Consider the following 115,343-nt stretch of genomic DNA (forward strand, 5'->3'; position numbering starts at 1 on the left):
GAGTTAATCCTGGTACTGGAGAATCTGTATCTTCGTGTAGTGGATCCTCTAAATCAGCAGCAGCTCTGTGAGCTTCAAGTCCAGTTGGTATAGCTTGTAATCTTACTGGATCATTGTCGTTGTTAGGATCGATTAAGCTTAGGTAGTATGGAGTTATAGCCATTCTTAAAGTCTCTAGGCACTTTTGTGCTCCTTCTTCTTCTTCAGCAGTTAATGGCATATACTTCTTTAAATCTTCTAAAGTTTCTATTCTGTTTTTAGTCTGCCAAGTCCAGTCGTTCCATTGCTCATCTGTTACATTTGGAAATAATTCTTTTCTACGATTAATCATTTTCAGGTCCCCCTTAAATTTCACATTTATATAATTTTGTAATTTTTGATATATATTGCTAGATATTAAACGTATAACTCTTGGAATATGTTCTTTAATGTTTCATTTTCTCTTAACTCTTCTAAAGTTATTTCAGCATGGCCTTTAGTGTATCCGTTTCCTACTATCATAGTAACGTCTTTACCAACACCCTCAGCTCCTAAAGCTGCTTTTGTAAAGCTTGTAGCCATTGAGAAGAAGTAAACTATACCATCATCTTTAACTGGTAATATAGTTGACATTTCAGTGTTTTGAACGTTAACTATGTTGATAGATACATCAACTTCCTCACCATTGTTGTTCTCTAAAGTTGTGTTCATTACGTCGATAGCTTTAGTAGCATCTCCGATAACTATTTTCATTCTTAAGTTTAATTGTCTTAATCTAGCTGCTTCTTCTTCGTTTCTAACTAAACCAATAACGTTTCCTGTTGGTCCAACTCTTTTAACTGCTTCGTAGCAACATAACATTCCTGATTTTCCAGCTGCTCCTAATAAAAGAACTGATTGTCCTGGTCTAACTAATTTAGCAACTTGAGCTGGAGCTCCTGCAACGTCTAATGCTGCTAGTGCTAAAGTTTCTTCCATATCTTCTGGTAATTTAGCATATAATCCGCTTTCGAATAATATAGCTTGACCTTTAATTTCTACTCTATCGATATCAGGTTTGATGTCGATTATTTCATCAATTTTAAGTGGAGTTAATGAAAGAGAAACTAGTGTAGATATTTTATCTCCAACTTTAAGATCAGTTTTTCCTTCTAATGCTGATCCTATTTTAGCTATTCTTCCGATAAGCATTCCGCCTGAACCAGTTACAGGGTTTTGCATTTTACCTTTTTCTGAAACGATTTCAAGTATTTTAGCTTTTATTTTTTCTACGTCATGTCCAGCTTCTTCTTCAATTTGTGTAAAGCTTGCTGAGTCAACGTTTAAAGCTTGAACGTCGATAAGTATTTCATTATCATATATATCCATATTGTTATCTATTTTTACTGCTGGTTGTGGTAATACTCCTAGTGGTGATATTACTCTGTGAGTTCCGTATTTACATCCTTTTTTCATAATTTACACGCTCCTTGTATATTCTTATTTATATTTTCCAAGACTTCGAACAATTATTCTTAAAGTCCTTTAAGTCCTAGTATTTCTCTTGCTTCTGCTGGTGTTGCTATTTCTCTTCCTAGTTCTTTAGCTATTCTTACAGCTTTTTCAACTAGTTGAGCATTTGTTTCAGCCATAACACCTTTAGAAAGATAAACGTTATCTTCGAATCCAACTCTTACATGTCCACCTTCGATCATTGACATTGCAGCTAATGGAAATTCATTTCTGCCAATTCCTGATACAGTGTATGTGCTTCCTGCTGGAATACTTTCTTTCATGAAAACAAAATCTCTCATGTTAGCGCTTATTCCACCGTTTACACCCATTACAAAGTTAAAATGCATTGGTGATTTTATAAAACCTTTTTTATTAAGTCTTATAGCCATATCTATCATTCCCTTATCGAAAACTTCGATTTCTGGCTTAACGTTTTTCTCTATCATTTTAGTTCCAAATTCTTTGATAGTGTTTTCTGTGTTTGTGAAAACCTCATCTCCACCAAAGTTACAAGTTCCACAATCTAGTGTTGCCATTTCTGGTGCTAGATCTACTGGTTGAAGTCTTTCTGCGTTGCTCATTCCTACTGCTCCACCAGTTGATGGTTGGATTATAACGTCTGGACATCTTCTTCTGATTTCTGCAATACATGCTTCGAATCTAGCTTTATCTTGAGTCGGTTTACCATCGTCTTCTCTAACGTGAAGATGTATTATACTCGCTCCAGCTTTGTAAGCCTTTTCAGATTCTTCACCAATTTCTGCTACAGTATAAGGTACACCAGAATTTTGCTCTTTAGTAACCTCTGCTCCACAGATAGCTGCTGCTATTATCAACTTTTCCATTTTAAACCCTCCTAACTCAGTTAAAAAATTAACAATAATTCTGCAATATTACTTGCATTATTATTTTCTCTTCTTATCCTTTGGTACTACACATGTTCCAGTAGCTCTACAAACTACTATTGGCTCTTCTAGTAAGTCACAAGCTGAATCGTTGATGTCAGGTCTTGGAACTATAACTTTTCTAGCTTCAAAAGTCATTTTTCTTGAAGTATTTCCAACGTTAGTGATTGTACCAACTGCTTCTATGTAGTCTCCAGCATATACTGGTGCTAAGAATTCAACGCTGTCATAAGCTTTGAATAAACCTTCATCTCCATCATTTAGGATAAGTAACTCTGTAGCAACATCCCCAAATAATTGTAACATTCTTGCTCCATCTACAAGGTTTCCACCATAGTGAGCGTCGTGTGAACTCATTCTTAATCTAATTAATGATTCCATTTTAAAATTCCTCCTCATAACTTGTTATTATGTAATAAATTTACTGTTAAAACAAAAGTGGCGCTGAAATATATTCAACACCACTAGCTTACTAAATAATACCTGCTATTAATGCAATGAATATACTTCATTACATAAATAGCTCACCATTAAACATGGCAGTGATAAAACTTTGTGTTTTATCCCCAAGCAATACATAATACCTATGTATCCTTTCGGCCCATAAATAATTCACTACAACATCGGAGGGTATCCCCTTATCATTTGAAGTTACCAATTTACAAGCGCCTCTACTTATGTTTCGTTTTTTAAACTTTATATTAATTCAATAAATTATTTATTATAGGATTATTATAAATCTAACCTTTTATAATTGCAATATGTTTTTTAAAATATTTTGATTTTTTTTAAGTTCTCCTATAAAAAACAAAAAACATTCTACATATTATTTAATTATTCCCCATTTTCTTTACCTGTAATAAACATAGAAACTGATTCTCCCATACTATTCCACAAGGATTTCATTGTAGGAAAAGAAGCTACCATCTTAACTATTGAACCTTTATATTCTTCTTCATTCCATTTATAGTTATGAGTTATACAGTTTCGTAAATATTTTCTAAAGAATAACTTGAGATTATTTTGAAAAATAATCTCCTTGTATTGATTATTTTTATTAATAAGAATTACACATATCTTTTTTTGCCTCCCTAAATTAACACTTAAGGCCAAAGAGTCTTTATTGTAATAGTTAAAATGGAAGGGATAGTATTTTTTATCTAAATTATCCTCAATACCTAATATTATATGACCTGAAATTATATTGTTACTTTTTACTATCGCTGCCTTAAATTCAAATTGGTTTTCATTTAATTCATAAATGAAATCTTTAAAATCGTCTTTTATAACAACAAGAGTTATATGCTTATTTTTAATTTGTTTTTCAATTAAGGCGGACACTCCTAGTGGCAATTTTACAATTGTATCTTCTATATATCCCACTACCCCATTCCTCCAAATATCTGCATTTATCTACTCTATGCTAATTACATTAAAAATTTCTTCATAATTAACGGATTCTATAATTTTGTCAACAATAGAATTACTAATTACGCCAGTTCCACCTAGCATCAATACTTCATTTGATTTCATACCTTTTAATTTTTCTAAGGTTACAGTATTGTAAGATCCTGACTCTTCTATAAGTACTATAGGTGATGAAGTTAATGCTGCAATTGGAGCTCCAACTAACCCATCCGGGAAATTTACTCCTGTAGCTATATATATTTTACTTAAATCAATGTTATCTTTGAATGCATTTAAAACATTCACGTTAGTTTCATATCTATTAATTCCGCCAATCCTCACTGGATTTTTATAATTATTCATATTAGCATTTGAAATTACTCCATATCCACCAATTACGTATGTTTTCGATATGGTATTGCTTTGAACAAAGGTTTTATTGTAGCTATCATAGTTGTCTCTTTCACTTAAAAGTATTGGCATACCAAGATTTGCAGCAACAGGTGCTATTGATAATGCATCTGAAAAACCCGCACTAGATGCAACCACAACGCCATTAGCTGTTCCTACTTTATTTGCAACTTTAACTGCAGTTTCATATCTACTTATACCACCTAATCTCTCCACAGAAATACCTTTACCTTTTAGTTGATTTTCAACACCTGAAGATACTACTCCAGTACCTCCAACTATAAAAGCTTTTGTTGGCTTTAATCTATTTATTTCAGTTAATACACTTGTTGGCAATGTGGTACTTTCAGTTAATAATATAGGAGCATTATACTTCTTTGCTAAAGGTGCCGCACTTAATGCATCCGGGTAATCACCACCACAAACTAGTACAATAGTTCCACTACCTTTTTTCCATCCATTCTTAGATACTTCAACACCAGTATCATACCTAGTTGTACCGCCTAACCTTGTCCTTACAGCATCCGCCTCAACATTATAATTATTTAAAAAGGATACTGCACCAAAAACACATAATGTAGAAATTGCAATACCTATAACCTTTATTCCCTTTTTCATAAAACCCTCCAAATTAATCTATAATTTATATATACTTCTATATTATATCATATAGACGCAATATTAAATATATTCTACAATTTAATATTGTTTTTTACATTTTCTATAAGTCTAAAAATAAAAAACCATGTTAAATTAAATACTTTAACATGGTTTTATGAATTATACTGACAATTTATCTCTCATTGAAATTATTTCTTTTTTTTCATTACATTTTCTATATATAAACCAATAAACTAATCCTATACAAAGAGCTCCACCAATAATATTTCCTATTGTTACCGGTAGTAACTCACTAAATATCCTACCAATATTTAAGTTGTCCAATTTTTCGGCAGATATATGTGAAGCTTCAACAAATGCTGGATTTGTTTTTGCAAGTAATCCAATTGTAAAATAATACATATTAGCTACACAGTGTTCAAATCCGCCTATAACAAATGCAAATACTGGGAAGAATCCCATAAAAATTTTACCAGTAACATCTTTAGATGCATAGGTACCCCATACACTTAAACAAACTATAATATTGCAAAGTATTCCACTTGCCAATGCTGGTCCAAATCCTATATTTGCTTTGGTAGCTGCTACTTTAATAGCATAGCCACCAACTGTTCCCGTCGATAAAAGTCCTGATTCAAAAACTAAAACTGCTACGAAAGCTGATCCTATAAAGTTTCCAACCCAAACTAATCCCCAATTTTTAAACATTTGTCCTGTTGTGATTTTTTTCTGAGCCCAAGCTATACTAAGTAGTGAGTTTCCTGTAAATAACTCCGCCCCACAAATTAATACTAATATTAGCCCTACCGGAAATACTATTCCAGCTACAAATTTTTGTAATCCTGGATCACCAATTCCATGTGATGCAACGGATGATGTATATGCACCTAAAGCTATAAATACCCCGGCTAAAATTCCTAAAACTAAAGTTTGTATACTTTTATTGTTTGCTTTTTTTACTCCAACTTGTTCTACGTATGTCGTAATCTCATCAGGTGAAAGCATTTTTTTATCCATTTAAGGTTTCCTCCCCATATTTTATATGTGAACAATATTTTTATATGTGAACATTTTGTTTCCACGGATTATTATATTGAAGGAACTATGAACTGTCAACGACTTAAGTATAGGGTATATTTCCCTTCACTCCACTATCTTGTAAACCAAGTTATATTGTAGATTCCAAGTTCTTGCCATGATAAGTTTTCCCTTATATTTTCGTCCTTAAAAGTATTCTTTAAAAGACCTTTAAGTGTTAATGAATTGTTAATTAATTTTTCATTCAATTCACTATCATCTTTTATAAACTTATTATCCTCTACTATATACACTCCATCATTACCAGCCAATAGTAATCTCTTCCCTTGATAAACTATATTCCCAGTTATTTCATAAGGCTTTATAACTTGTGAAATACCCTGTAATTCTTTATCATTAATTTTCCCAGTATACAAATACTCACTTTGTTCCCCTTTTTCCCTATCATAATTAAATGTTATAAACCCAATCTCTTTCTTGTCTGGTGAAACTTTACCTCTTAGAAGTACCTCACCTTTAGTTTCTAAAGTATATATTTTTGCTTCATTAATAAATATAGAAGTTATACCTTGTTTATTTACTCCATAAACCAAGGTTTTTCCATTATCTAAAACATCAATTAAAATTCCTTGGCAGGTATTTAGAATTTCAAATTTTTCTAGCCCATAAATTAAATATCTTGTTGTAGTTGGATTTACATATAACTCTACAATTATATTATTATCCATCCATGATATATTAGATATTTGGTCATTCCCTATATCTTCGACCTCTAAAGTTCTATATTCCTCAGTATCCATACTATATATAATTATCTTATTTTTTTCATCCATATACTTAAATGCAACATTTCTCCAGTCATTACTAAGCGCTGCAAATTCCTTGAATCTCGTTAAATCTCCAATACCCTCCAAGTACATTTCATCTTCATCAAAAATATATATATTATTGTTTTTTTCTATAAGTGCACTAGTGTAATCATTGTTAATACTTTCCTCATTATTAGCTTTGTTTTTCCCTATAAAGCTACATCCAGATAAAATAAACACAAAGAGAATTAGTGTGATTAATATTATATATGACATTTTTCTAGTTTCTTTTATTTTGTTCTTTTTAAATCCCATCACTATTCCTCCTGCTCTTTACTTTCGATATGCCTTATACATTATACTACTTGAAAATCCTCTATTCAATATAATAACTAAGTGTACATAGATTATTTTTATGTTACTTTTTATTTAAATATCTATGGATTAAAATCTTTAACTATCACGTAATAACTACATATGCTTTTCACTTTTTGAATAAGCTTTGTTTCTTCAACAATGTTTACGATTTCAAAATTTTACTTATCTATTAAAAGTGCATACATAAAAATATACGAATCAAAATATCACTTAGAACTTAACTATAATAATAATTCTATAAATTTTATTTATATTTACTTTATTCATAATTCACCACCTTATAAAGTAAATTAGCACTACTTTTTCTTTAAATTCACTAGACTTCAAGACTCAATGCTAATATGAAAATTCATGTATTAATTTTTTCATAACTGTATATCTATTATAAAATTATCCTTTCATGGAAAAACCGAGTGAACAGCGTTTCATAAAAACCAACTATTCCCTCGGCTAAATTGTTTCACTAATACAATATTTATATTACTGATAACTTCATAATCTTTCACTTATGTTATATTGTTGACTCTGTATTCCACCATATTATATATTTATTTGTTTAAAGCATTATTCACAACAGATTTTACTAATTGTTCATTTGGTATATAAGGAAGAGTTATATGGTCTGTTCCTTGATTTTTATCATTATATTCCATACTAGTTTCAATAGAGTGTGGGTTTCTTGCCCAAGCTCTTCTTGCAACTCCCCCCATAACATCCCATGCCATAGATGATCTTATTATATTATCAACTCTTTCACTACCATCAAGAACTAGTCCGAAACCTCCATTGATTGATTTACCGGTTCCAACTCCTCCCCCATTATGAAGAGCAATAAGACTCATTCCTCTAGCTGCATTTCCCGCAAAGCATTGAATTGCCATTTCAGCCATCATATTACTTCCATCTTTTATATTAGAAGTTTCTCTGAATGGAGAATCTGTACCACTTACATCATGGTGATCTCTTCCTAGCATTATTGGTCCAACTTCACCATTTCTTACTAATTCATTAAATTTAAGTGCTATATCCATACGCCCCTGTGCATCTTGATATAGAATTCTTGCTTCTGTCCCAACAACTAATTGATTTTTCTCTGCATCTTTAATCCATATATAGTTATCTCTATCTTGACCTCTTCTATTTGGATCGATACAATCCATAGCTGCTTTATCAGTTTTTATTAAATCTTCATGATTATGACTTAAACAAACCCATCTAAATGGTCCATATCCATAGTCAAACAGCATTGGTCCCATGATATCTTCAACATATGAAGGATATATGAATCCATCTTTTTCATCTGTTCCATTTTTAGCTATATCTTTAGCTCCTGCATCATATATAGCCTTCATGAAGGAGTTACCATAATCAAAGAAATAAACTCCTTTGGCAACTAGTTTTTTTATAATTTCATAATGCTTAATTAATGTCATGTCTACAAGTTCTTTAAACTTAGCTCTATCTTCTTTTAAAAGTCTTGTTCTCTCTTCAAAAGAAATTCCAACTGGAGCATACCCACCATCATAGGCAGCATGACAAGAAGTTTGGTCTGATAATAAATCTATTTTGATATCATTTTCTAAGATGTACTGAAGTAAGTCTACAATGTTACCATGATATGCTATAGATATAGTCTCATTATTCTTAGCTTTTTCCTGTGCAACTCTTACAACTTCAGCTAAATCGCTAGATGCCATAGACACCCAACCTTGATCAAGTCTTGTTTGTATTCTTGAATAATCAACCTCTGCTACTATTCCTACCCCTTTAGCAATTTCAACAGCCTTAGGTTGAGCTCCACTCATTCCACCAAGTCCTGAAGTTACAAATATTTTACCTCTTAAATCTCCATCCTCAGCAACACCAAGTTTTAATCTTCCTGCATTAACTAGTGTATTAAAGGTTCCGTGAACTATTCCTTGTGGTCCTATATACATCCAACCACCTGCAGTCATTTGGCCATAGTTAGCTACTCCAAGTTGAGTTGCTAAATGGAAATCATCAGGGTTATCAAACATACCAATCATAAGTCCATTAGTAGTTATTACTCTTGGAGCAGTTTTAGAACTTCTAAATAATCCAAGAGGATGTCCACTCTCCATAACAAGAGTTTGCTCATCAGTCATATTTTCTAGATACTTTTTCATTAATTTATATTGCATCCAGTTTTGACATACCTGTCCTGTTTCACCATAGGTAACAAGTTCATAAGGATATAATGCAACATCAAAATCTAAGTTATTATCTATCATAACTTGGAAAGCCTTACCTTCTAAACACTTTCCTTTGTACTCATCAATTGATTTTCCACTTAATTTCCCCTCTGGTCTAAATCTATATCCATAAATTCTTCCCCTAGTTATAAGCTCTTCCATAAATTCAGGTGCAACAGCCTCATGAAGCTCCTCTGGAATATATCTTAGTGCATTTTTCAGAGCAAGTTCTGTTTGTGCTGGTGTTAAACTAAACCCTCTATCTGGAGCTCTTCTAATTCCTTCTTGAAATTTAGGCACTTCGGGTAACTTGTCATCTAGCTTTATTACCATCTTATTTTTAATATCAATGTTATTAATCATAAATTTCACCCCATCTATTATATTTATCTTCATGGTTTTATTTTAAAAGTAACTTGATACTCTACTATACTTCCTCATTAAAAGGTTCATTTAATTCCTCAGTACCTGCTAAGATAAATCTTCCATCCTTTATTACTTCAATAACTTCACCTGATTCAGTAATAGCATTTATAAATGCTAACTTATCATAAGGAATTGTTATATCTGTATGACATTGAGTATAAGCATTTTCTATATCAGTTTTTCTTAAAATAGATTTTTCATTATCCTTAGCAATGATTTCTTTACCATCAAATGGATTGTATACTCTTTCATCTTCACTATAAGAGAAACAAGTATCTCCCACTGCAAAATGTGGTCCCATTTTTTCGCCAATAAGAATTGGAAGAATATCAACTATTCCATGCTTTTGTGCTATTACATAAGCAAGAGTATTTGTACCTATTGCGAACTCTCCAAGAGGTAAAGTCTTGTTCGGGAATAATAAATTTTCTTCTATATACTTTTTATTTTTCTCTTTATCATCAAAGTTAGAACAGTTATATTTTTCTATAAATCCATTCTTAAATAAAAGTTCTAAGTTAACATACTTAAGTCCATCTAAGAATATTTCTTCTAAATGAAGAAGTCCATTAGTATCCTTTAGCACTGGGGAAGTAAATACTTCTCCTACTGGAATATTAACTGTAGCAACACAATTTTCAAAGTTAGTCTCTTTTTCAGGATCCTTAAGTTCATGCATTCTAACCTTTATATCAGTTTTATTGCCATTATACCCCTTAACATGAATAAATTCACCCTTATCTAGAGCCTGAATTATACTATTTTGAATTCTTTCCCATCTATCAGAATCTAGAGTATTAATTTTCATAGTATCCGCAAATATCTCTTCAAATTTTTCTCCAATCTCTGGTGTAGGGAAGGCTATTATTGTAAAAGTATTCTCTTTAGACGGCATATAAGTATCTTGAATATTTCTAAGTCTTACTGTAGCGTTCTGATATATCTTGCTTTGCTCTTCACTTAATTTTAAAGCTGTACTCTTGCTTTCCGGTGCAAATGGAACCTCTCCAAAGCTATCAAAATATGCTCCACCAGAGTATTTAGATAAAGCTTCCTTATACTTATCAAAAATGGCTACATACTTTTCTTCTTTAATCTCAGCCATTTTCTTATCAAATACTAATGCATTATCAAATCTGTGATCATATATAAATTGTTTGTTTGCCTCAGTAGATTCTACAATAGTAAGGACGGTAGTTAAGTTATACTTTCCAAACTCCTTCATTACTTCCTTCATAATAGCTTCTTGTCCAACTAAATATAATACTCTCACTGTAGATTTAATAGTATAATCCTTCTTCTCTCTTATAAAGCTATCCATATATCCTTTAACCATGGTATATGCAATTTTATTTACTTCATTATAAGTTGATAAGAATTTAGCTGTTTTAATTTCATTATCCGTAATATATTTTCCATATTTAAATAAATATCTTAAATCTTCAACACTAGCTTCTTCAACTATAGATTTATAAAGGCTCTCTGTATTTACAGACCAACCCTTTATTTTGTCTTCACCTTCAACATCTATCATTGAAACTTCAAAATTTCTTATTATATTAATTATTCCAGCTTTATCCTTATAATTTTTCACCACATGAACATATACTCCAACAAGTAATTCTATTAACTTGTCTATTTTCTTTGTTTTATGCTCATAAACTAAAGCTATAACTTCATTTAATCTATTATATAGATATGTAGCTACTTGTCCGAATTCTTTTCCTAGCTCCCCAACTGCATAATCTGGATTTCCATAACTAGTTCTATAATTTTCCCCTATTATATCACTATAGATTTTATGATTTTCTTCTAATAATTCCTCGAAACTCTTTCCTTTAAAATATTCATCATTTAATTGCTTCTCTAAGCAACATAAATCATATATTTTTTTCCCCATTATCTTAAAGAAAACTAACTCTTTTTTATTATTATCATTAATTAAAGATAGTTCTTTAATCATATTTAAATTATTAATTTTACCCATCCCTATATCACCCCTTCAATAAATATCCATAATAAAACCGTATCATATTCAGAAAATTAATACAATAGTTTGAGGTATTTTTATCACTAGGTTAAAGTGATAAAATAGTGAATTTAACATTACTTCGTCGAATATTGTATCCAATATTAACAAAAGTCCTCTAAGGAAATTTTCCTAGAGGACTTTTACTTCAATTTATATTTTACCCTATATTTTAATAACCTATTAAAATTGGCATGAATATTATCTTTGCCCCAGTTTTAAATTTGGCACTGCATTTAAAGTTAAGTCTGCAATTCTTCCCGCTTTATATTCATAATAGGCAGCACTTCCTATCATAGCAGCATTATCTGTACAAAGAATAGGTGCTGGAAATAGTACTCTTATTCCTTCCTTTTCTCCTCTTTCAGTAAGCTTTGCTCTAAGATAAGAGTTTGAGGCAACTCCACCAGATATAGCTATTTTATCTACCTGCTTTTCCTTACAGGCCTTCATAGCATTGTCTATAAGTACATCTACCACAGCTTTTTGGAAGGAAGCTGCCACATCCGCTTGATTGTAACTTTCACCCTTCATTTGAAGAGAGTTTAGATAGTTAAGCACCGCTGATTTTACTCCACTAAAGGAGAAATCTAAGGTTTTATCATGGAAGTTTGCTCTTGGGAATTTAATAGCATCTTCATTACCTTCCTTAGCGATCTTATCAATTTTAGGTCCACCTGGATATCCAAGCCCTATAGCTCTAGCCACCTTATCATAAGCTTCTCCTGCTGCATCATCTCTAGTTTCTCCTAGAACTTCAAAGGTACCATAATCCTTCATATGTACAATAAAAGTATGACCTCCAGATACTACAAGAGTTACAAAAGGTGGTTCTAACTCCTTATACTGAATAAAGTTTGCACTTATGTGCCCTTCTATATGGTTAACTCCTATTAAAGGAATATTAAGCCCATAAGCTAGAGACTTTGCATATTGAAGTCCTACAAGTAAAGCTCCCACAAGTCCAGGGCCATAGGTAACTCCTACTGCATCTATATCTTTAAAAGTCATATTAGCTTCTCTAAGAGCTTCTTCAACCACTGCAGCAATAGCTTCTATATGCATTCTTGAAGCCACCTCTGGCACAACTCCACCGAACTTTTTATGTATATCAATTTGAGAAGCTATAACATTAGATAAAACTTCTCTACCATTTACAACTATTGATGCTGCAGTCTCATCACAACTTGACTCTATAGCAAGTATTTTAAAATTCTCTTTCATTTCCTTTGCTTCTTTCACACTCTTCACCTACTTAAAATAATTTATTAACTATGTAAATCTTAATTTACTTTGTATATAATATTTTATTATACATTTAACTCAAATTCACAATATGATTCTTATCCAATAGCTATCTACCTCAACACTCCCATCTTATATTAAATTGGGAGTTTATCCACATATTTAAATAATATATCCACACATTCAGATAGTTATATCAACAAATGTTATTACTTCATATTATTCTATCATTATTTAAGCTTTAATTACATATTTTCTATCTTAAATTATACTGTCACATTAAAAATTATTATAATTCCTAGTAAAATTGTGCTCTAACGTAAATTTAACTATAATTATTCAACATCCTTATTTAGTAAAACCAAAATGACACAACCATATTAAGATTGTGTCATTCTTCATTTTTAATTTAAAGCTATTAATTTATCTTTTGTTAAGATATGATCAGTGATCCAGTTTACTATAAATTCTAATGCTGATATTATGTATTTATCTTGATTCTCATCAATAATATTTAAATCAATATCGTTTATCTTTTTAATAAACTCATCATGCTCCACTTTTTGAGATAAAAACTTTCTATAACTAATACTCAACATATATTCTTCCTCTGATTTAAAATGATATATTGTATAGTCTTTTAGCTCTTCTAATATTTCTACAATCTTATCATATTTGTCAATACAAAATTCATTTTCTAAAAGTGCATAAGCCCTATTTGTTATTTCAAATAACTTTTTATGCTGTTCATCAATTTTGTCAACTCCGATATTATACTCATCTTTCCATTTTATCATCTAACATTTCCCCCTTATATATCTGTTGGTAACTTTTAAGAATAACTTAGCCACCAAAGATTCTATCTTTAAAATTATACTGAAATTTGCGTGGACAATCAACTAGGTATTAACTTTTTTAGTATATAGTTAATACTTTATATTCACCTCAAACATAAGTTCCTATGGTATAATATTTAGTATGAAATATACCTATTAAAAATACATTTTTCAAGGATATAGGTATTTAATATTTATTGAAATCATTATTAAAGAAAGAGGATAAAATATGAATAATGTTAGTTATGCTAAGGTTGTAGTAAAGGGTTCTCCCATTTCTAAATCCAACTTTAAGCTTTTTAATAGTAGTAAAAGAGCAATACTTCCCTATAACTCTGGAAAGTATCATGATAGATATGCATTATATGAAGAAGAAATTGCCTATGAATGTATGATTCAAAATCCAAGTATCACCTTAACAGAAGCTCTGATTGCTGTACTTAAGGTTTATTATAAAAGTGAAAAACGTCATCCAGATACAAATAACATAACCAAAAGCATTCTAGATGGAGTTGAAAAAAGTGGACTTATAATTAATGATGCCCAAGTTAGAAGGCTTATTATTGAAGAGTTCTATGACAAAGAAAATCCTCGGTTTGAGCTAGAACTATACGGAGAAAGCACTTATTCTATGGATTATAAAATCATTAAGCTGGAAGAAACGCAGCCTGTTATAGATTATGAACCTCCAAGTAATAAGAAGAATAAAGCTATAAATTCTTTAGAGGAAATAGTATCTAATAAATGTCTTTCTTCTAAAACTTCAATAGCAGACACACAAATTTCAAAAACTCATCACTCCAAGCAAGTCTGTGAGATCTGTAATAAGGCTGTAGATGATAATAATATAATGTCCTGTAATAAAGGAAAAAGTTTAATATGTAAGAGTTGCTTTAAGAAGTTATTCTAAATTTTAACTTCAAATTCATAATGCACTTAGTGGCCTATGTTAGTCATTAACTATAGTAAATATCTAAATTATAAGCCTAGATCACTAATTAAAATTAAGTGTACCCTAGGCTTCTATAATAAAATTACTAACCACCTACTCTTGTGAACTGCCCCCTGTCAAGTAGACAAGGAGCAGCTCAGTTTAAAAGTGTAGGTGGTTATCTTATTTAAATTATATTAATTTATAAAGTTCATTTTCTTCTCTTTTCATTCTTTCTTCTATACTACCTAAAATTGCTTTTGTTTCTACTACTACGTAATTTTTATTAGTTTTAATTTTATTTGTAGTATTAAATTTCTCTTTATAACTAGTAAATTTTACTAACATTCCACCCATTTCATCTATATACTTTTGGCTTATATCCTTTGTTTTTTCATCCTTTAGTAAATTAGGATATAAAAATTTATCTTCACTATTTAAATGAATTTGTAATTTTCCAGCAAGCTTGTTTATATTAATTGCTAGTTCTGAAGAACACTCTTCAATTTCATTTTGATTTATAATTTCATAGATTTTTTCAATTACCTCTTCTATATCTTTATGTTGTCTCTGATAATTATTTAAATTCATATTTATTTCTCCTTATACTTTATACACTATTAAACATTTAAATTATTCCACCAAATGCTATATGTATATCACTTATTCGATTAACTTACTATTTAAATTATATTATAAAAGGTTAATATTGGATGTAACATCCGTTACACACCATAGAATTATTTGATAAATAATTCACCTTACCATAATATATATTTATATCAAAAATTGTAATATTAATAAAAATAATCTAGTATGATAAGATTTAAGAAAACGATGTTGCAACTAAATACCTTGATAACTATATGTATAACGCTTTAGCATTGGCTTTTGCCATAGTCAGCTTTGTACTCTACTACCGGAATAAAGCGAATAAGCTAAGCAGCTTTTTGTATGCATTACCAGTAAGCGGATTAGTTGCGGAAACAATCGGTGTAAGTATATATTTGTATAATAACCATACTTTTTTGTTTCAACTGATTTTTGATTTCTTGAGTCTGATAATATTAGGCTGTTGGTTCTATAAAAAAGCAAATAATAAATTGATTTATATAATGACCATTGTCGTTGTATCTTCAATAGGCTATTTTCTGGTTTACCGATAAATGTTTTACATATTGCATAAAGGGTCAAGTTCCAATTTGTCGTTATGATATTATGAGCATAATTTGTAGTTATTTATGATACAATCTTCTCAAAATACAAATCAAGGGAACTTTTTACAAGTTCCCTTTAAAAATAATACATTATCAACACTATTCTTTAACTAAGTCATTATTTTTAATTCGCTTACGTAAAATATAAATTATTATAAATGAAAGCCATTCTCTTCCTATAACTTAATGCCTCTAGCTAGTAAAAACTCACCATTATCAACTAAAGTTCTTTTACAATATGCATCCATCTCTAACTTAAGTAATGTGTCCCAAGCTACATTATCTTTTTCTATATCATTAACAGCCTTTCTAAATCCACTGGATACACAAGGACTTCCCCCCAATGTAATATCCCCTACTCCACATTTCTTTAATATAGCTTCCAACTCTTCTCCATCAAAGAAGTGTCTTGCAGGATGTGACACCATCTCATGTTTTGGTAAATCGCCAGTTTCAACAACCTGTGGAATATACCAATAGTCCGGTCTTCCAAAGAATGATACATAATCAAAATCTTCTCTACCTAGTTGAGTTCTTATTACACCCCATTTACTATTTACACTAATTAAGATTTCTCCACCAGTTTTAGTAACTCTAACTAACTCTTTTATTGCTCTCTCAGTATTCTCTAAAAGATAGTTTAAAGGTGCTCCATAACAAATAACCGTATCAAAGCTATGGTCCTCAAACATTGATAAATCCGCTAAATCTCCATTTATAATTCCATCTACATAAGCTGATAAATTTTCTTCATTTAATTTATTCTCTGCAATACTTAATTGTTCCTTAGATATATCAAATAAAGTAACCCTACTCTCTGCTTTAGCAACTTCTATACTAAACCTACCTGCACCACAACCAGCATCTAGGACTTTCTTACCCTTACCTATATACTTTTCAAGAAAATGCATATGTAAATAATAATTAATTCTATCATAAGGTGATAAATCTAGCCTTTGCCATTCCTTCACACCATAGTTATCATAAAACTTACTAATTTCACTTGGATTATACATTAATATTCCCCCACGTTTTTCTTAAAATTTTTACTAAAGTTATTCTATTTTCTTCCCTATCCATAACTACTTAAAGTGAGATTTTCTTTTTTGACTTTTACATTCTCAATACTTAAAGACTTATTCCTGGAAACATTAAGTTTTTTTCTACTTCTTGATAGCCAAAAGATTTATAAAGTTTTACTGCAGGTTTGTTTAATTCCCATACCTCAAGTTTTGTTTTGTTTAATCCATTTACTAAGAAATAATTAAATATATAATTAAGTATAATTTTTGATATTCCTTTTCCACGTACTTCTGGTAGAACATATATGGTTTCAATATAGCCAACACCATCATTTTGAAAAATTGTACAACCACCACATCTTTTGCCATGAATTAAAAAATATAAGCTCTTAAAACACTTTTCCTTACTTTGTTCTATAAGACCATCTGTATCTAATGGTGATATAAAGATTTCATCATACATCTGTCTATATTCAATAAGTTCTTCTTCCACTTCTGAATTCATCTGAACTACTTCAATTTCTTCAGGAAGTGCATATTTAAAATCTTCATTAATATTTGCTTCCATAATAATGCTGTACTCTTCCTCTAAACCATTTCTAATATAAAAATCCATGTTATCCATGTTATATTCAAATCCAGAGTATATTCTTGTCTTTAAATCTGGTCTTTCCATGCGAATCTCTTTAGCTCTAAAAAAGACTTTATCAAATAAATCTTGTTTAACTTTATCCCTTAATAGTTCGTCCATATTTGCTTCTATATTAATATCTATAAAGATAAGGTGTGGTATTTCATCTATCTGATGTTGATTGCTATTTGGATATACATAGGAACTACCCAAATAGCATCCATCATTACTTATTGCTAAAAAAATATTATTTTTACTATTACCATACTGATCTTCCGTTGGATTTTTTATTTCAATACTCATATTTTATATCCCCTTCTTTATCTTTGAAGGTGCTACCCCATGCAGTCTTTGAAAAGCTTTAGTAAAAGCATCTGGACTTTCATAACCATATTTTATAGCTACATCCGTAACTTTTACCTCTTTAGACGTTAACTCTTCACCAGCAAAGGTGAGCCTTCAATTTCTAATATATTCTGCTAAAGTAAATCCAGTTAATGCATGAAATATTCTCTGAAAATGGTAACGTGATGTAACGGCAACCTTTGCTATTTCATCAATCTCTATAGTTGAATCCAAATTATCTTCAATATATTCAATTGCATTGTTAAGACACTTAATTATTTACAATTTTCTAACCTCCATTAAAGTATATAGAAATAAAACATTTTATTCTTGTATAAACAATAATTATTCAAATTATTATTTTATATTCTGTATAGCTTCTTTTATAAGTTTTATTATTTCATCATCTGCAAAATTCTTTATATTTACATCCCCGCTTTAGTTGTTTCATAAGAATTAGTATTTATATATCTTCCATTTATATATCCATTTCCTGTATGAGTAAGCTGAATCACTATGAGTGGAAGTATTTTTTTCATTAATATTTATTATACTACATATTTTGTTATTATATCTTTATTTTACCAGTAATTTTTTCTAGTAATAATCTTTTTTTGTTGACATCTATTTCATTTGTTGATATGATACTACTTATATTTTACTATATTAGGAGATGACATTATGAATTTAAAAACAAATCTATCAATTTCAAAACTAAATAATAACTTTTTCTTTAGCTTTTTTAGATAGGTTTGTATCTATATAATCACTTTCATAGATACAAACCACACAGATTATGTGTTTTGTATCTATGATGGCTGAGGTTTTTATTTTGCAATAAAACGAAGTCTCATAGGTAATACTATGGGGCTTTTCGATATCCTAGGTGAAAGGTCCCATAGCATAAACTATGGGACCTTTTTTATATATAAATATTTTATATTATACATTTAGGAGGTAACAAAATTGGAAAACATAGAAAAAAGAGAAAAATTTACTGGTAAACTTGGTTTCATCCTCTCCTGTGTTGGAGCCGCTGTAGGTTTAGGAAACATATGGATGTTCCCTTATAAATTAGGTGAAAACGGTGGTGCTGCATTCTTAATACCCTATTTTATTTTCGTACTACTACTTGGAACAGTTGGTTTAATATCTGAGTTTGCTTTTGGTAGACAGTTCAGAGTAGGATCAATGGGTGCTATTCAAAAAATTTTTAAGGAAAAAAATATAAAATACAGTTCTATTATATCAACAATTCCCACCTTGGGATTAACTGGTATATTTATGTTCTATACCGTTGTTATCGGATGGGTACTAAAATACTTCATCATTAGCTTTACTGGAGAAATTTTAACTATAAATACGAAAACTTACTTCTCCACTTTTACAAATAGTAATAGTGCAGTGCTTTGGCATGGATTAGCTGTTTTAATAACTTTAATAATAGTTAGCTTTGGAGTTTCTAAAGGAATCGAAAAAATAAACAAAATCATCATTCCTTTATTATTTATTACCTTTGCACTTTTAATTGTAAAATCCCTGAGTTTACCCGGTTCTATGGAAGGTGTAAAGTATCTTCTTGCACCTGATTGGTCATATCTTTTAAAGCCAAATACTTGGGTTATGGCTCTAGGTCAAGCTTTCTTTACAGTATCTTTAACGGGATGTTGTATGGTTATGTGTGGTAGCTACACAGATGAAAAATTTGATATACCTAATTGTGCAATAAATACAGTACTATTTGATACTCTAGCTGCTATGCTGGCTGCATTTATGATTATGCCAGCAGTATTTGCTTTAGGCCTTAGTCCTACAGCTGGACCAGCTTTATTATTTGTCACTGTTCCTAGCATATTTCAGACTATGCAACTAGGACAAGTATTAAGCACTTTATTCTTCTTAAGCATAATTTTCGCCTCTATTTCATCTTCTATTGCTATGTTAGAGGGACCTGTGGAAGCAGTTATGAATTTAACTAAATGGAACAGAAAGAAAACTACTTATATTACTGCTATTTTAACTTTTATACTAGCTATACCACTAAGCCTAAGTGGTTCTTTATTTGATAAATTCACTAATTTCATCACTATAGTACTATCTCCAATTGGGGCATTAATAACTGCCATTGTGTTCTTCTACATACTTGATTCAAAAGAAACTTTAGATCAGTTAAATTTAGGAGCAAACCGTAAATTTGGAATGTGGTTTATGAATTTTGGTAAATACGTTTTTGTACCAACAACTGTTGTTGTAATAATTTTAGGATTAATATATGGTGGCATTGGTTAATATCTAATTACTTACAGAGAATAAAACTAATCCATTATGACTTTCTATTCTTTTCTATAATAATGAAAAAAAGCCCCAGTGCATAATTTGCTCTAAGGCTTGTATTACTTAGTTTTATTTAATTTCTTATTATCTCAAGAAATCATTAGCACTAAGATTTTATGTTCTATATGTTCATGATAAAGATTAATTATCTATAATAAGGATTGAAGTAATTTCTTACTAGGAGATGGAATTACTACCTTTTCAACGAGGATTCCCTTATCAATTGAGTTTTTCGCACCTGCCTCAACAGCAGCATTTACAGCGGCAACATCACCGGTTAAGGTGAAGAAGGATTTTCCCCCAATACCTGTTCCTAGTCTTAATTCGATTGGATCTACATCTGCAGCTTTTAGAGCGTTATCTGCACATACAATCATAGAAGCAATTGAAAAGGATTCTAATACTCCTAAGGCTTGAATGTCTGTGATAGTAGAAGTTGATGTAATGGCTGGATAAACTCCAGGATGAACATTGGGAAGTATAAAGTCATCTACTACATAGTTTGCTCCTACTCTGGTACCTGCTTCAACAGAACTTTCAACAGCTGATACATCCCCATGTACTAAAACAATATATTTTCCTGGACAAACAGGAGTTGAAAATAATATTTCAACATCAGCTGCTTTTAACATGGCATCCGCAGCCTCAATTCCCTTTGCAATACTTGTAAATTCTACTAAGCCAATTGCTCTTAACATAGTGATCCCCCCTTATAAACTTTCAATTTCAATGAAATTTCCAACTTCAGTTACTCTTCCATCAATGCTTGCATGAACTCTTGCCCCTAATGCGTTTTCTGGTATTTCACCTAGTAAATCTCCAATATGAACAAGTTGTCCTATCTGAACAACTGGAATACTTGGACTTCCAATATGTTGTTTCAGTGGTATTCTTACTTTTTTAGGTTCATAATTTATCTCTTCTAGGGGAGCTTCTACATCAAATTCCTTAAGTCCTAATTTTCCAATCAATCGTTTAACTGGAATTTTTCGATATTCCTTTGATGGCTGTTCCGAATAATTATTTGTTAAAGGAATATATTTTATCTTGTTCTCTGCCAACTTTTTCTTATAATTGATGTTAATAAGGCGGGGAGATAAACTTGCAGGACATGCAAATAATTCACATACTCCACATTCACAACACAAAGATGCCATTTCAGCTCCTTCCACATTGTTTCCTCGGTCATAGTTTGATTTTCGCATCATCAAATGAGGTTGAAGGTTATGTCCAAGTAAATATCTTGGGCAAAGGTCTGTACACATTCTGCATTGTAAACATGCTGCTTTTGATTGATGAATGGCCATTTGGGGAGTCATATTTTTCTTTCTAATTAAACTATGGTCCTTAGGAAGAACAACAAGCCCCTTTGTAGTTTTTGTAATTGGGGAATTAATATCAGAAAGAATCTTTCCCATCATAGGGCCTCCATCAATTACCTGGATATTAGAAATATCATGAATACCTGCTAAAGTTAGAACTTCACGAACTGGAATTCCAACAGGAAGTCTTAAAGTAACATGCTTAGGCACGTCCCCAGCAATTGTTAAATAAGTATGGGTTACTGGTTTATCCTTTAATCCATTTGATAAATTTAATACTGTTTCTGTATTTGTTACAATACATCCTACTTTAAGAGGAATTCCTCCTTCTGGAACAATTCTTCCTGTTACTTCATTTACAAGACTTTGTTCATCTCCAGCTGGATAAAAATCTCTTAGTGGAAAGATTTCAATATTTTCATGGCCCTTTAGTTTCACTTTAAGAACATCAATAGCTGCTCTATGTTTGCTTTTAATGCCAATGAATGCTTTTTTAGCCTCTACCTGTTTTGTAATATCTTCCAATGTTTCTATAATCTCTTCCGCATATAGAATAATCAATTGTTGATCTACTCTTAAAAGAGGTTCACACTCTGCGCAGTTTAAGATAACATATTCAGCTTTAGCTGAAAACTTAACATGAGCAGGAAAACCAGCCCCACCTGCTCCGATTATTCCATTAGTACGAATCGTCTCTATTAAATGATTTGACATTCTATAGCCTCCAGTCAATAAAACATTAAAAACAATAATCTAATCAATGAGAGACACAGTCTCCAGCTATTAGTTTTTCAATGTCAATATAATCTCTTTCATTTATTTGTACCTTATCAATGCAAATAAACCTACCTTTTTTAAAAAATACCTACTCTAAATCCGCCCAATTAGCAGGATATGTCACATACATAAACTTTGCATAGTTTGGAACACTGAATTGAATTGTTGAGTTCTTAGGAATAAAAATTATTTCTCCTTTATTGGCTACAACTTTTCTTCCATCAATGTTTATTTCTAAAGTTCCATCTATAATATAATCTACTTCATCATATTTTAATGTCCAATCAAAGCAAGTCTCTTTCATTTCCATAAGACCGCATCCAAGTCTTGGACTTTCTTCTAAAGTTACAACATCCTTTAAAAGTACATTATCTTCCGGTTTACCAGTGTCGAACTTGTCTAATTTTACAGTGTCTAATTTTACTGACATTATACCGCTTGCATCTACGTGCTTTTCAAATTCACATTTTTCCTTTAATAAACTTTCTGCTATGATTTTTCTAACCATATCTTCAATTAATTTTGCATCTATATTTTCCATTTTAACTCCTCCATTTGAGCACATTCAAATAAATAATAAGCAAATATGCTATTACATTTATTCAAATGTGCCTTATTATATTATGCTTTAATAGATTTATCTTTTTTATTTCTTGAAGCTATAAAACAAGCTAAAGCAACTGCTGTAATTCCACTAATTAATTTTCCAACTATCATAGGGAATATCATTTCTTTTTCTACTCCAGCAACAAAACCTAAATGATCTCCAAACACAAATGCTGCACTAACTGCAAAAGCAACGTTTATTATCTTACCTCTATCATCCATATCCTTCATCATTCCGAACATTGGTATACTATTTGCAAGACTTGCCACCATACCTGCTGCTGCAATATCATTCATACCTAGTAATGAACCAAGCTTCATAAGAGGTTTTTTAAATACTTTTGTTATAAAATAAACCATTGGGAAAGCTCCAGCAAGTACTATTGCAATAGAACCTACTATACTAATACCTTCGGATATTGGTGCCATACCAGGAATAACAACAAAGCCTGTTAAAGTTTCTATTATTATAGCTGCAAGACCTATTGTTATAACTACAACTACACCTTTTCCAAAAACAGTAAAGCCTTTTATCATTTTTTCAGGAATTATCCATAATCCTATAGCAAGAAGTGCAGCAACTATTATTATTGGTACAAGATTTTTAAGTACCATTATTACTCCAAACCCAGCTGTAAGTCCTCCTATAAGTGCCCCAATAGGAATTGTTATCATCCCTGCAAGTACACCTGTTGCCAAAAACTTATGATCTTCTTTTTTAATGATTCCAAGAGCAACTGGTATAGTAAATACAATAGTTGGTCCCATCATAGATCCTATGATTACCCCTGAAAAACTTGCTGCCTGTGCTGATTGTGCAAGTTCTTTTGCAAGAGGATACCCCCCCATATCACAAGCAAGTAAAGTAGTGGCAAACATAGATGGATCTGCACCTAATGCGGTGTAAATTGGAACTATTATAGGTTTTAATACAGTAGCAAGTACTGGTGCTAAAGAAACTACACCTACCATTGCTATAGTTAATGAACCCATTGCCATAAAGCCCTCTTCAAATTGTTCTCCTAAACCAAATTTATTTCCTATGCACTTATCTAGTGCACCCAAAACCATAAAAGCAACCATTATATATATAATAATTTCATTTATACCCATATTTTTATCTCCTTCCCCATAAATAATTTTTTAAACATAAATATGATTTTTATACTAAAACCATCCTCTTTAGTTTAGAAATTCTGAATCAACTTCTAAGCTATCTATTATACCTACTATAACAGCATCCACAGGCACATCTTTTATATGCAGAGATGCTCTTGCAGAACTACCTTTAGTAACTAACACATTATCCCCTATGCCAGCGCCTACTATATCTGCAGCAACGAAAATTTCACTTCCATTGCCAGCTGCAGATTTAGATGGTTCTACCACCAAGAATTTTAACCCATTTAATTTTTCGTCTTTTCTTGTAGCCCAAATATTGCCTATAACTTTGCCAATAATCATTAGCCGTCCCCCTTATTTGTGAACCACTCCATATATCCCTTTAACCCTGTTGAGATGTTTTCGAATCTCCCCTATACTCTATTTATCTTTAATTGTTTTATTCTTATAAAGTCTTGAGCTAGTGGGGTTAATATAGCATTTTTAATTATATTTACTTCCTTTATTCCATTCATATATAATTTTCTAAGATCTGATTCTGTAATTAATTTTTTATTATTTATTTCTACTATTTGATGTGATTGTACAGTATCCTCTGAAACCTCAGTTTTAGCTTGTGCTTCAACTTTACTATGAATATCATTGTTTGATATCATGCAGGCACCGCTTACTATACTTGATTCCATTGAACAGGATTTTCCCTTTAATTCATCATTACAAGCTACACCCAATTTCATACTTTTTAATAAACTTTTCTCATCAACTACAGAAACTCCATAAGACATGATTTTACATTCATATTTACTATAAAGATTATATAGAGCTTCATTAGAAGTACTTGAATATTTCCTGTATTGTATTCCCTCTTTTAACACATAAACCTTCTTGCCATTAAAAAGAGAGTCTATTATAAATCCTTGCACGCTATCATTACATAATCCAAGTGCCATTGATGATAAACCCTTATTACATAAATTTGTAACTACAATATGCTCATAGTTTCTCAAATTTGCATCTGCTTTATCATAAATATGAATCTCATATTCATGTCCTATAAGTTCTTTAACCTTGGCTAATTCTTCCTCACCGTAACTTATTACTAATACCTTTTCTTTATTCATTTCAGTATTATTCGTACTCCTCGGAATTCTCTTCATAACTTCCTGAGTGATCATATCCACTAACTTTTCCATATCCATTTAAATCACTTCCTTTTATGTGGCAATGAAATTTTCAATACACCTTACCTTATAAGGTATATATTTTTATTTTTAAGATTTCTATGAAACAAGAATTCTATTTTATAATTCTGGCAGTAGTGCCTTTAGTATATCCACAGGCATTTGCTTCATCATAATCTATGTGCATAAAGGTTCTATATTCTTTATTTACTCTAATCACAACATCGTCAAAGATTAGTGGTCTTTCTCCATTTACTCTAACCTTCACTATATCTTTATCACAAACTTTAAATAACTTTGCATCTTCTGGTGATAAGTGTATATGACGTTTTGCAATTATTAATCCTTCTCTAATTGTTAAAGAAGCTCTTTCTGTGACAATTGTTATACCTTCACTTCCCTGTAACTTTCCTGATTCTCTAACAGGGGCTTTTATTCCTAAAATAAGAGCATCGGTTTTAGAAATTTCCACTTGTGTTTCACTTCTTTCTGGTCCAAGTACAACTACATTTTTAATTGTTCCCTTTGGTCCAGTTATGCTAACTCTTTCGCTACAGCTATATTGACCCGGTTGTGATAATTCCTTTACCTTTGTTAATTCATAATCTTTACCAAATAATATATCAATATGTTTTCTTGAAAGGTGAAGGTGTCTCCCTGAAGCTTCTACTGTAATTTGAAATTTTTCACTTACTCTTCTTATGACTTCTTCTACAATATATTCAGTGTTCATATCTGTCATGAGTACACCCCCTTTATTTATATTTTCCTGATAAAAACTTAAGCATCATTACATATAAACAGCTACTTAGTCTATTTAAATATCTGATGATATCGTTTCTTGTTATCTCTCCGTCAATGTCTTTAAATGCCTTAAAACCACACACTTCAACTTCCCTTACATTACTTCTTATGGAGTTAAGTGCAATAACTATTTCACCCATCTTATAATTTGGTATAAAATGTTCCATGTTGAAGTACTTTTTAGGGTTGTGTGAAATTTCTCTTAGGTCATTCTCATTCATTCCTAAAAGTGAGAATTCAGGAAGTTGTTCTTCTAATACTTCTGCCCTTAATACATTACGTACAAAACATAGAATCTCTTCTAAATCTTTTGCCACACTTTCCTTTTCAAGCTTTACTGATAAAACTTGAGCTTCTAAAATTTTAGATTGAAGACTGTCCAGTCTTCCTCTAAACTCTATTCTCCTATGGTCTTTAGGTACTAATTTTTCTCCATATAACTGTGTCATATGCTCTGGTTTTTTCTCTACATAACCACCCTGAAGACAAATATATTTCGGAAAAATCTTTCCTTTATCTTCATTTTCGTTTTTTGAATTTCCTTGTTTCTTAGCACCCAGTTTATCAACAATCATCAATTTAATGTTTTTATCCTGTAGATATTGCTTTGCAGATGGTGTAATAATAACTCCCTTTTCTACTTCATACTCTTTAATATCTGTATTTTTAAGTTGTTTTCTTAGTTCACATTCAGTTAGCAAACTCATATAACTCACATCCTCTTAAGAAGGTTATATATAAACATACTATCCGCCACAAGCTTTTGGACTGTAGGGATAGTATGTTTTAGATATTAAGCTTCTGCTTTTACCATAGGAAGTATTGCATCTACTTCAGTGTGTGGTCTTGGAATTACATGAACAGAAACTAATTGTCCCACTCTCTCTGCAGCAGCAGCTCCTGCATCTGTAGCAGCTTTAACAGCTCCAACATCGCCTCTAACCATTACAGTTACTAATCCTCCACCAACATGTTCTTTACCTACTAATGTAACATTTGCAGCTTTAACCATTGCGTCCGCTGCTTCTATTGCCCCTACCAATCCTTTTGTTTCAATCATTCCTAATGCGTTTGTACTTGCCATTTTATATTCCTCCTAAAATTTTATTTTTTATTTATATTTTTTATTTATATTAATTATTTTTATAATTGACTTCTTAATTTTTCTATAATTTGTTCTACTATAATATTTATACACGCTTCATTTAAATTTCCTTGACTGTGATTAGAACTATTAGTGTCATTTTTATCCACTAACTCCTCTATTTCCTTAACTCCATAAGCCAATCTTCTTACATTCAATAAATTGAGAGGTCCAACATTATCAGAAGTTGCACTTCCCCCAACTGCTCCACAGCCTAAAGTTAAAGCTGGTACTAAGTTTGTAGTAGCTCCTATTCCACCTAATGCGCCTGGAGTATTAACTAATAGTCTTGATACTGGCTTTTTAAGTGCAAACTCTCTAATTATAGCTTCATCCTTTGAATGTATTACAAGAGTATGTCCTGCTCCCTCATTGTTTAATATTTCAATACATTTTTCACAAGCCTTTTCCCAGTTTTCTTCACAGTAGAAGCCTAGAATCGGTGCTAACTTTTCTCTTGAATATGGATGCTTATGTCCTACATTAGTTTCTTCTGCTATAAGTACTCTAGCTCCAGACGGAACATTTAAATTAGCCATTTTAGCTATTGCTTCAACACTTTTCCCTACTATTTGAGGGTTCATTGACCCATTGCTTCTAAGTATAAATCCTGATAGTCTATCCGCTTCTTCTTTATTTAAGAAATAAGCTCCTTGTGCTTTTAATTCAGCAACTACTTTTTCTTTTATACAAGCTTCCACTACTATAGATTGCTCTGAAGCACATATAGTACCATTATCAAAAGTCTTACTATCTAATATTCTCTTTACTGCTAAAGAAATATCTGCAGATTTTTCTATGAAAGCTGGTCCATTTCCTGGTCCTACTCCTATAGCTGGATTACCTGAACTATAAGCTGCTTTAACCATAGGTGTACCACCCGTTGCTAATATTAATGAAATATCATTATGCTTCATTAGCTGATCTGTACCTTCCATAGTTGGTACAGTCATACATCCAATGGCACCTTCTGGTGCTCCTGCAGCCACAGCTGCTTCAGATATTATTTTCACAGTTTCCAATATGCATTTTTTAGCATTTGGATGTGGTGAGAATACTATAGAATTTCCTGCTTTTATGGCTATCATTGCCTTATATATAGCTGTAGAAGTAGGATTAGTTGATGGAATAAGTCCTGCAATAACTCCCACTGGAACTGCAACTTCAACTAATTTCTTATCTTTATCTTCATTTATTATTCCTACAGTTTTTAAATCTTTTATATACTCATAAACGGTTTTACTAGCAAAGGTATTTTTCAAAATCTTATCTTGCCATCTTCCAAAGCCAGTTTCTGCTTCTGCCATTTTAGCCAATTTTTCAGCACTATTGTATGCAGAATCACTTATAGCTTGAACTATTTTATCGATTTCACTTTGGCTCATTTCACTTAATTTCTTTTGTGCCAACTTCGCTTTAGCTATAAGTTCTCTAACTTCTTGAATAGATATTAAATCCTTATCCACTATTTATCCCTCCTTTGATAGAATAATATAATCTCTTCTATAAGATTATCCTTCTTAGCAAACTTTATCTGCTTCCTAGTCATGTTATCTAAGTTTAAACTTCTTGCTAAAGTTCTAAGCTCATCTACCTTTTTACTCTCTAACTGATCTTTTAAGCTTTCACTATTCTCTAGAATATGCTCTTCAAGCTTTATCTCTTCAGGCTCTTGTATTTTCTCCTCTTGGTTTACATTCTTAGGTTCTTTTGGTTCATCATCAGTTTTTTCCCTTTTAACAACCGATAAATCTTCATTGTTTTCCTTGTCTTTACAAGTTTTATTGTTATCTATACTTTCCTCAACAATATCCCAAACTGATAAATCTGGTCTTGAAATTACATGAGTTCCTACTAAGACATTTAACTTCGCTACAGCAACTTCAGCAGCCTCCACAGCTGCTTTAACTGCAGAAACATCTCCCTTTATCTTTACCGTAACCAAACCACCCTTAACTTTTTCACAACCTACGAGATTTACATTAGCTGCCTTAAGTGCTATATCTGCTGCTTCTATGGCGCCAAGATAACCGTATACTTCAATTAGGCCTAAGGCTCCTCTATACATATGATTTCCTTAACTTAAAAATTTGTAGGATTTTCAGCTACAAATTGAACCGCTGCTGCGAAAGCATCACAAGCTGCTTTACAAGCTGATTGGCTTCCGGTAAGCAATGCTCCTCCAAAGTTAGTTTCTGATGGTGGTCCATAAAAAGCTGCTAATTTAACATCTGCTGCTTTTAAAGCTGCATCTAATGCATACATAGCTTCAAGTGGAGGTGCTATTAGATAAGCTATTGGTTCTCCTTCTTTAATGTTAGCTGTTTGAGAAAGAAAACTTCCTGTTCTTGATATACAATGAGCATAGTATGGAACTGAATCATCATCATTAGCACTTACAAAGTTTGCTCCATTTTCTATAAAATCTAAAGTAGCATTAAGTCCACTTCTAACCTCTGCTGGACTTGGACCAGCCATTATTCCTATAACTTCACCTGCTAATTTTGTACTTGCATTTGCAGAACCTGCATACATTGATTTTGCATATACTATATCTACCTCTGCTGCTTTAGTGGCTTCGTCTAAAGCTGTATAAGTAACATCATCTATGTCTGCTGTTATAAGTCCTAAACTCTTATGATGTGGTTGTAAATTGAAAGACTCTACCATATCTGGACTAACATTTGATATTATTTTTACCCCTAATACCGTTGCGCGAATAGCATCATTTTTCATGTATTTTCCCTCCTAATTAAAATTTATTTTTTATAATTTTAAATCTACTCCACTTGCTTTCTTTTCAAGCATTATTTTTATTATTTCAGCTATGTGAGCACCTGCCTCTACTGGAGGAGTACCACCTTTATGGATGTTAGATACAACTGTTCTTCTAGCTTCTGGCATATTTACAGTAGCTTTGTATGCTATATAAGCACTCATACTTTCTGCTGTAACTAGTCCTGGTCTTTCCCCTATAAGTACACAAGTAACATCGGCTTCTAATGCTTCAGATACTACATCCATAGCTCCTACCCTTCCATTTTTCACAAAGAAGGTAGTTCCTACAGAAATTCTGTAACCTTCCAATCCTTGTATCATAGCTGGAAGTACGTCACGCACATTGGCTTCTATAGCTGCTGAGCTTAATCCGTCTGATACATATATTTGTACCTGTGGTCTCTTTTTACAATTATCTTTTATAGTTTTTATACCCTCTTCAGTTATCCTTCTTCCAAGGTCTGGTCTTGTTATAAACTCATCTTTATCCTTACACTCTGTTTTAACAGAAAATAAATTCATTTCCTTTAAGAATTCTTCTGAAACATCTGAGAAAACTGAATCTTGAGCTGCTGCGTGGTCTGCTCTAACTCTTAAAGCTGTTTCTGTTTTATATCTAGGCCCCGCTCTCCAAATACCTAATCTAGCTGGAGTAGATTCCTTCATTTTTAAATATCCCTTAGCATCTGCTGGATTTGGAACTAAAAGTTGTTTTGTAATATCAACGGCTGTAATATCCTCAATAAATCCATCTTCAATATCTACTTCAACAGTATTTTCAACCTTAGCTGTAGTTGAAGTACCTTTAGCTGTCATTTCAAATAACACCTGTTCAACCAATCTTTTTAAATCATTTTCTGATACCATTATTTTTCCCCCTCTCACTATTTAAGAAATACAGATGCATCTCCTGCTTTTTTAGTCATTTTTCCATTTTCTGTGAATCCCATTTTTTCCATCCAAACTTCAAACTCTTTTATTGGCTTTAAGCTTAATAAATCTCTTAGAGTTGCTGTTTCATGATATCCAGTAGACTGGTAGTTAAGCATTATATCATCACCATGAGGTAATCCCATAAAGTAGTTACATCCTGCTGCTGTAAGAAGTACAGATAAATTTTCTATATCATTTTGATCTGCCTTCATATGGTTTGTGTAACAAGCATCAACACCCATTGGTATTCCTGTTAATTTACCCATGAAGTGATCCTCAAGACCTGCTCTTATAACTTCCTTACTATCATATAAATACTCTGGTCCTATAAATCCAACAACAGTATTTACTAGGAATGGACTAAATCTCTTAGCAAATCCATAACATCTTGCTTCCATAGTTAATTGGTCAACACCATTATGGCTTTCTGAAGATAACTCTGAACCCTGTCCTGTCTCAAAATACATTACATTAGGACCAGAACCTGTACCTTCTTTAAGTGCTAATTGTCTTGCTTCCTCTAACATATCTCCAGTTATTCCGAAGGCTTCATTTCCCTTTTGAGAACCAGCTATACTTTGGAAAATTAAATCTGCAGGAGCTCCACGTCTTATAGCTTCCATTTGTGTTGTTACGTGAGCTAATACACAGTTTTGAGTTGGTATTTCCCACTTCTGCTTAAAGTCCTCAAAGGTTTTAAGAACTCTCATTACGCTTTCAACGGAATCATCTACTGGATTTAATCCTATAACTGCATCACCAACACCAAAAGTTAATCCCTCCATAAGAGATGCTAAAATCCCCTGTGGATTATCCGTAGTATGGTTAGGTTGAAGTCTAGCAGATAAAGTTCCATCTAAACCTATTGTTGTATTACAATGTGCTGTAATTCTTATCTTCTTTGCTCCATAAATTAAATCTAAATTTGACATTATCTTAGTTACAGCAGCTACCATCTCACTAGTAAGTCCACGGCTTGCCCTTTTAATATCTTCTCCAGTAGTGTTTTCATCTAATATCCACTCTCTAAATTCAGATACTGTTAAGTTTTTAATTTCAGCGTATATCTTTTCATTAACATCATCTTGAATTATTCTTGTTACCTCATCTATTTCATAAGGCACCGCTGGACAATTTCTTAAATCCTCTAAAGTCAAATTACTTAAAACTACCTTAGCCGCTACTCTCTCCTCTGAAGATTCTGCTGCAATCCCTGCAAGCTTATCTCCTGACTTTTCTTCATTTGCTTTTGCCATAACTTCCATTATTGATTTAAAATCATACACTTTTCCAAATAACTTTGTTTTTAATTTCAAGATAGTTCACCCCTCTTATTTTTTATGAATTAAATATTAGTGTTTTAATGATTACCGGTACTACTCTACCATTTGCTAGAGGTTTACCAATGTCTATGTAATCACCGTTTTCAACCTTTATAGTGTCAATGCAAACAACTTCCTTTCTGAAGTCCAGCTGCCTATATAAAGTTTGGCCTAATACTTTGGCTATATCATTTTCCACTACTAAAATAGTGGGAAAATCCTCTTTTAAAATGTCTTCCATACCTTCAATCAAAGCTTCTCCAAGTTTTTGTATTTCTGTAAAGCTAGGATTTAACTTTCCTTTTATGGCTATAGCCACAGGTTGAAGCTCATTTTCCAATGTAAACCACTTAAGTTTTTCCTTTATAACCTTAACCATATTTTCATAGCCTGAATTTTCATCATCCTGTGAAAGTTTTAATATTGGAAGATTTTTAATAGGAAACTTATCTTCTGTATATGTTATTGTACTCCCGCTAATATCTGTGGTATGAGAACCAGCTCCCACCACTGTAGCCCTTATAGTTTCTATAGATTTTTTAACCTTAAGTTTAGTACATAAATTCGACTTATTAATAGCCTGTCCGAGTAATATACCTATATCTCCATACTTAAACATTTCATCAGTATCAAGATTATAAACATAATCAGCAACTCCTCCAGAGAATGTGATATAGTCTATTGCTATATCATTCTTAATTCCCTTATTGGTCAATATTCTTTCATAGAAGCTACCCTTTTCTCTTATATTCACACTTTCCTCTAAAAGTTTAACCATTTCATCGACTATAATATTTAAAGCCTCCAAGGAAGGCTTCTTCCCCTCTTCTAGTGAAACATTCTTTAACTTTGCTATTTCCTTTATCTTCTCAGCAATATATAGAACTTTACCAGATGACTTATCAATTTTAATAAGTCTTCCACCGATATCTAAACAACCTGTATCTACAAGTTTTCCCTCTTTGAAAACTGCTATATTAGTAGTACCTCCACCAATATCCAAGTTAACTACAGTAGCGTCTTCGTCCTCTGAGATCTTATCTGCTCCAGCCCCCTTTGCTGAGATTATAGATTCTAAATCCGGTCCTGCAGTAGCCACAACAAAATCTCCTGCAAGTCCACTTAATTTTTGTAGAACATCATTAGCATTTTGCTTTCTGGCAGTTTCGCCAGTTATTATAACAGCTCCAGTTTTAACATCTGAAGGAGCTATTCCCGCTTTATGATACTCTCTCTCTACTATTTCTCTAACCGCTTCACCATCTATCTCTCTTTGAGATTTAAGTGGAGTAAAGCATATTTCACTTCTATATATAATCTCTTTATCCACAATAGATATTCTTGGTATAGAGAAACTTGATGCTAAATTTTCTATAGTTATCTTGCTAAATACAAGCTGTGTTGTGGAAGTACCAATATCTATACCAACACTTAGAATTTCTTCTCTCATACTAATTCCTCTTTTCAAATGTTTACAAACACAATTTAGGGTACAAAAAAAGCTCAAAGTCATTTAAAAATAACTTTAAGCTCCATTGCTTCTCTTAAAAACACGCCATTGTGTTCATACTATCCATATTAATTTATAAAACATCTAAACCTTACTAATTCTTAAAATCAAATAGCACCTTAGTTCCTTCTGAACTTGAAGCTATATTAATATTTCCATTTAGCTTATCTTTAACTATACTATTAACTATGCTAATTCCTAAGCTATTTTTTCTTACATTATTGACATCAAAGCCTATGCCATTGTCAACTACTGTAATGGTAGAATAAATTTTGCTTTTTTCAATTATCAAGTCTATGTTTCCAGAAGCCTTATCCATAAAAGCATATTGCATAGAATTCTGAAGTAATTCATTTACTACAAGTGCTATTGAGGTGGCTTTATCAGAACTTACTTTGAAATTATCTCCAATTACATTGACTTCAACATTTTTGTTAGCTACATTAAAATATCTTATAGCATTATTTTTAATATTAGTAATAACTTCTTGTATGCTTACTTCATCCAAACCTTCCTGAGATAATATCTCATGGGTAGCTGCTATACTTAAAATTCTATTCATACTTTCATTTAATGCATCTTTAGTCTGCTGGCTATCACTTCTTCTTGCTTGAAGTCTAAGCAAACTTGCTATAGTCTGCAAATTATTTTTTACTCTATGATGAATTTCTTTAATAGCTACAGATTTTAAAATTAATTCCTTCTCTTTTTCTTTCATAATTGTTATGTCCCTAATCATAATAACAAGTTTCAAATTTTTATCAGTTAATATTACTCTCTTAACTTTAAAAAATAATTTTCCCAAATGAACTTCACATTCGTCACACTTAGGGGAACTCATTACCTCCGTAAAATTAGTATTGTCTAAAGCTAAATTATCATAATCCATACCTATTAGATCTTCTTTGTAACCAAGCTTTTTGTATAACAAATCAGCTGTAGGATTTTTAAATCTGACTACACCGTTTTCATCAAAGATAATAACCGCTTCATCTAAGTGATCTGTTATGCTATTTTCATTTTCCGTCAAAGATACTAAAGTATTAGCTAACTGCTCATAGCCCTCTGCTAACATCTCCATATGTTTATTTTGATTCATTTTTTCTGTTATGTCCTTCTCTACTATTAGAACCCCTATAACTTTACCATTGTTTTCTATAGGTGACACCGTTTGTCGTACATTTATATGTTCTTGAGTTACAGCCTTCAAGTCTTTGGTTACTATACCAAGATCCAGTGTTCTAAGTACAGCAGGTTCATTATCTCTTAAGGCTAGTTCACCTACTACACTATTTTGATACATGGAAGGCCTATTAACAGGTTTTGCCTCAGCTACTACTATAGCTTCATCAGCTTCTCTAGTTGGACAGTCTATAAAAACATCAGCATTTACAACATCCGCTAAAGATTTAATACAAAATGACATTTGTTCTATTTTTAAAATATCATCTTCATCTAAATTGGTGTACATTCTACATAATTCATATATATTTTTACTATTCATAACTCATTATTATAGCCTTAGCTATATCCCCCATTGAACATCTTTTATTCATACTAAGTGTTCTAACATGGTCATAAGCATCTTGTTCAGTAATTTTATCTATCTTCATTAATAAGCCTTTAGCTTTTTCAATGATTTTTCTTTCTTCTAGCTTACCACAAGCATTTTGAATATCCATTTTCATTTTTTTTATTTCTGCGCTTTTTGATATAGCCACCTCTAAAGTTGGAATAATCGATTTTTCGTCTATAGGTTTAACTATGTATCCTATAGCTCCAATTTTCGTAGCTTTTTCTACAAACTCTTTCCCACTATAAGCAGTGAGCAATACTATGCCACTAGCTAAATTTTCATTTTGAATTATTTTAGCTGCATTTAAACCATCAAGAAGAGGCATCTTTATATCCATAAGCACTAAATCTGGTGAATGTTTTCTACATAATTCTACTGCATCAAATCCATCTGAAGCTTCACCTACAACATCGTATCCTGCCGCTTCTAATATTTCACTTAAATCCATCCTTGTAATAGGCTCATCATCGGCTATTACTATTCTTTTATCCATAACTTCACCCCGTAAAATAAAAATAGATTATTAAAAAGCTTAATTTATAAGATAATCTTTTAAATTTTCTGTACCAACTTTGTCCAAAGCACTCACTTTGAAAATTCTTTCTACTCCTGCACTTAAAAGAACTTCTTCTGCTGCTTTTAACTTATCTTCATCACAGCATAAATCAGTTTTTGTAATAATTCCAATAACCGGCTTTGCAAATATACTAGCAAAACTTGGTGGAAAAATACTATCTTCTTCAGTACAATCTTGAACCATAGCTATTATATCACTATCCACAGAAGTAACTATAAGCGCTTTATAATAAGCTCTGTTTTCAATATATTCACCAGGAGTATCTATTATTCCATCAATAATTTCAACTGTCTGAGTTTTTTTATAATGTATATCTTCTTCATTTAAAGCTTGAGTCAAAGTAGTTTTACCACAACCTGTTTTTCCAATTAACATTAACATTTTCATATTACACCTCTAAGATCTAGTTATCTTACATTCAGAAAAATCAAGTACATTAGTAAGAAGCTTTATAACTTCATTAAGTGCGGCCTCTACACTACCTACATCCCCAACTATAACAACTGAGCCACTAAATCTGTCTACAAAACCAATAGATACATCCGCTGACTTTGTTGCCACATCTGCAGCTATAATAGAAGCCTCGCTAGGGGTTATTGTAAGTATTCCTATGGCATCCTTATGCTCTGATGTAAGTCCAAGTTTCTTATATAGATCTTTGTTAGGATTTGCAATTAAATGAGCTAAGGTAACCTGTTTTCCAGGAACATATTCCTGTATTACTCTTTGTTTGTCTTCCATAGTATCACCACAAATCTCTTATTTTTTTTATTTTTTGTAAAAATATAGCTCCTTAAAAATATAATTATATTTTTAAGAAGCCTCATTGCTCTCTTTAAAACTTGCACGCCATTGTGCATCTATGTTTAAATTTTATACTCTTTGCTTTAACTTGTCAATATGAAAATTCAATATAAGGCAAACATTTTAAATATTAAGAATTCTTATAAAAGGCTTTTTCAAATAGAGTTATTATTTCCCCCTGCTCAGGTACTCGAGGATTTGTTTCAGTACATCTATCCTTCATAGCTATTTTAGCCATTTCAATAACTTCCTTTTTAAAATCCTCTGGCTTTATACCTGTCTCTTTTAGTGATGTTGGCATATTTAATTCTTTTAAAAGCTTATTTATAGCTACTATTAGACTTTTCACACCTTGTCTAGTATTTGACGCTGGCAATCCTAATACCTTAGCTATTTCTGAATATTTTTTAGCGGTATCTGTATAATTGCTTGAATTAAAATCTTTTAAATCTGCATTATATTCTATTACATATGGCAGTAATATAGCATTAGTTCTTCCATGAGACACATGAAATTTTCCACCAACAATATGTGCCATTCCATGATTTAATCCTAAAGATGCATTATTAAAAGCTATCCCCGCTATACAAGAAGCATTATGCATTTTCTTTCTTGCCTCTATATCATTACCATTCTTATATGCACTAACTAAATTTTCAAAAACCAGTTTTATAGCTTTCTCTGCTAAAGCATCGGTATAATCTGATGCCTTAGTAGAAACATAGGCTTCTATAGCATGAGTTAGTACATCCATCCCTGTATCTCCTGTTATAAAGTTTGGCACAGTTACAACAAGATCTGCATCTAATATAACTTCATTAGGTAGTAGTTCATCTGATATTAAAGGATATTTTATATTCTTGGTTTTATCTGTAATCACAGCAAAACTTGTTACCTCTGAACCAGTACCACTAGTTGTAGGTATAGCTATAAATTTAATCTTCTTATTATTCACGCCACAACCTGCAGCCGCTTGCACCTTAGAACTAAAAGAACCTATAGCCTTTGCTGCATCAATAGCAGAACCTCCACCTAAAGCTATAACTACATCTGGATCGAATTTCATCATAACCTCTATACCTTTTACAACAACTTCAATTGGTGGATCTGGTACAATGTCTGAAAATACTTGATACTGAACATTTCCCTTTGAAACCTCATCAGTAATTTTATTTATAGCACCAGACTCTACCATAAAAGGGTCTGTAACTATAAATGCCTTATGGCAATTAAGCTCACTTAACCTTTTTAATGAACCGTCCCCAAAATATATCTGGGTTTTAACATTGAAACTTTCCATTAATATTCTCCTTTCAACGAAATAAAATAAAAAGCCCCACAGGAATTACTTCCCATGGAGCATCATTGCTTATTAATACACTTCATTGTGCATAATTTATAATTATATTATCACTTAGATTTTAGATTATTAATTATTATATGTCAAGAATTAATAATCTAAAGCTGCCTGATTTATCCAATTTCATTTAACATGTAGAACTTAAATAGCACTATCCAGATATTCGGATTCACTTTTTGATTTATCATCATCAAAGCTATCACTTAAGGTATACATGCTATAGAAATATCCTTTATTGTTTACTAAAGTGTTAAAGTTCCCCTCTTCTATTAATCTTCCATTTTTTAAAACATAAATTTTATCATAACTTTCTAATACTTCTGGTGTTAATTTATGAGTAATAACTATAGCTGTAAGATCCTTAATTGATAAAATAGCTTTCTCTATTTCAAAGGAAGTTTTATTATCCAACGCTGATGTAGATTCATCTAAAAGTAATATAGAGGAATTTTTAATTAGTGCTCTTGATATAGATACTCTCTGCTTTTCTCCACCTGATAACCTATTCCCATTCTCTCCTACATCTTCATAAATACCTTTCGGAAGGCTACTTACTAATTTATAAAGCCCAGCTGTCTTTACAACTTCCATTACTTCTTCATCACTGTAATCATTATAAAGTGTTATATTATCCTTTATTGTGCCTGAAAACATAAAGACATTCTGATGAATTATTGAAGTTAGATTATATAAGTTTTCAGTTCCAATATTTTTTAAATTAACATTATCTAAAGTTATATTTCCTTGGAAGTTGTTATAGTATTTTTGTAAAAGCCTAATGATTGTGGATTTCCCACTACCACTTTCTCCTACAATCGCATACTTTTTACCCTTTTCAAATTCTATGTTTAATTTATTTAATGCCAACTTATTTTCATCATAACTAAATACAACATCGTTAAATTTTATAGAGTTACTAAATATTTTTACTTTTTCTAAGATTTGAGATTCTTCTATATTATTATGATATACTAAATCATTTACTTTTTTTACTATCTCTTTAGAAGATTTTAATTTATTAATATGTTGGATACTTGCAATTAGTGGTCCCGATAAATTATTCATAAGTTGAATTAGAGCTATTAAAATACCTACGGTTACTTTACCAGTAATAACTAGATATCCTCCAATTAAAATAGGTGCCATAAACATAACTGTTCCTAACAATTCTGCAAAAGAATCTACAAACCCGCTATATATGGAAAATTTCTTTTTTGTTAATTCTAGTTCATTATTAACACCTATAAACTCATTCTCTGCCCTATTTTCAATGTTAAAGTTCTTTATTACCTCAAACCCTAGTAATAAATCCTTGATCTTTATAGTAAACTTCTCTAATGACATTGAATACTTAAGTTTTTTATTAGATAGATTCTTAGAAAATAATTGCGGTATTGTAAATGCAAATAAACTTATAACTATAATAACTAGCGTAATATAAACATTTATATATAAAAGCGATATAAACGCTAATGTAAATGTAACTATATTATTTATAATGTTGAATATACTTAATATATAATCCTGCTCTATTACTGAAATATCATTATTTAAAACGGATATATATTTTGCACTATTATTCTTAGTAAAAGTAGCTATATCCTGATTTAATACACCATTCATTAGATCTTTTCTCATAAAAGCCACTGTCTTCTTAATATATGTAGCCTTAGAAACCTTTAGAAATATTTCAACAAGGAAAGCTAAAATAATATAAGCTCCAAACCACATTACACTCCTAAAGAAAAGCTCCAGTGAACTGCCCATAGCTGCATCTACTACATATTGAAGCATCCATGCTACAGCTACATTAAAAGCGGCATATAAGGTAATAAGAACTGTTGTAGTAAAAAAACTCATCTTGTGCTTTAATATATACTTTTTCATAATTCTAACTCCTTTATATTATTGTAACTTTTTTATATTGTAATTTAATTGACTAGAAAAATTTTCTTCAATAAGATTATCATTAATAGTAGAAGTTTTTATTCCCCTGCCTTTATAACTTTAAGTGGAGTAGGTTTATTAATTATAATTACAGCCTGGAAATAATCTGTGGTTACACCAACATTCCCATTAAATTTTTCTTCAACTTCAGGACTTGTATCTGTTAATTGGAAACAAGTTGGGGTAAGACTATTTTTAAATGGGCTTCTACGATTATTTAAGTCTATAATTATATCCTTATTCTCAAAGTTAGTATTTTTTAATACTGCTTTCATTTCATTACCTAAACTTGAATATTGAATATTCCCTTCATTTCTATGATTAATAACTCCATTTCCATATAACAAGTTAACACTGTAAATATCGTTTTTTAATTCCTCATCTTCATTCATGTAAGCACCTAAGAATTTCACATCATTAAAAGGCTTTTGATACACGTGTTTTATTCCATAATGAAAATAAGCTTTATCTACATTGAAATGTTTTTTCAATGTTTTAAAATTGTTATAAGTATATTTATCTCTAGCTTCATAAAATTCTTTATCTGAATCAGTTTTGTAGGATGATGTTTTATTAAAACTTTGAGAATTTTTTATATTATTTAATATAAACTTTAAATCAAATAATTCTTCTCCTAACGATGCTTCATAGCTATCATAATTCCCATTTATATGACCTTCCAATTTCTCCACAATTTTAACTATTTTTTCAGGTGCATTATCCTCATTTATACCAAATGAATCTAGTAATAAATACTTTTTTATTTCATCTGCAAAATTAGTTAATTCAGTTACTTTATCTTGATCTAAATTAGGATTTTCATTAATTATACAGCTTATATAATTTGCAACAGTATCACTTTCTTCAATACACTCTACACCTATTATCTGAATTTTTTTATCATCAGGCAAATTTTTATTTTTCTCATTAAGTCGTTTCAATAAAGATATATACGCTTCATTACTTTTATATACATTCGATGCCTCTATTAAACAATCTAAATATTTTTCATTACCACTTTGAATATAGTTATTTGTTAATTGCCCTTCTACATATCCTATCTCTAAAAATATATATTTCAAATCCCAATTATCTATTAGGTAGTTTATAAACTTATATCGTAAATCCACATTTTCATTTGCCCCATGAACCTCAGATGTCATAACTATTTTTTTATTTTCTATATCTTTTTTTATAAAGCTTAATTCCGATGAATCCTCATAATTTTGTAGATTTAATTCCCTCGTGTTTTTAAGGACATATTTATTTTCATTAGTAGTCTTAAAATAAACTACCAAACCCAAACCTACAATTAATATTATTACCGGTATAATTATAATTTTTACCCGTCTCACTTAATCATCTCCTACATTATAATAATATAAAGTATAAATACTATTTTTGAGTAATTTTAAGAAATTATATTATAATCTGTTCATCAGCTATATCACAACCAAATTCTCCATGCGCTATTAAAATAATAATTTTATCTTTTTTCAACTCAACTAACAATGATTTCAAAATATTACTACTTTGTGTATCTAGTGCAGATGTAGGCTCATCAAAAATAATAAAATCACTATTTTTGCATAAACACTTAATTATCGAAATCTTTTGCTTTTCTCCTCCAGAAAGATTAATATTATCCTTACTTACAATATATTCAAGCTTAGAGTGATCTACATTGAAAATATCCATATATTTAAAAATACATTGTTCGGTTACATTCTTATCTCCAAGAACAATATTATTCAATATCGTGTCTGAAAGTAATTCTGGCTCTTGCTCACTAACTGATATATATAGTTTTCTAACATTATACATGTTTAATTCTTTAGTATTTAATTCATTGTAAAAAATTTCTCCGTTATATTTTTGATATATTCCGCAAATTATATTTATAAGTGTAGTTTTACCCTTACCATTTTCACCGCATAATTTATATATATTTCCTTTTTTGAATTTATTGTTAAAATTTTTTATGATAACTTTTTCACCAAAACTATAGCTAACATTTTTACATTCAATTAATTCTATTTTCTTAATATTTTTAAATCCATTTAATTCTTCATCTAAAACTAATATTTCACGAATTCTGTAGAATGATGAACTTGCCTTCTGATAACTTGACCCTAAGCTAAAAAAATAATCTATTTTTCCTACTAATAGCGGAAATAAATTATTAATAGCCAAAAATCCTCCGACCGTCATATTCCCTTGTATAATCTGATAAAACCCTAATATAAACAAAAGTAAATTAGATATATTAGATATTACAGTACCCAAAATATTAAAGTTAGAATTACATATCGAATACTTGAAATTTATTTTATAAAACTCATTAAAACTATTCTTCATTAATTCCGAGAAAAATTTAAAACAAGAATTTAGTTTTATCATTCTTATATTTTTGAGTTGATCAGTTAGTTGTGAAAAGTATATACTTTGAGCTTCCTTAACCTCTTTATTATATAAAAATAATTTATTCTTATTACAAAAATAAATTGCAAAATACATTGGTATCGTTGAAAATAATATCAAGCCCACTTTTAAATTTATATTTAAAATATAAATGCAAACTATAATTATTGAAATTGCATTTAAAACTATATTTAAAATATTATCTAATACAAACATAATAACTTCATTAGTATCCGTGCTAATTCTCTGATTTAAGTATACCATATCCATATTCCTTAAATTTTCAATAGGTATTCGTTTAATATGTTCAAATATATTATATATCATATCAAAGGATGTTTTATTACAAAGTGAAATCATAATAATATTTTTAATATATTTCACTCCCATATCTAAAGAATATATAATAATTACTATAAAAATAAATTTAGAAATATTTAAATTTTGTGAATTTGAAATTAATAAATCCATATATTTACTAATTATATATGGATTTATTATATTTATAGAGCTTATAATTAAACTTAAAATCACCAGCATTATTACTTTCACAATATGCTTTTTAAAATATTGAATAACAAACTTATACATACTTATTTATATTCATGTTATTATAATAATTATATATTGTTTCTTTTATTTCGTCTTCACTGTAGTCACAATTAGGCATATTATCTTCTATTCTTTTCTCAGGGCAGCCCCCCCTACATATAGGGAATACTTTGCACTTGTTGCATTTTTCCGGAGTATCCATCATTAACCAATCCGTATGTTCTTTGTTAAACTCTATACCATCGTAAATATTACCAATAAAATGCTGTGGTAAATTTATTCTATGCCAACATTTTGAAAAGTTACCTTCTGGATCAATTACTAAACTATGCACTCCTAACGCTGAACATCCAAAGAAATTTTCTGGATATGTTATATTACCTTTAAAATTCTCAGAAACCAAATGATTTTCTAACGTTGACCATTCTTTGTTGAACTCTTCTATTTCAAAACAACTATTTTTAGTTTCGCTATTTGAATTATTATAAGCAATTACTGGTGCAAAATATAAATTCACATTTTCATTCCAATTCTTATCTTTAACATAATTAATAAGTTTATCGCACTCCTGAATATTTTCTTTTGATACGTTCATTCTTATAGATACTTTTATAATATCTCTAATGGATTCTATATTTTTAGTTATAATTTCAAAGCTATTTTCTCTACTTTTTAGAACTCTAGTTTTATTATTTGTTTCTTCGATTCCATCTAAAGTAATTTGAGCACGACTTACTAAACACTTTTCTTTTAACGTAACAGCAGTATCAAAATCTAATAAAACTCCATTACTTACTATATTAGATGTATAAGTAACATTGTTTTTCTTACAGTATTCTATGAATCGCTCTGAAATTCTTACAATTGTCTCCTTCATTAGTAATGGTTCTCCACCATACCATGCTACACTCAAAGTATTAATCTTTTTATTTTTAGATAAATAATTTTCTATATATTCTATCAAATCATTTTCAACTCTCAGCGACATATCTTTATTCTCTTTATGTTCATAACAATACGGGCATTGCATATTGCAACGCATTGTAGGTGCAATAGTAATATGTAAAGCACCATTTACACTATATCTTAAAAGTCTGTGTTCTAATTCAATTTTTTTTATTTCATCAATATCTTCTTTTAAGATATATCCATTTTTGTACATATCTTTAATATTTTCATTTTCCTCGCAATCATCATATTCCAATTCTTCTATTCCACAATATGTTGAATAATCATTTTCATCCATTAACCCTAATGCACCTGAAACTGCATTAAATATTAATGCGTTCCCATCAATTTTATTATCATATTCTATATTATAGTAAGATTTTTTATATTTCATATTATCTACTTCCTTCCAATTACAGCATTCAATATATTAATTTACCACTCAGACAGTTTTACTTTATAATACCAGAATATATATAACCATATTAAAATAATTACATTATGTTCATCCATATAAATATCACATTTAAACAATAGAAGAAGAATTGTTAAATCTTCTTCTATTCTCTGTAAATCTTGTAATTACTATTGTGGCGTATACCTTGAACACACCCCTGAATAATCATAACCATGCTTAAGAGCACAATGAGCCTCATCAATCATTCCGTTCCAAAAATTATCCCCAACACATTGACAATTACAGTTACAATCACAAGAACATTGTGAACCATAAGTTCCAGCATTGTTTGAAAATCCATTCATTAATATTTTCACTTGAAATCACCTCCCCCCTATTTGAAAAACGTTTAAACAATCTTATTATTATGAATTAATTAAAATATAATGTGATGTGTTTTTGTTTACGTATAAATTGTATCATAGTAAATTTTGTATGTAAACTACTATTTTTACTTTTTATAACATTTCATAAGATATTTTTATTGTGACTTCATCCACGCAGTAATGGTTAAGTCAATATTGGATTTAGCATTTTAATAGCTCTTTAGCTACGTATAATTAATTTGATTTTATATTTTTAATTGAAAGGCTATTTTTTTATTCCGGCAGCGTTGTTCCCGGCTCTACAATTCTTACACACTCAATATTAGAATTTATAGCTAGTAATTTAAGTCCATTCTCACCTTCAAAAACTTTATTCATTGAATATAAACCTAATGATAGGCATAATGCTACCGCCATTGATAAAGATATTATTTTTTTTCTCATTTTAAATTTCTCCTTTTTTCATAAACACTAAATATTAAAATGTAAACTCACAATGTTTATGTAATATTTTTATTTTACATTTAAAATATACCATATTATGGATTTATTGTAAAGCTTTTATTTTACTTTCACTATTTTGAATGGTATAATAATTATATTAATACAGTATTAATATATAAAAGCATATTTTGATTTTGTTTATCTGATGTCTAGCCGCTGTAACACTCCATCTTTTTTTAATCTGGGATAACAGCGGGCACGACCCTAGATAAGTTCTTCTAACATTCAGCTGTAGTTTTGTATTCCTCTTAAGTAGGCTCCATCTGAATATAAGAATAACTTGATACATAAAGTTTTTTAACATTAAGCACTAACAAGGAGATTAATAATATGGAAATTTTATCACCAGGCCAAAAAATTCGAAGGATTAGAAAAGAGCTGAAAATTAACCAAAAGGAAATTGCAGGAGACGACATAACCCGCGAGCTTATAAGCATAATTGAAAATGATAGATCCAACCTTACACCAACTGTGGCACATATAATTGCAGATAACATAAATGGGATATGCAAAGAAAGAGGCATAGACTTTAGTTTGAATGCAGAATACTTACTAGAAGACATAAACTCTCAAACAAATAAAATCGCTAGCCAGTATATAGATTTTTTATCCATAAATGAAGATAATATTTCAAAGGATTTTACTAAAGATATCGAAGAAATAGAAATGTTTTTAATCAAATATGATGTTCCTGAAAAGAAAATGATTATATATGAAAAGCTAGGGGATATACTGAGGAAACAAAAGAAGTACAACAAAAGTTATATGTATTATATAAAAGCTTTTGAAAACCACAACAGATTATTTAATGATATTAGACTATTTAAACTTCTTCAAAAATTAGGAAATGTATGTATCCACCTAAGTAAGTATAAGGAAGCTATAGATTTTAATAATTTAGCTCTGGTATACAACGACACTATACCTGAAGATTTAAAATATAAAGTACTTCATAACAACATCTTAGCTTATGTGCATCTTGAAGAATATGATAAAGCCTTAATTGAACTTGAACACATTGAAAAAACCTTTAAAAGCCTACCTAAAGAAAAGATTTTTAAACTCAATGTATTAAAAGTAAACTGCCTTAGATATAAAAAATTTTATAGTGATGCCTTTAAGTTAAATGAATATATCCTTAGCTCTTTAGATTATAATGACACTGAGAATATCATATTAATTACAGGTAATATACTCGATATTTACACTGTGTTAAAGGATACGAAGAATATAAGAGTTTATATCGATAAGCTGATTTATCTAATGAATAATTACAGTGAAGTAGAGGACAGCTTCCATTGCCCAAATGTTTATAACCAGATAGGTCTGTCTAATAATTTAATTAATAATATAGACCTGTCCATTGAATATTATAAAAAATCCATAAAGGTTGCTAAACATCATAGAAATGTAGTTATACTAGTTAAATCACTAACTCAGCTATTGGATATACTTATAAAAGAAGAAAACTTATCCGAAATAAATAGTTTCAAAAATGAACTTCTTGAGCTTATCTCATTAAATATTGTTGATGCTAGCATAACGCCAGTATTTAAGCTTTTACACTTCTATAATGATACTAATGATAAAGAAAGCGTAAGTGATTTATTAAAGTTTATATTAGATTCTAAAAAAAATTAATCCCACCTTTTAAGTAACCCTAAAACATTTTAGGGTTACTTATTTTTATATTGGATGGGATAAAGAAGTAACCCTTTACTAAAATTTCTTTCTAAAAGAATAAAAATAATACTTATATCATTTAAAGAGTAAATTAATAATCTAAAGATAGCTTTTCTCTTTTTTCTTTCCCAAAACCCATGGGAAAAATCGATTAATTGTAAAAATTACAGGTATAGAAATTAACAATGTAATAGTAGCATATATATAACCTTTTATATGTATATAATTTTTTAAAATGGGATTTAACATATCTATCTTTCTAATAACAAAAAAAACAAGATAATGTGTACATAGTACTACTATAGAATTTTTCCCAAAATACTCAAGCACCTTTGTTATCTTATTATTCTTTTTTATATATTGAGCTATTTGTATATAAGCAATTACTCCAGTAAAAGCTGCTATATAAAAATAAAAGATTTTACCATATGTAGTTTCGTACATACTAGCAATACTATTTAGAATCCCACCAATTACAAGATTAGTAGCAAAACAAATAATGAGTATTCTCCTATTTGGTGATGTAATTTTACTACCAATATCAGTACCTCTAATCAAATTACCAAATCCATAAAATACTATTGCCGTAAATGAAACACCAATACTCCAAGGTAACACAACATAGTCTTTTATAAAATAAAGGCTATATCCTACAATTCCAAAAATCAATAAAATAAATAGTGTTTTAGCTTTACTTTTAACTTGAGAAATGAAATAAAATATTATTTCTACAACAAATAAACATACAAGAAACCACAAAGGCTCATTCCACACAACCTTATTTCCTAAATATAATATCTGAACTATAATAGTCTTAAATCCATTAAACTTGACTAATACTGATAATATAGAAAAAAAGAAATATGGTATTAGCAATGTTTTTATTTTTGTTTTAATAAACTTTTTAAAGTTGGGATGTTTTTCCTTTACGAATAAATACCCTGATAAGAAAAAAAACAGAGGCATATGGAATGAATAAATATATTTTTGTATGAACATTGTTCCTGTAGACCCTGCAAATTTAAAATTCGCATGTCCAATAACAACTAAAATTATGCCAATACCCTTTAATATATCAATCCATTCAATCCTTTTTTTATCCATAAAATACCTCCACTAAAAAATATTCAAATAAGCTTATATCCATTTAAATATTATACTACAAATGTATACTGTTTTTCTACTTCTACCCCTCCCCCTTTCTTATCTATGATTTTACCACAGAAAAAGTTAATGTGTATGTAAACATCCTTGTAGCTGTAGCACTTAGACCTCACTATGATTATATTTTCAATGAAACCGGAATGGAATCTCCGTAATTCATGGCTATTTACTTATAAGTCTTTAAAACCAACTAAGTTCACTTTGTTTTTACGTTAATAAAGTCAAATGCATATATGTTATTGAAGGGTATTTTATTTAACATGTAGGACTTAAAAACCATCTAAATTAAATTACGAGGAGGCAAGTAAATGGAAAGTGAAGTAATGAAAATAGCTATGTCCCAAGGTATATGGGCAGTACTGAGTATATCACTACTGTTCTATATACTAAGAACTCAAGAAAAAAGAGATGAAAAACAAGAAGAACGAGAAAAAAATTATCAAGAGATAATAGGAAAAATAACAGATAAATTAAGCATAGTAGAAGATGTGAAAAAAGATGTGGTGGATATAAAGCAATATGTTATAGGGAATAGATAAAACAAACTCCAATCTATGGATATGTAGATTGGAGTTTGTTTTATTATTTATTGTCCTGCTTCACTCAAAGCTGAAGAATCACCGCTTTCAATGACTTCATGAGTATCTTTGTCTTTAAAGTTTACTATGGTTTTTGCTGTATCAACAGATTGCCCATTCATAGCTTGATACATATTTCCGGACATATAAAATACTATTGCTGCAAAAGATTGAAGTCCTCCATAAGATGCTTTATCAACCATAATATTAAATTCTGTTAAATCATCATTATATGTTATATCTGTAAAAGAAGGATAATTTTCTTTATCTGCTAAAGTCTCCTTAATACCTTCATCAATTGCTTGTTTCATGCTTGCCAATAACTCTTTATGAGTTTTCTTGTCCATAATATATGTTACAGAACCATCTTCATTGACTTTCACTTCATGTACACCTTTTGCTTTTGCTTCTGTCTCAACAGTGGACATGTCATTACCTTCAAAAAAGGCTGCTGGCAATGTTACTTCTACATCAAACAGATTTTTTTCCGAAGAAATCTCTCCTCCGTTACTTTCTGTTTTCTTTTCATCCTTAACTCCATCTTCTGAACTCTTTGAACCGCATCCTACCATTGTAATTGTCATTGTAGTTACAAGAAGTAATGCTAAAATTCTCTTTTTCATAAACTTTTCCTCCCATTTATAATTAATTATTTATTTTTCTTCAACCAGAAGCCTACTGCACTAATTAATATAACCCCTAATGCTATAAAGATTATACTAGTAAAGTTTATTGTTGAATCTGTCTCAGAAATTGTATCATTTACTTCATCTATAGTATCTTTCGTATCTACATCTTGTATATCATTAGATGAAGTTGGTACTATTTCTTTCACAGAGTCCTTTAGTATTGAGTCTGAATTTAATGTCGGCAAAGGTTCCTCGTTGTTATTAATAACTGTAGTGAATTTTTCCAAATCAGAAGTTTGTTGCACAGGATTACTATTTATATCAATGTTAGTGTCATTACTTGTATTAGTATCTTTATTTACATTAGTATTACTACTTGTCCCAGTATTATTATTATTTGTATTGGTATTACTATTTGTACCATCGTTGGTATTATTGTTTTTACCATCGTTAGTATTACTATTTGTCTCAGTATTAGTATTATCTGTTGGTTTTTCACTTAATTCTTCTATAGATATTGGTGTATAGCCAATTCCTACGATACCATATACAACAAGATGCTTATCGTCATAAACCTTAAGAGCCTTCATACTATCATTAACAATATACTTTTTTACAAATCCGTTATCTTCCAATTTGGATATGACACCACTCTCATTTATCCATAGACTTCTATTAGAATCAAATGATGAGTGAAAATAGTCTCCTGTAAAATCAAATTCTTTAACTAGTTCAAGGGCATCATTATTAATTTTATATTTCTTAATAGTTGACTTTCCTAGTTGATATTCACTTTCTGTTTTTACAAACTCTCTAGTTGCTACAAATAATGTATTATCTGCTCCAGGGTATACACATTCTATTAGATCATTGGTGTTTATTGAATATTCTTTAATATTATTATCTTTTGAAATTCTATAAATTTTATTATCTGAACCCAGTTTGAATGATTTACTAAACCACAAACTTGCGTCCAATCCCTTTTCAAGTTGTCCATAACTGTCATAGGTTGTATTACTATCCTGTAGCCTTAGAGTTTCATGTGAAAATCCATTATCATTGTATATTATATATTTCGTATTATAATCTGTAATTATGCCTGTTTGAGAATAGATTGGAACATTGTTTTCTTTTGCCTCAAACCAAAATACTCCATTTGAGTCTATTGTATAATTTGTTATGTATGCATTTCCATCTCCATAAGTTGGAACTGGTTTTACAAATTCCATTTTGTATGTATTCAAGTCTACCTTATATATAGACTTTTGTTGATTCTGTTCTGAAATTACATAAGCATTTTCATTATATATTCCTATAAATCTTAGGTGTCTTATAAGGTCAAAATCCTCAGATATAATGTGCTTTTCCCCATTTTCTTCAACAAAAAATTTTATATTGTTATCAAAAATAACTGCGTTATTAACAATAGTCTTATCTTTATACTGATATGCAAATCCCAAAGTCTCTTTTCTTACATCCATGAATTCTGGCACCGATGAATTATCATCTTCTGCTGCCTTAACTTCCCTTGATAAATTCATTGCAAATATCAATTGAACTAAAAGCAAAACTAGAATGGTTCTACTAAATCTCTTTCTCATCCTTTACTCCCCTTTTCATTAATAAAGATTAATCAAAAATATCTATAGATATCATTTTTTCGAAACTGTACTATACACCTCCAAACAAATCCATAGATATAGGTTGCTCTTATTAATGCAGTGAGTTTATTTAGCAAAAACATGAAACTATATAATCTAGGTAACCTGGCTGCCATAGTTTAGTAAACCTTAGGCCCGTGGCTTTGCGTCTCTACCTTTCGATAGATTTGCCTTTATCTATGGAATAACATATTGTTAACAAATTTTATAATATTTTAATTCACTATGTAAAATATTATAAAATTATTACAATTTTGTCAAGTAAGTGTGAACTTTTTGCCTTATATTAAAGGCTGATGCTATATACTTACTTCAATTTGAGCCCACTTATCACCAGCGGGTATTATCTCATTTCCATATTTTAAATCAACTGGCTTTTTAAAAATTGGGCCATCATAGACCACTGTATGATATTCACCATTTTCCCCACAGGCATCTGCACCATACTCTTCAATATCTTTTATCAATGAGTAACTCAAATCCTTAATTTATATCTTGTTCTTTAAATAATTTAATATTAGATACAAATACGTCTTCATAATCATCAAACAATGGGATGATACAAAACAAAAATACAATAGTAACGTACAGTATGATAAAGTATACGTAGAAGAATAAATCTAAGCGATAAATGTTAACTTTATGTATAAGATTAAATAAGGAGTATATGAATGATTAAGATATTAATTGTAGAAGATGACCCTGAGATTAACAAGATGTTACAAACTTTATTAACAAAAAATCACTATGAAGTAGAATCTGCATTTTCTGGTACAGAGGCTATATTGTTGTTAAAAAGAGAATCATTTGATTTAATTTTATTAGACTTAATGTTACCAGGATTAAGCGGTGAAGAAGTATTAATAAAGATTAATGAAGAATTTGAAACTCCTATTATATGTGTATCGGCAAAAGATAATTTAAATACTAAAATTGAATTAATTCAAGGTGGTGCAGATGATTATATTACGAAGCCATTTAGTAATGAAGAATTAATCGTAAGAATAGGTGCAGTATTAAGAAGGGTAAATAAAGATTCAACAAATAATAATACTAAAGTCTTTAAGTTTAAAGATTTAATTTTAGATAGTGAAAATCATAATGTATCTATTAATGATAAACCTATAGAGCTTACAGTAAAGGAATATTCTATATTAGAATTATTAATTACTAGCCCTAAAAAGGTGTTTACCAAACAAAACATATTTGAGAGCATATGGTCTGAAGAATATATTGTTGATGAAAGAGCTGTTACAGTACATGTCAGTAATCTACGCAATAAATTAAATGATGGAGATAAATATATAAAAACAGTTTGGGGAATCGGATATAAAATGCAAGATAATTAATTTATAAACTTGATACTTTCTTGATAATTTCTAAATTCTATTTTGATATCTTTCATTTATGATTTAAATATAGAATTAATTTAGGCATCTGAAAATAAATAATAAGTCAAAGATGCGAAGGATATTTTGAGTTAGACAAGGAAGCAGGTTCCACAGATAGTAGAACTATCTAAGGGTTCTGCTGACGACGTATCACTCAAAATAGCCTAGGAGATTGACTTATTTATTTTTTGAAGATGTCTTATAGAAAGTAAGAGGTAAAAAAATATGAGTTATGTATTACAGACTAGTAATTTAACTAAACAATACAAAAACCAAATAGCTTTAAACAATGTAAATATAAACATTGAAAAAGGTGATATTTACGGTTTAATCGGTAAAAATGGTGCAGGTAAAACTACACTTATGAAAATAATATGTGGCTTGATTTATTCAAGTCATGGAGAGGTCAAACTTTTTGAAAGTAATAATTTAGATGAAAATAGGAAAAGAATTGGGTGCGTTATTGAACAACCAGCTCTTTATCCTTCAATGACAGCTAAACAAAATCTTATTTATTATAATAAGTTACTTGGTATCTCAGAGTACAGTAATATTGATGGACTACTTAATTTAGTTGGCCTTGAAAATACAGGCAAAAAGAAAACTAAGAATTTTTCACTTGGTATGAAACAACGACTATCAATTGCTATTTCTTTAATAGGAAATCCAGATTTTCTTATCTTGGACGAGCCTATTAATGGATTAGACCCTTCTGGTATCATAGAAATTAGAGAATTACTTTTAAAACTTAATTCTGAAAGAGATATTACTATTCTAATTTCTTCTCATATTTTAGGTGAACTTGCTAAAGTTACAACAAAATATGGAATAATTAAGGACGGGAATTTAATTGATCAATTTGCATCAAAAGATTTAGAAACACGCTGTAAAAGGTATATTTCATTAGGAGTTAATGATACAGATAAGGCAACATACATTATAAAAAATAATATAAAAATCACTGATTATAAAGTATTCAATGAAGGAAGAATACACATTTATGATTATTTGGACAAACCCGATGAAATTAACAAAGAGTTAGTTGAAAATGGTGTTTTAGTATCTCACATTGGTTTAGAGGGTGATGATATAGAAGCATATTTCATAAAAAAGATGGGAGGCGACCAATAATGATAAATATTGTTTTTAGTGAATTTTATAAAATACTTAGAAGTAAAATTTTTATTGTTATTTCATCTATTCTTTTATTTATGTTTACAGTATCACTGGGATTTAACATTTATTATATTGAAGAATCACAACAGTTATTAACAGGAATTTCTAATTACAATGGTTCTTATACAGCAGATGTTATTTACTATATTATTATTACATTTGTAACGTCTTTAATTACTGCTGAATATACAAATGGTACTGTACGTCAAATGGCTTGTCGTGGAATATCTAGATGGAAATTGTTGTTTGGTAGATATATTGCTATGTATTTTGTTATCACATTAATTTTATTAATATTCGGTGTTTTAAATTTAATATCAGGCACAATGTTTAACCAATTAGGAGATGTTGATTTAATTGCATTTCTTCGTATGAATATAGGAATACTTTGTATGTTTTGGGCAATTGCAGGGATTGGTACTTTTATATCTTACCTATTTAAAAACGAAGTAGTTGCAACTGCGATTTCTTTCTTAGTTATAATGAGTAAGGATATTTTTGCATACTTGCTTCATCTACTAACAAAGAATGATATTTTTATAAAATATTCTCTTTCAAATATGCGTAGTGTTATACTTGATTTTACTTCAAGTCCAGAAGATGTTATTAAATGCTCAATAGTATTTTTAGTGTTTGGGGTAATTACAATTATTTTATCTAGCTTATTATTTTCAATAAGGAATATAGATTAATTTAAATAAGGGATTGAAAAGAATGGAAAATTTTTGGATAATAGCTACTTTGATATTGTTACTTGTTTTGATAATATTTATTTTTTACCATATGTACTATCGTATGAATATCAAACATATTACAAATCAATTAGAGGAAATTATAAATATAAAAGATACAAATCAATTATTAACAGTATTAGCAAGACAAAAGGATATCACAAGTTTGGTAAATACGCTAAACAATCAGCTAAATGATACTAGACTCTCTAGTATACAGATTAAAAGACTAAATAAAAACTTTAGAGATAGTATAACCAATATATCCCATGATTTAAGAACGCCTTTGACAACTGCTGGTGGATATGTTCAAATGCTACAATCAGATGTTACAGAAGAAGAAAGACAAGAGTACTTAGCAATTGTGCTGGAACGACAAAATACAGTTAAAAACTTACTTGAGCAATTATTTGAGTATGTACGCATTGAATCTGGAGAAATTGTTTATGAATGTATTCCAATAGATGCTAAGAGTATCTTTATAGATATCCTTGCCATGTATTATGATGATTTCTTTAAGAAGGGACAAGAGCCAACTGTTATTTTTCCGAATACACCTTGCATAATCAAAGGGGATGAACAAGGCTTAAAAAGAATATTTTCAAATATTCTTTTTAATGCAATTACACACGGAAATGGAGATTTTCGTTTTGAAATACAGGAAACCAATTGTTATACATTCACTTTTTCAAATCTTAGTGAACCCATGACAAAAGATGATCTAAATTATATTTTTCATCGCTTTTATACAAAAGATAAATCTAGAAATAAAAAAACTACAGGGTTAGGATTGTCAATAGCCAAAGAAATTGTTAAACAATTAGATGGTAAAATTGATGCTTACTATCTCAATGGTCGATTTTCAATATCTGTCTCATTTCCAAAGTCTGAAAAAAATTAAAAGTTGAACTGGTAACTAAATTTTACTTTATAATATAATGCAAGACATGAATCTTTACCTCCACTCCAGGAAGCAAAGCAATTTTTATTCCTTCTTTTAAATTATTGAATTTAGCCATAAAAAAATTCCTCTGTCAATACTTAATAATGAAGTATTGATTATAGAGGAATTTCCTTTGAAATCTTATTTTTGAATATTAATTATTCGATTTTCTAATTTATCCAAGCTTAGCTTTATGACATTGCCCCTGGGGGTTTTAGTATTTTCCAATGAAAATACTTGCTAAGATGGAGTACTGACCTCACCTGAATGTTCTTTTGATTGATTATTGTAAAAACATTTTCATATCATCTTCTACATTAGTTATTCCACCAATTCCGAAGTTTTCTACTAAAACATTAACTACATTTGGTGATAAGAATGCCGGAAGAGTTGGTCCTAAGTGAATATTCTTAACTCCAAGGTGTAATAATGAAAGTAATACTATAACAGCCTTTTGCTCATACCAAGCTATATTGTATGATATAGGTAGCTCATTTACATCATCTAATCCAAATACTTCTTTTAGTTTTAAAGCTATTAAAACTAATGAGTATGAGTCATTACATTGACCTGCATCTAATACTCTTGGAATTCCACCGATATCACCTAAATCTAATTTGTTATATTTATATTTAGCACAACCTGCTGTTAAAATTACTGTATCGGTTGGAAGTGCCTTTGCAAAATCAGTGTAGTAGTTTCTGCTCTTAGCTCGTCCATCACAACCCGCCATTACAAAGAATCTTCTTATTGCTCCACTCTTCACAGCATCTACAACTTTATCTGCTAATGCAAATACTTGATTATGAGCAAATCCACCAATAATTTCACCTTTTTCAATTTCAGTAGGAGACTTACATTTCTTAGCATGTTTGATTAAATCTGAAAAATCTTTTTCTCCTATTTTATTAACTTCAATGTGTTTAACACCTTCAAATCCTACTTCACCTGTTGTATATACTCTAGCTTTATATGACTTTTCAGGTGGTACTAAACAGTTTGTTGTCATTAATATTGGCCCATTGAATTTCTCAAATTCTTCTGTCTGCTTCCACCATGCATTTCCATAGTTTCCTGCAAAGTGAGAGTATTTCTTGAAAGCTGGATAGTAATGAGCTGGAAGCATTTCACTGTGTGTATAAACGTCTACTCCAGTTCCTTCTGTTTGCTTTAATAACTGCTCTAAATCTCTTAAGTCATGTCCACTTATTAATATACCTGGATTTTTTCTAACTCCAATGTTTACCTTAGTTATTTCAGGGTGTCCATAGCTATCAGTATTAGCTTTATCTAATAATGCCATACCATCTACCCCAAATTTACCAGTTTCTAAAGTTAAAGCTACATAATCATCAACTGTTAGAGTGTCATCTAATGTTGCTGCTAATGCTTTTTGTATAAATCCATGTATTTCATCATTGTCATGTCCTAAGTGGTTAGCATGCTTAACATATGCAGCTAATCCTTTAAGACCATATATTATAAGTTCTCTTAATGATCTTAAATCTTCATCTTTAGTTGATAGTACTCCAACTGTTTCTGCTTTTGCACTAAATGATTCAGCATTATCAGCAAACCAAGTTGCTGCATCTGGAAGTTTAATTTCTTCTTCTTTTTTAAATCCTACAAATGAAAGCATTTTATTTAACCAAGTTTCTTCTGTCTTAGATTTTCCTAAATTAACTCCTGCTTTATTTATTTGATTTTTTAATTCTTCTCTTAACTCTAACCCTCTTTTAATTCTTTCTGTGAAAACATTTCTATCAAAGTTAGCATTAGTTATAGTTGCAAATAAACTCTCAACTATAAATTTATTTACTTCTTTATTAATAACACCTACTTCTCTTCCTTTAACACTGTAAACTGATATTCCTTTTAATATATATATTAATAAATCTTGTGACCTTGCTAAATCTGGTGTCTTCCCACAAACTCCACTTACAGTACATCCTTTACACCCTGCTGCTTCTTGACATTGATAACAAAACATACTCATTATAAATTCCTCCATTTATCTTGTATTATTTATATTCGTTTTTGATATTTTCGCTTGTTTTTTATTACAGTTCAAATTATACTGTTTTAGTCAACTTTTATCAGTAACATTTGTTACAAAAATATAAAAACATGCTACCAAAAAATAGCATGTTTTTAATTTAAGATTTTATATCATACTTTTTATTTTCTCAAATAATTCATCTGCTGTATCCGCTTGTATCATTTCATCATTTACTAAGGCAAATGGTCCCACTGCACAATCTCCACAATATCCTAAACATCCCTCTACTGATACATCCACATTACTAAAATCATCTTTAATCTTTCTCATAGTATCTTCTGTTCCAAAAGAAAAGTTATTTTCACAAAATTTTACTTCAGTCATTTTTATACCTCCAATTATTTATTTTTTAATTTTTCTAATAACTCATCAACAGATATATTATATAAATCAAATTTGTCTAAATTTATTTCTTTCTCTATTGCTGATTTGAGTAATGGTGATTTTTTTGTATCTCCTATAATAATTGCTCCCACTATGTTATTATTTTTTATAAGTATTTTTTTATATACTTTTGAATTAATATCTTCATCTACTAATATCATAGTAGATTTTGTTTCTTCTATACAGCCCATAGAAAATAAAGAAATCCCAAAAGCATTTAAAGTAGTCACTGGAGTAATATTTTGATATACTATTTCGTTACCAGCAATGTTGTACCCAGCAACTTTCCCCTGCGATATAGCAATATTCCATAGACCAGAAACATGGTTCTTAAATTCTGCAACATCCCCTGCTGCATACACATTTTTTATATTAGTTTCCATCTTGTCATTTACTAATATTCCTCTAGCTGTTTCAATACTAGTATTTCCTATTAAGTCTATGTTAGGTTGAATCCCTACGGAGTAAATAACCATATCACACTTTAATTGTTTTTTTTCGTCTATTAGAATTCCTTCAACTTTAACATCCCCTAATATATCTTTCACAGTTGTATTGCTTAATATTTGTATTCCATAACTTTCTATTATATTCTTCAATATTTCCGAAGCCTTATCGTCTAATTGATATGGCATAAGCTTTGGTAGTAATTCAGCAACGATAACTTTTATACCATGTTGATGTAATATCCAAGCTGTTTCTAATCCTTGTATTCCTCCTCCAATTACTATTACATCCTTACTTTCATTAAGAGTACTTTTAATGTTCAGGGCATCATTAAGATCTCTTAATGTATAAACCCCTTCCTTCCCTATACCATCTATTAGTGGTATTTTATTACTTGCTCCATTTGCAATAAGCAACTTGTCATACTTTATTTTTCTACCATCACATAATAATACTTCATTGTTGTCAGTATTTAAATTCACTACTTTTGTGTTAACTAATAACTTTATTTTATTTTCCTCATACCACTCGTTCTTTTGAAGAAGTATTTTATTTTCCTCAATTTGATTAAATATACCTTTAGATAATCTTATACGGTTATAAGGATAAAATTCTTCTTCTCCAATTAAATATACCTCTGAATCTAAGTCCGTCTCTCTTATTGCTTTGACTGCTGATATTGCTGCAATTCCATTGCCAACAATTACTATTCTTTTAGTCATTTTCATCACCATATCTTTCAATAATTCTAACCACTTATATTATTACTCTTTTCATACCCTTTATTCTTATCCTTCATAATTAAACTAATATTAAAAAACTTATTAATTCCTTTGTGTACCGCTTAAATAATCTCCAATAGCCAATTGTGCAAAAAATAAAGGCTATTATTCATACCTATTTTCCATTTAGAACCTTCTTTTTCTAAACTCATTTTGTAATTAGTTACTTCTTTTTCTTTATTTTCATCATTATTTTTTAGTATGAATAATACATTATAACTGTGATAAGTGTCATCTTTATTAGGAATTGACTCAAATTTAATGTCACTAATTTCAAGATTATCTATACTTCTTGTAAGATTGTAAGGGTAAATCCTATCTATATAAAACTTTTCGTAAGCTTCCTTTGTCATATATTTTTTATAGATTTTTATATCAGAAATTATTGTATTTTTTTTATTGTATAGCCAATAATTAATGAAAATGGTGCCATTATTACAATATATTTATTCAAGCTATCCATTATTCTTCCATTAAATTCAACCTTGCTAACATAAAAAATGACACAATCCCTTTAAGATTGTGTCATGCTCCAATATAAACTTAATTATATATCCATCCCATTAAGAATCTCTTTAAGTTTCTTTAATTCATCTATACTTAAAGTCACACCCTTACCCATTTTCTCATGGTCAGCTGCCCATTCTCTTAAGTCATATTTAGCATCTTTTCCATTCCAGCTTATTAGATTTAATTCTTTCTTCCATCCTTTAGATGATTCTGCTATAGTTCCAAATTCTTTTTCTATTTCATATTTAATCTCTGCCATGCTGATTCCCACCTATCTAAAATTATTATCTATTAGCTTCACTATATATTTTCTCGGATAAATAGTGAATCATGAAGTTTTGTAAATTTCCATTGGTTAATATCTCTTTAACTAACCTATCATTTCTATTTTTAGTTTTTACTATGCCTCTTTTAAAGTATGACTTAGCGAAAGTTTTAACTAAATCCTCATAGCTGTTTGCTTTTGCTATGTCCATTATTTGTTGATTGTTTTTAAACATTTCTTCATACTGATCTATTATTATTCTATCTTCCTCTGTTAGACCAATACCAAAGACATCATTTATTCTTTTTATAATATCAGTTAAATACTCTTCTTCAGTTTCGTTTACACGAGCTTCAGCATTTTCTGATATACCAACGAGTTCACCTTCACCATAGGTTAAAGAAACATCTTCGCCTTTTTTATCATCTTGTCCTAGTTTTTGTAGCTTATAGTAATCTAAGCTTAATACCTCATCAAGATTTACCTTTTCTTTACCCTTTTTAGGTAACTTCTTAAGTAATGCAACTAAGTATATTTGTAATCTTAACAGATTCAAGTTTTTTAAAGGATAGATTTGAAGTAAGAAATTATAGAAAGTTACATACTTTTGAGCTTTCTTTTTAAATTCTGCTGCTTTTTCCTCACTATCTGCTTCTAATAAACAATATCGCTCTACACCTTTATCAATTATGCTATTCATCTTACCATCTTGAGTTGCGGTTCTTTTAGACTTATAGAATAGAGTGGCAAAATCATTTACCTCTTCATCCTGATAAATTCCATATTCATGGAGTTGATACCATAAGTCATTTACTACATTAGGATCTGTTACTTTATCTACATTAGTAACCTCAAAATATGGCTTATAAGCTTCTTGAATATCCTCAACTGAGTTTTGGAAATCTAGAATAAAGGTATTTTTATTAGGATAAGTTCTATTTAATCTTGATAGAGTTTGTACAGTTTTAACTCCATCGAGTTTCTTATCTACATACATAGTACAAAGCTTAGGTTGGTCAAAACCTGTTTGATACTTCTCCGCAACTATAAGGATTCTAAAATCATCCTTATCAAATATTTTAGGTAAATTAGTTTCAGTTATATCTGGTGCTACCTCTTTGTTCATTGAAACCTCAGTAAACTCTTCTTCTCCATCTGTAACAGTTCCAGAAAAAGCAACTAAGGCTTTCATATTGTAGCCTCTTTCTTTTATATACTTATCTATAGCTAGCTTGTATCTAACTGCATGTAATCTGCTTCCAGTAACAATCATACCCTTAGCTTTTCCATCAATCCACATGGATCTATTTTCAATAAAGTCATCTACTATTGTTTCAACCTTTTGTCTTATATTATGAGCATTTAAACTTACAAATCTATTTATAGCCTTCTTTGCTTCACCCTTATCAAACTCTGGGTTATCAGCTATTTTCTTTCCAACCTTATAATAAACACTTACTGGCATATAGTTTTTAAGAACATCTAAGATGAATTTCTCTTCTATAGCCTGCTTCATAGAATATAGATGAAACTCATGTGGTAATCCATCGTCGCCTACTCGTCCAAATATCTGCATGGTTTTATTCTTTGGCGTTGCAGTAAAAGCAAAGAAGCTAATATTGTTTAAATCAGTTCTCTTCTCAATAAGCTCACTCATTTTATCCATACTTGATTTTTCATTATGCTCTTCCTGTTGTTGTTCCCCTGCTGCTTCTTCTAAAGTCTTTCCAGCTAGTGTTTCCTTTAACGCTCCCATGTTCTCTCCAGCAGTAGAGGAATGAGCCTCATCAATAATAACTGCATACTTTCTTTTCTCTAAGGTATCAATCTTTTGAAGAGCATAAGGGAACTTTTGAATAGTAGTTATTATTATCTTAACACCACTAGTTATTGCATTAGCTAAATCAGATGAACTTTTATCATCATCAATTTTAACAACCAATCCCTTTTTATGCTCCAGTTGATATATAGCATCTTGAAGCTGTTTATCTAAAACCTTTCTATCAGTAACAACAATAACGGAATCAAATACAGGATTATCATGTTCATCATGCAAGCTAGATAATCTGTGTCCTGACCAAGCAATAGTATTAGTTTTTCCACTACCTGCACTATGTTGAATTAGATAGTTTAGTCCCGCTTTATTAACTTCTAAATCAGCTACAATCTTTCTAACTGCATCTAACTGATGGTACCTTGGGAAAATTGCTCTTTTATTATTATTCTCATCTTCTTGTATAAAATAAAAACGCTTTATTATATCAAGGAGACTATCTTGTCTTAATATTTCTTCCCATAAATAATAAGTTTTCTGTTTTCCTTCTACAACCTTATTTCCTTTTCCTCGGTTATTCCCTCTATTAAAAGGTAAGAAGAAAGTCTTATTGCCCTTAAGATGTGTAGTCATATATACATCATCAGTATCTACTGCAAAATATACTAACACTCTTTCATTAAATCCAAATAACTTTTCCTTTGGATCTCTATCCTCTTTAAACTGTCTTATAGCATTATAAACATTTTGCCCTGTAAATTGGTTCTTAAGTTCCATAACTATAACGGGAAAACCATTAACAGATAAAACTACATCTAAAGTATTATTATTCTTAGTGCTATATTTAAACTGTCTAGTAACCTTAAATATATTTTCTTTATAATTCTGAAGATCTGCCTTATTTAAGTTTGAGTTAGGTTTGAAGTATACTAACTGAAACTTACCATTCATCATAACATCTTCAATACCATTTCTTAGAACATGTATAAGCCCTCTTCTCTTAATATTAGAATCTACTAAATCCAAGAAAGACTTTTTCCAAGCTGACCCACGAGTAGATTTAAATTCATCTAATAAATCCTTTTGAGTAGCTTCTAAAAACCTAAGTAAATCATCCTTTAATAAACAGTATTGTAAGTCAAACTCCTGTGAACCCCCCTGCTCATAACCTGCTGATACCAAATAATTTTCAATGGATTCTTCTAAATTAATTTCCTTTGGTAACATATCCATCTCCCCTAACCTTAATAAATATATAATCTCCACTGCTTCGAAATATAATGTATTAATACCAATCAATTCTATTTTATCTTGTTATATCTCCTTTTATCATATCTAACCTTCTATTTAAATCAACTAATGACATTTGTAAAGTTGGTAAAATTCTATTAGCTATTTCAATAAAACAACCCCATTCGATTTTCCCCATTGTAACATCGTCTATAGATTGCTCTAATTCCTCTATATAACATTGCACTTCTTTTGTTCTACTTTGATATCCAGCTAATACTTCATGTATTAATGTTCTATTTGTTCTATCTCCTTGGATTAATACGCTAATTTCTTCTATCACTGTAGTTAACTCTTTTATTTGAGTTCTTAATGGTGTACTTTTTACAATTTCCAATTCGTATAAAGTTTCTTCTAATCCCACCTTACCATACTCAAATACTCTATCTCCATTAACTTCATCAATTCTGTCAAATATTAGTGAATATATGTTTGAATTATATCCTAATATACCACTTAAATACCCCATGATTTCATTATAAAGATTTTCGTCTATATTCTCTTTATTTCCCCTTAGCAAATCTACCAACCCAGCAGTTTGCTTTAATGCCATTAATGACTTTTCATTGATCCACGATTCCATTCGTTGAAATCTCTCAATATTTTTCATGTTTAATTTCCCCATTCCCTATTCAATATTAGATTAATTATCTTATAAAATAATTAATCTAATATCTCTATTTTCCCTGTAACTGCTTCACTTATTAAACTTTGCTTAGCTTCTTTTATTCCGATAATTTGTTTTTGGATTTTCATTACTAAATCATCTATTTCATTAAATTTACATAGTAAATAGTTGCTAATAATTTCTTGTTCATACATATTAGGATAAGTAATTTTTATATCACTGACTAACTCCCAATTTGCCCTAGGCATTTTTACTCCATAAGTCAAAGAATTAACTAAATCTATAAATAATGGATTTAGCATTGTAAATTTCAATACTTCTGGTAATAAACACTTAGTCTCCATTACTAAAAATTCATCTGAACATATCCCCGTTTCTTTTGATACGATACACTTTGCAAGATATGGTCTTAATTTTCCGAATAATACATTATTATTGTAGAATACAGAATTTTTTTCACTGTCTACTTCTGTAGCCTTACCATATTCAATTAACTTTCCAGTCCATTTTTCAACATTTTCAAGACCAATATAAATTTCGAACTCACCTGTACTAGCCTTTCCAGTAACTAACGAGCAAGTATTTTTTAAAGCCTTAACTACCCACTCCTTAGGCACATCCCCCAACCATTCAACTCCACTATCTTTCATTTCTTCTTTTTTTCTTTCCACTAACTCATATCCATCAGAAGTTTTAACCACCTTAACCTTACCGGTTACAACTTCACTTATAAGACTTTTCTTAGCTTCTTCCAGTGTTTTAATTAAAGCTTCTTTTTTTAAGATTATAGTATCAAATTGAGCTGTTTTTTTATCTAGGAAATTAGCTATTTTTATATCTTCGTTTTCATTAGGAATTGGTACATTAATTTTTTTCATCCTCTCAATATTTGTAGACCATAAATCATCAACTATACCACTACCCCATCTATAAAACTCTTCTGAAAAATAATAGTTTCTAAACAAGCTATGAACATATTGTGAGTTTAAATGTTTGGGTGTTAAAACATTGCATATTAATGAAACTGAACCATCATAAACTGAAACGCCACAAGAACCTTTTCTATCAGCTCTACTATTTATTACAAAGTCTCCTTCACATACTTTTTTTCTATTATCACTATTATCGCTCTTTGCCACATTTTCTAACTGCGGTAAAATCCCTTGTTTAGTTACCGATAATGCTGGAAACACCTTATCACTTACCTTTTCATTTCTGACCCTAAATTCCTTATTTATTCTACTTATTTTCCAGTCCCTAGGAATCTTCCCAATCCACTCAACACCACTATCCTTCATTTTCTCTTCATTTCTATATCTAAATTTCATTATCCTAGCACCTTCTTTATTTCTAGTGCTATTTCACCTTCCAATTCTTCTACTTCTTTCATTATTTCAGCGAAAGGTCTTAGTTTTTCATATTTATAGAAATATCTTGTGAAAGGTACTTCATAACCTATGTTATTAAAAGTATTTTCATCCATGTAAGCATCTGATACATGTGGTTTTACTTCTTTTTCAAAGTAAGCATTTATATCTTGCTTTAGTGGAATAGATTCAGTGTCTTTTAATGATGAATCACTTTCTATATTCCCCTTAGAATCTTTACATATATCTGCATTTTCGTTTCTTTCTCCGATAGCATTCAATATAGCTTTTAAAAGTGCTGCTCCTAAGGTTATTCCAAAGGTTTTAGCTTTTCCTTTTATGTCTTTTATGAATACTTCTCTATTTAAATATTCTTTATTTAAGTCAAAGCTTTCTAACATTTTTATTATGCTTTCTTGCTGTTCTCTGCCTGCTGCTTCTTCCCCAGCCTTTACTGCTTCATCTTTTTTCTTTGATACTGCTAGGTTAATAAATTGAGTTGTTTCCTTTACTCTTTCTATTGTTTCTTCATTAACCTTGAAGCTTAGTTTAAGTGGTCTTTCTATTGTTATCTTCCTATATCCAAATTCTTCATTATCGAATATCTTACACTTTTCATTTTCTGTGAAGTTCTCATATATGTGTTTGATCTCTTCAATTTGATCTATAGATATTTCTTTTCTTTTATTACCTAAACTTTTTCTCATAGGTTTATAGAATTCTGTAGCATTAACAAGCTGTATTTTACCTTTTCTTCTTTCATCTTTTCTATTGGTGATTACCCATATATAAGTTGATATCCCTGTGTTGTAGAACATATCTGTAGGCAGTGCTATGATTCCTTCTAATAAATCATTTTCTATAATCCATTTTCTTATGTTAGATTCTCCACTTCCTGCATCTCCTGTAAATAGTGGTGAACCATTGAAGATTATAGCTATTCTACTTCCCTCTTCATCTTGATACATCTTGCTTATCATGTTTTCTAAGAACAGAAGTGAACCATCACTTACCCTTGGAGTTCCAGCTCCAAATCTTCCATCAAAGCCAAGATCTGCTTCTTCCTTAACTTTCTTTTCTTCATCCTTCCAAGTTACACCAAACGGAGGATTAGATATAATGAATCTCATAGATTCTCCACTAAATCTATCTTCTGTAAGAGTATTTCCAAGTCTTATATTATCAGGATTTTGCCCCTTCATAAGCATATCTGCCTGACATATTGCAAAGGATTCATCAAGAAGTTCTTGACCATATACATTAACAATAGCTTTATCATTTAGCTTCTCAATATACGCTTCAGCTATAGAAAGCATTCCACCAGTTCCACAGCAAAAATCTGCTATTGATATTACTTTTCCTTCTTCGCTAATAAAGCTCTTCTTACCTAAGAATAGCATTTCCATACAAAGCTTAATAACTTCTCTTGGAGTATACTGTTCCCCTGCTGCTGAGTTTTCTGTAAATCTTCTTAACATTTCTTCATATATATAACCCATCTTATTATTAGAAACATTGTTTATATGAAGATCTACTTCACTCATTTTTTGAAGAACTGCATATAACTTGTTTTTCTTATCTAATTGAGTAATTTCTTCTTTAAATTTGAACTTGCCTATTATCTCTTTTACATTATTAGAGAATCCATTAAGATACTCCTCAAAGTTTGATTTAATATTTTCACTATCATCTAAAAGCTTTCTCCATGTAAAATCAGATACATTATAGAACTGTAAATCTATACCATGATTTTCTTTTAAATCAGCTATTACTATTTCATCTATTTCCTCTTCAGGCATAAAATCATAATTATTATAAACTTCTTTAATTATTTCTTTATTGTAATCATCTAAAAGACAATCAAATCTTCTTACAACTATCATCGGAAGCATTACTTTTCTGTAATCCTCTTCTTTATACGTTCCTCTTAAGCTCTCCGCTATATTCCATAAAAATGCAACATGATTAAAATTGTTGTCCATAATGTCATTTCTCCTTACGTATGGTAGATTATTGTAAGTAGAAGCTTTCATGCTGATTTCTACTCACAATAATCATTATACCATTTAATATATTTAATCATAAAATAACACTTATTAAAATTTACTTGCACTTTTCTTCGGTTTTGCATCTACTATTATTAAAAGAGGTTTATTAGCGTCATCATTAACTCCACTATATATTTCTTTCAAATCTTCAATTTTCTTCGCAGGACCACCATTATCTATTACCAAATAAATTTTTTTATTGGTTCTTTCAGCTTTTGCATATTCTTCAATCTGAGTCGTAAATCCATGAACTAAATTTTTATTGGTTGTTAACTTTATTTCTATTAATGTTTTATCATTTTGCCCTCTACTCATCTTAAAATCCACTGGTCCCCGTCCACAATCAGTTTCAGGACTTATATCTAAATTATTAGCATTACAATAAGCTTCTGCTATTCCATAAAAAGCTAATTGAGCTATTTTCTCTTTTCTTGGCTTCCTATCATCAGTATAAAGTAATTGAGATAATTTATTGTCTTCTGTTAATTCTTTAAACTTATTGCATAAAATTAAAGAAATTTCAAACGAACTCTTTTCTTTATTAGGAATGAATAATGGATTTTCTTTAGCAATGACAGGAGTATATTGATATACTTTATACTCCCCTAATGCATCGCTATCGAAATCATACTTGTCCACATCAGTGTTTTTATAGTCATCTAATAGGACTCTAAGATGTTTAGGGTTCTTCATTATATGAGTTAGTATAAAATCTTTTTTTGCTGTAGTTGTAATTTTACTCCATTCTACTCCTATGATTTCATTGAATTCTCTTCTAATTTTGTCAATTTCTTTACATACTCTATCAATATCATCCCAATCTTTAGCTATAGGTAATTCATGCAGTATATCTTTAGGTAGTAATAACACCCTATTTCCTTTATATGGGTTTATTAAATATTTACCATCAAACTCTAAATTTGGATAGTTTTCCTTGTTTATTCCTAGTATTTCGTTTATTCGTATAGTATAAGCTTCAATATCAACCTCTATTAGAGTTGCAAACATATCACTTAATCTATCTGGTCCAACCTTTTCTTCAAATAGTCCTACTAAGTGAAAAATTTCTGGTTCATTAACTCCTGTATCAATAATTTCTTTAGCATCTTTTATTATCTTTTCAATAATGTGTTTTCCTACACCTGATCCATGGGTTCCTTTTGAATATCCCAGACCAATTCCATTTACTTCACCATAAGGGAATCTTCTTATAGCTTCCTTGTATAATCTTTCTTCATTAGATTTCGAGTTAGCTAACAATAACCCTATCTCTCTAAAAAAATCATTTATTTTCTCATAACAGCCCTTAAACTCGTCAACATCTGTATTCTTCAGTCTTTTTATGTTTATAAAATAGTTTGCATCTAAATCTAAAATCTGGTCAAATGCACCTTCTAAATCTATTTTTTCCCCAACACCTAAGTAATTTGATAACAATTCCATATCCCTCATACTCCCTTTCATTCTAATATTCTTTTACCTAATGCCTTTTTTTGACTTGGCTGATGGAAGTATTCCCCCATCAACCTAAAATTTTATTTCAGAAAGTCATTTCCCTATTTATACATACATTAATTCAAAGTTCTCTTTTATTTCCATTTTGTCATATAAATCCAATTTAAGATTATCTAGTTTTAGTTGTAGCTCTTCCATCTGCTTCTTTAGACACTCTTCCTCTACTTTATATTCACTTATAATCTTATCTTGTTCCTTTGCATCTACATATACTATCGGTAGTTCCTTCAAATCTTTTGAGTTTATCATTGCTACTGCAGTCCCACTCTTTCTACTCTCTATTAGATATTGACCTATAGGGCTTATCAAGAACTCTTTTACATACTGTGAGTTATTACCGTACTTAAGCCTTACCCCTACAAAGTTTTGAGATATTAAAACCGCTCCTTCATGTTCAGGTATAATACAAACTTTAGTTGCTCCTTTATTTGATATAATTATATCTCCAGCTTCCACCTTATAAGCTTCTACTCTTGCATTATTTTCAATTGTATATCTAGGTAATGAATCTATATCCACTTCTCCATCTTTTATATCAGCTAGATTTATTATTTTGTACCGTCCATTTGGGTCCTGAATATTCTTACTTGTAACATTTATTCCTCTATAAAAATCTGCAATACTTTCAAGAGACTTTTCGTCTTTCAACTTTTCTAGATGAATCTTCACCTTTCCAAAATTCTCAGTTTCAAACTCTGTTTTAACAACATATCTACTTGGTGAAATAATTCCGTTATATATGTCTTTCAAATCAACTATTGTACTAATATCTTCAACCTCTTTTTTATTTCGATAAATATTTAATATACAATTAATATTTTCATCATTTAAAATATTTTTACCTCTTCTTACACTTTCATATATGTCATCTGCATTTATGAATTGTATTTTATTTTTCATTGCTCCGCTTTTATTCATATTTAAAACTATCATAGCACAAGGAATACCTGTGTTAGTAAATAATCCACTTGCTAGTTCTATAACTGACTCAATGTAATCAAAACCTATAATTTTCTTTCTTAAAGCTTCTTCTGCACCTGCTCTAAATAAGGCTCCAAGAGTTGTTATCATTACAGCCTTTCCATTCTCCTTTAATGATTTTAATGCTGTTGATATAAATAACCAATCCGCACTTGATGTTCCTGGCGTTCCATATATAAACCTTGAATATTTATCATTAATTATTTCAGACTCTTTCTCTTTCCAAGTTAATCCAAACGGTGGATTCATAACTATACTATCAAATTTCCTAAGTATATTTTCTCCCTCTCTAAATATCGGATTTGTTAATACATCTCCTCTCCTAATATCTGTCGACTTAATTCCATTAATAAACATTCTAATCTTAGCTACCCAATAAGCCTTTTCATCTAATTCTTGTCCATAAATCTTAAGTTCATTTCCATAACTATTAGCAAATTTATATGCTTCAACAGAATCTCCACCTATTCCAAAAGTTCCATCATAAAACTCTCCATCTTTAGGTTGAACTATTTCAACTGCTAATTTATTTATGAAATTCGGTGTTGTGAATTCTCCGCCCATCTTACCTGATGACTCTGTTATAGCCTCTAACATATACTCAAAAGCATCTCTGTACTGATCAGCATTAAAGAAAGAACTCTTCAAAACAACTAAAATTTTAGCTATCTCTTCATTTGATAGTTTTAATTTGTTTAAATATGATACTGCTCCGCTTAAATCCTCTATCGTTTCTCCTATAGCATTTAACGCCTCTTTAACAGCTTTTTTAATATCATCACTATTTAATATTACATCCAAGTTTACTTTATCTGAAATATTTTTATCAGCACAATACCCCAATAATAAAAATACCGATGTGCTTAAATCTAAATCGCTTATACCAACTGTTCCTCTTTGAATTTCTAATACTTCATATATTACTTTTTTAATATTTTTCACGCTTAACTCCCCTTACGCATTTTTAATAATTTAATTACTAACTCCCTACCTTTGTGTTTTAATAATACTATTAATACATTTTAATGTCAATGCTTTATTTTAGTAATTTAATTATTAACTCGTAATATGTTTTACCTAGGATTAATTCAACTACTTTAGAAAAATAAAAACCCACAACAATACATTTCTGTACTTTTGTGAGTTTCATGGTGGAAGCGAAGCATAACCTTTTAAATCCACGTCAATATATAATCTTATTACTGTAGATTTAAGAATTAAATTTTATGTCATTTGAAAATAATTTATTTCTTAGTTAATACAATTTTAGTAGAATATTAAAAGTACTATATCTTTTCAACTGAATTTCACAGTCTCATCAGTAGATTAAAATCTATAAGATATAGTAGTAGCTTCTCTTGCCGAATAAATTGTTATTATTGTACCTATAATTGAATATATACATGTAACCCAGTTTACGATTTTATTCATCATGCACCACGCTCCTATATTACTAAAAGTAACGAAAAAATTATATATAATGAGTAATAGGCCTATCATCATCAGCATTGGGAAGCTACTACCAATGGACATATTAATAAAATATGTTTCGATATTAATACTTTACATGTCATTCCAACTAATTTCAAGCCTAAATACTATCCTTTACTTACATAGAACAACTATTTTCGACTACGCTTTCAGTAATGGAACTAAATACTGTACTTTCTAAAAGGATAATATTCCAATATAGTAAATGTTAGTATACTAGAAAAAAGCTGAATTTTACTATTATTTCATCCCCACTCCAACGTAAACTATTAACTAGATATATACGTTTAAAAACTCCATTTTCTTGTTAAAGATATTAATATAAATCCAATCGATTATATCTTTTTCTCATGAAGATGTGATATCTGTATTATATACATATTTCCCCCTATACCATTACCATTTTAAGTATGTTCCACCATAAATATACTAAAAAAAATTCCACGATATTTCTATCGTGAATTTGTTGGTGGAAGTTATATGTGACCTTTTAAATCCACCATTTTAATATTTTATTTTAAAAATATATTCTTACTAATTAATCTAAACCCCGAGTAATCGGAATGGGATTGTACTATTCAAAAACTGTTCTAACAAAAAACCTGCAAATGCAATAACTGTTAAAATCTTATTTATCATAGGCATCCCTCCTCGAATACTAGCTATAATTATCTGTCCCCATCTTCGCTATAGCTTTCATAAGTTTCCTTATTCTGGAGCAGGACATGTATAATATATCACATCTGTAAATATGAGTCAATCATCTTTCTATATGCATATATTGTATAAAAATCATTCTTATTTTTTCGTCTATATAATGCTTCTAGAGCTCTCTGTAATTTATCCCCATAGTAATTTAAAAGTATACTTACATTCCAATTATTTGTTTTTGACTTCTTTACATGTAATATATGATATCTATATATCTTATTACACTCTGATAATTTTAACAATGTATTTTCTAATTCATTATCCAATTTAATATTAGGATATGTTTTTAAAATCCTACATTCAGCATCAATCTTAATACTCTTCACCTTGTCTATATTAGTTGATATAAATATTACATTTTTAAATTTCACTCCATCAAAATCAGTATTTTTAAAATTACAATTAAAAAATATCACTTCTTCTAACGTAGAATTTTTAAAAGATGTGCCTTTTAAATTAGTACTAATAAATTCTACTCCTAATAGTTTAGTGTTTTTAAAGTTACATTCTGTTATATTTGATGCATGATATCTAACATTTTCAAATATAGCATCTTTGTAAATTAAATTATGTATATTAGTTTGATAATTATATTTATTTTTAAATCCTCTATATTTTACAGGTGAATTAGCCAGATTAAACCTCACTACTTTACCCATTTTTGTTTTTCTTACCCTCTTCAATTCTTGTTTTCTCTTCTTTTTTTCTTTTGCCCTACCCATCTTACCATCTCCAAAATACATAAATTATAATTTTGTTCCTATATTAATAGTATCATATTTCTACAAACTTAAGTCTAATAAAAATGCCCTCTTTATAGTAACAGTTTTATTATTTTAACTGTCTACTATAAAGGGAGCATATCCTACTTACTTCAATGTATTCTTTATAAACTACAAATTCTTTTACATTCAACCTATATAAGTTTTATTATAGTTTTAATTCTTTATAAATTATTTCATCCTCTCTAGATTCACTTCCTTAATAAATTTTTGCAACCATAGGAAACTCTTTATCATTATAAAACTTTACAAGTCTTTTCAAATGATATAACGCTCTCTTCCAGACATACAACTCCATATATTACCTCTATCTTACTCCTTTCTTACTCTTCAGAATATGCAGCAAGCACTTGTCCCTAACAATTACTCCCACTAGGTATTTTATATCTCCACAACCCTCTGATACTTCCCTATCCATCCCAAATTTACAGTTTTGACTTCACCGTTTCTATTTTTACCTACGATAATTTCCATGACTTCACTTTCTTTACCTTGATTCTTTTCCTTAAGTTCTTTATCATAATATACTTCTCTATAAGGGAAGATTACTATGTCTGCGTCTTGCTCTATGGAGCCTGATTCTCTTAGGTCTGATAGCATTGGTCTTGGATCTCTTCTACTTTCTGATGCTCTTGAAAGTTGTGCTAATGCTATGACGGTGATTTTTAAGGATTTTGCCATTCTCTTTAACTCTCTTGATATCTTTGCAACTTCTTGCTCTCTACTGTTACTTACCCCCACTGATTCTATGAGTTGAAGATAGTCTATTATTAGTACATCTAAGCCTTCCTTGTGCTTTAATGTCTTTGCTTTTCCTCTTATGTTTGCAATGGTGGTGGATGTATCATCTATGAAGATTTTTCTCTCAGCTAGATTTGCCGCTCCTTCCATAAGCTTCTGTATATTAGCTTCTGTTAGCTTTCCACTTTTTATATTGCTAAGAGGAATTAAGCATTTAGCAGCCAGCATTCTCTGCATAAGTTGATTCTTTGACATTTCTAGGGAGAATAGCCCTACCTTTGCTTCTTTAGATACATACTGAGCAATGTTTAAAGCAAGTGCTGTTTTTCCCATGGATGGTCTTGCTGCTATAATAACTAGGTCTCCAGGCTGTAATCCTGAGGTAACTTTATCTAATGCCTTATAGCCAGTTGGTATACCTTCAATTTCCTTCTTTCCCAGGTATCGTCCTTCAATGTGAGTGATGGTATCCTGTAAGGTATCCATAATAGGCTCCATTTCTTCCATGGCTACACTGCTATAGGCTTTATGAATATTATCTTCTAGCCCTTCCACCACCTGCTCTACTAAAGAATCCTTATGACTTTCATCAATTGCCTTCATACAAGCTTTTATAACCTTTCTTCTACTTGCCTTATCTATGATGATTTCACTATAATTTCTTATATTATTTAAGTAGCTAGCTGAATTTGATAGCTCGGATAAATAGGTTATTCCATTACACTTTTCTAAAATTCCTCTGGTTCTTAACTCTTCGCTAAGGGTAATTAAATCTATCTCAGTGTCTCTAGTTCTTAGATTTAGAACTCCCCTATAAATCTCTCTATGATTTTCATAATAAAAATCCTCCAGATTTAGAATGTCCTCTACCTCATAAATTTTCTCTTTATCGTTAATTATTACCCCAAGAACTACCTGCTCAGCTTCCATGCTATGTGGCATAACCATATCCATATTACATGTCCTCCTTTAAAACCATATTACGCAGCTTCTCTTCTAACTCTGCTCTAGATTCTTCATTACCACTAACAACATTTCCCCTTTTAAGTCCATCCTGCTCTACTTCCTTGCCTTGATTTAGGTAGCTTTCAAACTTATTCCCAAATAGTGTGGTAGGAACTAAATATTGCTGAAACTTTGTACCTGTCCATCTTGATTTCATGTTGTGGATAACGGTTTTAAAGTCCTCCACAGTAAACTCTTCACTAAGCCTTGCCTGAATAAGCTTAACCGTTGCTTTAGTATTACCTTTAAACTTTTTCCCAGTTTGCAGATTTAGATATTCTATAATTTCAAAAGCCGTTTCCTTCAGGAACACGTTATTATTAGTTTTAATAGATGGATCTTTAGTAGAGGGATTATTTGTTGTAGGTTTCAGCTCACACCCCTTAAGGTTCTTATCCACACCCTTAAAGTTTTCATCCACACTCTTAAAGTTTTCACCCACACCCTGTTGATTTTTATCTGTACCATCTAAGTTTTCATCCATGGTCTTTAAGGTATTTTCCTCCTGAAAGCTAACTTTATTCTCTAGATTTTCAGTATCTTCATATAATGTATCAACCTTATTAATGCCTATATTTCTATCCTCTTTATCTTCTTTATATCCTTTATTTGATTTATCAGTATTTCCACCATCTATATTTGTCTCCCCAGTTATAAGTTCTATATATCTACTGCCTATACCAAAATAAGAGTATGTACCACCTTCTCTTATAACCTGGTGAGTAAGTACTCCTGCATCTCTTAATTTAAAAAATCTAGCTTGTACAGTACATTTCTTCATTTTAAGTATAGGTAACTCCTTTATGACCCCATCATAACGAATCCAATAATAAGCTCGTCCATCTACAATTTGAACCTTCATTCCTTTAGCTTCTTTAAAATCAATGAAGTATCTAAGAATAGTAGCATCCAAAACATCAAGACCTAACTCAACTAATTTTTCTTGCCTAAAACCCATAATTGTATATTTCATAACTATCTCCCCTATTACCACTTTTATTTAAAGCCTTCAATTCTATATATGGAACTATCACAAAAATTTACACCTATTTTCCTAATTAATTTAAAAATTTTTATTTTATTATGAAATAATACAATTTAAGCTGAATTTTTTTGAATTTATAATTTAAATTTTGAGGGAAATTAACTTTATCTCTAGGAGGCTCCACTCCAGTTATATCAATGGTTTAATGGTTAAAGAACATAAAAACATAAAAACATAAAAACACTAAACCCCTTGATATACTTCAAGGGGTTAATTTTATTATTACTTGTGACACAATTTTTACACTTATAAAAACAGCCTTAACCAATTAATTTAAATGGTTAAGGCTGTCTTTTTCATTTGCTTATAGTATGGTTCACCGTAACATGTATATCGTAGACTTTTACTAAAAACAACATTACTTTAAAATCTTAAGCTTACCTTGATTTAGTATTATTAAACCATTCAATAGTTGCTTTGCTATTCTCTTCAGGAATTTTATTCTTTACCTGTTCATGCAACCATGCTAATGTCTTATTATTCAGATACTGTCTCATCTGATCTTCTGCTTCTAACATCACAACTTTTATTAAGCAAGGACATTTTGTATGTGTATCAGGTAAATTATTTTTATCTAATAACAGCTCCTTCTGCCTAATCTCTGCACACTGAAATAATGGTGAATTCCCCTCTACAGCTTCAACAATATCCCAAAATGTTATATTTTCTGGAGAACGGGCTAATTCATATCCTCCATTAACACCTGGAATTGACTTCACAATACCCGATTTTCTTAGTTTTGTATATACTTTTGATAGATAAGTCTCTGACACGCCTTGATATGTTGCTAAGTCTTTAATCCCAACAGATTTTCCTGATGGGATATCCACCATATATAATAAACAATGTAATGCATACTCTACTCCTATAGAAAATTGCAATTAAATCACCTTCCTTATACAACAATATAATCTCTCCACATAGTACTTTATTATTTTTTATTAGTCAACATATACCCAATAAACATTATAGATAATATTTATCTGCAATATTTTTATTTGTTGTTGACTTTATAAAAATACCACTATATAATAATCATAGATATTAATTATCTGTAATATATTTAATATAAAATTTGAAATGTATTACTTAATAAATTTTTAGGAGGAATTGTACAATGCTTACAGAAAAATTTTATGATGTATTAAAAAATGAAGGTGTAGTTTCAATAGTATCTTGCTCAAACAATGAAGCCCATGTGTGTAATACATGGAATAGCTATTTAGTTATTGTGGATGAAAATAAAATTTTAATTCCTGCAGCCGCTATGATTAAGACAGAAGAAAATGTTACTGCTAATCCTAAAGTTAAATTAACAATTGGCAGTAAAGAAGTAATGGGCTATAACTATATGGGAACTGGATTTTTACTTGAAGGAACTGCTAAATTTTTAAAAGATGGAGATCACTTTAAGATGATGAGCGAAAAATACTCATTCCTAACAAGAGTATTAGAAGTTACTGTTAACTCTTGTAAGCAAACACTTTAATTAAAGGAGAAAACTATGCCTAGAAGAATTAATAAATCAGATTGTGTTGGGTGTGGAACTTGCCAAAGAGTATGTATTGTTGGGTGTATAACACAAGAAGAAGATAGACAAAGATTAATTCATGAGTCAGCATGCGTTGACTGTGGAGCTTGCCAATATGCCTGTCCCAAGAAATGTATATCCCAAAATTAAGTAGAAGGAGATGTCGCAATACTGTTGAATAAATAGTTTGTGCGTCTCCTTTTAAATATCGTATAATAATCTGCTTATACAGTTCTCTACAACATATTATAAAACACTAAACCCCTTGATATACTTCAAGGGGTTAGTCATCTCTAAATGAGATTATTATCTTTTATTTTTGTGTTTATATTATGGTACTACTCTCCACATTTTTAATTTTCTTCTAAATTTGGTATACTATATATAATTACATACACAAAGGGGGAAATGTTATGTCAATCGATAGTCAAAGAGAATTTGAACTTTTAAAGAAAATTGGTTTTGTACGAACCAGTGGTTCAGAAGAGGAATTAAAAGCTGCAAACCTTCTACTTGAGGAAATATCTTCAATAGGGTGCCAAGGACACTTAGAAGATTTTAAAGTTCCTACTTCCAATATTAAGAAAGCTACTCTGAAGGTAGTTGAGCCTTATGAAAAAGAATATGACATTACACCATATAACTGCTCAATTAGCACACCTGAAGGTGGAATAACTACAGATTTTGTATATATAGAAGATGGGCTTGATGCAAATTTAATAGACCTTAAAGGAAAATTTGTACTTATAAATATGGGTCCACATCCTAAGCTTTATAAAAAACTTATAAAAGCTGGTATTGCTGGTTATATAACCATGTGTGGTACTGCTATGGATGAAGAAGATAAAACTGATATTACTGTAAGTAGAATGCGTGAAAAGAATACTCAACACGGAAAAGTACATGCTATAAATATGCGTATGAAAGACGGCTTCCATATGGTTCAAAACAAAGCTTCTAAAGTGAAAGTAGAACTAATTACTGAAGATATAGAGCTTACTTCACATAATATTGTTGTAACCTTAGAAGGTACAAAATACCCTGATGAGATAATATCTTTCGGTGCTCATTATGACAGTACTCCTTTCAGTACTGGTGTATATGACAATGGTGCTGGTTCAGTTATTATAATGGAACTTCTTAGACATTTTAAAGAAAATCCGCCAATTAGAACTTTAAAATTTGTATGGTATGGTTCTGAAGAGGTTGGACTTCTTGGTAGTAAAGCTTATTTAAAGGCCCATGAGGAAGAACTACAAAAACACCTTCTAATGATTAATGTAGACGTTGCAGGCTCCATTCTCGGAAAAGAGAAGGCCCTAGTTACCGCACAGCAAAGCTTGATTGATTATATTGATCATATGGCTAAAATTAAAGGCTTCCCACTTAAGGTAGAACAGAGCATATATTCAAGTGATTCCACAGCCTTTGCAGATGCAGGAATTCCGTCTCTTACATTCTGCCGTTTTGCACCTATGGGTGGAGCATTCATCCACAGTCGTAACGATGTTATGGATTTTTTAAGTGCTGAGGCCTTAGAAAAAACTACCATAATAACAAAAGAATTCAGCGAATCCATTGTAAACTCAGTAGTATTTCCAATTGAAAGAAAGATTCCAGATAACATGAAAAAGGAATTAGATAAATACTTTGGTAAAGAACCTGAAAAAGAGGATGCAGGAACAGGGAATTGATAAGAAATATATTGTAGTTGAGGATTTCTTTAAAGATTGGACAATGGGTGGATATGAGTATTGTGTATCTATTAAAGATGAAGATCCAGGTATATATTATATGTATCATTATGATTGGGGGAAAATATCGTTTAACGCTTCAAGAATGCTTGAAGACGATATAAAGGCAAAAATATGGGGAGGAGCCTATTTAACCGAGACGGAATTAGAAACTATAAAATATCCTCCTTTAAAAAATAAATAAAGGACTGTGTATTTTTGAAAAAATCTTTCCAAAATAAAACCCACAGATTTTTCAAAATACTAAACCCCTTGATATATTTCAAGGGGTTAATTTATTACTTGCGACACAATTTCCCCACTTATAAAAACAGCCTTAGCCAAGTAAATTCAATGGTTAAGGCTGTCTTTTGCATTTACTTATGGTACTGCTCTACGTAACCACTGCAAATGAGGTTTTTCCATTTAATAATTTAATGTAAATATCCTGAAACTAATATAACAAATATTGATCATATTTTATCTGAAAAAATTGCTTATGCACATTTAAAGAATTTCTTGATTATTTTTATTTAATAATATTCTTCAACATCAAAACGGTCTGCCATCATTACCTTATTCCATGCAGCTACAAAATCTTCTATGAACTTTTTCTCATTGCCATTAGATGCATACACCTCAGCAACTGCTCGAAGTTGTGAATTTGATCCAAATATAAGATCAACGCTTGTTGCTGTCCACTTCCTCTTCCCTGTTTCTCTATCAAAACCTATAAATTTCCCCTTATATTCAGGCAACTCCTTCCACTCAGTATTAATATCAAGAAGATTTACAAAGAAATCATTTGTAAGGCATTCTTCCCTCTTTGTAAACACCCCATCCTTTGATTGTTTATAATTAGTGTTTAACACACGCATACCACCAATTAATACTGTCATTTCTGGAATAGTTAGTGTTAATAATTGCGCTCTATCAATTAACATTTCATCTGATGTTACTGCATATTTATCTTTTATATAGTTTCTAAATCCATCTGCCTTAGGTTCAAGAACACTAAATGCATTTATATCTGTTTCCTCCTGTGTTGCATCAGTTCGTCCTGGAGTAAAAGGAACAGTAATGTTGTACCCTGCATTTTGGGCAGCTTGTTCAATACCAACACATCCACCTAATACAATAATATCAGCTAAAGAAATCTTCTTCTCCTTTGAATGTGAACTATTAAAACCCATTTGAATTCTTTCTAGGGTATTTAAAACCTTGCTAAGCCTTTTCGGCTCATTAATTTGCCATTGTCTTTGTGGCTCTAGGCGTATTCTTGCCCCATTTGCCCCTCCACGCTTATCTGAACCACGAAATGTTGATGCAGATTCCCAAGCTGTTATAACAAGTTCTGATATTGATAGGCCTGAATCTAAAATCTTTTTCTTAAGCTCTGAAATATTCTTTTTATTAACCAATTTATAGTTAACTTCTGGCACTGGGTCTTGCCAAATAAAGCTTTCTGTTGGAACTTCTGGTCCGAGATATCTTGATATTGGTCCCATATCTCTATGTGTTAATTTAAACCAAGCTTTGGCAAAATCCTCAGCAAATTTTTCTGGATTTTCTAGATAATCCTTTGCTATTGATTTATAAATAGGATCATAAATAAGTGATAAATCTGCTGTGGTCATCATAGGTCTATGCCTTTTTAATGGATCATGGGCATCAACTACCATATCCTCTTCATCTACATCTTTAGCTAACCATTGGTATGCTCCTGCAGGACTTTTAACTAATTCCCACTCATATTTAAATAATGTTTTTAAGTAACCCATCGTCCACTTTATAGGTTCTGCTTTCCATGCACCTTCAAGCCCACTACTTATGGTATCTGGGCCCTTACCAGTTTTATAGCTATTTTGCCACCCCAACCCTTGCTGTTCAATAGGTGCAGCTTCTGGTTCTGGTCCAACATATAAAGGTGATGCAGCACCATGACATTTACCAAAAGTATGTCCACCTGCTACAAGAGCAACAGTTTCTTCATCATTCATTGCCATACGAGAGAATGTTTCCCTTACGTCATTGGCTGATGCCTTAGGGTTAGGGTTTCCATTTGGTCCCTCTGGATTTACATAAATTAAGCCCATTTGTACAGCAGCAAGAGGATTTTCAAGTTCTTTATCATCTTTATTACGCTCATCTCCAAGCCATTCTTTTTCACTACCCCAGTAAATATCCTCCTGTGGTTCCCAAACATCCACTCTGCCACCACCAAAACCAATTGTCTTTAATCCCATAGATTCTAATGCGCAGTTACCTGTCAATATCATAAGGTCAGCCCAAGATATTTTATTTCCATATTTTTTCTTAATTGGCCAAAGTAAACGACGTGCTTTATCTAAATTTATATTATCTGGCCAGCTATTAAGTGGTGGGAAACGTTGCAATCCTTGTCCTCCACCTCCTCTACCATCACCAACTCTATAAGTTCCAGCACTATGCCAAGCCATACGAATAAAGAATGGTCCATAGTGACCATAATCAGCAGGCCACCATTCCTTAGAATCTGTCATGAGCTCATATAAATCACTCTTTAGTCCATAATAATCTAGTTCTTCAAATTCCTCAGCATAGTTAAAACCTTTAGACATAGGATTGCTTAGTTCTGAGTTTTGACGAAGAACATTAAGCTTAAGCTGATTTGGCCACCAATACTCATTAGTTGTTCCCCCACCTGTTGCTGCTTTGCTTGTTCTTCCTGTCATTGGACATTTCCCTTCTATCATATAACATTATCCTCCTTACCCATCTTCTTTATCTACTTGCACACCTACTTAATTTATATATACATATAGGTAATGTAACCTTTCTCATATAAGGCATCTTCATAAAATAAATAAGTCAATCGCCTAGGCTATTTTGAGTGATACGTCGTCAGCAGAACCCTTAGATAGTTCTACTATCTGCGGAACTTACTTCCTTGTCTAAATCAAAATATCCTTCGCATCTTTGACTTATTATTTATTTTCATATGCCTAAATACTATTACTATAAATATATAAATATATAACTAGTACTATGAGTGAATTGATAAATAATATTTGGTAAGTTTTGTTAAATAACGTTTCTTTAAAATCCGTAGTAGGATGGCTACGGGGGTTTTAAACGTTTTATCCCCCCTAGGACTATTTGCGATATTTCATCATAGTCAAGGAGTAGTATTGGATATGTTTGATACTTTTATAAATGTGCATCAATTGTTTATATGATTAAATTAGTTTTAAAGCATAATCTTTTCATACATCACTTAAAAATAAACTTCTATTCTGAAATTCTTATTATTCTCATATTTTCATCATACTTAATTCCTAGTTCTTTAGATAGCATATCATTTAATTGTGTAAGCTTATCATGGTATTGTCTATATGAGCTACTTATTATTTTCATGTTATGTAAAAAAATATTATAGTATCCACTATTATTATAGAATTTATTAAGTTGCTTTTTAAACTTATAAAATGGATTCATTATTTCTAATAAAGATTCATCATTTTGCTTTTCTATTCCACTTAATATTTTTTTCTTATATGCTTCTAATTCTTCGCCTTTAGCATTCAACATGCTCTCTGTTTCATTTCTTACATTATCATTAAGTTGCTTACACATTTCATCTGTGATATTTTCATATACTTTTTCAATACTCTTAGGTATTTTTATTTCTGGAACATTATCTAAGAATTCAACTATTTCAATCCAAGCCCTATATTTATCTACTGTATCTAACGGCTCATTTAAATAAGGTGCAAAATGATATGATAAATACTTCCCTAATCCACTTGGAAAAACTCTAACTAATTCTCTCCTAATAAACTCTCCATTATTTTTTTCAATTTCTATAATTTCTTCATTTAATTCTTTTATAGACTTTTCGCTAAAATCATTATTGATAATTCTCTCTAAATATATCTTTTGCATCTTTATCTGCATTTCTTTCTTATGTTTCTCCCCAATAATTTTATTAAGAATACTCTTTTTATCATTACTTTTTATTATTGTCTTAATATCTTTAATTGATATATCTAACTTTCTATATAAAGAAATCTCATTTAATAAACCTACATCATACCCTGAATATTCCCTATATCCATTACACCCTTTTCTAGGCTTTATTAATCCTTGTTGCTCATAATAAGAAATAGCTTTCTTTGTTAATCCTGTTAAACTACAGACTTCATTTATTAACATACCATCACCTCTCTTTTCTATATTAATCTATTCCCTTAGGTATCAGTCAATATAAAACTTATTCTTTTTTGTAAATAAACATATTACTTATGATACGGTGTTTTTGCCTATAAAAATAGCCTTAGGCAAGTTATTTCAATGGTTAAAGCTAAAAACCTCAATATCTTCAAAGGAAACACACTACTCATATTTATTCGCAGGTGTAAGTTCGCCTTGCCAAATATAAAATTTGGAGGCTTACTTATGATACAGTTCTCCGTAACTACTACAAGTGAGGTTTTTACATTTAATATCAATATAGTTATTTAGCTGGTAATCTTACTTCAAAGATAGTTTTCTTCTCATCACTATAGGCTACTATCGTTCCTTGATGTAATTCTATAATATTTTTTGTAATAGCTAGTCCTAATCCAGACCCACCTATATCACTATTTCTTGATTTTTCTACTCTATAAAATCTATCAAATATATATGGCAATTCTATTGATGAGATTGACTGACCATAATTTACAACTTGAACTACTGCCATATCCTCTTCAATTTTTGTCATTACATCAATATAAAAACCATCTCGGCCATACTTAATTGCATTGGACAGCAAATTTTCAAATGCTCTAACTAGCTTCCCTGCATCTGCATTTACTATTAGCTTATCCTCAGAAAAGTTGATTCTTGATTGCATGTTTGCATTTTTAAATTGATATTCAAAATATGCAACCACCTGACCTAGCAATTCTACTAAATTAATATCGTTTTTATCTAAATTAATAGTGTTATTTTGCATTTTAGTAAGCTCAAACAAGTCATTAATAAGTAAATTCAATGCTTTTGCTTTTTCAAATGCTATATTAGCGTAATATCTCAGTCTTACTTCATCTTTATACTTATCAGTATCAATAATTTCCAAATAGCCCATTATAGAAGTTAATGGAGTTCTTAAGTCATGAGAAACATTAGTTATCAAATCATTCTTAGTTTGTTGCGCTTTTCTTTCTTCTACTGTTATCTCTTTCAGCTGCATTGAGATATTATTGATATTTTCCGCTAAATTTTTAATATCTCTTTTTTCATTAACTTCTATTAGTCTGTCCAAGTCACCATTAGCTATTATTTCAGTTTGATCTATAATAGCTGCCAAACTTTTAGCTTTTCTATAGGTCATGAGCAAATATAATCCCACAAATAATAATACTTTAATAATTATATAGTCTGCATCTCCGAACATATTATCTTCGATAATTTTCCCAAATTTAAAAATATGATTAATAAGTTGAATTTGAGTTTTTATATATAAATAATATAATATTACCCAAATTATATAAGTTAATAATCCAGCAGCTGCTACATCAGCTAATGATGATAACCAATATTTATAGAATCTTTTATTTTTCAATTTTATATCCAACTCCCCATACAGTGTGAATTACCTTATTTCCTTCCATATGATGTTCTATCTTATCCCTTAGTCTGCTCATATGCACCATAACAGTATTATTAGATTGATAATATTTTTCCTTCCATACCTTTTCAAAAATTTCCTCTGCACTAAAAACTCTTCCTCTATTTGTAGCTAACAGATATAATATTTCAAACTCCCTAGCCGTTAGATCTACTTCTTTATCATCTACAGTTACCTTATGTTTACTCTTATATATAACCATAGATTCAATTCTTATTAAGTCCTCTGAAACTTGCATTTTAGTATTTAAAAAATATGCTCTTCTCAGTAATGCCTTTACTCTAACTATAAGTTCCAATTGATTAAAAGGCTTGCATACATAGTCGTCTGCACCGGTCAGAATACCTTGAATTTTGTCCATATCCTCTGCTTTTGCGCTTAGCATAAGAATTGGTATGGTATACTTTTCCCTTACTCTTCTGCAAACCTCCAACCCATCAATACCTGACATCATTATATCTAAAACTATCAAATGAATTTCTTCCTTCTCTAATATATCTAAGGCTTCCTCTCCACAGCTTGCTTTAAATACACTGTACCCTTCATTTCTAAGGTTTATTTCTAGCAAATCTCTTATTTCTTTTTCATCGTCTACCACAAGAATATTAATATTCATTTATTCCTCCATTTTTATAATTGCCGTTCTAAGTACTCCTCTAATGTAATTCCATTATCATAAATATACTTAGCAGCTTCCTTTCCTACATATCTAATATGCCAAGGTTCATATTCAACTCCTGTTATATTTTTCCTCCCATAAGGATATCTTACAATAAAACCAAATTTATAGCAATTCTCTGCAAGCCAATCTCCCTCTTCTGTTCCTTTTACCAAATAGCCATTTTTATTAGTAATGTCAATGCATAGCCCTGTTTGATGTTCACTTGATCCAGGTTTAGCCACATATGCATCTGCAAGCTTCCTGCCTTCTGATTTCACTCTACTAATATAAAGTTTTTCCTGCGATTTATATGATCTATAACCTGAGTTACCAAGTAATATTATACCGTCTTCTTTAGCCGTATTTATCAATTCTTCTAATGGCTTTACAATAACTCCTGCTACATGTTTTTCTTCATCATCTGATATATCTGAAAATGGTATATTGGGTATACATAACCCTTCTGGTATATAATTTTTATCTAAGCCATACTTTCCATTTACTAATAGTAATTTTTTCTCCCCATTACTACCAATTTGTTGTACTAACTTATCTTTGTCATTTAAACTAATATCAATTCCTTTAATATTTGTATTTTCTAATTCTAAGGCTGAATTTCCTGTCATATACCAAAATCCGCAAATTACTATTATACTAAGCCATAATATTTTTTTACATGCTTTTCTCATATCTTCCACTTCCTTCCTAACATCATAATTTCATTATAGAAGATAGACTTTACAATAATTATAAAAAAACCTTACGAAACCTTAAGTTTATAAAAGATAGAATGAAATACATAAATTTATTAAATTATTTTGTTATTTTACATATCCTTAATTCCTTATAATAAGTTTAATCACAACTTACTAGTATACACATTTGTGATTTAATACCATAATTAGAATAACTTTTAAATAATTACAAGTAAATAAAATAAGTGAAGGAGCACTATTGCTTCCTTCACTACGTCCGATTTTAGTAAAAACCTCATTTATTTGTGATACGGTTCTCTACAACATATTCTAAAACACTATATTTGCATTTGATAATCTCTTCTATTATCTTTTAAAACCTATATTTTCAGGCATAAATTTACCTTTAATAACATACTAAAGTTATAGCACTATTCCTAATAATCAAGTATAATAAATCTTATGAACTAGGTATTAGTTTCCATAAATGAAACAGGATAATTCCTGATAATGAGATAATAAAGCAATATATAGATACTTAATTTAACAGGTGAAGGAGATGTCTTATGGATAATACTAAAGAGTTATTTGATTTAATGAGTAAAGTATATGGAGAGCTTCAAGAAACTAAAAAAGAAATCATACATTATAATAAAATACACCTATAAGATTTCCCTGCTATGTATATTGGAATTTTTTGTAGCAATTTTACCCCCTTTGATAATTCAAGGGGGTTTTTGTTACCTTTATAACCTTACTACAGTCTGAATATAGACTATCCTCACAACTATATTTTCATATAATTTGACCCTACCACTTGGAAACTTTATACTTAAGTTAACAAAAACATACTTTACAATTAAAAATTGTAATTATTATAGTGAAAGGAATGAAAGTTATTATGAAAAGAATCAATTTAAGATTATTATCAATGCTTTTGATAATAAGTATATTATTAACTGGATGTAAAAATGGAGAGACTTCACTAAACTTCTCTGATAAAAGTTTAGAACAATCCCCTGAGAAAAGAAAAGTCATGGAAGAGTATTTGAAAGAAAACTATAGAGCTATAGATTTGAAAGATGAAAGTGAATTTGCAGATTTAGATATTATGGATTCAGATATAGAGGGTAAGGAAATATTTTTTACTGCAGAGAATCATGGAACTGAGGCTAATGAACAATTGAATATGAAGTTCTTAAAATATTTTAAAGAAAAGACAGATTTTAAATACTATTTATGTGAACTATCTTACAGTGATACTTATTTCATAAATAAGTATTTAAATACCGGTGATATGAAAATATTAGAGGAAATATATAAGCCGCTAAAAGGAACCTTTGCATGGAATAAAGATAGTTATAACCATTGGAAGAAGTTATATGAGTATAATAATACCTTACCTAAAGAGAGAAGAATTCAAGTTATAGGTGTTGATATAGAGCATCAACCTATTAATGCTTATAGATTTTTAGTAGATGTTTTACCAGAGAAGAAAGCACCAGCAGAAATAACATCAATGATAGATAAAATCAAAAATACATTCAATGATTTTGATAAACTTGGTGATAAAGCTCTATCTCAATGCTCAAAGGAATTGCAAAAGGATATAGAAGAGAAAGAGAATATATATAAAGAATATCTTGGCGAAAACTTTACTGGGTTTAAACTTGTAAATTTAAATGTATTAAATCAAGTAGAAGCATATAAAACCCAGGGAGATGATGCAGATTGGAATAATACTAGAGATAAGATGATATATGAAAACTTTCAAACCCTTCAAAAGGAATTGCCTAAGGGCAAATATTATGGACAATGGGGCCTTAACCATACCTTTCAAAGTAAAGAGAAAGATATTATGTGGTTTGCTGCATATTTGAATGGTGAATACTCAATATTTAAAGATAAGATTTTAACAGTAATATATAATTATGATGATTGTGATCAAATGGGTAAATCAGGAAACAATACTTATACCACTAATAAGCTTAGTATTATTTATCCCCAAGTGAAGGCAACTAATGATTTATTGGGAGGCAATTTGAACATTTATAAATTAACAGGAGAAAATTCACCATTCTCAGAAACACGAATGTATTATAGTCTTGATGGTAAAGAGTTAGACGAAAGTATGCTAGAGTTTTTTCAATATATTATTTGCATAAAAAACTCTAAAAGAACCGAGCCACTTAATGATGAGTATAATTAAAGAAAATCAGATTGTATATACCCAATATTAAATGTAAAATATAATCATTGATGCAATTTTTAAAAGCAGTTAGGAACTTTATTATGTTCCTAACTGCTTTTTATTAAGTATTACATACCAGCCATTTTTCTTTTCCCTAACACAAGATCCAAATTAACTATAATTTTTGAATTCATACTATACTTTTATTATTATAACACCATAGGTCCATGCCTTAAGCTTTGACATGTTTTATCTATCATCCCCCATGTCTCTTGGTAAAAATACAGAGAACATAGTATTTTCATCTGATGATTTAACTTTAATATATCCTCCTTGTCTTGAAATTATTTCTCTTGATAAATAAAGTCCAATACCAATGCCTTCTTCCTCTCCAACATTTTGACCTCTATAAAATCTACTAAAAATTTTAGGTGTTTCTTCTTCTAGAATGCCTATACCATTATCCTCAAGGTCTATTCTTACGAAGATTTCATAGCTTTGAACCGTTACATTAATCGTACCCCCACAGCCTGTATACTTAACAGCATTATCTAATATATTAAACAAAGCTTCTGTAGTCCAATTTTTATCATGTACGACCTCTATCCTATCTATCTCATGAAAATTTATATCTATTCTTTTGTCTTTAGCCTTTCTATGAATCTGCTTTATAGCCAATAAAACTGTATCTGTTAAGCTTTCCTTTGAAGGATTTAATTGAATAACTTCACTTTCTAATCTAGACATTTTAATCATACTTTCAACTAAAAAACTAAGTTTATTCAAAGAAATCATCATTATCTCACTAAATTCTTTTCTCTCTTCCTCACTAATAGAATCGTCCAACAGAAACTCTCCATACATTTTTAGATTTGTAAGAGGAGTTTTTAGCTGATGTGCTATATCAGAAATTAAAGCTTTTATTTCATTTTTATCTGCTTGGATTTTTTTATTTTGAGCCTTTGACATTTTAGTAATCTTTATAGTTTGGTTTTGAAGCTTTGAAAAAAGTGAATCCTCTATAGTTGAAAAAACTTCTGTTTCCTTCATATCCGCAATTGTGGCTAACATATCCGAAAGCTTAACCAGTATATCCTCCATATAATTATGAAATAACCTCTCATATAAATAGAATAATAATACTATTGTAATAGAAAAACTTAAAGAAATAATAGTTATTTTAATGTCCTTTGTAAGAAGCCACAGAACTATATTAAAGGAAATACACATTATGATAATTACCGTTAAAATTATATTCTTTATTTTATTAAAATTACTTTTCATTTTATTCTCCAAAGGCATATCCAATGCCAAAAATAGTAATTATATATCGAGGATTTTTAGGATCATCTTCAAGTTTTTTGCGTATTCTTCTTATATTTACACTTAAAGTATTTTCATCTACAAAATTATTATTTGCATCCCAAAGCTTTTCAAGAAGAATTTCTTTAGTCATAACTCTTCCCTTATTTTTAGCCAATAGCTCTAAAAGTTTATATTCAGTACTAGTTAATTTCACTTCATTCTCCTCTTTATATACCGTCATCCTATGAAAATCAATAGTTAAATCCTTATATTTAAAAATCTCTTTATTCATTTCTGTATTTCTTTTTAACATAGCGTTAATTTTATATTTTAAAACCTCTATAGAAAATGGTTTAGATAAATAATCATCACAGCCTGTCTCAAAGCCTTTTACCATATCCTCTTCAGTATCCCTAGATGTAAAAAACACAATTGGGAAATTGGCTTTTTTCCTAATTTCCTTGCACAAATCTAGGCCATTCCCATCAGGTAAATTTATATCTAGCAGTAAAAAGTCTATTTCATTATTTAAGATTAAATTTTTCCCTTCCTCTTTTGTATAAGCTGAAATTATATTATGCCCATCCTTCTTTAATGCAAAGGAAACACCTTTATTAAGATTTTTATCGTCTTCAATAATTAAAATTGTTGCCATTATATCCCTCCCCCCCTTATATTATAGCAAAAGCGACAGATTGGTTAAATCTGTCACTTTAAATTAATTTTCTATTTCTCTTATACGTTCTGTTACACTTTTCTTTGATGATACCTTAAACACTATAGCTGGAGTAGCTAGGCATACTATAAATATAAATATTGTTAAAGCTACTAGTTGTATTGTTGGAAATATAAACTCTGCGTAATCTGCAATCTGTTTTGATAGTTCTGCAATTCCAAATATAACTCCCATGCCTATTGTAAAAGTAAATAAAGTTGTTATGCCTGCATAATATAGACCTTCAAATGTAATCATTTTTTTAATTTGCTTTTTAGTCATGCCTATGCTTTCCATAACTGCAAGTTCCTTTAATCTTACATTGATTCCAGTAATCATAACATTAATAAAGTTTAATACTCCTATTAATATAAGTATAGCTGAAACTCCTCCTCCAAGTATTCTCATAACCATAGAGGTATCATTAAAATCTTTTATTTTATCACTTTTTGCTTCAAACCAAAGTCCACTGTCATTTGCCATAGCACTTAATTCCTTCTTGATTTTACTTTCATACCTTTCATCAACATTTACATGCAATAAGTAATTAGTTGCATCTAGGTTTTTCATCATTGAGTTGCTGATATAAATATTAGGAACACCTACTACTCCTCCTGTTCCAAGAGGCAAAACATTATTTTCATCATAAAAGAACTTAGCCCTATAGCTTTGAGTAATTCCAGTGTCATTATCCTTGGAATTAAATATTTTCCCATCTAATTCTTTAAACTTCAACTTATCATCCTTTATTGAATTAAACATAGGCTCTATTAAAGCAATTTCTCCATTTTTAAAAGCATTTAAATCAATCTTGTCCTCTGTTTCCTTATTATACCGCTCTATAACATCATCATCTATTCCTAAAATCCATGAAGAATATACACTTGGATCCTCCTTTATAGTCTTTAAGAAAATATTTAAATCTTCATTAGATATTCCTCTGTTTTTAAAAGAATCTTCTATTACTGGTAAAAAGAAATTATTTGTCATATCTAATTCTGCAATATTTCCCTTAGTAAGAATAACCTGATTTACACCTTCCATATTAGTAATTTCATCAATTAAAGGCTGATTTAATTTTTCCTTTTCAAGATTAACATTTTGAAATTCAAAATCCTGCTTAACATATCTATTTATATAGTTCTCTACACTTACACTATCTAAAAAGGTATTTACACTTAAGAAAGTCATAATTCCCATAAATAATGAAAGGAAAACTACTACTGCACGTTTTTTATCACGAAAAACATTGTACCAAGCCATTTTATAAAGCTTTCCACCATTAGTTGAATTCCTATTTTCTTTTTTTTGCTTTATATTTGTACCAGAATATCTTAGAGCTTCTGTAGGTGAAATACGGCTTGCTACCTTTACAGGCTTTCTACAACTTAATATAACTGTGAAAAAAGAAAACAATGCTGCTCCTATAAATATTAAAGGATTAAAAGAAACCTCAGATGGCATTGCACTTGCATATGCTCCACTAGTAAAGATACTCATAGCTAAAGGGACAATTATAAATGATACAAGAAACCCCAAAATTAACCCTAAAGGAATTCCTATAATAGATAATCTTAAAGCTTGACCTTCAACTATTTTTTTAATTTGACTTGGAGAAGTCCCTAAGGTTTTAAGTAATCCATAAAAGTTAATATCCTTAATTACTCCAATGTACATAACATTATAAATTAGTAAATAACCACTAAGTACTATGAATAGAGATATTATTACTATTACAGCTATAGTTGAAAAGATTGCTGTTGAATATTCTTCATCTACATCATAGCTATATTTAAACTCCTGACCCTTATTTAATGGAATTTTTTCATCTAATATATTCGACGCATTGATCTTTTCTGTTCTTTTTAGCGTCATGAGTAAGGTACCGTCTTTTTCTAAAGATAGATCATTGCCTTCAATAAACTTCTTTGAAACCATTAAATACCCTGTATCTTGTACATACCCGTAATTAGTGAAATATCCACTCAATATAAATTCTGCTTCTTTTACTTCATCCTTTATCTTATAAGAAACCTTTATTTTCTCTCCTATTTCAGGCTTCTTTAATCCTAGAAACTCTAGTGCTTTTTTTGATGCCATAACATGATTTTCTTCTATTGGATATTTCCCCACAACATCACTTATGCATGGTGTTATCTGTTTTTCCCAATCTAACTCATCATGATACTCCATCTTTATTTTTGATTTATTTTTCTCTAGACTATCAAGTACAACCTTCCCTACATTCATTTGAGATCCTATACTATTAAAAATATCAAGTTCCCTTAGCTTTTTATATTGTTCATCATTAGGATTTTGTAGTGCTGTGGTTGCAGTTGTTCCCTGTAGACGCAAATTCATAGTCCTATAATTCTTAGCAAAGCTAATACCAATACTAAATACAGATGAAATCATAAAGGTTGTTAAGATTATAGCTATTATTGTAAATATATTTCTAATTTTATTAGTTTTTAAGGAACGGTTAGTTATTCTCCTTACAACTTCCTTATTATTATTTTCGAACCTCATTATTTATCACCTCTTACCGTAACACTACCATCTTCAATTCTGATAATTTTATCTGCAAGCTGTGCTATTTCCTCATTATGAGTAATCATAACCATGGTTTGATTAAACTTTGCACTAGTCATCTTTAAAAGCCCAATGACATCCATTCTTGTTTTACTATCCAGATTCCCCGTTGGCTCATCTGCCAAGATTATAGCTGGTTTTGTTGCTAGTGCTCTAGCTATTGCCACCCTCTGTTGTTGTCCACCTGATAAATTGTTAGGCATATTAGTTAGTTTTCCCTTAAGTCCTAAGGTATCAATTATTAAATCTATATACTTCTTATCAATCTTCATGCCATCTAATTCTATTGGAAGAACTATATTTTCATATACATTTAATATTGGTACCAAGTTATAATTTTGAAATATAAAACCTATATTTCTCCTTCTAAAAATAGTTAGCTCCTCATCCTTCATTTTGCCTAATTCTTTATTTGAAATAAACACCTCACCACTTGTAGGTTTGTCTAGTCCTCCAATCATATTTAACAAAGTTGATTTTCCACTACCAGAGGTACCTATTATTGCTATAAATTCACCCTCATCTATATCTATACTTACATTTTCTAATGCCTTAACTATATTAGGTTCTTCTCCATATATTTTAACTAATTTATCTGTTCTTAAGATGCTCATTTTAATATCACTCCTTAATTAATAATAACTTACCACATATTATATATTACTATGAACTTCTTACAATCTTCTGACAGGAAGAAAAAAAGATAGCAAAACCTTATTCTAAAGTTTTACTATCCTTCTAAAATTACTGCACCTCTATTTTTTTATATAGATACTCTTAATTCCTCTTTGAAATTAATTATTCTTCATACAATTTTTCATCTAAAATCTTGTTTAACTTATTTTGAACCATCCATAGTTTCTTCTGCTTTCTATTATAAGCAACTAGTCCAGCTCTACTGTTCTTATTTAACTCAATCTGTTTTATATATTCCTTGTCCGCAATTTTAAATGCATCTTTAATTACTAAAAGTTCATCCTTAGTAAACATCCTTATCTCCTCCATCTAACTAACAACTTAAATTATATCTTAAATTATAACATAATTCATTTAATTTCATATTAAAAACACTATTGTTTTTGTTCATGTAACATCGATACTAATGTAACTATCTCCCCTAAAACAATAGCCACAGTTAATATATAGAATGCTTTATCATGTAAATTTAAACTTAAAGCAATAATATTAGTTTCAAACTCGATACTCTCATATTTCCCACCCCTAATTTTATCTAAAATTCTCTATGCTAATATTATATTATATTTGAAATTTGAAAATAAATTCATAACTCCCCTCCCCTCTGCATAAACATTAAAAAGATAATTTTGCGGGGTGATTATTTTGAAGTGGCCTATACCTAAAAAGATATTTTCAGTCTTTAAAAAGATTAAGTTTATTATATTTTTAGTAGCTGTAGTTATTGTGTGTATTTTTATTAACTCCTTGACTACCAAAAATAACATAGAGAAAAGAAGCGATTTTGTATCTGAAAAGCTTGTATCAATTTCCGAACTTGCTACCTCTAGATATGACTATTCCAATGTAATTTCAGTTAAAGATAGCCTTAACTTTAAGGATTATGCCATTCCATTTACTGAAAAATCCTTTGTTGTTAAATACAATGGCTCCATTACTGCAGGGTTAGACCTTAGTACTGCCACCTTTTCTATAGATAAAGATATACTAACTATAACCACTCCACCTTGTACTATCCTAACTCATACTGTAAGTGAGGATGAAGTATTTATCTTTGATGAAAAAACCTCCATATTTAATCAATTATCTATGGATGATATGCTTAATGAGATTGTATCTGAAAAAGAAAAAACGGAATCAAAAGTTATAGATGAAGGATTCTTAGATCAAGTAACAGTAGATACTATGAAGATTTTGAATGACATCTTTTCCAACTGTGGATTTAAAGAAGTAAAAATTAAAGTTGACCCATAATTTAACCTCCAAGTAATAAATAACTTATCCATATACCAACTCATCTTACTATAAGCTTAAATAAACAAATCACAGTAATCAGAGATTTCTCTATGTACTGTGATTTTATTTTTTGTTGATTTTTTAAGATACATTCTTCTCTGCCCTATTAATTGATAATTTAGTAGTCACTCTTTTCTTTGTTAATACCCCAAGTATAATACTTATTCCTGCTAATATTATAAAAGTAACTTCTAAAGATATAAATTGTCCTATTACTCCTATTATTGGAAATACAACTATCATAAATATGCTAAAAAACATGCTCTGAACTGAGATTAATGTAGCTCTTTGAGCTGATGGAATTAGCTTATTTATATAATTAGAGCTAATTGGATATAAAATATTTATAGAAACAGAAAACATGATAAACCCTAAAATAGAAATTATCCCTGCGCTTCCTCCAATTATCAGAAGAAATATTCCTCCTAGTATTGGCACTATATATAAAATGTGAGACTTCATCTTTCTTTCCACTTTATAAGCTTGGGTTGCTGCTAATGCACATCCAATACTGGCTAATACATAGATTATTGCTATGAAACTTCTAGAGTATCCCATATTACTAAAATATTGCTGACTATAAAAGTGTGTAGTACTTCCTACCGTAAATATTCCTTCAAAGAACATCATCATTAATATAAGATTTTTATTCTCTTTCATAACCTTATGACATTCTTTAAAATGGTTCCTTATGGTTATCCTCTCTTTTTTATCCTCATGAATATCTGGTTCTTTAAAACCAAGAGAAACCCCAAAGGCACAAAGACTTATGATTACAGCTAGTACATAACTATATCCAAAAGAGTAATCTGATAATATTCCTCCAACTAATACCGCAATTCCTTGAGCTACCTCTATTATGAAATTTAATTTCCCATTAATCTTTAAGTATTCTTCTTCCTTACCAATAATCTTTAAACTATCGTAGACTAAAGCTTCCTCTGAACCTGAGTTTAAATTGTATGATAAAGGTGATATGACAAAAGCTATGGCAAATCCTATAAAAGAATTAGCTGTAAGCATTAATATAGCACCCATTGCAGACATCAACCGCCCTAGTACTATGGATTTCTTTCTACCCATGAGATCTGCTAAAGCTCCTGTTGGAATTTCACATAAAAGACTTGTTCCATGATGTATTGCCTCTAAAATCCCTATTTCAATTAGTGACATTCCTTTGTAGCCTAAATATAACATCCATATAGCAGAACCAATGTCTATAGATGATAAAAATTTATAAACATAATCTAGTTTTATATTTTTCTCCAAGCTCCCTGAAATCTCTATATTCCTACTTTTAAATCCCTCTTTTTTATTTAATGAGTTTTCACCCTTTACTTTAAATATATTTTTTATAATTTTCATTTTAACTCCTCCTACTTGCCCTTTATTTATAATGTGTTTTAGCTGAGTGTTGAAATTGGACTTCAATATCAACACTAGGTTAAAACATAGCCTTTATTTTAGATTTTTACCCTTGTTTTTAGGCAATATAAAAGACCTTATTATAGTGATAATTAATCATCATAATAAAGTCTTGGAGTTACTATTTTGCAATTAGAAGTTATAATTCCTGCAAAATCATCTTAAAAAAATACATAGTAACCCCTTTAGTGGAAACATTGCAGTTTTACACATAGAACTGCTGCTCATTGGGGTATAACCTTTTTTTACATTAAGATCTTTCACAGTTACTTCCTCCTAACATTTTTTCTTATATAATACAATTTTATCTATATTGTATAGTTTTATATTATCATATAATTTAATAATTTAAAAGCTAATTTCTAAAATTTTACTTATACTTGAGTAAATCTAAGTATTTATGAAACTCTACTTTCCATGTATTTAGTGAAGTAAGTTTCACTAGCCAAAGCATAGATTTAGCTTATAACTTAAAGTTTTTTAAGCTCTATATGCATACAATCTTCAAGTTCTATATTAAATCCCAGTTCCTTTGCTTTATCTATAACTTCGTCATTAAAAGAACCTGGCTGGAACCATAGATTTTTAATTCCTTTAGCTTTTATCTTTGGAAGAGCATTCAATGCAACTTTAGGACTAACAATTATGTTTACTCCATCTATAATTTCAGGTAATTCATCTATTGATTTATATATTTTTATTCCATCAATAAAATCATACTTTGGATTTATTCCATAAACAGTATATCCTTTATCCTCTAATAATCTGAAAATCTTATATCCAAATCTTGTTTCATCACTTGTTGCACCAAGCAGTGCCCATCTTTTTAAATTAAGCATTTCATTCATATATATCACTCCTACTCCTAGTATTCTTATAAACATTTTCTTTACTTCATTATAATACTATTCCCATATTCATACTATACATTTCTACTTCTTACCAATTTTTTTATTACTTCTATCTTACATTACTCTTATATTTATTGTATAATATGTTATTTGAATTCATAAATATAAATGAGTAACATATCTATATATATGATAACCTATTGGTTCTGATTTATACTATTAGAAAATTATATGTTTTTATTGTATAATATTAGTATGTATTAATTATAATATAGCATATTACATTTAATTATTTTAATTGTTATATTTGCTAAGAAGGAGATTGTCATGAGCAAACCCTGTGAAATAAATATTGATATGATAGAAAAAGATTTAAAATACCTAGAGTTACTTTCTCATAATTTCCCTACTGTATCAGATGCCTGTACGGAAATAATAAACTTAGAAGCTATCTTAAATCTTCCAAAGGGTACCGAACACTTTTTAACAGACTTACACGGTGAGTATGAGGCCTTTCAACATGTTCTTAAAAATGCCTCTGGTGTTATAAAAAGAAAGGTAAATGATATTTTTGGAAATACCCTTAGAGAGTCCGAGAAAAAAGCCTTATGTACTCTTATATATTACCCAGAGCAAGCTATAGATATCACACTCTCTAAAGAAACCGATCCAGATGATTGGTATAAAATTACACTTAATCAATTAATTCAAGTTTGTAGGAATGTTTCTTCTAAGTACACTCGTTCTAAAGTTAGAAAATCTTTACCTCCAGACTTTTCATACATTATAGAAGAACTTCTTCATGAATCTGAAGTTCGCCCAAATAAGCAAGATTACTTTAATGGGATTCTAGATACCATTATCTCAATCGGTAGAGCTAAAGATTTTATAATTGCTATTTGTAATGTTATTCAGAGACTAACCATAGATACCCTTCATATAGTTGGTGATATTTATGATAGAGGACCTGGTGCACATATAATTATGGATACCCTTTGTAATTATCATTCCTATGATATTCAATGGGGAAATCATGATATTCTTTGGATGGGTGCAGCGGCTGGAAACGAAAGTTGTATTTGCAATGTAATTAGAATTTGTACTAGATATGCAAACCTTGAAACCTTAGAGGATGGATATGGTATAAATATACTACCCCTAGCTCGTTTTGCTATGGATGTGTATTCCAATGATCCATGCGAGTCCTTTAAACCAAAGGTTAATGATAATTATTATAAAGAAAAAGATTTAGAATTAATGGCTCAAATGCATAAAGCAATTTCTATAATACAATTTAAGCTAGAGAGTGAAATAATAAAGAGACATCCTGAGTTTAAAATGAGTGATAGACAGCTTTTAGATAAAATAAACTATAAGACAGGAACTATTTCAATAAACGATAAGGAATATGCTCTTAACGATACTAACTTTCCAACTATAGATCCTAATAATCCTTATAACCTTACTGATGAAGAGAGCGAGCTAATTACTAAACTACGTTCATCTTTCTTAAATAGTGAAAAATTAGAAAAGCATATTAGATGTCTTTATTCTAAAGGCAGTCTATACTTAAGGAGTAACTCTAATCTACTATATCATGCTTCTATTCCACTAGAGGAAAATGGGGACTTTAAAAAAGTTAAAATCGGTAATCATTATTACTTAGGAAAAGAGTACTTAGATAAAGTAGATAGAATTGCTAGAGAAGCATATTTTTATATAAATAATACTAAAGACAAATCCTATGCTTTAGATTATATGTGGTTTTTATGGTGTGGACCTGATTCCCCATTATTCGGTAAGTATAAAATGGCAACCTTTGAAAGATACTTTATTAATGATAAAGAAACTCATAAGGAGGTTAAATGTCCATACTTCATCTTAAGAGATAATGAGGATGTCTGTAATAACATCTTAAAAGAATTTGGACTTTCTCCAGAAAAAGCTCACATTATTAATGGTCATGTGCCAGTAAAAATTATTAAGGGTGAAAATCCAATTAAAGCTAACGGTAAGCTACTAGTTATTGACGGTGGTTTTTCAAAGGCATATCAACCAGAAACAGGAATTGCAGGCTATACACTAATCTATAATTCCTATGGTCTTCAACTAGTTCAACATGAGCCCTTTGAATCCACTCATACAGCTATCGATGAAGGTAAGGATATTATTTCTACAACCTTCATACTTGAATATACTGCTAAAAGAATGAAGGTACGAGATACTGATATGGGTAAAGAACTTATAAAGCAGATACATCACCTTCAAAGACTTCTTACAGCATATAGAAAAGGTATTATAAAAGAAAGAAAATAATCTTAAATAAAAAACTAAATATTAAATGCCTATAATTTATTTTAGTTCAATGTTAGATATGTGCCAATGTAAAATTAAAAAATTAAGTCTAGTAGGACATCTATATCCTACTAGACTTAAAATATTTTTATAACTTATATTTTACATTTAGCTACTTTGATTTATTCTTTTTCAATAACAGGCTAATACCACCTATAATTGTTAACGCTCCGATTATAATTTTATAATTAAATACACCACCAGTCTTTGGTAGAACATCAACTATTTTATCAATAAGCTTTTCCTCTTTGTTCTTGACAGTAAATGTTTGACTTTCTACAGAGTTAACATTAACTTCTAGTTTTTCTTCACTTAGGATATACCCCTTAGGTGCCTCAGTTTCCTTAATGGTATAATTACCATAATCTACATCATTAAAGGTTACAACTCCATCCTTACCAGAAACTGCTGTAGTTACTTCTTTACCATCTTTATCATATAGGGTAAACTCTGCACCCTGAAGCAACTTTCCATTCATATCAGTTTTTATAATTACAATACTACCCTTAATTCTGTTATTTACTACCTCATAAGTGTATAACGTTCCATCTTTATCCACAAATACCTTTATGGTACCTTCTGAAGCTAAATATCCTTCAGGAACTTTTGTTTCTTTTATCATATATTCGCCATAAAGAAGATCCTTAAACAATGCAGTACCATCTTCTCCTGACACAGAAGTCTCAACTTCTTTACCATCTGCATAGTATAATGTAAACTCAGCACCCTTTAGAGGTTTCTTATCTTGATCTAACTTTTTAACCTGAACAGAAGCTCTGATTTTTGTGTTAGAAATACTTTCCGGATTCGCTTTTACAGTGCTATCATTCTCAGTTACATTAGCAGTTAATACTTCTTCTGAAAGAACGTATCCCTCTGGGGCTTTAGTTTCTTTTATAGTGTACTTACCATACTCTACATTTTCAAATTGTACCTTTCCATTTTCATCACTTACAGCTGTTGCTATAGGATTCTCAAACTTTGTATCAGTTTCTTTGTAAAGCTTAAATTCTGCTCCTTGCAATGGCTGTTTATCTTCATCTATTTTAGTAAACTCTATATTCCCTCTAATTTTTGTGTTAGAAATACTTTCTGGGTTTGCTTTTACCACTTTTCCATCTTCAGTAATAGCAGCTTTTAATATTTCATCTGAAAGATTATATCCTTCTGGGGCTTTCGTTTCTTTTATAACATACTCTCCATACTCTACGTTTTCAAATTGCACTTTCCCATTTTCATCACTTAATGCAGTGGCTAAAGGATTTGCATAGGCAATATCTGAAAGCTTATAAAGGGTAAACTTTGCTCCCTTAAGAGGGTTACTACTTTCCCCATTTTTAAAGAATTCAATTTCGCCTGTAATCTTTTCATTTTTATAATTATAGGTTATATTCTTTTCATCTTGGGTATTTTTAAGTTGAAATTTATATAATTCATTGCTTAGGATGTATCCTGTTGGAGCAAGTTTTTCTCTAACATAGTAGTCTATATTAAACTTTAATTTATTAAATATAGACTCTCCATTTGCTTCCGTTGGCTCTGAGGTTCTTATAACATTTTGATACTTATCAAGAAGTTCAAAGATGGCTCCTTCTAGCTTGATATTTTCATTATTTTTGTCTACTTTCATAACCTTAATGCTACCAGTTTCACCAACACCACCGCCACCAGCACCTTGGAATATAACATCAACCTTGCCAGAACTTGATGATTGTATTATCCCTGTACCTTTAAATGATATAGAGTTTGTAAATGGTGACTTTGTCTTATCTACCACATCCGTTCTAAATGTTAAAATATAAGCGTCATCTGTTAGAGCAGGCATTGTAAATATAAACTCCCTTGTTGCAGTATTATATTTTACACTGTTTCGGTCTAGAGTAACCTCATCTCCTTTTACAAGGCTTCCATCAGGATTTAAGGTCTGCTTGTACAGTTTTACAGAAGTAGTATCAAGATCAAGACCTTCTTGAAGTGTATCTGTTAAAACCGCATCCTTAATTAATATTTTGTTGGAATTAATGGTTACATTCCAATCAATATAAGAATTACCTTTAGTATAGTCAGCTTTTTTATCCATTAAAGTACTTTTTATCTTTGCTGTGCCTGCACTTTCTATACCACCAGGTACTAAATCAGTTGTTATCTTTGCAGTATTCTTTAATTCCTTTTCTCCGTTAGTATTAAATATAGAATCATCAGTAATTTTAGTTTTAAAAGTTATTTGTTGCCAAGAATTAATCTCACTAGGAAAATTATATCTTAAGGTTTTAGTAGTTGCATCATAAACATAGTTTGACGTGTCTGCAGGGTTTCCATTAAGATTAACAGAATTGAGAACAAATTCCTGTCCTTCCTCTATAACATCTGTAATATAAGCATTAGGAAGGGTCATTCCATTTCTATTAACTAAAACATTCCAAGTAATTTCTCTTGTGACATAGTTATAATCTTGGCTAGCCTTATAGATAACTTGACTCCGCACAAGTTGTGTACCCTGAGAGGTTGAAGGATTAATATTAGCCCCAGTTAATTTAGCAACATTATAATAGTATTCATCCCTATTTCCTGCATAAACATTAGGGTCTGTTACTTTCGTTTTAAATGTTATTATATAAGTTTCATTAATATCACCACTAAATGTATAAGTAAGTATTCCTGTTTTATTTTGATCATTTTCCACCTTAACATAGTCAAATGTTCCTCCAGGAATGGCTTTATCTATAGTAGCAGAGTCTGCTACATATTCTTGTCCTAATCTTATATCATCAGTAACCACTGGATTTTTTATAGGTATCTTATTACTATTTATAGTAACTTCCCAAGTAATCTCTCCTGTGGCCATATTGTACCCTACACCTTGCTTATTAATAACATTAGTAGGTACTTCAACACTCTTGTTGTCTGAAGCATTACCCGGAACCCCAGTACCTGTAATAGTTACTTTATTATTATAGGTTTTCCCATTGTTTGAATTAAATGCATCTTCATCAGTTATATCTGTTGAAAATTCGATTTTATGTGGCTCATTAATAGCTGTTGGGAAAGTATATGTGAACCCTTGTCCATTTAAAGAATAATCATCGTTAGTTGGATTTCCATCTATCTTAACACTACCTGGTGTAAAGGTTAATCCACTAGGTATATCATCTGTAACTACAGCATTGGGAATGCTCTGCGCATTATTATTTGTGTAAATGGTCCAATTAATTCGCTTCGTGGCTGCATCATATTTCCCATCTTTTCTAATAAAATCTGCAACAACCTCAACTGATGCCTCATTAGAATTTACACTAGTTCCATCATAATTAAAGGTTGCTTTATTATACTCATATACTGCAGCTCCTTCAGATTCAAAAGCCTTTGGATCTGTTACCTTAGTTTTAAATGTAATTATTTGATGAGCCTCTATTAAACTTGGAAAGTTATAAGTTATTCTTTTATTGCTAACATCATAGATATAATTTGTTGTATCTGCATTAGATCCATTTATTTCAACGGATCCTGGTATAAATTCTTGCCCCGCTGGAATGTTATCCACAATTTGAGCATTATTAACCTTAACTGCCTCTGGATTAATAGTTACTTTCCAAGTAATCTCATTTTTAGAAGGATTATAGCTCCCTTCCTTGTCAATTGAAGCCTTGGGGATTTCAGGCTGTTCAAAGTTTAAATTAATTATAACTGGGGAAGAGCTTCCTCCAACTTCAAATTTGATAGATATTGGATTACCCATCCCTATTTTGTCAGGATCAAATTGAGTATCAATATAAAAGAATCCTGAAACATTAGAGTTATTCTCAGCAAATTCAGTAAAAGTAATGTTAACATTCCCATCAGTTCCTATTTTGACATTTGCAATAGTATCACCATTATCAATAGTAACGGGGAAATTCAGTGTACTTACTATTTGTATTTCTTCAGGTATTTCCATAGTATAAATATCGCCTTTTTTTACCGTCCCCTGGTTTGGTATAGTAAATTCATAGGTTAGTTTAACTTCTGCATTCTTACTTATGGGGTTTGATGACTCATTTATTGGGTTCCCCTTACCATCCGTTAAAGCTACTCCAGTTATAAATGGAAAGTTACTTGTAATATCTACAGGTTCAGCTTGCACTGTAGGAATACTGTAAAAAAGTTGGAAAACTACAGTAAGCAAAGTCATAAAAACAGATAATTTCTTCTTTAGTTTAGATTTAAATTTCTTTTTTCTCATAACACTTCTCCTTAACAATTTTTTAGATAAAAAAAAACCGACCTTATGTTAAATAAGATCGGTTGCACTACTGACTAAAAATATACAAAGTGCCCAAATTAGTATATTCTTAAATGTCTCTCAATAAATTTTATAATAATTTTATATGCACATCTTATTATAAATAGACAAAGAAGTCAATAATTTTATTACATAAAATACACACTTATCTATAATTATCTATAATTGTAGATAATTACGACAAAAATAACTCCTTTATATATTTTACTTATTATTCACTCGCTAAGCAGTCTATTTCTTAGATTTCTACAAAACTACAGAAAATTTACTTCGTCATAAAATATAAATGAACATAAGAACTTACTCTCACGTAAATGATGAAATGCTCCTTATAGCAAAGAATTTTATTAACGACTGCATATAAGATGAATTTTGACGAATTTTTGACGTTTGGAAGCACTAAAGACTCTAACCTATGGAAAACACTAGGTTAGAGTCTTTAGATATCTATAATATTATAATTAGGGGATAATTATAGTATTAACACTTTTTTAAAATTTTATTATATAAATATATATTAAAATAATAAAATTTAAAACTGATTTACTTATTGAAAAGTTGCAATCTATTTATTTTGTAAACTGCTATTCTGCTATAAGATTAGCAGTCATTTTTTGGCCATTTCTTATGAATTCTATAGGAATTGTATCTCCATCCTTATAAGTTTCTTTAACCTTATTTAATTCCTCTACAGTTTCAACCTTTTTATCACCAATTTTAGTAATTACGTCACCAGTTTGCAATCCGCCCTTTTGTGCAATACTAAAATCTTCTACACTAGCAATGAATATACCTACAGGCAAATCATATTGTGATGATAAGTCCTTAGTTATATCTCTTACTGATATCCCAAGTCTTATCTTTTGTTTTACTAAAGTATCAAGCTTCTCAGTAGCATCGTTTATTGGAATTGCAAATCCAATTCCCTCTACTCCACTAGCATCTATCTTAGCAGTGTTAATACCTATAACTTGGCCTTGTGAATTTATTAATGGCCCACCACTGTTTCCTGGATTTATAGCTGTATCAGTTTGAATCAGATTCATTTTCTCTCCACCCTCAGTAAGTGCTACACCTCTATTAACAGCACTTATGATTCCTGTTGTAACGGAACCTAAATATTCTTTTCCTAAAGGGTTTCCTATCGCTATAACTTGCTCTCCCGATTGAATGCTATCTGAGTCTCCAAGGTCTGCCACACCTGGCATTTTAACATCTTCTGTTATCTTAACAACTGCAAGATCTGCGTCCTCTTGATAGTTTACAACCTTAGCATTTACTTCTTGACCATTATTAAATATAACCTTAACTTGACTAGCATTTTCAACAACATGATAGTTTGTAAGTACATATCCATCTTCTGAGAATATGAATCCTGAACCTATTCCTTGTTGTTCTCCCATATTAAATCCGAACACATTATTTGATACTGACGTAGTAGCTACTCCAACAACAGCCGGAGAAACCTTAGCTACAATATCAGGTATATTCATAGTAGCTATAGAATTAAGATTTGATTTGTTTTCACTAGTAGGCTTATTGGTTTGTGCATTAGAGTTAACAACTTTGTTATTGTATTTCATCATACCATAAGTAACTCCCGTACCAATTGAGCCTCCTACTATAGAACATATAAGTGCTACAGCTATATATGAACCTATTGAGGATTTATTTTTAGTTTTTTCCTTCTTTTCTCTCTTTTCTCTCTTTTTATTCTTCCTAGCTTCACTTTTACTGATTTTTTCACTGTCATAACTAACTTGTGAATCAGTTGAGTGCGTAGGATTAATAGGTGGTATTATATGACTATCTGTATGGAATTCTACATCTTGAATTACCGTATAATTTAACTCTTCCTTTTCTCCATTACCTTTACTATCACTATTTAAATTATCACTATTAATTGACCCATCATAACTTATGTTGCTATTAACTTCATTGTTATTATTTATATTATTTCTAAATTCATTTTTCTCATCATTTAATTTATTGTTTAGTTGGTTTTCATCTTTATTCATATCATTACTCATTTATATCTTCCCCCTCGTATTAAAAGTTTTTTCTCTTTGATTAATTTGCTTCTCTTAGGCATCTGAAAATAAATAATAGGCTAAGAGACTGACTTGTTTATTTTTTGAAGATGCCTTAACTCTATACTTATTATTATCAACACTAATGTGTCAATTGAGTGACTAACTTATGAAAAATTTCTTAATTACTCTATTTTTTATCAAGTGACCCTTAGCTTCATAGTGAGTTTAATCTCACACTGAAGGTTAGTTGAACTTATACCTAAATGCACGCGTCCAGGTCGTATCGACTCTCAGCTCTCACTTATAAAAGATGGAGTATTAGAGCCGGTAGACATCAGATAAAACTTTAAGGTTAAAAGACTACTAAAACCTTGTAGTTTCAGTAGTCTTCTACATTCAGATTATATTTAAAGTTTTTTATCTTTATATTTTTTACATTTTAAATTATGTATTTTTTACAATGAAATATGTATCTATTACTTATACTACTGTGAAAAACATAAAAACTTATTTAACTTAAACTTAGAGGAAGAATAAATTCTTCCTCTAAGGGCATTATCTTAACCTCTTACCTGCATTATATCCATACTCTTCACCATGATTACTCATATCCATATCTTCTATGATAGACTTAAACTCGATTTCATTTTCTTTATTTATATCTTCATTTAAATCATCAAACTCAATATCTTCGCCCATTTCCATGCTGTAATCTTGACGTTGTCTTGCCTTTGCAGCTTCAATCTCTGCTTCTCTAACATTTTCCCAAACAGTGTCTGCCATTGGAGTTATACTTCTAAAATCTCCAAAATAATTATGTGTATCTGGTGGATATGTTGGTCTTGATTTATCATTACTCATAATTTGCCTCCCACTTAATTTTTAGTTTCATATTACTAGTTTGTATTAAAAGTGGAGGTTTTATGTATAGGTGATGATAAATAGAATTATTTTTTATTTTTCAGCATAAAGAGTTATTATCTTAACTATAGTTTTTACTGCTTTTTCCATAGAATCTACAGGAATAAACTCAAATTTTCCATGAAAATTAAGTCCGCCAGTAAAAAGATTTGGTGTTGGAAGTCCCATAAATGATAATCTTGCTCCATCTGTACCACCTCTTATTGGTACTACTATTGGCTCAATATCAAGAGCTTTCATAGCCTGAACTGCTGTATCTACTACGTGAATTACAGGTTCTATTTTTTCTTTCATGTTGTAGTATTGATCTTTAAGCGCAAGTTCTACAGTTCCCTCTCCATATTTTTTATTTAATAATTCTACTATATCTTTAATTAAATTTTTCTTAACTTCAAAGGTATCTTTAAAGAAATCTCTTATTATATAAGACATAGTTGTTTTCTCTATAGTTCCTTCCATATTAGCAAGCATGAAAAACCCTTCATATTTTTCTGTATACTCAGGTCTTTGATTTACTGGCAATAAGCTATTTAACTCTATAGCTATTTGTTGTGAGTTTATCATTTTATTTTTAGCACTACCCGGATGAACATTTCTTCCATTTATAACAATGTGAGCTCCAGCTGCATTAAAGTTTTCGTATTCCATCTCTCCAAGTTCTCCGCCATCTACAGTATAAGCGAAGTCAGCAGTAAACTTTTCTACATTAAAATGATTTGCTCCTTCTCCTATTTCTTCATCAGGAGTAAATCCAACCTTTATTGTTCCGTGCTTTATATTAGGATTTGCAATTAAATACTCCATAGCAGTAACAATTTCTGAAATTCCAGCCTTGTCATCTGCTCCAAGAAGTGTAGTTCCATCAGTTGTAATAAGAGTCTTTCCTACATAGTCATTAAGTTCTGGAAAGTCTACTGGTGATAAAATAGTATTTTCGTTTAACTTAATATCTCCACCCTTATAATTTACCATTTGAGGCTTAACATCTTTCCCTGAGTAATCTGGTGCAGTATCCATATGAGCTATAAATCCTATAGTAGGAAGTTTTTTATCTGTGTTAGCTGGTAATGTTGCCATAACATAGCTATTTTCATCAATAGTAACATCACTCATTCCGATTTGCTTTAGCTCTTCAACTAATACCTCAGCTAAAATTCTTTGACTAGCTGTACTTGGAGTAAGCCCACTTGATGTGCTTGATTGTGTATCATATTTTACATACCCCAAAAATCTTTCAATAACCTTTGACATAATTATCGCCGCCTTTTTTTAATATTCTCATAAATTCATTATACTGTTTATTTTAGCCTCTGACTACTGTTCTAAATCTATGACTTTATTTTTTTATAGTTATTTTATTTTCATATGAAAATATTAAGGTCCTTATCTAAATAACATTTATCTATATATCTTAACTGTATAAATAATTTTAAATATATAAATATATAAATATAAAACTTTTACCATTTGAAATTGTATATATGTACTATTTAATTGAAATATTTGTTATAATGTCATTAGCAGATTATATTTGTAAAATTACTATTACAACAATATATTAGTACTATTATTTTTATATTTTTATTAATTCAATAAAAGTATAATTTAAATAGTATAACTTAAAATTACATTAAATTAATTGGAGGTATAATATGTTAGACTTTACTAAATCATTAACTTTTGAGGAATACTTAAAAAAACAACATGATAAATATGGGGATATTCAAGATAAAATCTATGAAGGCACGGAACTTTCTGATACTACAAAAGAAAAAATTAAAACTCTAGATAAAGTTATACATACAGCGATTTTTACTGAAGGATTTTGCCCTGATTGTATCGTAACTATTCCTTTCCTTCAAAGATTATGTGAAGAAAATAAAAACTTAAAAATTCACCTTTTCCCTAGAACTGGATTTGAAGATTTTTTAAATGAAGCTGTGGGGGGGTTAAGTATTCCTGCAGTAATAACATTTTCTGAAAATATGGACCCAAAAGGTGCATATGTAGAAATGCCAAAGGAATTATCTAAAAAAATGCCTTTAATCTCTAATGATGAGAGAAAAGTTCTTGTTGCAGAGTATAGAAGTGGAAAATACAACGATTTAATAGAGAAAGATCTTTTAGATATAATATTATAAAATGTTATTTAGGTGCTATTATGAGTTATAAAATAAAATTAATTAAAAAAGATAAAATAAAGACATCAACATGGAGTGGCGGCACTACTAATGAAATATATATCTATCCAGAATGCTCTAATTATAAGGATTTAAACTTTAACTGGAGAATAAGCTCTGCCACTGTAGATATAGACCATTCAACTTTTACCACATTACCAAATATACATCGCTTTATAACAACCTTAGAAGGTAATATGAGTCTTTCTCATGATAATGGTGATTTAATCCATTTAAAGCCTTTTCAGGTTCATGAATTTTCTGGAGAAGTAAATACTGAAAGCTTTGGAAAGGTTAAAGACTTTAACTTAATGCTAGGATCTAAATGTGAAGGTTCAATGAAAACAATATCATTAGCGGAATATTCTAAATTTAACCTATCTTCATATATATTATCCAGTAATTCTGAAATGTATAGTTCTCTAATCTTTTGTCCTGGTGAAGATTTAAATATTAAAGTTGATAATGACATTATCAACTTACTACAAGGCGATACCCTTCTAGTTCATGGCGATACACAAAGGGACATGCCAACTATTGAAATTTTATCAGAAAGAAAATGTAATATTATAAATGTACAGGTTAAGATTTTAAAATAACATTGCCTTATATTTATAAACATAAAAAGCACAAATAAAATAAACCTTAGGTAGAAGTATCTCTTTCACCTAAGGTTTATCTGTAAATTTAAAATTTTTATTTTTAATTTCTTTTATAAACTCACCATTATACTAAACTCTTGCAATTCCCATTTCTTTAGCTATTCTCATAACTTCTTCTGCTACCTTATCTGCAACTCTTTTATCTAAGGCATTTGGAATAATATTTTCTTCATTCAAATCTTCGTCTGAAATAAGATTTGCTACTGCTCTTGCTGCTGCAAGCTTCATTTCATCATTTATTCCACTAGCTCTTACTGCAAGAGCTCCTTTAAATATTCCTGGGAATACTAAAACGTTATTGATCTGATTTGCAAAATCTGAACGTCCTGTAGCAATAACTCTAGCTCCACCAGCCTTCGCTTCATCCGGCATAATTTCTGGTGTTGGATTTGCCATGGCAAATATTATTGCATCAGAGTTCATTGTTTTTACATCCTCAGCATTTATCATATTAGGTCCAGATACACCTACAAATACATCAGCTCCAACTAAAACATCTTTAAGTGAACCTGATTCTTTGTTTTTATTGGTTATCTTTGCAATTGCTTCATGGGATTCAAATAAACAGTTCCCACCATCATAAAGCGCTCCTTTTTTATCACACATTATTACATTTTCTGCTCCAGCCTTTAAAAGTAGCTTGCATATTGCAATTCCTGCTGAACCTGCTCCATTTATAACTATTTTAACATCTTTAATATTCTTTTTTATTAGCTTTAAAGCATTATAAAGTCCTGATAAAACTACTATAGCTGTTCCATGTTGATCATCATGAAATACAGGAATATTAAGTTCTTTCTTTAATCTATCTTCTATATAAAAACATTCAGGGGCTTTTATATCCTCAAGGTTAATCCCACCAAACACTGGTGCTATTAATTTTACAGTTTTAATTACTTCTTCTGGGTCCTCAGTATCAATACATATTGGGAAAGCATCTACCCCTGCAAACTCCTTGAAAAGTAAAGCCTTTCCTTCCATTACTGGGATTGAAGCCTCAGCTCCTATATTTCCAAGACCTAAAACTGCAGTTCCATTTGAAACTATAGCCACAGTATTTCCCTTTATTGTATAATCATAAACCTTATCTTTGTCTTTAGCTATTTCAATACAAGGCTCTGCAACTCCTGGAGTATAAGCAATTGATAAATCTTCCCTAGTGTTCACACTAATTTTACTGATTACCTCTAGCTTTCCCTTCTTTTCCTTGTGCATTTTTAAAGACTGTTCACCATATGACATAATTAAATCCTCCTACATTTTACTATTAGACTCTATTTAGTTTTATTTAAATAATCACAATAAGGAGCAATTGGACATTCCCCACACTTTGGCTTTCTTGCATCACAGATCTTTCTGCCATGCCAAATTATATAGTGATGAGCATCACTCCACATGCTCTTAGGTATATGCTTCATTAGCTTTTGTTCAACTATTTCCACATTATCCCCTGGTGCAAATCCAGTTCTATTTGAAATCCTAAATACATGGGTATCAACGGCTATAGCTGGTACTCCAAAGGCATTTGATAAAACTACATTTGCAGTTTTTCTTCCCACTCCAGGTAAAGCAATTAGTTCATCCATGGTTTGTGGTACTTCTCCCTTATGTTTTTCCATTATGGCCTTACATGCACCTAAAATATTCTTACTTTTATTCTTATAAAATCCACAGCTATGAATCTTTTTTCCAAGTTCTTCTTCAGTTAAAGTTAGTATAGCTTGTGGTGTATTATACTTCTTATAAAGTTCTTTTGTAACTTGATTAACTCTTACATCTGTACATTGTGCTGAAAGTATAGTTGATATTAAAAGTTCAAAGGGACTATTAAAATCCAGTCCACAAGATGCACCTCTATATGTTTTCTCTAAAATCTCTAGTATCTTCCTTCTTTTTTCCTTATTCATAAAATCACCTCAAAGTATTTCAATGATTATAGTTTTTCATCGTCAGCTATATACTTATTTATATATTTTCTAACAATTAGTTTTCATGTTTACTTACATTATAGCAGATTTTCAAAGTTTTACTGAATTAAATATATGTTTAAAATAATATCTTTCATATATCATTTCCGGTTCTATTTTATATGTATCTATTAATATATTTTTAGAATGATGTAAACTTATATAACTATATTAAATTAAAGAATAATCTTAAAACTTATGCGAATAATAATAAAATATTAAATCTTAAGGAGGAATAGTAGTGGATAATGCAATGTTTTGTTATCAATGTGAGCAAACAGCAGGGGGAAAAGGGTGTACTAAGTTAGGTGTATGTGGTAAAACACCTGAGATTGCAGCCTTACAAGACCTGTTACTATATCAAGTAAAGGGAATAAGTTGTTATGCTAAAGACCTTATTGAAAATGGAGAAACTATAGATAAATCCATAGTTAGTTTTGTAGAAAATGTTCTATTTACAACACTAACTAATGTTAATTTTGATGCAGAAGTACATGTTAAATTACTTAAAGAATCTCAAGAAATAAAAGAAGGTTTGAGAAGTAGAGTTTCACCTGAAAAAACTTATCCAGAGCAAGCAACCTATGACCTAAGTAAAACTAAAGAAGAAATGCTTAAGGATGCAGTTAAAGCTGGAATTATGTATTGTAAAGAAACTAATGAAGACATAAGATCCCTAAGACAAACTATAATTTATGGATTAAAAGGTATAAGTGCTTATGGACATCAAGCAAGAATGCTAAATTACTTTGACGACCAGGTTGATAATTTCTATTTTAGAGGTTTAGAATGCACAACTAATGATAATCTATCCCTTGAAGATTTAATTAACATGACAATGAGAACAGGTGATATGAGTGTGGCAGTCATGAAAAAACTTGATGAGGCTAATACAACTACATATATGGACCCTACTCCACATATGGTAAATGTTCATATTGAAAAGGGACCTTTTATTATTGTATCAGGCCATGATTTAAAAGATTTAGAAATGTTGCTACAACAAACAGAGGGAATGGGAATAAATATCTATACTCATGGTGAAATGCTACCTGCTCATGGATATCCAGAGCTTAAAAAATATTCTCACCTTGTAGGTAATTATGGTGGTGCGTGGCAGGATCAACAAACTGAATTTGATAATATTCCTGGATGTATTCTAATGACTACAAATTGCCTTATGAGACCAAGAGAAACCTACAAAGATAGAATATTTACCACTAGTGTAGTAGGTTGGGATGGTGTAAAATATATTTCTTGTAAAGAAGATGGTACAAAAGACTTCTCAGAAATAATAAACAAAGCTTTAGAATTAGGAGGATTTATGGCATCTGAAGACCCTAAAGAAATACTTGTGGGATTTGGACACAAATCTACCTTAAGTAATGCTGGAAAAATTGTTGAGGCAGTTAAAAATGGTGATATACGCCATTTCTTCTTAATCGGAGGTTGTGATGGTGCAAGATCTGGAAGAAACTATTATACTGATTTTGCAAAAAAAGTACCAGAAAACTGTATAATATTAACCTTAGCCTGTGGTAAATATAGATTTAACAAGCTAAACTTTGGTGAAGTTGCAGGTCTTCCAAGATTGCTTGATGTAGGTCAATGTAATGATGCCTACTCTGCTGTAAGAATTGCAACTGCTTTAGCAGACGCATTTAATACAGATGTGAACGGCTTACCTCTATCAATTATATTATCTTGGTATGAACAAAAGGCTGTTGCTGATCTACTCGCTCTACTATCATTGGGTGTAAAGGGAATTTTCCTAGGACCTACACTTCCAGCCTTCATAAGTCCAAATGTACTTCAATACTTAGTTGATACCTTTAATATAAGACCTATAAGTACTCCTGATGACGATTTAAAAACTTGTCTTCAACAAGGAGTTTAGAGATTTACACATAAAAATACAGCTATCTAACTTCAAAGATAATTTGGGTTAGGTAGCTATGTTTTTTATTTTTAAAATAAATACATTTATATTAATGGCTTAGACTTGAAAAATCAATATATAGACAATTTAACTGATTTAATAGTATACTTATAGTAATTTGCAATCTCATTTTATATCATATTTACCATAAAATAAGTTATAAAATTGGTATGAAATAATATATGATCACTTTGTTCCTTTTAAAATATTCACTTTATTTTTTTTTGGGGGGAGAATTTTACCATGATTTTTGACTTATTTATTAATGCATGTATTTTAATTACATTTACAAGTGTTTCTCATAATTTCATGATAGATAAAAAGATATTAAAGGACTCTTCAATATCTTTAAAGGTGTTAATTGGAGTTGGCTGTGGTTCATTAGGAATCTTATTAATGTTCTTTGGAGTACATATTACTAATACAATAGTAACTGATTTTCGAACTATACCAATTGTCCTATCAGCTATTTTTGGTGGTATTATACCGTCAATTATAACTGCTATCATAATGTGCTTTTTTAGAGTTTTATATTTCGGAGTTTCTAAAGCTGCTATAGTTTCTGTTATATCAACTATACTTTCTGGAGCAGGCTTTGGCTTTATTTCCATTATTAAGAAAACAAGAAAACAGAAGTGGATTTATTGTACTTTATATTCAATTTTAGTTAGCACTATTTCGTATATAATTCTTATTAGAGATAGGATATTCCTACTCAAGTTTTTATTAGTATACTATATTGGGATTTCACTTGTGTCATATTTTGTATACATATATACTGAGTATTTATGTGAAATTGTTGAACTTTATAATAAATTGAAAAATGAAGCGACAGTAGACTTTTTAACCGGCTTAAATAATGTAAGGCAGTTTGATAAAACTTTTAATATATTTGCTCAACAAACAATTAGAAAAGGAGAGAATTTATCCTTACTTTTTTTGGATATTGATCATTTTAAAAAAATAAATGATACCTATGGTCACAGTTCAGGAGATATTATATTGAAAGATTTAGCTGATATTTTAAAGGACACCAGCAGAGGGTTTGATATTGTATCTCGTAATGGAGGAGAAGAATTTTCAGTATTGTTATCAGATTGCACAGCCTCTAATGCAGTTATAATTGCAGAAAGAATAAGAAAAAATGTTGAAAGCAACAAATTTTATATTTCTAAGGAGGTTAGCATTTGTGTAACAATTTCCATAGGAGTTTCAACCTATCCAAGTATAACTAAAGATATGGACATGCTTGTTGAAAATGCAGACCTTGCATTATATCAGGCTAAGAGAACAGGTAGAAACAAAGTGGTGTTATACAACAGTTAATATTTCCATATAAAACTATTATTAATAGATTGTTTGAATCAGTGTTACAACTTTTTAATATATCACGTCATTCCTAGTTATGTCCATTACCATATAGATTATAAATATAGAGACCTGAGGGAATATTATTGCCTACTTCAACATTCCCACACCCCTGTGGATTGGTTCCCTTGGTGTGAGGAAGCTTTTGAAAAAGCTAAAAGTGAAGATAAGCCAATATTTCTAAGTATCGGATATTCAACTTGTCATTGGTGTAATGTTATGGAAATAGAAAGCTTTGAAGATGAAGAAGTAGCTAAGATTCTTAATGATAATTTTATTTCTATAAAAGTTGATCGTGAAGAACGTCCAGATATTGATACTATTTATATGGATACATGTCAGATTATCACTGGTCATGGTGGTTGGCATTTAACCAGGAGTTTAGAAATTTACACATAAAAATACAGCTATCTAATTCCAAAGATAATTTGGATTGGGTAGCTATTTTTTTCAAAAACTTGAAACTAAGATACAATAAAAAAGTATCAAAGGTTAATTAATATACTTGTACTTGCTAAGTATTGGACAAATGTATGGTTGCTGCTATATTGTAATTTATGTTAAAATATACATATAATACTTATAATTGTTATAAGAAACAACCAACAAAATCTATAGTAAACTGAGAAGAAAGGGGAAATAGCTTTATGACAGGATCTGTAGTTAATGCATAGCAGAGGCTATTGCATAAATATTAATAATTTAAATATGAAATAACCTTTGCTCAATCCTAAAATTAAATTATATTTAGGAGGAGCATTCTAATGAGCTATGTTAAAGCAACAGATGTGTTGCCAGAGGAAGTATTGGATTTAATTCAAAAATATGTTGAGGGTGAATACATTTATATTCCTAAAAAGAAATGTAACAGAAAACTTTGGGGAGAAACAACCAAAAGTAAAAAGAAAACTTCTGATAGAAATGCGGATATTTATAAGTTATATGAAGAAGGTATTTCAACAAAGGTTCTTTCTGAAATGTACTATTTATCTCCAAAAAGCATACAAAAAATTATTTTGACAATGAAAAGAGCAAGTTAATAACAAAATGTGCCATAAAGCAAAAGCTGAATGGCGCATTTTATTTTCAGAAAAATGTTATAGGTTGATGCATTGATATACCTAGTGATACCATTTAAATAGAAGTTTAAGAAAGTGGTGAACCCAATGGTAAATTAAACAAAGTATTAATAGTCAGTAAAAGTAATTTATTCTATATAGTTGGAGGATTATAATGAAAATAAGTACAATTCCAAAAGATTTTATTATTAAT

At 30.2% G+C, this 115,343-nt stretch carries 98 protein-coding genes, 3 pseudogenes and 3 riboswitches (1 of these 104 running past the window's edge); of the genes and pseudogenes, 22 read left to right on the top strand and 79 right to left on the bottom strand.

What is annotated here, in order from left to right; all coding sequences use genetic code 11:
- From RSD37_RS06705 to RSD37_RS06760, 12 genes and pseudogenes are all read right to left on the bottom strand, one after another.
- Positions 1-331 (bottom strand): annotated as a pseudogene (locus tag RSD37_RS06705) (lysine 2,3-aminomutase); the annotation flags it as partial.
- Between the two features lie 65 nt (positions 332-396).
- On the bottom strand, positions 397-1,434 hold the full coding sequence (locus RSD37_RS06710) for an L-erythro-3,5-diaminohexanoate dehydrogenase (protein WP_346945943.1): 1,038 nt from the start codon (positions 1,432-1,434) through the stop codon (positions 397-399).
- Positions 1,435-1,493: 59 nt separating this feature from the next.
- Complete coding sequence (locus tag RSD37_RS06715) at positions 1,494-2,318, bottom strand: 3-keto-5-aminohexanoate cleavage protein (protein WP_346945944.1); 825 nt, start codon at positions 2,316-2,318, stop codon at positions 1,494-1,496.
- Positions 2,319-2,378: 60 nt separating this feature from the next.
- Complete coding sequence (locus tag RSD37_RS06720) at positions 2,379-2,759, bottom strand: hotdog domain-containing protein (RefSeq protein WP_346945945.1); 381 nt, start codon at positions 2,757-2,759, stop codon at positions 2,379-2,381.
- 131 nt (positions 2,760-2,890) lie between these two features.
- Positions 2,891-3,060: riboswitch (Lysine riboswitch) on the bottom strand.
- Positions 3,061-3,212: 152 nt separating this feature from the next.
- Complete coding sequence (locus RSD37_RS06725; RefSeq protein ID WP_346945946.1) at positions 3,213-3,761, bottom strand: hypothetical protein; 549 nt, start codon at positions 3,759-3,761, stop codon at positions 3,213-3,215.
- Between the two features lie 30 nt (positions 3,762-3,791).
- A complete protein-coding gene (locus tag RSD37_RS06730; RefSeq protein ID WP_346945947.1) occupies positions 3,792-4,814 on the bottom strand; it encodes a cell wall-binding repeat-containing protein in 1,023 nt (340 codons plus the stop codon).
- A gap of 162 nt (positions 4,815-4,976) precedes the next feature.
- The gene (locus RSD37_RS06735; RefSeq protein ID WP_346945948.1) at positions 4,977-5,834 is read right to left on the bottom strand and encodes a formate/nitrite transporter family protein; all 858 of its coding nucleotides are present in this window, start codon (positions 5,832-5,834) and stop codon (positions 4,977-4,979) included.
- Positions 5,835-5,968: 134 nt separating this feature from the next.
- Entirely contained in the window at positions 5,969-6,979 is a 1,011-nt protein-coding gene (locus tag RSD37_RS06740; RefSeq protein WP_346945949.1) for a hypothetical protein, read from the bottom strand.
- A 611-nt stretch (positions 6,980-7,590) separates the two neighbouring features.
- Positions 7,591-9,618 carry a urocanate hydratase gene (locus RSD37_RS06745; protein WP_346945950.1) on the bottom strand — a complete coding sequence of 676 codons (2,028 nt, stop codon included), beginning with the start codon at positions 9,616-9,618 and terminating at the stop codon, positions 7,591-7,593.
- A gap of 64 nt (positions 9,619-9,682) precedes the next feature.
- A complete protein-coding gene (locus RSD37_RS06750; RefSeq protein WP_346945951.1) occupies positions 9,683-11,668 on the bottom strand; it encodes an aminopeptidase in 1,986 nt (661 codons plus the stop codon).
- A 243-nt stretch (positions 11,669-11,911) separates the two neighbouring features.
- Complete coding sequence (tsaD, locus tag RSD37_RS06755) at positions 11,912-12,934, bottom strand: tRNA (adenosine(37)-N6)-threonylcarbamoyltransferase complex transferase subunit TsaD (RefSeq protein ID WP_346946066.1); 1,023 nt, start codon at positions 12,932-12,934, stop codon at positions 11,912-11,914.
- A gap of 425 nt (positions 12,935-13,359) precedes the next feature.
- Positions 13,360-13,752, bottom strand: coding sequence for a hemerythrin family protein (locus RSD37_RS06760; protein WP_346945952.1), 393 nt, complete (start codon positions 13,750-13,752; stop codon positions 13,360-13,362).
- A 268-nt stretch (positions 13,753-14,020) separates the two neighbouring features.
- Between RSD37_RS06760 and RSD37_RS06765 the strand changes: the two genes are divergently transcribed.
- A complete protein-coding gene (locus RSD37_RS06765; RefSeq protein WP_346945953.1) occupies positions 14,021-14,701 on the top strand; it encodes a RusA family crossover junction endodeoxyribonuclease in 681 nt (226 codons plus the stop codon).
- A 213-nt stretch (positions 14,702-14,914) separates the two neighbouring features.
- Here the strand turns inward: RSD37_RS06765 and RSD37_RS06770 are convergent, their stop codons facing one another.
- The 5 genes and pseudogenes from RSD37_RS06770 to RSD37_RS06790 form a co-directional block, all read right to left on the bottom strand.
- Positions 14,915-15,313 (bottom strand): hemerythrin domain-containing protein, encoded by a 399-nt coding sequence (locus RSD37_RS06770; protein WP_346945954.1) that lies wholly within the window; start codon positions 15,311-15,313, stop codon positions 14,915-14,917.
- Positions 15,314-16,115: 802 nt separating this feature from the next.
- Positions 16,116-16,955: a class I SAM-dependent methyltransferase gene (locus RSD37_RS06775; RefSeq protein WP_346945955.1), complete on the bottom strand. Its 840-nt coding sequence runs from the start codon at positions 16,953-16,955 to the stop codon at positions 16,116-16,118.
- Between the two features lie 112 nt (positions 16,956-17,067).
- Entirely contained in the window at positions 17,068-17,895 is an 828-nt protein-coding gene (locus tag RSD37_RS06780) for a GNAT family N-acetyltransferase (protein ID WP_346945956.1), read from the bottom strand.
- 3 nt (positions 17,896-17,898) lie between these two features.
- Positions 17,899-18,039: pseudogene (locus RSD37_RS06785) on the bottom strand (helix-turn-helix domain-containing protein); the annotation flags it as partial.
- A 12-nt stretch (positions 18,040-18,051) separates the two neighbouring features.
- Complete coding sequence (locus tag RSD37_RS06790) at positions 18,052-18,171, bottom strand: hypothetical protein (RefSeq protein WP_346945957.1); 120 nt, start codon at positions 18,169-18,171, stop codon at positions 18,052-18,054.
- Between the two features lie 741 nt (positions 18,172-18,912).
- Between RSD37_RS06790 and RSD37_RS06795 the strand changes: the two genes are divergently transcribed.
- Positions 18,913-20,226 carry a sodium-dependent transporter gene (locus tag RSD37_RS06795; protein ID WP_346946067.1) on the top strand — a complete coding sequence of 438 codons (1,314 nt, stop codon included), beginning with the start codon at positions 18,913-18,915 and terminating at the stop codon, positions 20,224-20,226.
- A gap of 194 nt (positions 20,227-20,420) precedes the next feature.
- Here the strand turns inward: RSD37_RS06795 and RSD37_RS06800 are convergent, their stop codons facing one another.
- The 26 genes from RSD37_RS06800 to RSD37_RS06925 all read right to left on the bottom strand — a co-directional run bounded on the left by RSD37_RS06800 (position 20,421) and on the right by RSD37_RS06925 (position 45,182).
- Positions 20,421-20,969, bottom strand: a complete 549-nt coding sequence (locus RSD37_RS06800; RefSeq protein WP_346945958.1) for a BMC domain-containing protein — start codon at positions 20,967-20,969, stop codon at positions 20,421-20,423.
- Between the two features lie 12 nt (positions 20,970-20,981).
- Positions 20,982-22,307, bottom strand: coding sequence for a 4Fe-4S dicluster domain-containing protein (locus RSD37_RS06805; RefSeq protein ID WP_346945959.1), 1,326 nt, complete (start codon positions 22,305-22,307; stop codon positions 20,982-20,984).
- A 151-nt stretch (positions 22,308-22,458) separates the two neighbouring features.
- The gene (locus tag RSD37_RS06810; RefSeq protein WP_346945960.1) at positions 22,459-22,911 is read right to left on the bottom strand and encodes an ethanolamine utilization protein; all 453 of its coding nucleotides are present in this window, start codon (positions 22,909-22,911) and stop codon (positions 22,459-22,461) included.
- An 80-nt stretch (positions 22,912-22,991) separates the two neighbouring features.
- Positions 22,992-24,089: an ethanolamine utilization protein EutH gene (gene eutH / locus RSD37_RS06815; protein WP_346945961.1), complete on the bottom strand. Its 1,098-nt coding sequence runs from the start codon at positions 24,087-24,089 to the stop codon at positions 22,992-22,994.
- Between the two features lie 69 nt (positions 24,090-24,158).
- Positions 24,159-24,440: a EutN/CcmL family microcompartment protein gene (locus tag RSD37_RS06820; RefSeq protein ID WP_346945962.1), complete on the bottom strand. Its 282-nt coding sequence runs from the start codon at positions 24,438-24,440 to the stop codon at positions 24,159-24,161.
- A 71-nt stretch (positions 24,441-24,511) separates the two neighbouring features.
- Positions 24,512-25,297 (bottom strand): hypothetical protein, encoded by a 786-nt coding sequence (locus RSD37_RS06825; RefSeq protein WP_346945963.1) that lies wholly within the window; start codon positions 25,295-25,297, stop codon positions 24,512-24,514.
- 97 nt (positions 25,298-25,394) lie between these two features.
- Positions 25,395-26,021 carry an ethanolamine utilization phosphate acetyltransferase EutD gene (gene eutD / locus RSD37_RS06830; RefSeq protein ID WP_346945964.1) on the bottom strand — a complete coding sequence of 209 codons (627 nt, stop codon included), beginning with the start codon at positions 26,019-26,021 and terminating at the stop codon, positions 25,395-25,397.
- A gap of 13 nt (positions 26,022-26,034) precedes the next feature.
- Positions 26,035-26,790, bottom strand: coding sequence for a cobalamin adenosyltransferase (locus RSD37_RS06835; RefSeq protein ID WP_346945965.1), 756 nt, complete (start codon positions 26,788-26,790; stop codon positions 26,035-26,037).
- Between the two features lie 86 nt (positions 26,791-26,876).
- Entirely contained in the window at positions 26,877-27,167 is a 291-nt protein-coding gene (locus tag RSD37_RS06840; RefSeq protein WP_346945966.1) for a BMC domain-containing protein, read from the bottom strand.
- Positions 27,168-27,226: 59 nt separating this feature from the next.
- Positions 27,227-28,693: an acetaldehyde dehydrogenase (acetylating) gene (locus RSD37_RS06845; protein WP_346945967.1), complete on the bottom strand. Its 1,467-nt coding sequence runs from the start codon at positions 28,691-28,693 to the stop codon at positions 27,227-27,229.
- Positions 28,693-29,295: a BMC domain-containing protein gene (locus RSD37_RS06850; RefSeq protein ID WP_346945968.1), complete on the bottom strand. Its 603-nt coding sequence runs from the start codon at positions 29,293-29,295 to the stop codon at positions 28,693-28,695. Before RSD37_RS06850 ends, RSD37_RS06845 begins: the two co-directional genes overlap by 1 nt.
- Positions 29,296-29,309: 14 nt before the next feature.
- Entirely contained in the window at positions 29,310-29,963 is a 654-nt protein-coding gene (gene eutL, locus RSD37_RS06855) for an ethanolamine utilization microcompartment protein EutL (protein ID WP_346945969.1), read from the bottom strand.
- Between the two features lie 30 nt (positions 29,964-29,993).
- A complete protein-coding gene (gene eutC, locus RSD37_RS06860; protein ID WP_346945970.1) occupies positions 29,994-30,872 on the bottom strand; it encodes an ethanolamine ammonia-lyase subunit EutC in 879 nt (292 codons plus the stop codon).
- A gap of 17 nt (positions 30,873-30,889) precedes the next feature.
- Complete coding sequence (locus RSD37_RS06865; protein ID WP_346945971.1) at positions 30,890-32,254, bottom strand: ethanolamine ammonia-lyase subunit EutB; 1,365 nt, start codon at positions 32,252-32,254, stop codon at positions 30,890-30,892.
- 22 nt (positions 32,255-32,276) lie between these two features.
- Entirely contained in the window at positions 32,277-33,710 is a 1,434-nt protein-coding gene (gene eutA, locus RSD37_RS06870; RefSeq protein WP_346945972.1) for an ethanolamine ammonia-lyase reactivating factor EutA, read from the bottom strand.
- A 154-nt stretch (positions 33,711-33,864) separates the two neighbouring features.
- Positions 33,865-35,274 carry a histidine kinase N-terminal domain-containing protein gene (locus RSD37_RS06875; protein WP_346945973.1) on the bottom strand — a complete coding sequence of 470 codons (1,410 nt, stop codon included), beginning with the start codon at positions 35,272-35,274 and terminating at the stop codon, positions 33,865-33,867.
- Entirely contained in the window at positions 35,267-35,839 is a 573-nt protein-coding gene (locus RSD37_RS06880) for a response regulator (RefSeq protein ID WP_346945974.1), read from the bottom strand. Before RSD37_RS06880 ends, RSD37_RS06875 begins: the two co-directional genes overlap by 8 nt.
- A 39-nt stretch (positions 35,840-35,878) precedes the next feature.
- Positions 35,879-36,310 carry a EutP/PduV family microcompartment system protein gene (locus tag RSD37_RS06885; protein WP_346945975.1) on the bottom strand — a complete coding sequence of 144 codons (432 nt, stop codon included), beginning with the start codon at positions 36,308-36,310 and terminating at the stop codon, positions 35,879-35,881.
- A 9-nt stretch (positions 36,311-36,319) separates the two neighbouring features.
- Positions 36,320-36,664, bottom strand: coding sequence for a BMC domain-containing protein (locus RSD37_RS06890; RefSeq protein ID WP_346945976.1), 345 nt, complete (start codon positions 36,662-36,664; stop codon positions 36,320-36,322).
- A 193-nt stretch (positions 36,665-36,857) separates the two neighbouring features.
- The gene (locus RSD37_RS06895; RefSeq protein WP_346945977.1) at positions 36,858-38,027 is read right to left on the bottom strand and encodes a 1-propanol dehydrogenase PduQ; all 1,170 of its coding nucleotides are present in this window, start codon (positions 38,025-38,027) and stop codon (positions 36,858-36,860) included.
- A gap of 201 nt (positions 38,028-38,228) precedes the next feature.
- The gene (locus RSD37_RS06900) at positions 38,229-39,974 is read right to left on the bottom strand and encodes an ABC transporter ATP-binding protein (protein ID WP_346945978.1); all 1,746 of its coding nucleotides are present in this window, start codon (positions 39,972-39,974) and stop codon (positions 38,229-38,231) included.
- A gap of 98 nt (positions 39,975-40,072) precedes the next feature.
- The gene (locus tag RSD37_RS06905; RefSeq protein ID WP_346945979.1) at positions 40,073-41,389 is read right to left on the bottom strand and encodes a hypothetical protein; all 1,317 of its coding nucleotides are present in this window, start codon (positions 41,387-41,389) and stop codon (positions 40,073-40,075) included.
- 64 nt (positions 41,390-41,453) lie between these two features.
- Positions 41,454-43,046, bottom strand: coding sequence for an ABC transporter ATP-binding protein (locus RSD37_RS06910; protein ID WP_346945980.1), 1,593 nt, complete (start codon positions 43,044-43,046; stop codon positions 41,454-41,456).
- Positions 43,039-44,349 (bottom strand): radical SAM protein, encoded by a 1,311-nt coding sequence (locus RSD37_RS06915; protein ID WP_346945981.1) that lies wholly within the window; start codon positions 44,347-44,349, stop codon positions 43,039-43,041. The genes RSD37_RS06910 and RSD37_RS06915 overlap by 8 nt, the downstream gene beginning before the upstream one ends.
- A 191-nt stretch (positions 44,350-44,540) precedes the next feature.
- On the bottom strand, positions 44,541-44,729 hold the full coding sequence (locus tag RSD37_RS06920) for a hypothetical protein (RefSeq protein WP_346945982.1): 189 nt from the start codon (positions 44,727-44,729) through the stop codon (positions 44,541-44,543).
- Between the two features lie 282 nt (positions 44,730-45,011).
- A complete protein-coding gene (locus tag RSD37_RS06925) occupies positions 45,012-45,182 on the bottom strand; it encodes a hypothetical protein (protein WP_346945983.1) in 171 nt (56 codons plus the stop codon).
- Positions 45,183-45,572: 390 nt separating this feature from the next.
- Here RSD37_RS06925 and RSD37_RS06930 point away from each other — a divergent pair, with 390 nt between their 5' ends.
- Positions 45,573-46,883: a helix-turn-helix transcriptional regulator gene (locus RSD37_RS06930; protein WP_346945984.1), complete on the top strand. Its 1,311-nt coding sequence runs from the start codon at positions 45,573-45,575 to the stop codon at positions 46,881-46,883.
- A 141-nt stretch (positions 46,884-47,024) separates the two neighbouring features.
- On the opposite strand, the gene RSD37_RS06935 is transcribed toward RSD37_RS06930, so the two are convergent.
- Positions 47,025-48,029 carry an acyltransferase family protein gene (locus tag RSD37_RS06935; protein ID WP_346945985.1) on the bottom strand — a complete coding sequence of 335 codons (1,005 nt, stop codon included), beginning with the start codon at positions 48,027-48,029 and terminating at the stop codon, positions 47,025-47,027.
- 368 nt (positions 48,030-48,397) lie between these two features.
- Here RSD37_RS06935 and RSD37_RS06940 point away from each other — a divergent pair, with 368 nt between their 5' ends.
- On the top strand, positions 48,398-48,628 hold the full coding sequence (locus RSD37_RS06940; protein WP_346945986.1) for a BhlA/UviB family holin-like peptide: 231 nt from the start codon (positions 48,398-48,400) through the stop codon (positions 48,626-48,628).
- A 47-nt stretch (positions 48,629-48,675) separates the two neighbouring features.
- Here the strand turns inward: RSD37_RS06940 and RSD37_RS06945 are convergent, their stop codons facing one another.
- The 3 genes from RSD37_RS06945 to RSD37_RS06955 all read right to left on the bottom strand — a co-directional run bounded on the left by RSD37_RS06945 (position 48,676) and on the right by RSD37_RS06955 (position 51,436).
- Positions 48,676-49,290: a hypothetical protein gene (locus RSD37_RS06945; protein WP_346945987.1), complete on the bottom strand. Its 615-nt coding sequence runs from the start codon at positions 49,288-49,290 to the stop codon at positions 48,676-48,678.
- Positions 49,291-49,316: 26 nt separating this feature from the next.
- Complete coding sequence (locus RSD37_RS06950) at positions 49,317-50,897, bottom strand: hypothetical protein (protein WP_346945988.1); 1,581 nt, start codon at positions 50,895-50,897, stop codon at positions 49,317-49,319.
- 156 nt (positions 50,898-51,053) lie between these two features.
- Positions 51,054-51,139: riboswitch (cyclic di-GMP riboswitch) on the bottom strand.
- Between the two features lie 117 nt (positions 51,140-51,256).
- A complete protein-coding gene (locus RSD37_RS06955; protein WP_346945989.1) occupies positions 51,257-51,436 on the bottom strand; it encodes a hypothetical protein in 180 nt (59 codons plus the stop codon).
- 192 nt (positions 51,437-51,628) lie between these two features.
- Here RSD37_RS06955 and RSD37_RS06960 point away from each other — a divergent pair, with 192 nt between their 5' ends.
- The 4 genes from RSD37_RS06960 to RSD37_RS06975 all read left to right on the top strand — a co-directional run bounded on the left by RSD37_RS06960 (position 51,629) and on the right by RSD37_RS06975 (position 55,156).
- Positions 51,629-52,306 (top strand): response regulator transcription factor, encoded by a 678-nt coding sequence (locus RSD37_RS06960; RefSeq protein WP_346945990.1) that lies wholly within the window; start codon positions 51,629-51,631, stop codon positions 52,304-52,306.
- Between the two features lie 267 nt (positions 52,307-52,573).
- Entirely contained in the window at positions 52,574-53,479 is a 906-nt protein-coding gene (locus tag RSD37_RS06965) for an ATP-binding cassette domain-containing protein (protein WP_346945991.1), read from the top strand.
- Positions 53,479-54,216 (top strand): ABC transporter permease, encoded by a 738-nt coding sequence (locus tag RSD37_RS06970; protein ID WP_346945992.1) that lies wholly within the window; start codon positions 53,479-53,481, stop codon positions 54,214-54,216. The genes RSD37_RS06965 and RSD37_RS06970 overlap by 1 nt, the downstream gene beginning before the upstream one ends.
- Positions 54,217-54,238: 22 nt before the next feature.
- Positions 54,239-55,156, top strand: coding sequence for a HAMP domain-containing sensor histidine kinase (locus RSD37_RS06975; protein WP_346945993.1), 918 nt, complete (start codon positions 54,239-54,241; stop codon positions 55,154-55,156).
- A 325-nt stretch (positions 55,157-55,481) separates the two neighbouring features.
- Here RSD37_RS06975 and hcp (RSD37_RS06980) read toward each other — a convergent pair whose 3' ends face one another.
- The 14 genes from hcp (RSD37_RS06980) to RSD37_RS07045 form a co-directional block, all read right to left on the bottom strand.
- Positions 55,482-57,194 (bottom strand): hydroxylamine reductase, encoded by a 1,713-nt coding sequence (hcp, locus tag RSD37_RS06980; RefSeq protein WP_346945994.1) that lies wholly within the window; start codon positions 57,192-57,194, stop codon positions 55,482-55,484.
- A 168-nt stretch (positions 57,195-57,362) separates the two neighbouring features.
- The gene (locus RSD37_RS06985; protein ID WP_346945995.1) at positions 57,363-57,581 is read right to left on the bottom strand and encodes a DUF1450 domain-containing protein; all 219 of its coding nucleotides are present in this window, start codon (positions 57,579-57,581) and stop codon (positions 57,363-57,365) included.
- 14 nt (positions 57,582-57,595) lie between these two features.
- Positions 57,596-58,810, bottom strand: coding sequence for an FAD-dependent oxidoreductase (locus tag RSD37_RS06990; RefSeq protein WP_346945996.1), 1,215 nt, complete (start codon positions 58,808-58,810; stop codon positions 57,596-57,598).
- A 607-nt stretch (positions 58,811-59,417) separates the two neighbouring features.
- On the bottom strand, positions 59,418-59,639 hold the full coding sequence (locus tag RSD37_RS06995) for a PC4/YdbC family ssDNA-binding protein (protein WP_346945997.1): 222 nt from the start codon (positions 59,637-59,639) through the stop codon (positions 59,418-59,420).
- 25 nt (positions 59,640-59,664) lie between these two features.
- On the bottom strand, positions 59,665-62,646 hold the full coding sequence (locus tag RSD37_RS07000; RefSeq protein ID WP_346945998.1) for a type I restriction endonuclease: 2,982 nt from the start codon (positions 62,644-62,646) through the stop codon (positions 59,665-59,667).
- Positions 62,647-62,725: 79 nt separating this feature from the next.
- The gene (locus RSD37_RS07005; protein ID WP_346945999.1) at positions 62,726-63,319 is read right to left on the bottom strand and encodes a hypothetical protein; all 594 of its coding nucleotides are present in this window, start codon (positions 63,317-63,319) and stop codon (positions 62,726-62,728) included.
- Between the two features lie 53 nt (positions 63,320-63,372).
- Positions 63,373-64,665, bottom strand: coding sequence for a restriction endonuclease subunit S (locus tag RSD37_RS07010; RefSeq protein WP_346946000.1), 1,293 nt, complete (start codon positions 64,663-64,665; stop codon positions 63,373-63,375).
- A complete protein-coding gene (locus tag RSD37_RS07015) occupies positions 64,665-66,686 on the bottom strand; it encodes a class I SAM-dependent DNA methyltransferase (protein WP_346946001.1) in 2,022 nt (673 codons plus the stop codon). The genes RSD37_RS07010 and RSD37_RS07015 overlap by 1 nt, the downstream gene beginning before the upstream one ends.
- 114 nt (positions 66,687-66,800) lie before the next feature.
- Entirely contained in the window at positions 66,801-68,195 is a 1,395-nt protein-coding gene (locus RSD37_RS07020; protein WP_346946002.1) for a hypothetical protein, read from the bottom strand.
- A gap of 117 nt (positions 68,196-68,312) precedes the next feature.
- Positions 68,313-70,190, bottom strand: a complete 1,878-nt coding sequence (locus RSD37_RS07025) for an N-6 DNA methylase (protein WP_346946003.1) — start codon at positions 70,188-70,190, stop codon at positions 68,313-68,315.
- Positions 70,191-71,476: 1,286 nt separating this feature from the next.
- Entirely contained in the window at positions 71,477-72,172 is a 696-nt protein-coding gene (locus RSD37_RS07030; protein ID WP_346946004.1) for a pentapeptide repeat-containing protein, read from the bottom strand.
- Positions 72,173-72,613: 441 nt separating this feature from the next.
- Positions 72,614-73,927, bottom strand: a complete 1,314-nt coding sequence (gene dnaB / locus RSD37_RS07035; RefSeq protein WP_346946005.1) for a replicative DNA helicase — start codon at positions 73,925-73,927, stop codon at positions 72,614-72,616.
- A 1-nt stretch (position 73,928) separates the two neighbouring features.
- Complete coding sequence (locus tag RSD37_RS07040; RefSeq protein ID WP_346946006.1) at positions 73,929-74,951, bottom strand: conserved phage C-terminal domain-containing protein; 1,023 nt, start codon at positions 74,949-74,951, stop codon at positions 73,929-73,931.
- A 449-nt stretch (positions 74,952-75,400) separates the two neighbouring features.
- On the bottom strand, positions 75,401-75,904 hold the full coding sequence (locus RSD37_RS07045; protein WP_346946007.1) for an Rrf2 family transcriptional regulator: 504 nt from the start codon (positions 75,902-75,904) through the stop codon (positions 75,401-75,403).
- Between the two features lie 236 nt (positions 75,905-76,140).
- Here RSD37_RS07045 and RSD37_RS07050 point away from each other — a divergent pair, with 236 nt between their 5' ends.
- The 4 genes from RSD37_RS07050 to RSD37_RS07065 all read left to right on the top strand — a co-directional run bounded on the left by RSD37_RS07050 (position 76,141) and on the right by RSD37_RS07065 (position 78,492).
- A complete protein-coding gene (locus tag RSD37_RS07050; RefSeq protein ID WP_346946008.1) occupies positions 76,141-76,512 on the top strand; it encodes a pyridoxamine 5'-phosphate oxidase family protein in 372 nt (123 codons plus the stop codon).
- A 15-nt stretch (positions 76,513-76,527) separates the two neighbouring features.
- A complete protein-coding gene (locus RSD37_RS07055) occupies positions 76,528-76,704 on the top strand; it encodes a 4Fe-4S binding protein (protein ID WP_346946009.1) in 177 nt (58 codons plus the stop codon).
- A gap of 263 nt (positions 76,705-76,967) precedes the next feature.
- Positions 76,968-78,248, top strand: a complete 1,281-nt coding sequence (locus RSD37_RS07060; protein WP_346946010.1) for a M28 family peptidase — start codon at positions 76,968-76,970, stop codon at positions 78,246-78,248.
- A complete protein-coding gene (locus RSD37_RS07065; RefSeq protein ID WP_346946011.1) occupies positions 78,229-78,492 on the top strand; it encodes a hypothetical protein in 264 nt (87 codons plus the stop codon). The genes RSD37_RS07060 and RSD37_RS07065 overlap by 20 nt, the downstream gene beginning before the upstream one ends.
- A gap of 328 nt (positions 78,493-78,820) precedes the next feature.
- On the opposite strand, the gene katG is transcribed toward RSD37_RS07065, so the two are convergent.
- From katG to RSD37_RS07090, 5 genes are all read right to left on the bottom strand, one after another.
- Positions 78,821-81,022 carry a catalase/peroxidase HPI gene (gene katG / locus RSD37_RS07070; protein WP_346946012.1) on the bottom strand — a complete coding sequence of 734 codons (2,202 nt, stop codon included), beginning with the start codon at positions 81,020-81,022 and terminating at the stop codon, positions 78,821-78,823.
- A gap of 535 nt (positions 81,023-81,557) precedes the next feature.
- Positions 81,558-82,481: a MerR family transcriptional regulator gene (locus tag RSD37_RS07075; RefSeq protein WP_346946013.1), complete on the bottom strand. Its 924-nt coding sequence runs from the start codon at positions 82,479-82,481 to the stop codon at positions 81,558-81,560.
- A gap of 301 nt (positions 82,482-82,782) precedes the next feature.
- Positions 82,783-83,874, bottom strand: coding sequence for a HAMP domain-containing sensor histidine kinase (locus RSD37_RS07080; protein WP_346946014.1), 1,092 nt, complete (start codon positions 83,872-83,874; stop codon positions 82,783-82,785).
- On the bottom strand, positions 83,864-84,556 hold the full coding sequence (locus RSD37_RS07085; RefSeq protein WP_346946015.1) for a response regulator transcription factor: 693 nt from the start codon (positions 84,554-84,556) through the stop codon (positions 83,864-83,866). The genes RSD37_RS07080 and RSD37_RS07085 overlap by 11 nt, the downstream gene beginning before the upstream one ends.
- Positions 84,557-84,570: 14 nt before the next feature.
- Positions 84,571-85,290, bottom strand: a complete 720-nt coding sequence (locus tag RSD37_RS07090; RefSeq protein WP_346946016.1) for a M15 family metallopeptidase — start codon at positions 85,288-85,290, stop codon at positions 84,571-84,573.
- A 907-nt stretch (positions 85,291-86,197) separates the two neighbouring features.
- Here RSD37_RS07090 and RSD37_RS07095 point away from each other — a divergent pair.
- Positions 86,198-87,505, top strand: a complete 1,308-nt coding sequence (locus tag RSD37_RS07095; protein ID WP_346946017.1) for an erythromycin esterase family protein — start codon at positions 86,198-86,200, stop codon at positions 87,503-87,505.
- Positions 87,506-87,736: 231 nt separating this feature from the next.
- On the opposite strand, the gene RSD37_RS07100 is transcribed toward RSD37_RS07095, so the two are convergent.
- The 5 genes from RSD37_RS07100 to RSD37_RS07120 form a co-directional block, all read right to left on the bottom strand.
- A complete protein-coding gene (locus RSD37_RS07100) occupies positions 87,737-88,771 on the bottom strand; it encodes a HAMP domain-containing sensor histidine kinase (protein WP_346946018.1) in 1,035 nt (344 codons plus the stop codon).
- Between the two features lies 1 nt (position 88,772).
- Complete coding sequence (locus tag RSD37_RS07105) at positions 88,773-89,447, bottom strand: response regulator transcription factor (RefSeq protein WP_346946019.1); 675 nt, start codon at positions 89,445-89,447, stop codon at positions 88,773-88,775.
- Positions 89,448-89,510: 63 nt separating this feature from the next.
- Positions 89,511-92,036: an FtsX-like permease family protein gene (locus RSD37_RS07110; RefSeq protein WP_346946020.1), complete on the bottom strand. Its 2,526-nt coding sequence runs from the start codon at positions 92,034-92,036 to the stop codon at positions 89,511-89,513.
- A complete protein-coding gene (locus RSD37_RS07115; RefSeq protein ID WP_346946021.1) occupies positions 92,036-92,713 on the bottom strand; it encodes an ABC transporter ATP-binding protein in 678 nt (225 codons plus the stop codon). The genes RSD37_RS07110 and RSD37_RS07115 overlap by 1 nt, the downstream gene beginning before the upstream one ends.
- A 184-nt stretch (positions 92,714-92,897) precedes the next feature.
- Positions 92,898-93,089, bottom strand: coding sequence for a hypothetical protein (locus RSD37_RS07120; RefSeq protein WP_346946022.1), 192 nt, complete (start codon positions 93,087-93,089; stop codon positions 92,898-92,900).
- A 351-nt stretch (positions 93,090-93,440) separates the two neighbouring features.
- On the opposite strand from RSD37_RS07120, the gene RSD37_RS07125 reads away from it, so the two are divergent.
- The gene (locus RSD37_RS07125) at positions 93,441-94,049 is read left to right on the top strand and encodes a DUF4230 domain-containing protein (RefSeq protein ID WP_346946023.1); all 609 of its coding nucleotides are present in this window, start codon (positions 93,441-93,443) and stop codon (positions 94,047-94,049) included.
- Between the two features lie 123 nt (positions 94,050-94,172).
- Here the strand turns inward: RSD37_RS07125 and RSD37_RS07130 are convergent, their stop codons facing one another.
- Both RSD37_RS07130 and RSD37_RS07135 read right to left on the bottom strand, forming a co-directional pair.
- Positions 94,173-95,456: an MFS transporter gene (locus tag RSD37_RS07130; protein WP_346946024.1), complete on the bottom strand. Its 1,284-nt coding sequence runs from the start codon at positions 95,454-95,456 to the stop codon at positions 94,173-94,175.
- A gap of 530 nt (positions 95,457-95,986) precedes the next feature.
- Positions 95,987-96,364, bottom strand: coding sequence for a CoA-binding protein (locus tag RSD37_RS07135; protein ID WP_346946025.1), 378 nt, complete (start codon positions 96,362-96,364; stop codon positions 95,987-95,989).
- A 330-nt stretch (positions 96,365-96,694) separates the two neighbouring features.
- Between RSD37_RS07135 and RSD37_RS07140 the strand changes: the two genes are divergently transcribed.
- Complete coding sequence (locus RSD37_RS07140; RefSeq protein ID WP_346946026.1) at positions 96,695-98,683, top strand: fructose-1,6-bisphosphatase; 1,989 nt, start codon at positions 96,695-96,697, stop codon at positions 98,681-98,683.
- A gap of 151 nt (positions 98,684-98,834) precedes the next feature.
- Here RSD37_RS07140 and RSD37_RS07145 read toward each other — a convergent pair whose 3' ends face one another.
- The 4 genes from RSD37_RS07145 to pepT all read right to left on the bottom strand — a co-directional run bounded on the left by RSD37_RS07145 (position 98,835) and on the right by pepT (position 107,206).
- Complete coding sequence (locus RSD37_RS07145) at positions 98,835-102,941, bottom strand: SpaA isopeptide-forming pilin-related protein (RefSeq protein WP_346946027.1); 4,107 nt, start codon at positions 102,939-102,941, stop codon at positions 98,835-98,837.
- A 47-nt stretch (positions 102,942-102,988) separates the two neighbouring features.
- Positions 102,989-103,070: riboswitch (cyclic di-GMP riboswitch) on the bottom strand.
- Positions 103,071-103,585: 515 nt separating this feature from the next.
- Positions 103,586-105,031 carry a trypsin-like peptidase domain-containing protein gene (locus RSD37_RS07150; protein WP_346946028.1) on the bottom strand — a complete coding sequence of 482 codons (1,446 nt, stop codon included), beginning with the start codon at positions 105,029-105,031 and terminating at the stop codon, positions 103,586-103,588.
- Positions 105,032-105,589: 558 nt separating this feature from the next.
- Entirely contained in the window at positions 105,590-105,895 is a 306-nt protein-coding gene (locus tag RSD37_RS07155) for a hypothetical protein (RefSeq protein ID WP_346946029.1), read from the bottom strand.
- Between the two features lie 93 nt (positions 105,896-105,988).
- Entirely contained in the window at positions 105,989-107,206 is a 1,218-nt protein-coding gene (gene pepT / locus RSD37_RS07160) for a peptidase T (protein WP_346946030.1), read from the bottom strand.
- A gap of 401 nt (positions 107,207-107,607) precedes the next feature.
- Here pepT and RSD37_RS07165 point away from each other — a divergent pair, with 401 nt between their 5' ends.
- Both RSD37_RS07165 and RSD37_RS07170 read left to right on the top strand, forming a co-directional pair.
- Positions 107,608-108,096, top strand: coding sequence for a thioredoxin family protein (locus RSD37_RS07165; RefSeq protein ID WP_346946031.1), 489 nt, complete (start codon positions 107,608-107,610; stop codon positions 108,094-108,096).
- 20 nt (positions 108,097-108,116) lie between these two features.
- Positions 108,117-108,734 carry a HutD family protein gene (locus RSD37_RS07170; protein ID WP_346946032.1) on the top strand — a complete coding sequence of 206 codons (618 nt, stop codon included), beginning with the start codon at positions 108,117-108,119 and terminating at the stop codon, positions 108,732-108,734.
- Between the two features lie 132 nt (positions 108,735-108,866).
- On the opposite strand, the gene RSD37_RS07175 is transcribed toward RSD37_RS07170, so the two are convergent.
- Complete coding sequence (locus RSD37_RS07175; protein ID WP_346946033.1) at positions 108,867-110,039, bottom strand: NADP-dependent malic enzyme; 1,173 nt, start codon at positions 110,037-110,039, stop codon at positions 108,867-108,869.
- 32 nt (positions 110,040-110,071) lie between these two features.
- The gene (nth, locus tag RSD37_RS07180) at positions 110,072-110,704 is read right to left on the bottom strand and encodes an endonuclease III (RefSeq protein WP_346946034.1); all 633 of its coding nucleotides are present in this window, start codon (positions 110,702-110,704) and stop codon (positions 110,072-110,074) included.
- A gap of 313 nt (positions 110,705-111,017) precedes the next feature.
- Between nth and hcp (RSD37_RS07185) the strand changes: the two genes are divergently transcribed.
- From hcp (RSD37_RS07185) to RSD37_RS07205, 5 genes and pseudogenes are all read left to right on the top strand, one after another.
- Positions 111,018-112,661, top strand: coding sequence for a hydroxylamine reductase (gene hcp / locus RSD37_RS07185; RefSeq protein WP_346946068.1), 1,644 nt, complete (start codon positions 111,018-111,020; stop codon positions 112,659-112,661).
- 285 nt (positions 112,662-112,946) lie between these two features.
- A complete protein-coding gene (locus tag RSD37_RS07190) occupies positions 112,947-114,029 on the top strand; it encodes a diguanylate cyclase (protein WP_346946035.1) in 1,083 nt (360 codons plus the stop codon).
- A gap of 93 nt (positions 114,030-114,122) precedes the next feature.
- Positions 114,123-114,446: pseudogene (locus RSD37_RS07195) on the top strand (DUF255 domain-containing protein); the annotation flags it as partial.
- 389 nt (positions 114,447-114,835) lie between these two features.
- Complete coding sequence (locus RSD37_RS07200; protein ID WP_346946036.1) at positions 114,836-115,111, top strand: CD3324 family protein; 276 nt, start codon at positions 114,836-114,838, stop codon at positions 115,109-115,111.
- Between the two features lie 193 nt (positions 115,112-115,304).
- Positions 115,305-115,343, top strand: the 5' end (the start) of a protein-coding gene (locus RSD37_RS07205; protein WP_346946037.1) for a M23 family metallopeptidase. The gene runs 1,032 nt beyond the window's last position; 39 of the gene's 1,071 nt are visible here — the first part of the coding sequence; the start codon lies at positions 115,305-115,307; the stop codon falls past the right edge of the window.

The organism is Clostridium sp. (genome assembly GCF_036646415.1).
Taxonomy (GTDB): domain Bacteria; phylum Bacillota; class Clostridia; order Clostridiales; family Clostridiaceae; genus Clostridium_J.

Bases quoted from the DNA above. Each gene is read 5' to 3' on its own strand.
- RSD37_RS06710 (WP_346945943.1), bottom strand. From the start codon at position 1,434: ATGAAAAAAGGATGTAAATACGGAACTCACAGAGTAATATCACCACTA.
- RSD37_RS06715 (WP_346945944.1), bottom strand. From the start codon at position 2,318: ATGGAAAAGTTGATAATAGCAGCAGCTATCTGTGGAGCAGAGGTTACT.
- RSD37_RS06720 (WP_346945945.1), bottom strand. From the start codon at position 2,759: ATGGAATCATTAATTAGATTAAGAATGAGTTCACACGACGCTCACTAT.
- RSD37_RS06730 (WP_346945947.1), bottom strand. From the start codon at position 4,814: ATGAAAAAGGGAATAAAGGTTATAGGTATTGCAATTTCTACATTATGT.
- RSD37_RS06735 (WP_346945948.1), bottom strand. From the start codon at position 5,834: ATGGATAAAAAAATGCTTTCACCTGATGAGATTACGACATACGTAGAA.
- RSD37_RS06740 (WP_346945949.1), bottom strand. From the start codon at position 6,979: ATGGGATTTAAAAAGAACAAAATAAAAGAAACTAGAAAAATGTCATAT.
- RSD37_RS06745 (WP_346945950.1), bottom strand. From the start codon at position 9,618: ATGATTAATAACATTGATATTAAAAATAAGATGGTAATAAAGCTAGAT.
- RSD37_RS06750 (WP_346945951.1), bottom strand. From the start codon at position 11,668: ATGGGTAAAATTAATAATTTAAATATGATTAAAGAACTATCTTTAATT.
- tsaD (WP_346946066.1), bottom strand. From the start codon at position 12,934: ATGAAAGAGAATTTTAAAATACTTGCTATAGAGTCAAGTTGTGATGAG.
- RSD37_RS06760 (WP_346945952.1), bottom strand. From the start codon at position 13,752: ATGATAAAATGGAAAGATGAGTATAATATCGGAGTTGACAAAATTGAT.
- RSD37_RS06765 (WP_346945953.1), top strand. From the start codon at position 14,021: ATGAATAATGTTAGTTATGCTAAGGTTGTAGTAAAGGGTTCTCCCATT.
- RSD37_RS06770 (WP_346945954.1), bottom strand. From the start codon at position 15,313: ATGAATTTAAATAATTATCAGAGACAACATAAAGATATAGAAGAGGTA.
- RSD37_RS06775 (WP_346945955.1), bottom strand. From the start codon at position 16,955: ATGTATAATCCAAGTGAAATTAGTAAGTTTTATGATAACTATGGTGTG.
- RSD37_RS06780 (WP_346945956.1), bottom strand. From the start codon at position 17,895: ATGAGTATTGAAATAAAAAATCCAACGGAAGATCAGTATGGTAATAGT.
- RSD37_RS06800 (WP_346945958.1), bottom strand. From the start codon at position 20,969: ATGTTAAGAGCAATTGGCTTAGTAGAATTTACAAGTATTGCAAAGGGA.
- RSD37_RS06805 (WP_346945959.1), bottom strand. From the start codon at position 22,307: ATGTCAAATCATTTAATAGAGACGATTCGTACTAATGGAATAATCGGA.
- RSD37_RS06810 (WP_346945960.1), bottom strand. From the start codon at position 22,911: ATGGAAAATATAGATGCAAAATTAATTGAAGATATGGTTAGAAAAATC.
- eutH (WP_346945961.1), bottom strand. From the start codon at position 24,089: ATGGGTATAAATGAAATTATTATATATATAATGGTTGCTTTTATGGTT.
- RSD37_RS06820 (WP_346945962.1), bottom strand. From the start codon at position 24,440: ATGATTATTGGCAAAGTTATAGGCAATATTTGGGCTACAAGAAAAGAC.
- RSD37_RS06825 (WP_346945963.1), bottom strand. From the start codon at position 25,297: ATGGATATGGAAAAGTTAGTGGATATGATCACTCAGGAAGTTATGAAG.
- eutD (WP_346945964.1), bottom strand. From the start codon at position 26,021: ATGACAGATATGAACACTGAATATATTGTAGAAGAAGTCATAAGAAGA.
- RSD37_RS06835 (WP_346945965.1), bottom strand. From the start codon at position 26,790: ATGAGTTTGCTAACTGAATGTGAACTAAGAAAACAACTTAAAAATACA.
- RSD37_RS06840 (WP_346945966.1), bottom strand. From the start codon at position 27,167: ATGGCAAGTACAAACGCATTAGGAATGATTGAAACAAAAGGATTGGTA.
- RSD37_RS06850 (WP_346945968.1), bottom strand. From the start codon at position 29,295: ATGTATAGAGGAGCCTTAGGCCTAATTGAAGTATACGGTTATCTTGGC.
- eutL (WP_346945969.1), bottom strand. From the start codon at position 29,963: ATGAAAAATGATGCTATTCGCGCAACGGTATTAGGGGTAAAAATAATA.
- eutC (WP_346945970.1), bottom strand. From the start codon at position 30,872: ATGGTATCAGAAAATGATTTAAAAAGATTGGTTGAACAGGTGTTATTT.
- eutA (WP_346945972.1), bottom strand. From the start codon at position 33,710: ATGAGAGAAGAAATTCTAAGTGTTGGTATAGATATTGGTACTTCCACA.
- RSD37_RS06875 (WP_346945973.1), bottom strand. From the start codon at position 35,274: ATGAATAGTAAAAATATATATGAATTATGTAGAATGTACACCAATTTA.
- RSD37_RS06880 (WP_346945974.1), bottom strand. From the start codon at position 35,839: ATGGATAAAAGAATAGTAATAGCCGATGATGAGCCTATTACAAGGATG.
- RSD37_RS06885 (WP_346945975.1), bottom strand. From the start codon at position 36,310: ATGAAAATGTTAATGTTAATTGGAAAAACAGGTTGTGGTAAAACTACT.
- RSD37_RS06890 (WP_346945976.1), bottom strand. From the start codon at position 36,664: ATGGAAGACAAACAAAGAGTAATACAGGAATATGTTCCTGGAAAACAG.
- RSD37_RS06895 (WP_346945977.1), bottom strand. From the start codon at position 38,027: ATGGAAAGTTTCAATGTTAAAACCCAGATATATTTTGGGGACGGTTCA.
- RSD37_RS06900 (WP_346945978.1), bottom strand. From the start codon at position 39,974: ATGAAAAAGTATATATTAAAGCACAAGATGAGTTTTTTTACTACAACA.
- RSD37_RS06910 (WP_346945980.1), bottom strand. From the start codon at position 43,046: ATGTATAAGTTTGTTATTCAATATTTTAAAAAGCATATTGTGAAAGTA.
- RSD37_RS06915 (WP_346945981.1), bottom strand. From the start codon at position 44,349: ATGAAATATAAAAAATCTTACTATAATATAGAATATGATAATAAAATT.
- RSD37_RS06925 (WP_346945983.1), bottom strand. From the start codon at position 45,182: ATGAGAAAAAAAATAATATCTTTATCAATGGCGGTAGCATTATGCCTA.
- RSD37_RS06930 (WP_346945984.1), top strand. From the start codon at position 45,573: ATGGAAATTTTATCACCAGGCCAAAAAATTCGAAGGATTAGAAAAGAG.
- RSD37_RS06935 (WP_346945985.1), bottom strand. From the start codon at position 48,029: ATGGATAAAAAAAGGATTGAATGGATTGATATATTAAAGGGTATTGGC.
- RSD37_RS06940 (WP_346945986.1), top strand. From the start codon at position 48,398: ATGGAAAGTGAAGTAATGAAAATAGCTATGTCCCAAGGTATATGGGCA.
- RSD37_RS06945 (WP_346945987.1), bottom strand. From the start codon at position 49,290: ATGAAAAAGAGAATTTTAGCATTACTTCTTGTAACTACAATGACAATT.
- RSD37_RS06950 (WP_346945988.1), bottom strand. From the start codon at position 50,897: ATGAGAAAGAGATTTAGTAGAACCATTCTAGTTTTGCTTTTAGTTCAA.
- RSD37_RS06960 (WP_346945990.1), top strand. From the start codon at position 51,629: ATGATTAAGATATTAATTGTAGAAGATGACCCTGAGATTAACAAGATG.
- RSD37_RS06965 (WP_346945991.1), top strand. From the start codon at position 52,574: ATGAGTTATGTATTACAGACTAGTAATTTAACTAAACAATACAAAAAC.
- RSD37_RS06970 (WP_346945992.1), top strand. From the start codon at position 53,479: ATGATAAATATTGTTTTTAGTGAATTTTATAAAATACTTAGAAGTAAA.
- RSD37_RS06975 (WP_346945993.1), top strand. From the start codon at position 54,239: ATGGAAAATTTTTGGATAATAGCTACTTTGATATTGTTACTTGTTTTG.
- hcp (WP_346945994.1), bottom strand. From the start codon at position 57,194: ATGAGTATGTTTTGTTATCAATGTCAAGAAGCAGCAGGGTGTAAAGGA.
- RSD37_RS06985 (WP_346945995.1), bottom strand. From the start codon at position 57,581: ATGACTGAAGTAAAATTTTGTGAAAATAACTTTTCTTTTGGAACAGAA.
- RSD37_RS06990 (WP_346945996.1), bottom strand. From the start codon at position 58,810: ATGACTAAAAGAATAGTAATTGTTGGCAATGGAATTGCAGCAATATCA.
- RSD37_RS06995 (WP_346945997.1), bottom strand. From the start codon at position 59,639: ATGGCAGAGATTAAATATGAAATAGAAAAAGAATTTGGAACTATAGCA.
- RSD37_RS07000 (WP_346945998.1), bottom strand. From the start codon at position 62,646: ATGTTACCAAAGGAAATTAATTTAGAAGAATCCATTGAAAATTATTTG.
- RSD37_RS07005 (WP_346945999.1), bottom strand. From the start codon at position 63,319: ATGAAAAATATTGAGAGATTTCAACGAATGGAATCGTGGATCAATGAA.
- RSD37_RS07010 (WP_346946000.1), bottom strand. From the start codon at position 64,665: ATGAAATTTAGATATAGAAATGAAGAGAAAATGAAGGATAGTGGTGTT.
- RSD37_RS07015 (WP_346946001.1), bottom strand. From the start codon at position 66,686: ATGGACAACAATTTTAATCATGTTGCATTTTTATGGAATATAGCGGAG.
- RSD37_RS07020 (WP_346946002.1), bottom strand. From the start codon at position 68,195: ATGGAATTGTTATCAAATTACTTAGGTGTTGGGGAAAAAATAGATTTA.
- RSD37_RS07030 (WP_346946004.1), bottom strand. From the start codon at position 72,172: ATGGGTAGGGCAAAAGAAAAAAAGAAGAGAAAACAAGAATTGAAGAGG.
- dnaB (WP_346946005.1), bottom strand. From the start codon at position 73,927: ATGGATATGGTTATGCCACATAGCATGGAAGCTGAGCAGGTAGTTCTT.
- RSD37_RS07040 (WP_346946006.1), bottom strand. From the start codon at position 74,951: ATGAAATATACAATTATGGGTTTTAGGCAAGAAAAATTAGTTGAGTTA.
- RSD37_RS07050 (WP_346946008.1), top strand. From the start codon at position 76,141: ATGCTTACAGAAAAATTTTATGATGTATTAAAAAATGAAGGTGTAGTT.
- RSD37_RS07055 (WP_346946009.1), top strand. From the start codon at position 76,528: ATGCCTAGAAGAATTAATAAATCAGATTGTGTTGGGTGTGGAACTTGC.
- RSD37_RS07060 (WP_346946010.1), top strand. From the start codon at position 76,968: ATGTCAATCGATAGTCAAAGAGAATTTGAACTTTTAAAGAAAATTGGT.
- RSD37_RS07065 (WP_346946011.1), top strand. From the start codon at position 78,229: ATGCAGGAACAGGGAATTGATAAGAAATATATTGTAGTTGAGGATTTC.
- katG (WP_346946012.1), bottom strand. From the start codon at position 81,022: ATGATAGAAGGGAAATGTCCAATGACAGGAAGAACAAGCAAAGCAGCA.
- RSD37_RS07075 (WP_346946013.1), bottom strand. From the start codon at position 82,481: ATGTTAATAAATGAAGTCTGTAGTTTAACAGGATTAACAAAGAAAGCT.
- RSD37_RS07085 (WP_346946015.1), bottom strand. From the start codon at position 84,556: ATGAATATTAATATTCTTGTGGTAGACGATGAAAAAGAAATAAGAGAT.
- RSD37_RS07090 (WP_346946016.1), bottom strand. From the start codon at position 85,290: ATGAGAAAAGCATGTAAAAAAATATTATGGCTTAGTATAATAGTAATT.
- RSD37_RS07095 (WP_346946017.1), top strand. From the start codon at position 86,198: ATGAAAAGAATCAATTTAAGATTATTATCAATGCTTTTGATAATAAGT.
- RSD37_RS07100 (WP_346946018.1), bottom strand. From the start codon at position 88,771: ATGAAAAGTAATTTTAATAAAATAAAGAATATAATTTTAACGGTAATT.
- RSD37_RS07105 (WP_346946019.1), bottom strand. From the start codon at position 89,447: ATGGCAACAATTTTAATTATTGAAGACGATAAAAATCTTAATAAAGGT.
- RSD37_RS07110 (WP_346946020.1), bottom strand. From the start codon at position 92,036: ATGAGGTTCGAAAATAATAATAAGGAAGTTGTAAGGAGAATAACTAAC.
- RSD37_RS07115 (WP_346946021.1), bottom strand. From the start codon at position 92,713: ATGAGCATCTTAAGAACAGATAAATTAGTTAAAATATATGGAGAAGAA.
- RSD37_RS07120 (WP_346946022.1), bottom strand. From the start codon at position 93,089: ATGTTTACTAAGGATGAACTTTTAGTAATTAAAGATGCATTTAAAATT.
- RSD37_RS07130 (WP_346946024.1), bottom strand. From the start codon at position 95,456: ATGAAAATTATAAAAAATATATTTAAAGTAAAGGGTGAAAACTCATTA.
- RSD37_RS07135 (WP_346946025.1), bottom strand. From the start codon at position 96,364: ATGAATGAAATGCTTAATTTAAAAAGATGGGCACTGCTTGGTGCAACA.
- RSD37_RS07140 (WP_346946026.1), top strand. From the start codon at position 96,695: ATGAGCAAACCCTGTGAAATAAATATTGATATGATAGAAAAAGATTTA.
- RSD37_RS07145 (WP_346946027.1), bottom strand. From the start codon at position 102,941: ATGAGAAAAAAGAAATTTAAATCTAAACTAAAGAAGAAATTATCTGTT.
- RSD37_RS07150 (WP_346946028.1), bottom strand. From the start codon at position 105,031: ATGAGTAATGATATGAATAAAGATGAAAACCAACTAAACAATAAATTA.
- RSD37_RS07155 (WP_346946029.1), bottom strand. From the start codon at position 105,895: ATGAGTAATGATAAATCAAGACCAACATATCCACCAGATACACATAAT.
- pepT (WP_346946030.1), bottom strand. From the start codon at position 107,206: ATGTCAAAGGTTATTGAAAGATTTTTGGGGTATGTAAAATATGATACA.
- RSD37_RS07165 (WP_346946031.1), top strand. From the start codon at position 107,608: ATGTTAGACTTTACTAAATCATTAACTTTTGAGGAATACTTAAAAAAA.
- RSD37_RS07170 (WP_346946032.1), top strand. From the start codon at position 108,117: ATGAGTTATAAAATAAAATTAATTAAAAAAGATAAAATAAAGACATCA.
- RSD37_RS07175 (WP_346946033.1), bottom strand. From the start codon at position 110,039: ATGTCATATGGTGAACAGTCTTTAAAAATGCACAAGGAAAAGAAGGGA.
- nth (WP_346946034.1), bottom strand. From the start codon at position 110,704: ATGAATAAGGAAAAAAGAAGGAAGATACTAGAGATTTTAGAGAAAACA.
- hcp (WP_346946068.1), top strand. From the start codon at position 111,018: ATGTTTTGTTATCAATGTGAGCAAACAGCAGGGGGAAAAGGGTGTACT.
- RSD37_RS07190 (WP_346946035.1), top strand. From the start codon at position 112,947: ATGATTTTTGACTTATTTATTAATGCATGTATTTTAATTACATTTACA.
- RSD37_RS07200 (WP_346946036.1), top strand. From the start codon at position 114,836: ATGAGCTATGTTAAAGCAACAGATGTGTTGCCAGAGGAAGTATTGGAT.